Annotated in this window: 106 protein-coding genes, 2 tRNA genes and 1 pseudogene (1 of these 109 running past the window's edge); 65 read left to right on the top strand and 44 right to left on the bottom strand. The window is 64.4% G+C overall.

The features are described 5' to 3' along the window. The first annotated feature begins 24 nt into the window (after positions 1-24). The 7 genes from sufB to BM190_RS21320 all read left to right on the top strand — a co-directional run bounded on the left by sufB (position 25) and on the right by BM190_RS21320 (position 6,363). On the top strand, positions 25-1,521 hold the full coding sequence (gene sufB / locus BM190_RS21350) for a Fe-S cluster assembly protein SufB (protein ID WP_092258579.1): 1,497 nt from the start codon (positions 25-27) through the stop codon (positions 1,519-1,521). A gap of 61 nt (positions 1,522-1,582) precedes the next feature. Next, a complete protein-coding gene (gene sufC / locus BM190_RS21345; RefSeq protein WP_020508824.1) occupies positions 1,583-2,335 on the top strand; it encodes a Fe-S cluster assembly ATPase SufC in 753 nt (250 codons plus the stop codon). 11 nt (positions 2,336-2,346) lie between these two features. Beyond that, entirely contained in the window at positions 2,347-3,651 is a 1,305-nt protein-coding gene (sufD, locus tag BM190_RS21340) for a Fe-S cluster assembly protein SufD (protein ID WP_092258576.1), read from the top strand. Then, positions 3,648-4,895, top strand: coding sequence for a cysteine desulfurase (locus BM190_RS21335; protein ID WP_092258573.1), 1,248 nt, complete (start codon positions 3,648-3,650; stop codon positions 4,893-4,895). Before sufD ends, BM190_RS21335 begins: the two co-directional genes overlap by 4 nt. Beyond that, on the top strand, positions 4,892-5,263 hold the full coding sequence (locus BM190_RS21330; RefSeq protein WP_018323035.1) for an SUF system Fe-S cluster assembly protein: 372 nt from the start codon (positions 4,892-4,894) through the stop codon (positions 5,261-5,263). Before BM190_RS21335 ends, BM190_RS21330 begins: the two co-directional genes overlap by 4 nt. A 49-nt stretch (positions 5,264-5,312) precedes the next feature. Then, complete coding sequence (locus BM190_RS21325) at positions 5,313-5,711, top strand: HesB/IscA family protein (RefSeq protein ID WP_018323036.1); 399 nt, start codon at positions 5,313-5,315, stop codon at positions 5,709-5,711. Between the two features lie 211 nt (positions 5,712-5,922). Continuing rightward, positions 5,923-6,363 (top strand): TfoX/Sxy family protein, encoded by a 441-nt coding sequence (locus BM190_RS21320; RefSeq protein ID WP_092258570.1) that lies wholly within the window; start codon positions 5,923-5,925, stop codon positions 6,361-6,363. A 57-nt stretch (positions 6,364-6,420) separates the two neighbouring features. Here the strand turns inward: BM190_RS21320 and fabA are convergent, their stop codons facing one another. From fabA to BM190_RS21300, 4 genes are all read right to left on the bottom strand, one after another. Beyond that, complete coding sequence (gene fabA, locus BM190_RS21315; RefSeq protein WP_092258567.1) at positions 6,421-6,951, bottom strand: bifunctional 3-hydroxydecanoyl-ACP dehydratase/trans-2-decenoyl-ACP isomerase; 531 nt, start codon at positions 6,949-6,951, stop codon at positions 6,421-6,423. 198 nt (positions 6,952-7,149) lie between these two features. After that, on the bottom strand, positions 7,150-8,217 hold the full coding sequence (locus BM190_RS21310) for a GGDEF domain-containing protein (RefSeq protein ID WP_092258564.1): 1,068 nt from the start codon (positions 8,215-8,217) through the stop codon (positions 7,150-7,152). Between the two features lie 165 nt (positions 8,218-8,382). Further along, entirely contained in the window at positions 8,383-9,900 is a 1,518-nt protein-coding gene (locus BM190_RS21305) for a DEAD/DEAH box helicase (RefSeq protein WP_092258561.1), read from the bottom strand. Between the two features lie 299 nt (positions 9,901-10,199). Further along, entirely contained in the window at positions 10,200-11,162 is a 963-nt protein-coding gene (locus tag BM190_RS21300; RefSeq protein ID WP_092258558.1) for a helix-turn-helix domain-containing protein, read from the bottom strand. 207 nt (positions 11,163-11,369) lie between these two features. On the opposite strand from BM190_RS21300, the gene BM190_RS21295 reads away from it, so the two are divergent. The 5 genes from BM190_RS21295 (at position 11,370) to BM190_RS21280 (ending at position 16,514) form a co-directional block, all read left to right on the top strand. After that, positions 11,370-12,878, top strand: a complete 1,509-nt coding sequence (locus BM190_RS21295) for a caspase family protein (protein WP_092258555.1) — start codon at positions 11,370-11,372, stop codon at positions 12,876-12,878. A gap of 226 nt (positions 12,879-13,104) precedes the next feature. After that, the gene (locus tag BM190_RS21290) at positions 13,105-13,323 is read left to right on the top strand and encodes a hypothetical protein (protein WP_092258552.1); all 219 of its coding nucleotides are present in this window, start codon (positions 13,105-13,107) and stop codon (positions 13,321-13,323) included. A 142-nt stretch (positions 13,324-13,465) separates the two neighbouring features. Further along, complete coding sequence (locus BM190_RS40595) at positions 13,466-13,891, top strand: hypothetical protein (protein ID WP_177237197.1); 426 nt, start codon at positions 13,466-13,468, stop codon at positions 13,889-13,891. A gap of 430 nt (positions 13,892-14,321) precedes the next feature. Further along, positions 14,322-15,569 (top strand): FAD-dependent oxidoreductase, encoded by a 1,248-nt coding sequence (locus BM190_RS21285; protein WP_092258548.1) that lies wholly within the window; start codon positions 14,322-14,324, stop codon positions 15,567-15,569. 180 nt (positions 15,570-15,749) lie between these two features. After that, positions 15,750-16,514 (top strand): outer membrane protein, encoded by a 765-nt coding sequence (locus BM190_RS21280; RefSeq protein ID WP_018323046.1) that lies wholly within the window; start codon positions 15,750-15,752, stop codon positions 16,512-16,514. A 115-nt stretch (positions 16,515-16,629) separates the two neighbouring features. Here BM190_RS21280 and BM190_RS21275 read toward each other — a convergent pair whose 3' ends face one another. The 4 genes from BM190_RS21275 to parE form a co-directional block, all read right to left on the bottom strand. Beyond that, positions 16,630-17,400, bottom strand: coding sequence for an SDR family NAD(P)-dependent oxidoreductase (locus BM190_RS21275; RefSeq protein ID WP_018323047.1), 771 nt, complete (start codon positions 17,398-17,400; stop codon positions 16,630-16,632). Positions 17,401-17,421: 21 nt separating this feature from the next. Beyond that, positions 17,422-17,607 (bottom strand): hypothetical protein, encoded by a 186-nt coding sequence (locus BM190_RS21270; RefSeq protein WP_092258672.1) that lies wholly within the window; start codon positions 17,605-17,607, stop codon positions 17,422-17,424. 322 nt (positions 17,608-17,929) lie between these two features. Next, the gene (locus tag BM190_RS21265; protein ID WP_018323049.1) at positions 17,930-18,712 is read right to left on the bottom strand and encodes an outer membrane protein; all 783 of its coding nucleotides are present in this window, start codon (positions 18,710-18,712) and stop codon (positions 17,930-17,932) included. A 427-nt stretch (positions 18,713-19,139) separates the two neighbouring features. Next, a complete protein-coding gene (gene parE, locus BM190_RS21260; protein ID WP_018323050.1) occupies positions 19,140-21,185 on the bottom strand; it encodes a DNA topoisomerase IV subunit B in 2,046 nt (681 codons plus the stop codon). A 272-nt stretch (positions 21,186-21,457) separates the two neighbouring features. On the opposite strand from parE, the gene BM190_RS21255 reads away from it, so the two are divergent. The 3 genes from BM190_RS21255 to argC all read left to right on the top strand — a co-directional run bounded on the left by BM190_RS21255 (position 21,458) and on the right by argC (position 23,858). After that, complete coding sequence (locus tag BM190_RS21255; RefSeq protein WP_018323051.1) at positions 21,458-21,988, top strand: DedA family protein; 531 nt, start codon at positions 21,458-21,460, stop codon at positions 21,986-21,988. A gap of 224 nt (positions 21,989-22,212) precedes the next feature. Then, positions 22,213-22,878 (top strand): FMN-binding negative transcriptional regulator, encoded by a 666-nt coding sequence (locus BM190_RS21250; protein WP_092258545.1) that lies wholly within the window; start codon positions 22,213-22,215, stop codon positions 22,876-22,878. Next, complete coding sequence (gene argC, locus BM190_RS21245) at positions 22,875-23,858, top strand: N-acetyl-gamma-glutamyl-phosphate reductase (RefSeq protein ID WP_092258543.1); 984 nt, start codon at positions 22,875-22,877, stop codon at positions 23,856-23,858. Before BM190_RS21250 ends, argC begins: the two co-directional genes overlap by 4 nt. Before the next feature lie 73 nt (positions 23,859-23,931). Here the strand turns inward: argC and BM190_RS21240 are convergent, their stop codons facing one another. Together BM190_RS21240 and BM190_RS21235 are read right to left on the bottom strand one after the other, a co-directional pair. Continuing rightward, positions 23,932-24,330, bottom strand: coding sequence for an MAPEG family protein (locus tag BM190_RS21240; RefSeq protein WP_092258540.1), 399 nt, complete (start codon positions 24,328-24,330; stop codon positions 23,932-23,934). A gap of 67 nt (positions 24,331-24,397) precedes the next feature. Next, complete coding sequence (locus tag BM190_RS21235) at positions 24,398-26,206, bottom strand: PHA/PHB synthase family protein (RefSeq protein WP_177237196.1); 1,809 nt, start codon at positions 26,204-26,206, stop codon at positions 24,398-24,400. A gap of 253 nt (positions 26,207-26,459) precedes the next feature. On the opposite strand from BM190_RS21235, the gene BM190_RS21230 reads away from it, so the two are divergent. The 5 genes from BM190_RS21230 (at position 26,460) to BM190_RS21210 (ending at position 31,547) form a co-directional block, all read left to right on the top strand. Next, the gene (locus BM190_RS21230) at positions 26,460-26,735 is read left to right on the top strand and encodes a hypothetical protein (protein ID WP_049815128.1); all 276 of its coding nucleotides are present in this window, start codon (positions 26,460-26,462) and stop codon (positions 26,733-26,735) included. Between the two features lie 216 nt (positions 26,736-26,951). After that, positions 26,952-28,172: an LL-diaminopimelate aminotransferase gene (locus BM190_RS21225; protein ID WP_018323057.1), complete on the top strand. Its 1,221-nt coding sequence runs from the start codon at positions 26,952-26,954 to the stop codon at positions 28,170-28,172. 29 nt (positions 28,173-28,201) lie between these two features. Beyond that, the gene (locus tag BM190_RS21220; protein WP_092258534.1) at positions 28,202-29,518 is read left to right on the top strand and encodes a homoserine dehydrogenase; all 1,317 of its coding nucleotides are present in this window, start codon (positions 28,202-28,204) and stop codon (positions 29,516-29,518) included. Positions 29,519-29,683: 165 nt separating this feature from the next. Beyond that, positions 29,684-30,685, top strand: coding sequence for a class II fructose-bisphosphatase (gene glpX, locus BM190_RS21215; protein WP_018323059.1), 1,002 nt, complete (start codon positions 29,684-29,686; stop codon positions 30,683-30,685). A 142-nt stretch (positions 30,686-30,827) separates the two neighbouring features. Further along, the gene (locus BM190_RS21210) at positions 30,828-31,547 is read left to right on the top strand and encodes a haloacid dehalogenase type II (protein ID WP_092258530.1); all 720 of its coding nucleotides are present in this window, start codon (positions 30,828-30,830) and stop codon (positions 31,545-31,547) included. A 10-nt stretch (positions 31,548-31,557) separates the two neighbouring features. Here BM190_RS21210 and BM190_RS21205 read toward each other — a convergent pair whose 3' ends face one another. Continuing rightward, a complete protein-coding gene (locus BM190_RS21205; RefSeq protein WP_177237195.1) occupies positions 31,558-32,898 on the bottom strand; it encodes a TAXI family TRAP transporter solute-binding subunit in 1,341 nt (446 codons plus the stop codon). A gap of 132 nt (positions 32,899-33,030) precedes the next feature. Next, complete coding sequence (locus BM190_RS21200) at positions 33,031-33,609, bottom strand: TetR/AcrR family transcriptional regulator (protein ID WP_092258527.1); 579 nt, start codon at positions 33,607-33,609, stop codon at positions 33,031-33,033. 272 nt (positions 33,610-33,881) lie between these two features. Here BM190_RS21200 and BM190_RS21195 point away from each other — a divergent pair, with 272 nt between their 5' ends. Together BM190_RS21195 and BM190_RS21190 are read left to right on the top strand one after the other, a co-directional pair. Continuing rightward, positions 33,882-35,084, top strand: coding sequence for an efflux RND transporter periplasmic adaptor subunit (locus tag BM190_RS21195; protein WP_092258524.1), 1,203 nt, complete (start codon positions 33,882-33,884; stop codon positions 35,082-35,084). Positions 35,085-35,089: 5 nt separating this feature from the next. Beyond that, positions 35,090-38,236: an efflux RND transporter permease subunit gene (locus BM190_RS21190; RefSeq protein WP_092258521.1), complete on the top strand. Its 3,147-nt coding sequence runs from the start codon at positions 35,090-35,092 to the stop codon at positions 38,234-38,236. A 52-nt stretch (positions 38,237-38,288) separates the two neighbouring features. On the opposite strand, the gene BM190_RS21185 is transcribed toward BM190_RS21190, so the two are convergent. Together BM190_RS21185 and BM190_RS21180 are read right to left on the bottom strand one after the other, a co-directional pair. Beyond that, entirely contained in the window at positions 38,289-39,260 is a 972-nt protein-coding gene (locus BM190_RS21185; protein WP_092258518.1) for an MBL fold metallo-hydrolase, read from the bottom strand. Positions 39,261-39,484: 224 nt separating this feature from the next. Continuing rightward, positions 39,485-40,150, bottom strand: coding sequence for a GntR family transcriptional regulator (locus tag BM190_RS21180; protein WP_092258515.1), 666 nt, complete (start codon positions 40,148-40,150; stop codon positions 39,485-39,487). A gap of 119 nt (positions 40,151-40,269) precedes the next feature. On the opposite strand from BM190_RS21180, the gene BM190_RS21175 reads away from it, so the two are divergent. The 8 genes and pseudogenes from BM190_RS21175 (at position 40,270) to BM190_RS21140 (ending at position 48,188) form a co-directional block, all read left to right on the top strand. Continuing rightward, a complete protein-coding gene (locus tag BM190_RS21175; RefSeq protein ID WP_092258512.1) occupies positions 40,270-41,064 on the top strand; it encodes an enoyl-CoA hydratase/isomerase family protein in 795 nt (264 codons plus the stop codon). 10 nt (positions 41,065-41,074) lie between these two features. Next, positions 41,075-42,334 carry a CaiB/BaiF CoA transferase family protein gene (locus BM190_RS21170; protein ID WP_092258509.1) on the top strand — a complete coding sequence of 420 codons (1,260 nt, stop codon included), beginning with the start codon at positions 41,075-41,077 and terminating at the stop codon, positions 42,332-42,334. A gap of 55 nt (positions 42,335-42,389) precedes the next feature. Further along, a complete protein-coding gene (locus tag BM190_RS21165) occupies positions 42,390-43,382 on the top strand; it encodes a Bug family tripartite tricarboxylate transporter substrate binding protein (protein WP_092258506.1) in 993 nt (330 codons plus the stop codon). Between the two features lie 229 nt (positions 43,383-43,611). Continuing rightward, on the top strand, positions 43,612-44,094 hold the full coding sequence (locus BM190_RS21160; RefSeq protein ID WP_092258503.1) for a tripartite tricarboxylate transporter TctB family protein: 483 nt from the start codon (positions 43,612-43,614) through the stop codon (positions 44,092-44,094). A gap of 10 nt (positions 44,095-44,104) precedes the next feature. After that, on the top strand, positions 44,105-45,643 hold the full coding sequence (locus BM190_RS21155) for a tripartite tricarboxylate transporter permease (protein ID WP_092258500.1): 1,539 nt from the start codon (positions 44,105-44,107) through the stop codon (positions 45,641-45,643). Next, entirely contained in the window at positions 45,640-46,644 is a 1,005-nt protein-coding gene (locus BM190_RS21150; RefSeq protein WP_092258497.1) for a 4-hydroxythreonine-4-phosphate dehydrogenase PdxA, read from the top strand. The genes BM190_RS21155 and BM190_RS21150 overlap by 4 nt, the downstream gene beginning before the upstream one ends. 132 nt (positions 46,645-46,776) lie before the next feature. Further along, positions 46,777-46,992, top strand: coding sequence for a hypothetical protein (locus BM190_RS21145; RefSeq protein WP_092258494.1), 216 nt, complete (start codon positions 46,777-46,779; stop codon positions 46,990-46,992). A 134-nt stretch (positions 46,993-47,126) separates the two neighbouring features. Beyond that, positions 47,127-48,188, top strand: a pseudogene (locus tag BM190_RS21140) (glycosyltransferase family 4 protein). Positions 48,189-48,236: 48 nt separating this feature from the next. On the opposite strand, the gene BM190_RS21135 reads toward BM190_RS21140, so the two are convergent. The 3 genes from BM190_RS21135 to BM190_RS21125 form a co-directional block, all read right to left on the bottom strand. Beyond that, a complete protein-coding gene (locus BM190_RS21135) occupies positions 48,237-48,653 on the bottom strand; it encodes a cupin domain-containing protein (protein WP_092258491.1) in 417 nt (138 codons plus the stop codon). 50 nt (positions 48,654-48,703) lie between these two features. Beyond that, on the bottom strand, positions 48,704-49,447 hold the full coding sequence (locus tag BM190_RS21130) for an SDR family oxidoreductase (RefSeq protein WP_092258487.1): 744 nt from the start codon (positions 49,445-49,447) through the stop codon (positions 48,704-48,706). Between the two features lie 365 nt (positions 49,448-49,812). Next, the gene (locus BM190_RS21125; protein ID WP_092258484.1) at positions 49,813-50,889 is read right to left on the bottom strand and encodes a methyl-accepting chemotaxis protein; all 1,077 of its coding nucleotides are present in this window, start codon (positions 50,887-50,889) and stop codon (positions 49,813-49,815) included. 280 nt (positions 50,890-51,169) lie between these two features. On the opposite strand from BM190_RS21125, the gene recJ reads away from it, so the two are divergent. From recJ to BM190_RS21110, 3 genes are all read left to right on the top strand, one after another. Continuing rightward, positions 51,170-53,011: a single-stranded-DNA-specific exonuclease RecJ gene (recJ, locus tag BM190_RS21120; protein WP_092258480.1), complete on the top strand. Its 1,842-nt coding sequence runs from the start codon at positions 51,170-51,172 to the stop codon at positions 53,009-53,011. A 66-nt stretch (positions 53,012-53,077) separates the two neighbouring features. Beyond that, positions 53,078-53,887, top strand: coding sequence for an SDR family NAD(P)-dependent oxidoreductase (locus tag BM190_RS21115; protein ID WP_177237194.1), 810 nt, complete (start codon positions 53,078-53,080; stop codon positions 53,885-53,887). Positions 53,888-53,982: 95 nt separating this feature from the next. Beyond that, positions 53,983-54,780, top strand: a complete 798-nt coding sequence (locus BM190_RS21110) for an aldolase (RefSeq protein WP_092258474.1) — start codon at positions 53,983-53,985, stop codon at positions 54,778-54,780. Between the two features lie 110 nt (positions 54,781-54,890). Here BM190_RS21110 and BM190_RS21105 read toward each other — a convergent pair whose 3' ends face one another. After that, the gene (locus BM190_RS21105) at positions 54,891-56,120 is read right to left on the bottom strand and encodes a lytic murein transglycosylase (protein ID WP_092258666.1); all 1,230 of its coding nucleotides are present in this window, start codon (positions 56,118-56,120) and stop codon (positions 54,891-54,893) included. A 148-nt stretch (positions 56,121-56,268) separates the two neighbouring features. On the opposite strand from BM190_RS21105, the gene BM190_RS21100 reads away from it, so the two are divergent. From BM190_RS21100 to BM190_RS21090, 3 genes are all read left to right on the top strand, one after another. After that, positions 56,269-56,529 (top strand): hypothetical protein, encoded by a 261-nt coding sequence (locus BM190_RS21100; RefSeq protein ID WP_026202873.1) that lies wholly within the window; start codon positions 56,269-56,271, stop codon positions 56,527-56,529. 74 nt (positions 56,530-56,603) lie between these two features. Further along, positions 56,604-56,855, top strand: a complete 252-nt coding sequence (locus BM190_RS21095) for a hypothetical protein (RefSeq protein WP_092258471.1) — start codon at positions 56,604-56,606, stop codon at positions 56,853-56,855. A gap of 83 nt (positions 56,856-56,938) precedes the next feature. Then, complete coding sequence (locus tag BM190_RS21090) at positions 56,939-57,124, top strand: hypothetical protein (RefSeq protein WP_092258468.1); 186 nt, start codon at positions 56,939-56,941, stop codon at positions 57,122-57,124. 7 nt (positions 57,125-57,131) lie between these two features. Here BM190_RS21090 and BM190_RS21085 read toward each other — a convergent pair whose 3' ends face one another. Then, positions 57,132-57,659 carry a MarR family winged helix-turn-helix transcriptional regulator gene (locus tag BM190_RS21085; protein WP_092258465.1) on the bottom strand — a complete coding sequence of 176 codons (528 nt, stop codon included), beginning with the start codon at positions 57,657-57,659 and terminating at the stop codon, positions 57,132-57,134. Positions 57,660-57,713: 54 nt separating this feature from the next. On the opposite strand from BM190_RS21085, the gene BM190_RS21080 reads away from it, so the two are divergent. Both BM190_RS21080 and BM190_RS21075 read left to right on the top strand, forming a co-directional pair. Next, positions 57,714-58,193, top strand: coding sequence for a carboxymuconolactone decarboxylase family protein (locus BM190_RS21080; RefSeq protein ID WP_018323084.1), 480 nt, complete (start codon positions 57,714-57,716; stop codon positions 58,191-58,193). A gap of 20 nt (positions 58,194-58,213) precedes the next feature. Further along, a complete protein-coding gene (locus tag BM190_RS21075) occupies positions 58,214-58,717 on the top strand; it encodes a cupin domain-containing protein (RefSeq protein ID WP_092258663.1) in 504 nt (167 codons plus the stop codon). Between the two features lie 7 nt (positions 58,718-58,724). Here BM190_RS21075 and BM190_RS21070 read toward each other — a convergent pair whose 3' ends face one another. The 3 genes from BM190_RS21070 to efp form a co-directional block, all read right to left on the bottom strand. Further along, positions 58,725-59,717 carry a DUF808 domain-containing protein gene (locus BM190_RS21070; protein ID WP_092258462.1) on the bottom strand — a complete coding sequence of 331 codons (993 nt, stop codon included), beginning with the start codon at positions 59,715-59,717 and terminating at the stop codon, positions 58,725-58,727. An 84-nt stretch (positions 59,718-59,801) separates the two neighbouring features. Next, positions 59,802-61,424 (bottom strand): peptidoglycan DD-metalloendopeptidase family protein, encoded by a 1,623-nt coding sequence (locus tag BM190_RS21065; protein ID WP_092258459.1) that lies wholly within the window; start codon positions 61,422-61,424, stop codon positions 59,802-59,804. Positions 61,425-61,448: 24 nt separating this feature from the next. Beyond that, a complete protein-coding gene (gene efp, locus BM190_RS21060; RefSeq protein ID WP_018323088.1) occupies positions 61,449-62,015 on the bottom strand; it encodes an elongation factor P in 567 nt (188 codons plus the stop codon). Positions 62,016-62,177: 162 nt separating this feature from the next. On the opposite strand from efp, the gene epmA reads away from it, so the two are divergent. The 3 genes from epmA to BM190_RS21045 are packed head-to-tail and all read left to right on the top strand — an operon-like array spanning position 62,178 to position 64,634. Further along, positions 62,178-63,242 carry an EF-P lysine aminoacylase EpmA gene (gene epmA, locus BM190_RS21055; RefSeq protein ID WP_092258456.1) on the top strand — a complete coding sequence of 355 codons (1,065 nt, stop codon included), beginning with the start codon at positions 62,178-62,180 and terminating at the stop codon, positions 63,240-63,242. After that, positions 63,239-64,333 carry a lysine-2,3-aminomutase-like protein gene (locus BM190_RS21050; protein WP_092258453.1) on the top strand — a complete coding sequence of 365 codons (1,095 nt, stop codon included), beginning with the start codon at positions 63,239-63,241 and terminating at the stop codon, positions 64,331-64,333. The genes epmA and BM190_RS21050 overlap by 4 nt, the downstream gene beginning before the upstream one ends. A 43-nt stretch (positions 64,334-64,376) precedes the next feature. After that, complete coding sequence (locus tag BM190_RS21045; RefSeq protein ID WP_092258450.1) at positions 64,377-64,634, top strand: hypothetical protein; 258 nt, start codon at positions 64,377-64,379, stop codon at positions 64,632-64,634. A gap of 60 nt (positions 64,635-64,694) precedes the next feature. Here BM190_RS21045 and BM190_RS21040 read toward each other — a convergent pair whose 3' ends face one another. The 8 genes from BM190_RS21040 to BM190_RS21005 form a co-directional block, all read right to left on the bottom strand. Next, positions 64,695-65,780, bottom strand: a complete 1,086-nt coding sequence (locus tag BM190_RS21040; RefSeq protein ID WP_092258447.1) for a 3-deoxy-7-phosphoheptulonate synthase — start codon at positions 65,778-65,780, stop codon at positions 64,695-64,697. A gap of 233 nt (positions 65,781-66,013) precedes the next feature. Then, positions 66,014-66,592, bottom strand: a complete 579-nt coding sequence (locus tag BM190_RS21035) for an HdeD family acid-resistance protein (protein ID WP_092258444.1) — start codon at positions 66,590-66,592, stop codon at positions 66,014-66,016. Between the two features lie 69 nt (positions 66,593-66,661). After that, entirely contained in the window at positions 66,662-67,702 is a 1,041-nt protein-coding gene (locus BM190_RS21030) for a PrsW family glutamic-type intramembrane protease (protein WP_092258441.1), read from the bottom strand. A gap of 497 nt (positions 67,703-68,199) precedes the next feature. Then, positions 68,200-68,457, bottom strand: coding sequence for a hypothetical protein (locus BM190_RS40590; protein ID WP_018323096.1), 258 nt, complete (start codon positions 68,455-68,457; stop codon positions 68,200-68,202). A 137-nt stretch (positions 68,458-68,594) separates the two neighbouring features. Continuing rightward, positions 68,595-69,584 carry an acyl-CoA desaturase gene (locus BM190_RS21020; RefSeq protein ID WP_092258438.1) on the bottom strand — a complete coding sequence of 330 codons (990 nt, stop codon included), beginning with the start codon at positions 69,582-69,584 and terminating at the stop codon, positions 68,595-68,597. A 122-nt stretch (positions 69,585-69,706) separates the two neighbouring features. Then, on the bottom strand, positions 69,707-70,333 hold the full coding sequence (locus tag BM190_RS21015; RefSeq protein ID WP_092258435.1) for a pilus assembly protein PilZ: 627 nt from the start codon (positions 70,331-70,333) through the stop codon (positions 69,707-69,709). A 215-nt stretch (positions 70,334-70,548) separates the two neighbouring features. Beyond that, positions 70,549-71,325: a hypothetical protein gene (locus tag BM190_RS21010; RefSeq protein ID WP_349516736.1), complete on the bottom strand. Its 777-nt coding sequence runs from the start codon at positions 71,323-71,325 to the stop codon at positions 70,549-70,551. A 41-nt stretch (positions 71,326-71,366) separates the two neighbouring features. Then, positions 71,367-71,441: transfer RNA gene (locus tag BM190_RS21005), tRNA-Glu, on the bottom strand. 227 nt (positions 71,442-71,668) lie between these two features. On the opposite strand from BM190_RS21005, the gene BM190_RS21000 reads away from it, so the two are divergent. Genes BM190_RS21000 through BM190_RS20990 form a run of 3 tightly spaced genes read left to right on the top strand, consistent with a single transcriptional unit; the run spans position 71,669 to position 72,399 of the window. Further along, complete coding sequence (locus BM190_RS21000; protein WP_018323099.1) at positions 71,669-71,923, top strand: PilZ domain-containing protein; 255 nt, start codon at positions 71,669-71,671, stop codon at positions 71,921-71,923. Positions 71,924-71,979: 56 nt separating this feature from the next. Continuing rightward, positions 71,980-72,225 (top strand): hypothetical protein, encoded by a 246-nt coding sequence (locus BM190_RS20995; protein WP_092258429.1) that lies wholly within the window; start codon positions 71,980-71,982, stop codon positions 72,223-72,225. 6 nt (positions 72,226-72,231) lie between these two features. Then, positions 72,232-72,399 carry a hypothetical protein gene (locus tag BM190_RS20990; RefSeq protein ID WP_092258426.1) on the top strand — a complete coding sequence of 56 codons (168 nt, stop codon included), beginning with the start codon at positions 72,232-72,234 and terminating at the stop codon, positions 72,397-72,399. 127 nt (positions 72,400-72,526) lie between these two features. Here BM190_RS20990 and BM190_RS20985 read toward each other — a convergent pair whose 3' ends face one another. Both BM190_RS20985 and BM190_RS20980 read right to left on the bottom strand, forming a co-directional pair. Then, a complete protein-coding gene (locus BM190_RS20985) occupies positions 72,527-73,165 on the bottom strand; it encodes a glutathione S-transferase family protein (protein WP_092258423.1) in 639 nt (212 codons plus the stop codon). Positions 73,166-73,466: 301 nt separating this feature from the next. Continuing rightward, the gene (locus BM190_RS20980; protein WP_092258420.1) at positions 73,467-73,919 is read right to left on the bottom strand and encodes a VOC family protein; all 453 of its coding nucleotides are present in this window, start codon (positions 73,917-73,919) and stop codon (positions 73,467-73,469) included. A 276-nt stretch (positions 73,920-74,195) separates the two neighbouring features. Here BM190_RS20980 and BM190_RS40585 point away from each other — a divergent pair, with 276 nt between their 5' ends. Beyond that, the gene (locus BM190_RS40585) at positions 74,196-74,360 is read left to right on the top strand and encodes a hypothetical protein (RefSeq protein ID WP_177237193.1); all 165 of its coding nucleotides are present in this window, start codon (positions 74,196-74,198) and stop codon (positions 74,358-74,360) included. Between the two features lie 165 nt (positions 74,361-74,525). Here BM190_RS40585 and BM190_RS20975 read toward each other — a convergent pair whose 3' ends face one another. The 3 genes from BM190_RS20975 to BM190_RS20965 all read right to left on the bottom strand — a co-directional run bounded on the left by BM190_RS20975 (position 74,526) and on the right by BM190_RS20965 (position 75,880). Further along, positions 74,526-74,792: a hypothetical protein gene (locus tag BM190_RS20975; RefSeq protein ID WP_092258660.1), complete on the bottom strand. Its 267-nt coding sequence runs from the start codon at positions 74,790-74,792 to the stop codon at positions 74,526-74,528. Positions 74,793-74,972: 180 nt separating this feature from the next. After that, positions 74,973-75,275, bottom strand: coding sequence for a hypothetical protein (locus BM190_RS20970; protein WP_018323106.1), 303 nt, complete (start codon positions 75,273-75,275; stop codon positions 74,973-74,975). A gap of 113 nt (positions 75,276-75,388) precedes the next feature. Further along, a complete protein-coding gene (locus BM190_RS20965) occupies positions 75,389-75,880 on the bottom strand; it encodes a hypothetical protein (protein WP_092258417.1) in 492 nt (163 codons plus the stop codon). 347 nt (positions 75,881-76,227) lie between these two features. On the opposite strand from BM190_RS20965, the gene BM190_RS20960 reads away from it, so the two are divergent. The 6 genes from BM190_RS20960 to BM190_RS20945 all read left to right on the top strand — a co-directional run bounded on the left by BM190_RS20960 (position 76,228) and on the right by BM190_RS20945 (position 78,566). Further along, positions 76,228-76,524 carry an HU family DNA-binding protein gene (locus tag BM190_RS20960; protein WP_018323108.1) on the top strand — a complete coding sequence of 99 codons (297 nt, stop codon included), beginning with the start codon at positions 76,228-76,230 and terminating at the stop codon, positions 76,522-76,524. Between the two features lie 44 nt (positions 76,525-76,568). Further along, on the top strand, positions 76,569-76,931 hold the full coding sequence (locus tag BM190_RS20955) for a hypothetical protein (protein WP_092258414.1): 363 nt from the start codon (positions 76,569-76,571) through the stop codon (positions 76,929-76,931). 268 nt (positions 76,932-77,199) lie between these two features. Beyond that, positions 77,200-77,337 (top strand): hypothetical protein, encoded by a 138-nt coding sequence (locus BM190_RS40580; RefSeq protein WP_177237192.1) that lies wholly within the window; start codon positions 77,200-77,202, stop codon positions 77,335-77,337. Positions 77,338-77,561: 224 nt separating this feature from the next. Further along, complete coding sequence (locus BM190_RS40575; RefSeq protein ID WP_177237191.1) at positions 77,562-77,711, top strand: hypothetical protein; 150 nt, start codon at positions 77,562-77,564, stop codon at positions 77,709-77,711. A 183-nt stretch (positions 77,712-77,894) separates the two neighbouring features. Continuing rightward, positions 77,895-78,041 carry a hypothetical protein gene (locus BM190_RS40570; RefSeq protein ID WP_177237190.1) on the top strand — a complete coding sequence of 49 codons (147 nt, stop codon included), beginning with the start codon at positions 77,895-77,897 and terminating at the stop codon, positions 78,039-78,041. 327 nt (positions 78,042-78,368) lie between these two features. After that, a complete protein-coding gene (locus BM190_RS20945; protein WP_092258408.1) occupies positions 78,369-78,566 on the top strand; it encodes a hypothetical protein in 198 nt (65 codons plus the stop codon). An 8-nt stretch (positions 78,567-78,574) separates the two neighbouring features. On the opposite strand, the gene BM190_RS41615 is transcribed toward BM190_RS20945, so the two are convergent. Both BM190_RS41615 and BM190_RS20940 read right to left on the bottom strand, forming a co-directional pair. Then, positions 78,575-78,700: a hypothetical protein gene (locus tag BM190_RS41615; protein WP_104461433.1), complete on the bottom strand. Its 126-nt coding sequence runs from the start codon at positions 78,698-78,700 to the stop codon at positions 78,575-78,577. An 86-nt stretch (positions 78,701-78,786) separates the two neighbouring features. Then, a complete protein-coding gene (locus BM190_RS20940) occupies positions 78,787-79,017 on the bottom strand; it encodes a hypothetical protein (protein ID WP_092258405.1) in 231 nt (76 codons plus the stop codon). A gap of 281 nt (positions 79,018-79,298) precedes the next feature. On the opposite strand from BM190_RS20940, the gene BM190_RS20935 reads away from it, so the two are divergent. Continuing rightward, positions 79,299-79,589 (top strand): hypothetical protein, encoded by a 291-nt coding sequence (locus tag BM190_RS20935; protein WP_091956770.1) that lies wholly within the window; start codon positions 79,299-79,301, stop codon positions 79,587-79,589. A 68-nt stretch (positions 79,590-79,657) separates the two neighbouring features. On the opposite strand, the gene BM190_RS40565 is transcribed toward BM190_RS20935, so the two are convergent. Further along, positions 79,658-79,828, bottom strand: a complete 171-nt coding sequence (locus tag BM190_RS40565; RefSeq protein ID WP_018323116.1) for a hypothetical protein — start codon at positions 79,826-79,828, stop codon at positions 79,658-79,660. 231 nt (positions 79,829-80,059) lie between these two features. Here BM190_RS40565 and BM190_RS20930 point away from each other — a divergent pair, with 231 nt between their 5' ends. From BM190_RS20930 to BM190_RS20910, 5 genes are all read left to right on the top strand, one after another. After that, complete coding sequence (locus BM190_RS20930) at positions 80,060-80,821, top strand: SIR2 family NAD-dependent protein deacylase (RefSeq protein WP_177237189.1); 762 nt, start codon at positions 80,060-80,062, stop codon at positions 80,819-80,821. A 197-nt stretch (positions 80,822-81,018) separates the two neighbouring features. Continuing rightward, complete coding sequence (locus BM190_RS20925) at positions 81,019-81,681, top strand: cold-shock protein (RefSeq protein ID WP_026202878.1); 663 nt, start codon at positions 81,019-81,021, stop codon at positions 81,679-81,681. A gap of 169 nt (positions 81,682-81,850) precedes the next feature. Then, the gene (locus tag BM190_RS20920) at positions 81,851-82,336 is read left to right on the top strand and encodes a DUF192 domain-containing protein (protein ID WP_018323119.1); all 486 of its coding nucleotides are present in this window, start codon (positions 81,851-81,853) and stop codon (positions 82,334-82,336) included. A 91-nt stretch (positions 82,337-82,427) separates the two neighbouring features. Continuing rightward, a tRNA-Pro gene (locus BM190_RS20915) sits at positions 82,428-82,504 on the top strand. Between the two features lie 760 nt (positions 82,505-83,264). After that, a complete protein-coding gene (locus BM190_RS20910) occupies positions 83,265-83,459 on the top strand; it encodes a hypothetical protein (protein WP_092258402.1) in 195 nt (64 codons plus the stop codon). A 110-nt stretch (positions 83,460-83,569) separates the two neighbouring features. On the opposite strand, the gene BM190_RS20905 is transcribed toward BM190_RS20910, so the two are convergent. Next, complete coding sequence (locus BM190_RS20905) at positions 83,570-84,745, bottom strand: OpgC domain-containing protein (RefSeq protein ID WP_092258399.1); 1,176 nt, start codon at positions 84,743-84,745, stop codon at positions 83,570-83,572. Between the two features lie 253 nt (positions 84,746-84,998). Here BM190_RS20905 and BM190_RS20900 point away from each other — a divergent pair, with 253 nt between their 5' ends. The 3 genes from BM190_RS20900 (at position 84,999) to BM190_RS20890 (ending at position 86,610) form a co-directional block, all read left to right on the top strand. Then, on the top strand, positions 84,999-85,304 hold the full coding sequence (locus BM190_RS20900; RefSeq protein ID WP_092258396.1) for an ETC complex I subunit: 306 nt from the start codon (positions 84,999-85,001) through the stop codon (positions 85,302-85,304). A gap of 277 nt (positions 85,305-85,581) precedes the next feature. Beyond that, complete coding sequence (locus tag BM190_RS20895; RefSeq protein WP_018323124.1) at positions 85,582-86,073, top strand: Lrp/AsnC family transcriptional regulator; 492 nt, start codon at positions 85,582-85,584, stop codon at positions 86,071-86,073. Positions 86,074-86,316: 243 nt separating this feature from the next. Beyond that, complete coding sequence (locus tag BM190_RS20890; RefSeq protein ID WP_092258394.1) at positions 86,317-86,610, top strand: DUF3551 domain-containing protein; 294 nt, start codon at positions 86,317-86,319, stop codon at positions 86,608-86,610. A gap of 89 nt (positions 86,611-86,699) precedes the next feature. Here the strand turns inward: BM190_RS20890 and BM190_RS20885 are convergent, their stop codons facing one another. Next, complete coding sequence (locus BM190_RS20885; protein WP_092258391.1) at positions 86,700-87,728, bottom strand: AraC family transcriptional regulator; 1,029 nt, start codon at positions 87,726-87,728, stop codon at positions 86,700-86,702. Between the two features lie 168 nt (positions 87,729-87,896). Here BM190_RS20885 and BM190_RS20880 point away from each other — a divergent pair, with 168 nt between their 5' ends. The 4 genes from BM190_RS20880 to BM190_RS20865 are packed head-to-tail and all read left to right on the top strand — an operon-like array spanning position 87,897 to position 93,574. Beyond that, the gene (locus tag BM190_RS20880) at positions 87,897-89,024 is read left to right on the top strand and encodes an isovaleryl-CoA dehydrogenase (protein ID WP_085964294.1); all 1,128 of its coding nucleotides are present in this window, start codon (positions 87,897-87,899) and stop codon (positions 89,022-89,024) included. Positions 89,025-89,048: 24 nt separating this feature from the next. Beyond that, positions 89,049-90,653 (top strand): carboxyl transferase domain-containing protein, encoded by a 1,605-nt coding sequence (locus BM190_RS20875; protein ID WP_018323127.1) that lies wholly within the window; start codon positions 89,049-89,051, stop codon positions 90,651-90,653. Positions 90,654-90,657: 4 nt separating this feature from the next. Continuing rightward, positions 90,658-92,661: an acetyl/propionyl/methylcrotonyl-CoA carboxylase subunit alpha gene (locus BM190_RS20870; RefSeq protein ID WP_177237188.1), complete on the top strand. Its 2,004-nt coding sequence runs from the start codon at positions 90,658-90,660 to the stop codon at positions 92,659-92,661. Between the two features lies 1 nt (position 92,662). Beyond that, positions 92,663-93,574, top strand: a complete 912-nt coding sequence (locus BM190_RS20865) for a hydroxymethylglutaryl-CoA lyase (protein ID WP_092258385.1) — start codon at positions 92,663-92,665, stop codon at positions 93,572-93,574. A gap of 168 nt (positions 93,575-93,742) precedes the next feature. Here the strand turns inward: BM190_RS20865 and BM190_RS20860 are convergent, their stop codons facing one another. From BM190_RS20860 to BM190_RS20845, 4 genes are all read right to left on the bottom strand, one after another. Beyond that, complete coding sequence (locus tag BM190_RS20860) at positions 93,743-94,669, bottom strand: dihydrodipicolinate synthase family protein (protein WP_028144741.1); 927 nt, start codon at positions 94,667-94,669, stop codon at positions 93,743-93,745. A 74-nt stretch (positions 94,670-94,743) separates the two neighbouring features. After that, positions 94,744-95,727 (bottom strand): TRAP transporter substrate-binding protein, encoded by a 984-nt coding sequence (locus tag BM190_RS20855; RefSeq protein ID WP_092258382.1) that lies wholly within the window; start codon positions 95,725-95,727, stop codon positions 94,744-94,746. A gap of 24 nt (positions 95,728-95,751) precedes the next feature. After that, the gene (locus BM190_RS20850; protein ID WP_028144739.1) at positions 95,752-97,017 is read right to left on the bottom strand and encodes a TRAP transporter large permease; all 1,266 of its coding nucleotides are present in this window, start codon (positions 97,015-97,017) and stop codon (positions 95,752-95,754) included. Next, entirely contained in the window at positions 97,017-97,640 is a 624-nt protein-coding gene (locus BM190_RS20845; RefSeq protein WP_177237187.1) for a TRAP transporter small permease, read from the bottom strand. Before BM190_RS20845 ends, BM190_RS20850 begins: the two co-directional genes overlap by 1 nt. Before the next feature lie 216 nt (positions 97,641-97,856). Here BM190_RS20845 and BM190_RS20840 point away from each other — a divergent pair, with 216 nt between their 5' ends. After that, positions 97,857-98,458: the 5' portion of a GntR family transcriptional regulator gene (locus BM190_RS20840; RefSeq protein WP_092258379.1), read on the top strand. Its footprint extends 91 nt past the window's final position; 602 of the gene's 693 nt are visible here — the first part of the coding sequence; its start codon is at positions 97,857-97,859; the stop codon falls past the right edge of the window.

Raw genomic sequence — 98,458 nt, 5'->3', positions numbered from 1 at the left:
GTCGTTGTGCCACTGGAGCGGGCAATGGTAGCCGTGCAAGAGACGGTCGAGCGCGTGAAGCGCATCGACGTCGACCAGTATCGTTATGGGTTTGAGACCCTGATCGACTCCGAGAAGGCCCCCAAGGGGCTTTCGGAAGAGATCGTAAAATTCATCTCGCAGAAGAAGGACGAACCCGACTGGATGCTCCAGTGGCGGCTCGAGGCCTATCGGCGCTGGCTGACCATGACCGAGCCGACCTGGGCGCGCGTCGATTATCCCAAGATCGACTTCCAGGACCTCTATTACTACGCGGCGCCGAAGCCGAAGAAGACGGTCACCTCGCTGGACGAGATCGATCCGGAGATCCTGAAGACCTACGAGAAGCTCGGCATTCCCTTGCGGGAAGTTGCCATGCTCGAAGGTGTCGAGCCGAAGGTCGGTGAGGAAGATCCGGCGCGCCGCAAGATCGCGGTCGATGCTGTCTTCGATTCGGTTTCGGTTGCGACCACGTTCAAGGCGGAGCTGAAGAAGGCCGGCGTGATCTTTATGCCGATCTCGGAAGCGATCCGCGAGCATCCTGAATTGGTGCAGAAATATCTGGGATCGGTAGTTCCGACCTCGGACAATTTCTACGCGACACTGAACTCGGCGGTGTTCTCCGACGGCTCGTTCGTCTACGTGCCGCCGGGCGTGCGCTGCCCGATGGAGCTGTCGACCTATTTCCGCATCAACGAGCGCAATACCGGCCAGTTCGAGCGCACGCTGATCATCGCCGACAAGGGCGCCTACGTCTCCTATCTCGAGGGCTGCACCGCGCCGCAGCGCGACGAGAACCAGCTGCACGCCGCCGTGGTCGAGCTCGTCGCGCATGACGATGCCGAGATCAAATATTCGACGGTGCAGAACTGGTACCCCGGCAATTCGGAAGGCAAGGGCGGCATCTACAATTTCGTCACCAAGCGTGGCGACTGCCGCGGCAACCGTTCGAAGATCTCCTGGACCCAGGTAGAAACGGGTTCGGCGATCACCTGGAAGTATCCGAGCTGCATTCTCCGCGGTGACAATTCGAGCGGTGAGTTCTACTCGATCGCGATCTCGAACGGCTTCCAGCAGGTCGATTCGGGAACCAAGATGATTCATCTCGGCAAGAACACGTCGAGCCGCATCATCTCCAAGGGCATCGCGGCCGGCAAGTCGCAGAACACCTATCGCGGCCTCGTCACCGCGCACCGGAAAGCGACCGGCGCGCGCAACTTCACCGCCTGCGACTCGCTGCTGATCGGCGATAAATGCGGCGCGCACACCGTGCCGTACATCGAGGCCAAGAACTCCTCGGCGACGTTCGAGCACGAAGCGACGACCTCGAAGATCTCCGAGGACGTGCTGTTCTACTGCATCCAGCGCGGTCTCTCGCAGGAGGAGGCGGTCGGCCTCGTCGTCAACGGCTTCGTCAAGGACGTGCTGCAGCAACTGCCGATGGAATTCGCGGTGGAAGCGCAGAAGCTGATCTCGATCTCGCTTGAAGGGTCGGTCGGTTAATACCGACCCTCGCGGTGCGCTTAGGCGCTCCATGCATCATTTGAATAGACTGGACACCAAAATGGCTTTGCTTGAAGTGAAAGACCTCAAGGTTCGTGTCGAGGAGCGTGAGATCCTCCACGGGCTGACGCTGACCGTGAACGAAGGCGAGGTCCATGCGATCATGGGGCCCAACGGCTCCGGCAAATCGACGCTCTCCCACGTCATCGCCGGCAAGCCCGGCTACGAGGTCACCGACGGCCAGATCCTGTTCAAGGGTGAGGATCTGCTCGAGATGTCGCCGGACGAGCGCGCCGCCAAGGGCGTGTTCCTGGCGTTCCAGTATCCGGTCGAGATTCCCGGCGTCGCCACCATGAACTTCCTGCGCACCGCGCTGAATGCGCAGCGCAAGGCGCGCGGCGAGGATGAATATTCGACGCCGGACTTCCTGAAGAAGGTCCGCGAGGTCTCGAAGTCGTTGAACATCCCGCAGGACATGCTCAAGCGCGGCGTCAATGTCGGCTTCTCCGGCGGTGAGAAGAAGCGCAACGAGGTGCTGCAGATGGCGCTGTTCGAGCCGAGCCTGTGCATCCTCGACGAGATGGATTCCGGCCTCGACATCGATGCGCTGCGCATCGCGGCCGACGGCGTCAACGCGCTGCGTTCGCCGGGGCGTGCGATGGTCGTCATCACCCACTATCAGCGGCTGCTGAACTACATCGTGCCCGACGTCGTGCACGTGATGTCGAAGGGCCGTGTCGTGAAGAGCGGCGGTAAGGAATTGGCGCTGGAGCTGGAAGCATCCGGCTACGCCCAGTTCGAGGATGCCGCGTAAGGAATTTTGCGATGAACGTTGCTGTGGCAAAGACCGGAAAGGGCCGCGCGGTGAGCGATCTCTTCACCAGCGCCGAGGGCCGGCTGCCGGGTTCGTCCGCGGTCACCGCTGTGCGCCGCGAGGCGTTCGAGACCTATGAGCGTCTCGCCCTTCCGCACCGCCGGATCGAGGAATGGAAATACACCGACCTGCGCGCGCTGGTCGGCGAGGTGCTGCCGCTGGCAGCCGCGCCCGATGCGGCCGCGCTGAAGCTCGCCGCGGACACGGTGAAGACGCATGCGATCGCAGGCGCACGCAAGCTGGTGCTGGTCGACGGCGTGTTCGCAGCCGATCTTTCCGACGTGAAGGCATTTGTCGCCGAGGTCGGCTTCAAGACGCTACGGGAGACGTTGGAGAAGGATGCCGGTCTGTTGAAGACCGCGTCCACCGATGCCGTGATCTCGCTCAACGCGGCGATGGCGACCGACGGCGTCGTGCTCGATATCGCCGATGGCGCACAGCTGTCCGCACCGATCCAGATCATCCACATCGCCACCGCCACATCGGCGTCGGCCTTCACCCGCTCGCAGGTCACGATCGGCAAGGGCGCGCGCGCCACCATCGTCGAGAGCTTCGTTGCGGCAGGCGCTGCGGCCTACCAGGTCAATGACGCCGTGATCGTTTCTGTCGGCGATGACGCCGACGTTGCACACATTCGCCTGATGGACGATGCACCCGACGCCTTGAACGTCTCGTCGCACTTCGTCACCGTCGGCGCCAATGTGAAGTTCAATTTCTTCAACATGACGACCGGGGCTGCTGTCAGCCGCCTCCAGGGCTTCATCACGCTGGCGGGCGAGGGCAGCGAGCTCTCCGCCAACGGCGTCAACCTGTTGCAGAAGACCGAGCATGGCGACACCACGCTGGTGGTCGACCATGCCGTGCCGAACTGCGTCAGCCGCGAAGTTTTCCGTGCGGTGATCGACGATCGCGCCCATTCGGTGTTCCAGGGCCGCATCATCGTCCGTCCCGATGCGCAGAAGACCGACGGCAAGATGATGACCCGCGCGTTGCTGCTTTCGGATGAAGCCGAGGCCGACAACAAGCCCGAGCTCGAGATCTTCGCCGACGACGTCTCCTGCGGCCACGGCGCGACCGCCGGTGCGCTCGACGACAGCCTGTTGTTCTACCTGAAGGCGCGCGGCCTGCCGGAGAAGCAGGCCCAGGCGCTGCTGATCCAGGCTTTCGTCGGCGAGGCGATCGAGCAGATCGCCGATGACGGTTTGCGCGAGCACGTGATCGGCATTGCCGAGCGCTGGCTGGAGCGGCGGTCATGAGCACGCATCCGGCAGTCAAGAACGGTGCCTACGACGTCGCGCGCGTGCGCCAGGATTTTCCGGCGCTCGCGATGCAGGTCTACGGCAAGAAGCTGGTCTATCTCGACAACGCCGCTTCGGCGCAGAAGCCGAGCGCCGTGCTCGACCGCATGACGCAGGCCTATACGAGCGAATACGCCAACGTGCATCGCGGCCTGCATTACCTCGCCAATGCCGCGACCGAAGCCTATGAGGGCGGCCGCACCAAGGTGGCGCAGTTCATCAACGCGCCCCGTACGGAAGAAGTGATCTTCACCCGCAACGCGACCGAGGCGATCAATCTGGTTGCCTCGTCCTGGGGCGGGCCGAACATCAAAGAGGGCGACGAGATCGTCCTCTCGATCATGGAGCACCATTCCAACATCGTGCCGTGGCACTTCCTGAGGGAACGCCAGGGCGCTGTGATCAAGTGGGCGCCGGTCGACGACGAGGGCAATTTCCTCATCGACGAGTTCGAGAAGCTGCTGACGGCCAGGACCAAGCTGGTCGCGATCACGCAGATGTCGAACGCGCTCGGCACCATCGTGCCCGTCAAGGAAGTCGTGAAGATCGCCCACGCGCGCGGCATTCCAGTGCTGGTCGACGGCAGCCAGGGCGCGGTGCATCTGCCCGTCGACGTCCAGGACATCGGCTGCGATTTCTACGTCTTCACCGGTCACAAGGTGTATGGGCCGACCGGAATCGGTATCCTCTGGGCCAAGTACGATCACCTCGTCGCGATGCGTCCCTTCAACGGCGGCGGCGAGATGATCCGCGAGGTCTCGCGCGATGTCGTCACCTATGGCGATCCTCCGCACAAATTCGAGGCGGGCACGCCGGCGATTGTCGAGGCCGTCGGCCTTGGCGCGGCCATCGACTACGTCAATTCGATCGGCAAGGAGCGCATCGCTGCGCACGAGCACGATCTCACCACCTATGCCCAGGATCGGCTCCGCGAGATCAATTCGCTGCGGCTGATCGGCACGGCACGGGGCAAGGGCCCGGTGATCTCGTTCGAGCTGAAGGGCGCGCACGCCCACGACGTCGCCACCGTGATCGACCGCCAGGGCATCGCGGTGCGCGCCGGCACCCATTGCGTGATGCCGCTTTTAGAGCGGTTCAACGTAACGGCCACCTGCCGGGCCTCGTTCGGCATGTATAATACGCGGGAAGAAGTCGATCATCTGGCACAGGCGCTTTTGAAGGCGCGGGATTTGTTCGCATGAGTGACACGGCCGAAATCAAAGCTAGTCCGATGGAGACCCATTCGGCGCTGCCGCCGGAGGAAACCGAGCGGCTGACCACGGAGATCATCGCCGGGCTGAAGACCGTGTTCGACCCGGAAATCCCGGCCGACATCTACGAGCTCGGCCTGATCTACAAGGTCGAGATCAAGGACGACCGCTCCGTCGACGTCCAGATGACGCTGACGACGCCGAACTGCCCGGCCGCCGGCGAGCTGCCGACCATGGTCGAGAACGCGGTTGCCAGCGTCCCCGGCGTCGGCGTGGTCGACGTCAAGGTCGTCTGGGAGCCGCCGTGGTCGCCGGAACGCATGAGCGACGAGGCGCGCCTCGTGCTCAACATGTGGTGACGCGTAACCTCAGCATTGAATTTGCTCCGCAACGGACCAGATAGATAAGATGACCCAGGCGACACCAGCATCCACTCCGAAGCCGCGGCGGCCGCGCCCGCAGGTGATGCGGCTGACGGACGCTGCTGCCCAGCGCATCACCGAGCTGACCCAGCGCGCCGATTCCGAGATCGTCGGCTTGCGCGTCGGCGTGAAGAACGGCGGCTGCGCCGGCCAGTCATACACGGTCGAATACGCCCACGACGTCCGCCCGACCGACGAGGTCGTCGAGGACAAGGGCGTCAAGATCCTGGTCGATCCCAAGGCCGTGCTGTTCCTGCTCGGCACCGAGATGGACTACAAGGCCGACAAGATGCAGGCCCAGTTCGTCTTCAACAATCCGAACCAGATCTCCGCCTGCGGCTGCGGCGAGTCGGTCGAGCTGCGGCCGGCCAAGATCGACGGGTAGGCCCGGCTGACGCTAAGCACTCCGCTGTCGTCCCCGCGGACGCGGGGACCCATACCGCGTGGATCTATCTTGAGCGGAAGGTGCCAGTACCGGAGCTGGCACGACTAACAGTCTTCGCTAAACTCCTCCCTGTGGTTATCGCGACGAGCGCGAAGCGCTCGCGCTGGGGTCCCTGCGTTCGCAGGGACGACACTAGGGAGTTAGTTGGGCCATGGACCGCGAATTCCTGATCGACCTGTTCGCCGATTTCGGCCCCGTCACCATCCGAAAAATGTTCTCCGGCTACGGCATCTCCGCCGACGGCATCAACTTCGCGCTGTCACTGCGTGCCGGCCTGTTCTTGCGCGCAGACGAGGTGACGATCCCGGACTTTGAAGCCGAAGGCTCAAAACCATTTCAATATTCGACCCGCGCCAAGACCGTGGTGGTCAACTCCTATTGGGAGCTGCCGGCGCGCCTGTTCGACGATTCCGCCGAGCTCGCGCAATGGGCGAGGGCGGCACTCGCCGCCGCCCAGCGCGCCAAGGTGAAGACGCGGCCGAAGAAGGTTGCGTCGAAGAAGTCCGTTGCCAAGAAGCGGTTGGCGAAGAAGCCAGTCAAGAAGACGGTCCGTAGGGTGGGCAAAGCGAAGCGTGCCCACCGTTCGAAATAATCATGCGCAGATCGTGGGCGCGGCGCTGTGCGCGCCTTTGCCCACCCCTACGAGAGCTCAGTCTGCGGCCTTGGTCAGGCCGACCCTCATGTCCTTCGCCGTAAACATGCAGATGCCGTCGGCGAGCACGCGGCCGTCGGCTATCCCGAGCACCAGCTTGCCGCGCCTGACCATCCTCATGGCGACCTCGTAACGCACGCATCGCGTCTCCGGCGTGACGGCGCCCGTGCACTCGACTTCGCCGACGCCGATGGCGCGGCCCTTGCCCGGTGAGCCTGACCAGCCGAGCCAATAGCCTACCATCTGCCACATGGCGTCCAGTGCGAGCGTCGGTGGCATCATCGCGTCACCGCAATAATGGGCATCGAAGAACCAGTGGTCCGGCACGATATCCAGCTCGCCGACGATATGGCCCTTGCCGAATTCGCCGCCGTCCAGGCTGATTTCCGTGATGCGGTCCATCATCAGCATCGGCGGCGCGGGCAATTGCGCATTGCCGGGCCCGAAATAGCCGCCGTCGCTCGATCTCAGCAGCTCATCCCTGGTGTAGGACGATTGCGGCGTGTGAAAATCATGGGGATTGGGCACGACGACAAGTCCTTTGCGGGCTCGGGTGCAGACGGCCAATGTTGTCGTGTCAGATTTTGTTCGCCACGGAATAATGTCAAGCGGCGATGCTGTAGGGTGGGCAAAGCGAAGCGTGCCCACGGTTCGAAATAATCATGCCGAGATCGTGGGGACGGCGCTCAGGGGCCTTTGCCCACCCTACGGCAGCTCTTTGAAAATTTACGCCACCCGGCTGTGGGTTTCGACCGCGTATTCCGGATCGGCTTCACAGATCACGCGGTTGCGGCCGTTGCGCTTGGCGGCGTAGAGGCAGGCATCCGCACGCTCGATCAGCGCGTCGGTGTCGTCGCCCGGCTTGAGCATGGAGACGCCGACGGAGATGGTGACGCGGCCGAGGATCTCGCCGGTGGACTTCTTCTTCAATTCCTTCGCCATCACAGCGCGGCGGATATGGTCGGCCACCGTGAGGGCCTGACGCAGAGCGGTGTTGGGCAGCACGACCGCGAATTCCTCGCCGCCATAGCGCGCGGTGATGTCCTGGCCCTTGATGGTCTGCTTCAGCGACAGGCCGACGAGCCGCAGCACCTGGTCGCCGGTGAGATGGCCGTAGGAATCGTTGAACGACTTGAAATGATCGATGTCGAACAGCAGCAGTGACAGCGGCTCGCCCGAGGCGAGGGCGCTCTGCACCGCCATGTCGATCATGCGGTCGAAATATTTGCGGTTGCCAAGGCCCGTGAGCGGATCGGTCAGGCTCTCGGCGCGGATCGCCTCCAGGCTCTGCTGGAGATTGCTGATCTCGTTCTTCGACAGCGTCAGCCGGTCTTCCAGCGTCTTGTTGGTCTCGCGCATCTCGCTGGTCGAACGCAGCAGCGTCTCGACGATCGCCTTGATCTGCTCGCGGTTCTTGGCCGACGCCAGTTTCTCGGTGGCTCCCGACAGGCTGGCATCGTAGGAGCCGGTCATGCCGAGTGCATCGCTCAAGACCTTCATCACGTCGTCGATCTCGCCGATGACGCGCGCGCCGACCTTGTCGATGCGGTCGGTGGTCTTGATGTGGGAGAGATAGGTCTCGTAGATCTGCTCGAGATCGGCTTCAGTCAGCTTGCCGCTGCGCGCCAGCGTCTCGTTGACGATCTTGTTGAGAGGCGCGTTGTAGCCGGTGGCGTAGACGTACCAAATCTCATAGTTGCGGGGAATTGCCGTCTGCCGCAGCGATCGGATCTGCCCGAGCGCTACCTCGGCGAACGCCATTGTGCGTTCGTGTTCGTCGAGAACCTTGACCACGGAACATACCCCACAGCGGTCGGTGCGCCGTCGACCGCAGCAATGCTTAAATTATGTTCGTAGGCTAACGGACGATCGTGAACACCCCGTAAATATACGTTCACGAATGCATCTAAAAAATTGTGGGGCGGCTTTGCTCAACCGAAACCTGGGGCGCCTCGCGCCTCAGGCCCCGGCGGGGGAGGAGCGAACCGGCCGCAGCAGAAACGCGGGCAGATGCGAGTGATCGCCCGGCTCGCTGTCGGCCTCGCGCTGGCGGCGGGGCTCGGGACGGCCGATCGACGGCACATGCGAATTATTGGACTGCTGTCGCGCGTCGTGACGCGGCTCGGCCCTGCGCTTGTCGTCGGAACGATGCCTTGCTTCAGCGGGCTGTCTTGCCTCCGAAGAACTCTTTGCTTCGGAAGCATGTCGCGTTTCGCCACGGGCCTCGCGCGGCTCGTGGCTGCGCTCCCGATCACGGCCGCGCTGCGGCTTGCCGCGTCCGCCACGTGAACGTTCGCGGCCACGCGACTCGCGCGGACGCTCGGCCCCATCGGAGGCTTCGGCGTGGATTTCAAAGTCGCCTTCGGCGCGCGGAATGCTCTGGCCGATCAGCTTCTCGATGGCCACCATCGACTTCTGGTCGAGCGGCGTCACGATCGAGATCGCGGTGCCGGTGCGACCAGCGCGGCCGGTGCGGCCGACGCGATGGACGTAGTCATCGGGATGGTGGGGGACGTCGAAATTGAAGACGTGGCTGACCTCGGGAATGTCGAGGCCGCGAGCGGCGACGTCCGAGGCGACGAGGAGGGGGAGCTCACCTTTGCGGAACTGTTCGAGCGCCGCCATGCGGGCCGGCTGGTCCATGTCGCCGTGCAGTGCGCCGACGCTGAAACCATGCTTCTGGAGCGATTTGTGAACGATGGCGACTTCGCGCTTGCGATTGCAGAAGATGATCGCGTTCTTGAGGTCCTTGGCCTCGCGCAGCAGGCGGCGAAGCAGCTCGCGCTTCTCATGCGCTTCGCGCCCCGCGGGCACCTGCGACTGCGTGACGGTCACAGCAGTGGTGGCAGGCTTGGACACTTCGACCTTCTGCGGATTGTGCAGGAAGGCTTCGGTGATGCGCCGGATTTCCGGCGGCATGGTCGCGGTGAAGAACAGGGTCTGTCGCGTGAACGGGACGAGCTTGCAGACGCGTTCGATGTCGGGGATGAAGCCCATGTCCAGCATGCGATCGGCTTCGTCGATGACGAGCAGCTCGACCCCGGTGAGGAGCAAGCCGCCGCGCTCGGTATGGTCGAGCAGGCGGCCGGGGGTGGCGATCAGCACGTCGACGCCGCGCGTCAGCTTGGCATCCTGGTCACCGAAGGAAACGCCGCCGATCAGTAGCGCGACGTTGAGTTTCTGGCCGGCGCCGTAGCGGTCGAAGTTTTCCTTGACCTGGGCCGCGAGCTCGCGGGTCGGCTCGAGGATCAGCGTGCGCGGCATCCGCGCCCGGGCCCGGCCCTTTTCGAGGATGGTGAGCATCGGCAGCACGAAGGCCGCGGTCTTGCCAGTGCCGGTCTGGGCGATGCCGAGCACGTCCTTGCGTGCGAGGACGTGGGGGATCGCCTGTTCCTGAATGGGGGTGGGGGTGGTGTAACCGGTGGCCGCCACTGCGGCGAGGACTTTTTCGGACAGTCCGAGATCTGAAAAGGACATTGAGCCTCTGGTCGAAACCGCCGTTCGGAATCGAGGGTAATAAGGCTGTCGCGTTCCACCCCGAAACGGCGCGCTCTCAAAGAAGCTGGGGGTGCTGACTCACGCGAACAAAGCGCCAGGCTCAGGAATCGGTCTTCGATCTGAGCCGCGTCGCCCCGGAACATAGGCGGGAATCGGCCAAAGTCAATGGAGCGGGCGCGGGAAGGTCCTAAAAAACCTGAGGTTTTTACCAAATAGCGGGTGCAACTGGGGTTTTTCCGCCCAGCCCCGCGCTCCGGCCGGAGCCGCCAAAACGACGGCTAACCCCTATCCGAGCCCTGCGCCCGGAAGTCACCCGGGGCCATGCCATAGGCGGCATTGAAGACCCGGTAGTAGGTCGCCAGGCTCTCGAAGCCGCAAGAGGTCGCGATGTCGGCGATCAGCCGCTCCGGTGCCTCGCGCATCAGGCGGCGGCTCTGTTTCAGGCGTTCGTCCGTCACGGTCTGCGAGAAGCTCTTCGCCGCGGTCTCGAACAGGATGTGCAGGTGGCGCACCGACACGCCGAGCTCGTCGGCCACCATCGTCGGCGCCAGATCCGGGTTTTGCAGTTGGCCCGCGATCAGGCGTCGGGCCCGCGAGAGGCGGGCGGTTCGCAGCGCGGCCTGTCCGCGCCGGCTGCCGGGCCTGACGATGCCGCGCTCGATCAGCGCCAGATGGGCCAGAGCCTGGACGAGGGAGGTCGCATCGCTGGCGCCCTGATCCGTAGAGGCGTCGCCGAGCTCGGCAAAGCAGGCCCCGAGCAGGGGCGCCAGGGTGGGATCGCTGAACGTCCGGGGCGCAAGCTCGCGCATGCGTTTGTCCTGCGCCGGGATGCCGCTGACCGGAATCTTCAGGATCCGCAAATGGAAGCCCCCGGCGCCCAGCGGCGCCGTGCGGTAGGGCAGGTCGGTATGGCTGGTGGCGAAACTGCCCGGGGCGATCGCGAAGTCGTTTCCGCGCATGCCGCCGAACCAGCCGCCGCTGCCGAGCTGCTGGTAGACGCAGATGCTGTCGCCGGGTGCGTAGGCGATGTCGGAGCTGCTGCGCTCGACCGTATATTGCGAGGCCTTCAGCTCGACGAGGCCGGCGCCGCCAAGCTGGCGCAGCGAGAATTCGCCGAAAAAGTCCGCGCGCCGTTCGCGCTCGAGTTCGGCGGTGACGCCGAACAATCCCTTGGAGCGCACCTCGCGCCAATAATCGAAGCGATCCTGCGGCTCGACTTCGTCGGTACACCAGCGATACACGGCAGCCCCCTCGCTTCGAGTGCGTTTGCCTGATGCCAAAGAAAAAGCAGATTCCAGCGCAATCTGCCATAGGCAGATCGTGGAACCGGGGCCCGGGCCCTTGAACCCTCGTTACGTCTGGGCCGACTATCACACAGCGGCAGGGGGTCCAATGAACTGCTGTTCGAGGGAAGCGGCGTGGCGCCGTTCTGCAACGGGAATTTTGCGATGACGCGTCGGCTTTTCAGAATTCTGGCGGCCCTTGGCCTGGCGGCGAGCCTGAGCGGCTTCGTAGCTCCCGCCTATGCCGAGAAGCGTGTCGCGCTCGTCATTGGTAATAACGACTACAGGAACGTGCCGAAGCTGCTCAAGGCGGTCAACGACGCCCGCACCATGGGCGATACGCTGAAGCAGCTCGGCTTCTCGGTGATGGTCGCAGAGAACCAGAGCCGGCAGCAATTCTCCGAGACCCTGCTCGCCTTCGACAAGGCGATCGAGCCGGGTGATACCGCGTTCTTCTTCTACGCCGGCCACGGCTTCGAGATCGCGGGCCAGAACTACCTGCTGCCGACGGACGTGCCGGCAGCGACCGAAGGGCAGGAAGAGCTGGTGCGTGACGCCTCGATCCTGGCCGACCGAATCGTCGAGCGCCTCCAGAACAAGAAGGCGCGGACCTCGATCCTGGTGTTCGATGCCTGCCGCAACAACCCGTTCGAGCGCAAGGGTACCCGCGCGGTGGCCGGTGGCGGCGGGCTTGCTCCGATGGTGCAGCTGCCTGAAGGCGTATTCTCGGTGTTTTCGGCCGGTCCCCGCCAGACCGCGCTCGACCGCCTCTCCAACGACGACGCCAATCCCAATTCGGTGTTCACGCGCACCTTCGCCAAGGAGCTGCTGCAGCCCGGCGAGAACCTCGTGCAGGTGGCGCAGCGCACCCGCCGTGCCGTCAGCGAGATGGCCGATACCGTCAAGCACAGGCAGGTGCCGGTCTATTTCGACCAGATGGTCGACGACGTCTTCCTCAGCGGCATGGCGAAGGACGCCGTCGCGCGGCCAGCTGATCCGCCGCCGCAGAAGCTCGCGGCGCTGCCGCCGGTGTCAGTGCCGCAACTGCCGAAGGAGGAGACCCTCAACGCGCCGATCGCGAGCTTCTCGCGGCACAATGGCGGCTGGAGCGTGGTGTTCTCGTTCGCCGACCCGACGCTCGGCATTTCCTGGCGCATGGCCGGCAAGGGCGATTTCCGCGAGACCGGCTTCATCGACACGCTTGATCCGCGCACGCGCAAGCGGATGCCTAACCCGTCGATCGAATTGCCGCCGGACGCTGCGGCCGGCACCATCGAGGTCCGCTATGTCGATCAATCCGGCGACATGCAGGGGCCGTTCCCGATCCGGTTCGATCCCGAGGCCGCGCTGATCCGCGACCAGCGCAAGATCCTCGACATGACGTCGACGAGCTGGCTGTCGTTCCGCGAGTTCAACGGGCTGCTGGTCTACTACACGCACCTGGTGTCCTATCGCTGCGCCATCCGCGAGGTGCGCATCGGCATCGACACTGCCGTGCCCAACCAGGTGCTGAAGATGCCTGCTTGCGACATGCGCGACCCCAATGCGATCACCGCCGGCATGCCGCTCTACATGAAGCTTGCCCCCGCCACGCAGTCCGTCTCGGTGGAGCTGACCTATCGCGACGGCAGCGTCTCGGAGATCAAGAGCTTTCGGAGCGCGAACCGGCAGTAGTGATTGACGGCGTTCGCTGGCCAGAGCGCAGCCGTCAAAGCAGGGTGGTGACCCGAGGGAGCGGATTTCTCGCAGCGAGGCTCGGATCCGGCAACAATACAGAAAATCTTACGCAATAGCCTTTATCAATGCGTGAGCTCACCGAACCGAGCAAACCTCTGTTGCTAACCCCGTAATTTGAGCCGAAGACTGGATCAGGCTGGAGGCTAGGCCGGGGGAACGGCTGATGCCAAAAACGATCCAGGAACAACTGGAAGAGGTGGAGCGTGATATCAAGCTTTATAAGGAATTCGATGAGGCCGAGATAGCTCGCTTCGAACGCGAGTCCTTCCTTTGGACCGCCGAAGATCGCATCGAGTGGCAGGAGACGCAGCGTTCGAATAAGCAATATCTCCGCGAACTTCACGACAAACGCCGTGCCTTGCTCAAGGAGATTGGGCGGTGACTTGGTACGTCTAGGCCCCCAAAGGGGACCAATACACGGCGGGATTGTGGGCGTTCCCCAAGGACGGCGGACCCGTGTTCACCCAGGCGACGGAACAACTCCTTGGTCACATGGATTGTCCACCAAACCAGGGAGACGATTCATGATCCGCAAGTCCATCCTCGTAGCTTTCGCATGCGCTGCGCTTTCGACGACCGCTTTTGCTCAGGGTGGCGGCGGTGCTGGCGGAGGCGGCGGTGGTGCTGCTGGCGGTGGCAGTGCCGCGGCCGGTACAGGGACCGGCGGCGCGGGATCTGCAGCCAGCTCAGGTGCCGGAATGGGCACCTCATCCAGCAGCGCCAATTCGGGGCCGTCGGCTCCTTCGGGAATGGGGGTTCATGGCACCACCACCGGGGCCAACGTCAACACCAACACCGGCCTGAACAATCCGAACGTTCAGTCCCCGACTGCAAACGGCACATCGCCAGCGGCCGCGCAAGCTGGACGGAACGCAGGTGTCGGTCATGCACCGAACGGGTTGCCGATCGGCAGTCCCGGCACCGGGACCAGCAATGAGGATCAGAAATAGTTTGGCTTCCGTCCATGAAAGGGCCCGCACAGTGCGGGCCTTTGTAGTTGGCCCGGGGCGCCCGGCAGACCCGACGCGAACGGCCGACGCAGGCGGTTTTCGCCGCAGGCAACGCTATGCTCGCGGCTCGCTCTCTTCCGCATCGCGGCTTCGGCGCGTGCGCAGGTAGACGAGCGCGATGTTGATGGCCAGCCAGGCTGCCAACCTGTAAGCAACCATGCCACGTTGAACGTTCCCTCTGATGCCCTTTAGGGTCTTATCTGCTGATAACAGCAGGGGGTGCCGCTTATTCCCGGATCGCAAGGATTGGTGCGATCTGAGCGGCCGGCGTTGGAGATCGCACAGCCAAATTCAAGCGCATTCGACCGGAATCGGCGTTACATTGCCCGCCATATCTTGATCGAGACTCGCATCGCGGATCGTGGCTGCAATGACATCCGACCAACAACCGAACCGGACGAAAAAAGTCCGTTGCTGCATCGTCGGCGGCGGGCCGGCTGGCATGATGCTCGGCTATCTCCTGGGGCGGGCCGGCATCGAGGTCGCGGTGCTGGAGAAGCATGCGGATTTCTTCCGCGATTTCCGCGGCGACACCGTGCATCCCTCGACGCTTCAAGTGATGGACGAGCTCGGTCTGATCGACGGCTTCCTGAAGCTGCCGCACCAGCGCCTGCAGAAGATGGACGGCCTGTTTGGCGGCACACCGGTGCGCATCGCCGATCTCAGCCGGCTCCACACCAAATACCCCTTTATCGCCTTCATGCCGCAATGGGATTTTTTGAATTTCCTGCGCGAGGCCGGCCGGCGCTTTGCCTCGCTCGAGGTGATGATGAGCACGGAGGCGGTCGATCTGATCCGCCGCGGCGAGACGATCGCCGGCGTGCGGGCGAAAACGCCCGACGGCATCATCGACATCGAAGCCGATCTCACCATCGCCTGCGACGGCCGGCATTCGACGGTGCGCGAGCGCGCCGGCCTCGTCGTCGAGGAAATCGGCGCGCCGATGGACGTGCTGTGGTTCCGCGCCGGCCGCAAGGCCGACGAGACGGAAAGCGTGTTCGCGCGCGTCGAGCCCGGCAAGATGATGATCACCTTCGACCGCGGCGACTATTGGCAATGCGCCTATGTCATCGCCAAGGGACAGCACGAGGCGGTGAAGGCGAGGGGACTGCAGGCGCTGCTCGACGACGTCGTGCGCATGGCGCCGATCCTTCGCTCCGGCATCGCCGACGTGAAGAGCTTTGACGACGTCAAGCTGCTGACCGTCGCGATCAACCGCATGGCGCGCTGGACGCGGCCGGGCCTGCTTTGCATCGGCGATGCCGCGCATGCGATGTCTCCGGTCGGCGGAGTCGGTGTCAATCTCGCCGTGCAGGATGCAGTCGCGACCGCCAATCTGCTGGCAGACAAGATGCAGCACGGCTGCCCGTCCGAGAGCGATCTCGATGCCGTGCGCCGTCGCCGCGAGTTCCCGGTGAAGATGACGCAGCGCATGCAGGTGATCGTGCAGAACAAGATCATCAGCGGCGCCTTGCAGGGGAGCGATCGGCCGCTCAAAGTGCCGCTGATCGTGCGCCTCATCACCGCGCTGCCATGGCTGCAGGGCATTCCCGCGCGTCTGCTCGCGCTCGGCGTGCGGCCCGAGCACGTGCATTCGAAAGCCGCGCCGGCATCGTAGCGCAGGAGTTCGGCAGGGATAATTTCGCGTTAAATCGCGCATGTGGCGTTGCTGGCGTGCAACAGCGCCAACGGATTCACGGACCTGCGCGTGCCCATCCGACACGTTAACTCTGTTGATTCGAATTTTAGTAACACCCGTCTGTGACCGTGCGTCCATCAAAGGACACGGGGTTGTACCATGCGTAACAAATTGATTGCCGCCTTCGCCTGCACGACCGCTCTGGTTTCGACGGGCGTGGCCTCTGCCGCCGATCTCGGCGCGCGCTACGCGAAGGCGCCCGCTTATGTCGAGCCGCTGTTCAACTGGACCGGCTTCTATGTCGGCGGCCACATCGGCGGCGCATGGACCAACCAGCAGTTCATCAACAACGGGATCGGTGCGCCGTTCGGCGATCTCGTCCCGGGCGAGGGCTATCGTCAGCGCAGCGCGGGCATCATGGGCGGCGCCCAGATCGGCTACAACTGGCAGGCCAACAACTACGTGTTCGGCATGGAAGGCACGATCTCCGGCCTCGACAACAAGGGCTCGTTCACGAACACCGCGTTCGGTGCGGGCGACGACGTGTTCTCCTGGCGCACCAACGTGCTCGCGACCGTGGTCGGCCGCGCCGGCTTCGCCGTGCAGAACAACCTCTTCTACGTCAAGGGCGGCTATGCCGGCGCGAACAACCGTCTGTCGGTCAGCGACACCGTCGGCGTGTCGGGCTCGGGCGGACAGACCCACTGGGCCAACGGCTGGACCGTCGGCGCCGGCTGGGAATACGGCGTCACCCGCAACTGGATCGTCGGCCTCGAATACAATTACGCGGCCTTCGGCAGCCAGACCTATCAGCTCGGCGGCACCTCGGGGAATTACACCTTCGACGCCAAGCCGCGCGACATCCAATGGGCCGTCGTGCGCGCGAGCTACAAGTTCGACGCACCTGTCATTGCCCGTTACTGAGCACGTCGACGACGCAACGCGACCAACGATCAAAAAAAGCACTGCCTCAATTCAAAAGCCCCGGATTTGTCCGGGGCTTCTTTTTTGCCTTGTTGGATGGCCGAAAGGTTCGGCCTCAGGCCATCACCGAGAAGCCGCCATCGACGGGGATCGCGGTGCCCGTGACGAAGTTCGATGCGGGCGAGGCCAGGAACACGGCGATGCCGGCGAAATCGTCGATGTCGCCCCAGCGCCCCGCTGGCGTGCGCGCCAGCACCCGCTCGTGCAATCCCGACACCTGTTGCCGCGCGCCGCGGGTGAGGTCGGTATCGATCCAGCCCGGCAGGATCGCATTGACCTGGATGTTGTCGGGCGCCCAGGCATTGGCGCAGGCACGCGTGTACTGCACGATGCCGCCCTTGCTTGCCGCGTAGGCGGTGGCGAAGCTCGCACCGAAGATCGACATCATCGAGCCGATGTTGATCACCTTGCCGTTGCCTGATGCTTTCAAAGCCGGATAAGCGAGCTTCGAGCACAGGAAGGCGCTGGTGAGGTTGGTGTCGATCACCTTGTTCCACTCGTCGAGCTCGAGCTCGTGCGGCGGCTTGCGGATGCTCATGCCGGCATTGTTGACGAGGATGTCGATGCGCCCGAGATCCTTCACCACGCGCGCGATCATGGCTTCGATCGCGGCCCTGTCGGTGACATCGGTCGCAACCGCGATCGCCTTGACGCCGCGCTGCCTGAGATCTTCGACCGCTGCTTTGGACTTGGCTTCGTTGCGGCCGACCACGGCGATGTCGGCGCCGGCATCGGCAAGGCCGCGCGCCATGCCGAGCCCGATGCCGCCATTGCCTCCTGTTACGACCGCGACCTTACCGCGGAGCTCGAACCGGCTGGATGTCATGCTTGTATTCCCTGGTTTCTTTTATTGATTGCTCTGCCAGATCAGCACCAGCCCGAAGCCGGCCATGGCGACGCCATAGCCGGCCCAATGCAGCTGGTTGACCATGAAGCTCGATCGCGGCCACGGAACCGTACCCGTGCCCTGTCCAATCCAGAGCAGCCCGACGGCGAGGGCAAACAGGCCTGCTACAAGCAGAAATCTGCGCATGCATTCCTCCCCGTCGGTCCGCTTCCGTCGCGTTGCGACGATGAAGAGATCACCGCTGCCGCGAAAGCTTGGGCCCACACTAGCCGTAGCTTCGGTCCGGATACAATGGCGGCGCCAGCCACAAGCCGTCGCGCGGGGAGAAGTCCTGGTCTCGAGCGGACGGCGCGAAGCAGGAGCGATCGGAGATGCTGGGTGGGGGCGGCGGGAAGCGCGGACACGTCGAAGCATGCACCGCGTGAGGATTAGCGCTTGCCGTTGACGGGTCCATAACGAAAAAAGCCCCGGCGATGCCGGGGCTTTGACGTCTGAACTTGCGTTCGGATCAGTACTTCGCGACGACCGGACCGGTCCAGTTGAAGCGGTAGACCAGCGAGGTCGAGATCGTCTGGTTCCAGCTGTTGGCGCGGATGTCGCGGCCGACCAGCGCGTTGGTACCGTCGAAGAGCTCGTTCGAGGTCTTGGCGTTGTAGAAGGCCGAACGATACTCGGTCTTCATGAACCAGCCGGGCGAAGAGACGCCGAAGATGTTCAGGCTGTTCTCGACACCGCCGCCGACGAACCAGCCGTTGCGGTTGTAGCTGTTGAGGTGGATGCCGGCCGGGGTGCCGCCCAGCGTGGTGAAGTTGGTCTGGCCGAAGTGGGCGCCCGAGTAACCGCCGTTGACGTAGGAGAGAACGTTCGGGGCGACCAGCCAGCCGAGGCGCACGCCCGCGGCCCAGGAGGTTTCCAGCTTCTGGTTGCCGGTGATGCCGACGATCGGATCCTGGATGGTGGCGCGGATGCTGCCGAACTGGCCGTCAGCGAACACACCGGCGACCCAGGTGCCGCTGAACTGCCAGTCGTAACCGGCGCCGACGGTGCCGAACCAACCGGAGCCGCCCTGACGCTGATCGATCGTCAGCGGAACCGCACCAACGGTGGTCTGGACGTGCTGGTCGGCATTGGAGAGGCCGCCGCCGCCGCCGCCGAAGACGTAGAAACCGGTCCAGTTGGCGACGGGCGCCGGCATCGGGGCCTTCACGTAGGGACGGGCACCGAGATCGGCCGCCGAGGCCGAACCGGTCATCGCGGCAACCGCGGTCAGAGCGAGCAAAACCTTCTTCATGATAAAAATCCCCAACCTTGGTCTGTGTAGCAGCGCGAGCGCACTGAAGTTCGTGTCATCTGATGTCCGGACTATAGACGTTTCCCGCCGGAATGCTGTTGCCGGGCAGGCACAGTCGCCGGAAAACGCCGATACGCGGGCATTTCGGTCGCGGTTGTCGAGATCTGGAATAACCACATAAATTCAAAGCGTTATTGAGATTTTTGGAATTCAACCTCGGGTAAGGTTTCGTTAGCAAATCCCGCCTTGTCCGAAATGGAGGCAGTCGTGCCTCCGCCTGAGCGCCGTGAGTCGTTGGCCGAGTCGCAACGACGATGCCGGGAATCGCTCAAAGCCGTAGGGACCGCAGCGACGTCATCGCCCCGCAAAGCAAAAGAGCCCCGGCTTGTCGCCGGGGCTCTCGATGAAGCGCCACAGCGCCGAGGACTCAAACGTCCAGCAGCTCTTCGCTGGCAAATTCCGCCTTGTCCGAGATGAACGCGAAGCGCGCCTCGGCCTTGGTGCCCATCAGTCGTTCCACCGAATCCGCCGTGGTGTCGCGATCGTCGGCGAGCAGCACCACCTTGAGCAGCGTGCGCTTGCTCGGATCCATGGTGGTCTCCTTGAGCTGCGCCGGCATCATCTCGCCGAGGCCTTTGAACCGGTTCACCTCGACCTTGGCGTTGGCGTTGAACGCGCTCTTGATCAGCTCTTCCTTGTGCTTGTCGTCACGCGCGTAGACTGACTTGGTGCCGTGCGTGAGCTTGTAGAGCGGCGGCACCGCGAGGAAGAGGTGCCCTTCGTCGATCAGCCGCGGCATCTGCCGATAGAAAAAGGTGATCAGCAGCGAGGCGATGTGCGCGCCGTCGACGTCGGCGTCGGTCATGATGATGATGCGCTGATAGCGCAGATCCTCTTCGCGGTATTGCAGGAGCTGGCCGCAACCGATCGCCTGCACGAGGTCGGAGAGCTGGGCGTTGGCCGTCAGCTTGTCCTTGCCGGCGGAGGCGACGTTGAGGATCTTGCCGCGCAGCGGCAGCACGGCCTGGGTCTTGCGGTCGCGCGCCTGCTTGGCGCTGCCGCCGGCCGAGTCGCCTTCGACGATGAAGAGTTCGGAGCCTTCGGTGCCGGCGTCGGTGCAGTCGGCGAGCTTGCCGGGCAGGCGCAGCTTCTTGCCGGCGGTTTTCCGCGCGGTCTCTTTCTCCTGCCGCCGCCGCAGCCGCTCTTCGGCGCGGTCGATCACGAAATCGAGCAGCCTGTTGGCCATGTTCGGATTGCCCGAGAGCCAGTGATCGAACGGATCCTTCATCGCCTGCTCGACGATGCGCTGCGCTTCCGCGGTGGCGAGACGATCCTTGGTCTGGCCCTGGAATTCAGGCTCGCGCACGAACACCGAGAGCATCACGGCGGCACCGACCATCACGTCTTCCGACGTTATTGACGAGGCGCGCTTGCCCTGGCCGACGCGCTCGGCGTGATCCTTCAGGCCGCGCAGCAGCGCGCTGCGCAGGCCGGATTCGTGCGTGCCGCCATCGGGTGTCGGGACGGTGTTGGTATAGGAAGAGAGGAAGCCGTCGGCATCTGCGGTCCAGGCCACCGCCCATTCGCAGGCGCCATGCGCGCCATTGCGGCCGGATTTGCCGGAGAAGATATCCGGGTGGACCAGCGTGTCGGCGTGAATTGCTGCCGCCAGATAATCCTTGAGGCCGCCGGGGAAGTGGAACGTCGCCTCCGCCGGGACGTCCTCGACGCCCTTGAGTAGCTCGGGCGCGCAATTCCAGCGGATCTCGACGCCGCCGAACAGATACGCCTTCGAGCGCGTCATCTTGAACAGGCGCTGCGGCTTGAACGCAGCCTTGGCGCCGAAGATGTCGGTATCGGGCTTGAAGCGGACGCGCGTGCCGCGGCGGTTGTTGATCTTGCCGAGATCCTCGAGCTTGCCCTTGGGGTGTCCGCGCTCGAACGTCATGCGGTAGAGTTTCTGGCTGCGCGCGACCTCGACCTCGAGCAGCGAGGAGAGGGCGTTCACCACGGAAATGCCGACGCCGTGCAAGCCGCCGGAGGTCTCGTAGACCTTGGAGTCGAATTTGCCGCCCGAATGCAGCGTGCACATGATGACTTCGAGCGCCGACTTTTTCGGGAATTTTGGATGCGGATCGATCGGGATGCCGCGGCCGTTGTCGGTGACGGTGAGGAAACCATCCGCGGAGAGCTCGACGCCGATGAAGGTCGCATGTCCCGCCAGCGCCTCGTCCATCGAGTTGTCGATGACCTCGGCGAACAGATGATGCAGCGCCTTCTCGTCGGTGCCGCCGATATACATGCCGGGCCGGCGCCGCACCGGTTCCAGGCCTTCGAGCACCTCGATGTCGGCTGCGGTGTAGTCGGCTTCCCCGCCGGTTCCGCGCGAAGCCGCCTTGGCAGGCGCCCGGGGTTTCGGCTCGTCGCCGCCGAAAAAATCGTCTTTTGCTTTGGGTTTCAACTGCTTGGACATATATCTTGATACGCTTTGAGGGCCGCATAAGCGGCGAATCGGTTAGGCCGACTATGCCACTTCTGACTTGGAAAGGTTACCGCGGGGCGGGCCCGGCGGTGTCGTTGGGAGCCAATCCCGGCGATTTTACGCCGCAGCCCCTGCAATTCCCGGCAATTTGACCGGCCGGTCCGCGGTGAGGCGAGTTTTGTGACTTGATGTCACACAAGCCCTTGGCTTACCAGTCTTTTTCATCGAGCAGCACCTTGAGACGGGGCGGAAGGCTATTTTTGATGGAGCAGTATGCGCACGCCCTGGCCGAATTCGTGCGCGCTCATCAGGCCTGGGCGGCCCCGATCGTGTTCGTGCTCGCCTTCGGAGAGTCGCTCGCTTTCATTTCGCTCTTGGTCCCGGCCTGGGGCGCGCTGGTCGCGATCGGTGCGCTGATCGGGGCGAGCGGGATCAGCTTCTATCCGGTCTGGATCGCCGGCGGTCTCGGCGCCGCGCTCGGCGACTGGGTTTCGTACTGGTTCGGCTACCGCTACAAGGAGAAGGTCGCCCAGATGTGGCCGCTCTCTCGCTATCCGGAACTCCTGCCCAGGGGCGAGGCTTTCGTGCGCAGCTGGGGCATCCCCAGCATCTTCATCGGCCGCTTCTTCGGACCCTTGCGCGCCTCGGTGCCGCTCGCGGCCGGCATCTTCGAGATGCCCTATTGGAGCTTCCAGGCCGCCAATTTCGTCTCGGCCCTGATCTGGTCGGCCGTGCTCCTGATGTTCGGCGACGTGCTCGCCAAGATCATGGAATGGATCTGGCGGGTGATCTGACGCCGAAACCTTGACGGAAACCCGATCTGGCCTTATAGCCGCGCGCCATGATCAACGCTGCGACCATCCTGTTCGCCCGTCGCCGCCGCCGCTCTTTAGCGGTTTGGGCGGTCGATCGCGTTTGAGATCATCGTCTTTGCCGCTGGATCCGATCCGCGGCACTCTCTCTCCTGTCAGCGCGATCTGATCCGGCGGCCCCCAAGGAGGCCCAGCAGGAGACCACGATGTACACGCCACCCTTTTTCAAGCAGGACCGCGCCGCAAGCCTGAAGTTCGCCGATAAGCGCGGCTTCGGCACCATGTGCGCCTTTGACGGCAAGAAACCGGTCGCTTCCCCGCTGCCGTTCTATTTGACCTATGCCGCCGACGGCACGCCGCAGGCCGCCTTTCATGTCGCCCGTCACAATCCGCTGCTAAAGCTTGCGGACGGCGCAGCGTCCTGGCTGCTCGCGGTCAATGGCCCCGATGCCTATGTATCGCCGGACTGGTACGTCTCGCCGGACCAGGTGCCGACCTGGCTCTACCAGTCGGTGCATCTGAGCGGGCCGGTGCGGATGTTGTCTGACGACGAGCTGGCGGTGCAGATCGCCACGCTCAGCGACAAGTTCGAGAACTGGCTGCTGCCGAAGAAGCCGTGGACATCGGACAAGATGACGGCCGGACGGCTCGAGACGATGAAGAAGGCGATCGTGGGTCTGGTGATGACGGTTGAGGAGGTCGAAGGCAGCTTCAAGCTCAACCAGCACAAATCGGACGCCGACTATGCGGCGATCGCCAATGCGCTCAGCGCCGGCGATGCCGACGCCAAGCAGATCTCAGATTTGATGCGGCAGGCAAGGCCGCAGGTTTTTGCAGACGACACGAACATGCTCGAAGGGAGCGCATCATGAGCCTCGCTGACACCACCAAAGCTCCGACCACCAGCGCGGCGAAGAAGCCCGCGACCGTCTTCGTCGACGGCGGCTCCGGCACCACCGGGCTCGGCATCAACGAGCGGCTGAAGCTCCAGAACGACGTCGTCGTGAAGACGATCGCCGACGACAAGCGCAAGGACCCCGCGGCCAAGAAGGCGCTGATGGAGGAGGTGGATCTCGTCATCCTCTGCCTGCCCGACGATGCCGCCAAGGAGACGGTGGCGCTGGTCGACAGCATGGGCGCTGCGGGCCCGAAGGTCCTGGACGCCTCGACCGCGTACCGGGTCGCGCCCGACTGGGCTTACGGTTTTCCCGAGCTGACGGCGGATCAGGCCGGCAAGATCAAGGCCGCTAAGAAGGTCTCCAATCCCGGATGCTATCCGACTGGCGCGATCGCGCTGCTGCGGCCGATCGTCGATGCCGGCCTGTTGCCTAAGGATTACCCCGTCGCGGTCAACGCGGTGAGCGGCTATTCCGGCGGCGGCAAGTCGATGATCGCGAGCTTCGAGGACGGCAGCGCACCGTCCTTCGAGCTCTACGGCCTCGGCTTCGAGCACAAGCATCTGCCGGAGATGCAGCTCTATTCGAACCTGACGCGGCGGCCGATCTTCATTCCCTCGGTCGGCAACTATCGGCAGGGCATGCTGGTCTCGGTGCCGCTGCAACTCGACACGCTGCCCGGCAAGCCGGATGGTGCGGCGGTCCAGGCCGCGCTCGCCAAGCGCTACGCCGGCTCGAAATACGTTTCGGTGATGCCGCTGCAGAACGAGGCGTCAAAGGGCGGCCGGATCGAGCCGGAGGCGCTCAACGAGACCAACATGCTCGAGCTCTATGTCTTCGCCAGCGACAAATATCACCAGGCGGTGCTGGTCGCCCGGCTCGACAATCTCGGCAAGGGCGCCTCGGGCGCAGCCGTGCAGAACATGCGGCTGATGCTGGGATTGCCGGAGGAGTAAGAAAGCTTGCTCAGTCATTCCGGGTTCGGTGCTACGCACCGCCCCGGAATGACGTTACCAAGGTAGCGTTCGCTCAAACCACCTTGAAGATCGCCAGCGCCAGCACGGCCTGGGCGAGGAAGCCGACGGTGAAGGCCAGCGTGCGGAACACCGGGATGCCGATCGCGTAGACGATGAGATGCGCGACGCGGGACCAGAAATAGACGGCGCAGGCGAGCACGGTCCATTTTGTCGAATAGTCGATCGCGTTGAGGATCAGCACCAGCGGCGCAAAGAGCACGAGGTTCTCGACCGCATTGTCGTGCGCGAACATCAGGCGGTTCGCCCATTCCGCCTGCGGCTTGTCGCCGCGCGAGGGATTGGCCAGCGCGCCACTGAGACCGCGGACCTGGCACCGGTTGATGGTGTAGGGAATCCAGAGGATGCCGGTCAGGATCACCGTCAGTGTCAGCCAGAACAATTCGCGCGTCATAGTCCGGTCCCCTCTGTCGTCGCTGCTGCCTTGAGAGCGAGTCTATACAAGAGCGCGGCAGAGTCCGCTATGCGCGAACCCTGACATAGCTGCCGGGCGCGTCCTCGATTGGGGGCAGGGCGTCGCTGCCGACGCTGCGCGCCGGGACCTGCTCCGGATCGAGCTCGCCCAGCCATTGGCGCCAGTCCGGCCACCACGAGCCCTTGTGCTCCACGGCGTCCTTCATCCATTGCGCGACGTTGACGTCCTTGATGTTGTCGTTGGTCCAGTACTGGTACTTGTTCGAGGCGGGCGGATTGACGACGCCGGCGATGTGACCCGAGCCGGACAGCACGTATTTCACCGGACCGCCGAAGAATTGCGAGCCGTACAGCACCGATTCAGCGGGCGCGATGTGGTCCTCGCGGGTAGCGAGGTTGTAGACGGGAACCTTGACCTTGGAGAGATCGAGCAGCGTGTTGTCGAGCACCAACGTGCCGGTGGAGAGCCGGTTCTCCAGATAGCAATTGCGCAGGTAATAGGAATGGTTCGACGCGGTCATGCGCGTCGCGTCCGAATTCCAGTGCAAGAGGTCGAACGCGCTCGGCTGCTGCCCCTTCAGATAGTTGCTGACGACGTAGGACCAGATCAAATCGTTGGAGCGCAGCATGTTGAAGGCCATCGCCATCTTCGAGCCTTCGAGCACGCCGGCCGCCTTCATGTCCTGCTCGAGCGCCGTGATCTGCTCCTCGTCGACGAACACCAGGAGATCGCCGGCATGGGTGAAGTCGACCTGGGCCGCGAAGAACGTCGCCGAGCTCACGCGCTGGCGGCGCTTTTCGGCGAGCCAGGCCAGCGTGGTCGCGAGCATGGTGCCGCCAACGCAATAGCCGGCGGTGTGCACCTTCATCTCGCCCGTGACCCTCTCGATCACGTCCATCGCCGTGAGCGGACCTTCCTTCATGTAGTCTTCCCAGCTCTTGTTGCCGAGCCGCTTGTCGGGATTGACCCATGAGATCACGAACACGGTGATGCCCTGGTCGACGCACCACTTGATGTAGGATTTCTCCGGCTTGAGATCGAGGATGTAGAACTTGTTGATCCAGGGCGGCACGATCAGGAGCGGGGTGCGCAGCACCGTCTCCGTGGTCGGCGAATACTGGATCAGCTGCATCATCTCGTTCTGGTAGATCACCTTGCCCGGCGTCGTCGCCATGTTGACGCCGACGACGAGGTTGTCCGGATTGGACTGGCGGATCTTCAGCATGCCCTTGCCGGCCGCGATGTCCTCGGCCAGCATCTTCAGGCCGCGGGCGAGGTTCTCGCCGCTGCTGGTCACGGTCTCGCGCAGCACCTCGGGGTTGGTCAGCACGAAGTTGGACGGCGAGAGCGCGTTGGTGACCTGCTGGACGTAGAACTCCGCCTTGCGGCGGGTCTGGGGATCGAGCCCCTCGGCATCACGCACCAGCTCTTGAGCCCATTTGGTCGTGAGCAGATAGAGCTGCATCACGAAATCGAAGAACTGGTTCGACTTCCATTCAGGGTCGGCAAAACGCTTGTCGCGCGGCGAGGGCGCGATCGCGGGCGGCGCGTCCTGGCCGGCCATGCGGCGCACCGCCGAGCCCCAGAGGTCGAGATAGTCCTTGGCGAGCTTGGTCTGCAGATCGGAAGAGCGGGACGTATCCGAGAGCCAGTATTCGGCAACCGAGGTGAAGGTCTTGACGACCTCGGTGAGCTCGGCCGGCGGGCGATCCTGCACCTCGCCGCTCTCGCGCGGCTTGAGGTAAGCGGCCAGCGCCTTGCCGCCGCTCTCCATCGCCCGCGCGACATTCATCGCGAAGGCTTCCGCATCGAACTTCGTCTCGGGTTTGGGCGTATCGGTCGTGGCCATACTCATGAGCAGAACAGTAACGATTCATTCCGTATTCGTCACCGCGAAGCTCGCATGTTTGACGTTAAACACTCTCGAAGATGTGTTGCACTGCGACAAATCTTCTTGGTTCCGTCACATTCGGGCCGCACCGCTCCGCTTGGTGGGCAATGGCTGTTTTCTGGCTCGCACCATTTGGGCAGCAATGGTTTGAGCTTGGGCGCGGTCTTGGGTAAGGTTGCCCGGGGCCGTGCTTTGGGACGAGTAGGGGATTTCCCAAGTGTTGGCGTTGTGGGACCTGCAAAAGACGCTGCCGATCCGCGGCGCGCTGCTGATCGCGGCGCTTGCCGTCGGCGGCTGCTCGAGCCAGCTCGCGGATATGACGCCCACGGACGCGCAGGCGCATCCCAGGGAGCCCGGCACCTATCTGCCGGTGCACGACCTGCCGCCGGATCGCGATCAAGCGGTCATCCCGCCGGAGCAACGTGCCAAGATCGAGGCTGAGCTCGCCGCCGCGCGCGATCGCCAGGCCGTCGCCGGCAAGGATGCGAAATGAGCCGCTCCAAGGTAATCGCTGGCGCCCCCGCCTTGCCGTGCTAAAAGACCACGGTTCAGCCGAGAGTCAGGGCGAACGACTTCAGTCTTCGTCGTCGATGATTGCTCTAAGCATTTGATTTTGAGTAATTTTCACGACGGAAATGGACGCGTTTCCGAAGCGCCGTCCTGGCCTGTCGATTCTGTCCTGACCGGTTGCCCCGGAGCCCAGAGAGCCATGGAAGAATTTTACCGCATCCGCCGCCTTCCGCCTTATGTGTTCGAGCAGGTCAATCGGGCCAAGGCGGCCGCGCGGAATGCCGGCGCCGATATCATCGACCTCGGCATGGGCAATCCGGATCTGCCGGCCCCCTCGCATGTGCTGGAAAAGCTGAAGGAGACGCTGGGCAAGCCGCGCACCGATCGCTACTCGGCGTCTCGCGGCATCCCCGGACTGCGCCGGGCCCAGGCCGGCTACTACGCCCGCCGCTTCGGCGTGAAGCTCAACCCCGACACCCAGATCGTCGCGACGCTCGGCTCGAAGGAAGGCTTTGCCAACGTGGCGCAGGCGATCACCGCGCCCGGCGACGTCATCCTCTGTCCGAACCCGAGCTACCCGATTCACGCCTTCGGCTTTTTGATGGCAGGCGGCGTAATCCGCTCGGTGCCGTCGGAGCCGACGCCGCAGTTCTTCGAGGCGGTGGAGCGGGCGATCGTGCATTCGATCCCCAAGCCGCTGGCGCTCGTCGTCTGCTATCCCTCGAACCCGACCGCCTATGTGGCGAGCCTCGACTTCTACAAGGACCTCGTCGCGTTCGCGAAGAAGCACGAGATCCTGATCCTGTCCGATCTCGCTTATGCCGAGGTCTATTTCGACGAAAACAATCCGCCGCCCTCGGTGCTCCAGGTGCCGGGCGCGATGGACGTCACGGTCGAGTTCACCTCGATGTCGAAGACCTATTCGATGGCCGGCTGGCGCATGGGCTTTGCGGTCGGCAATGAGCGCGTGATCGCAGCGCTCGCCCGCGTCAAATCCTACCTCGATTACGGCGCCTTCACGCCGGTGCAGGTCGCGGCGACTGCCGCACTCAACGGCCCGGACGATTGCATCAAGGAGATGCGCGACACCTACCGCAAGCGCCGCGATGCGCTGGTGGAATCGTTCGGCCGCGCCGGCTGGGAGATCCCGCCGCCGGAGGCCTCGATGTTCGCCTGGGTGCCGCTGCCGGAAGCCTTCCGCAGCGTCGGCAGCATGCAATTCGCGACCCTGATGGTAGAGAAATCCGGCGTTGCGGTCTCGCCCGGCGTCGGCTTCGGCGAGCATGGTGAAGGATATGTCCGCATCGCCATGGTGGAAAACGAGCAACGGATCAGGCAGGCCGCGCGCGGCGTGCGACGCTTCCTTGAAAGCGGCATCGAAACGTTGCACAACGTCGTTCCGCTCGCCAATCGGCGTTAAGTTCTCTTCGGCAGGTTTTCTAAGTCATCATGGTTGCACCCCTGAAAGTGGGCATAGCGGGGCTCGGCACCGTGGGCGCCGAAGTTGTCCGTCTGATTGAATCGCAGGCCCGCGTGCTTACAGGCCGCAGCGGCCGCGGAATCCGCGTCGTTGCCGTCACCGCGCGCTCCAAGGCGAAGAAGCGCGGCATCGACCTGCGCGGCGTTGAATGGGTCAAGGATCCCATGGCGCTCGCCACGCATCCCGGCATCGATTGCTTCGTCGAGCTGATGGGCGGCGCCGGCGATCCCGCGCTGTCGGCGGTCGAGGCCGCGCTCAGCGCCGGCAAGTCAGTGGTCACCGCCAACAAGGCGCTGCTCGCGAAGCACGGTTTGAAACTGGCGAAAGCCGCTGAAAAGCACGGCGGCGCGCTGAATTACGAGGCAGCCGTCGGCGCCGCGATCCCCGTCATCAAGACGTTGCGCGAGGGACTTGCCGGAACCGGCATCAACCGCGTCTACGGCATCCTCAACGGCACCTGCAACTACATCCTGACCCGGATGGAGCAGGAGGGCCTGTCCTTCGCCGAATGCCTCGCGGATGCGCAGCGGCTCGGCTATGCCGAGGCCAACCCGTCCTTCGACGTCGACGGCCACGACACCGCGCAAAAACTCGCCATTCTCGCCAGCCTCGCTTTCGGCACGAAAGTTGCTCAAAGCGCGGTGTATGTCGAAGGCATCTCCTCCATCGCGCCGGAAGATCTGCGCGCGGCCGCCGATCTCGGCTACCGCGTCAAGCTGCTCGGCGTTGCGGTGCGCACCGCCAAGGGCATCGAGCAGCGCGTGCATCCGACCATGGTTCCGAAATCCTCCTCGATCGCGCAGGTGATGGGCGTCACCAATGCGGTCACGATCGACGGTGAAGGCATTCCGCCGATCACGCTGGTCGGCCCCGGCGCCGGCGGTGCCGCGACGGCATCCGCCGTCGTCGCCGATATCGCCGATGCCGCGCGCGGCATCCGCGCCAATCCGTTCGGCCGGCCGATTTCTCATTTGCGCGACACCAAGAAGGCACCGATGGAGCGGCACGAGGGCGGCTATTACATCCGCCTTCTGGCGCGCGATTTCCCCGGCACCGCGGCTGCGATCGCGACCCGGCTGGCAGAGCAGAAGATTTCGATCGAGTCGATCGTGCAGCGTCATCCCAATGGCGGCGCTGCGCCAGCCGACGGCAAGGCGGTCCCCGTGCCCGTCATCCTGATCACCTATGCGACGCATGAGGATGCGGTGCGCCGCGCGCTCGCCGCCGTGCAGAAGGACAAGGTGATCAGCGGACGGCCGCAGGTGATCCGGATCGAGAAGAACTAGAGCGTGACCCCCGGCCCAGAGGGCCGCGCCAGCGCAAAGCGTTGAAGCGGTTTTCCGGAAAGGTCATGCTGAAACAATGAGGCGGTTTGAGCGAACGAACCGTGGGCGTTGAGAGTTGATGCGGGCAGAGACTTCTGTCCAAAACCGTTTCGAAGGAGTAAGCCGATGTCGACCCATATTTCAGTCCCCCCGCACGCATTGCTCGAGCGCATCCTCACGTTGGAGATCGTACGCGTGACCGAGCGGGCGGCGGTGTCGTCGGCGCGGCTGCGCGGGCACGGTAACGAGAAAGCGGCCGATCAGGCTGCGGTGGATGCGATGCGCCGCGAGCTCAACAAGCTCCCGATCGAGGGCACCATCGTGATCGGCGAGGGCGAGCGCGACGAGGCGCCGATGCTCTTCATCGGCGAGAAGGTCGGCCTGAACGCCGGCCCGCAGGTCGACATCGCGGTCGATCCGCTCGAAGGTACCACGCTGTGCGCCAAGAACATGCCGGGCTCGATCGCCACGATGGCGATGGCCGACGGCGGCACGCTGCTGCACGCGCCCGACGTCTACATGCAGAAGCTCGCGATCGGGCCGGGCTACAACAAGGGCGTCGTCGATCTCGATGCAACGCCGGCCGACAACGTCCGCCGTCTCGCCAAGGCCAAGGGTGTCCAGCCCGACGGCATCACGGTTCTCGTGCTCGATCGTCCGCGCCATGCCAGCATCATCGAGAGCGTACGCTCGACCGGCGCTGCCGTGCGCCTGATCACCGACGGCGACGTCGCCGGCGTGATCCATTGCGCCGACCCCGACAATACCGGCGTCGACATGTATCTCGGCACCGGCGGCGCGCCGGAAGGCGTGCTCGCGGCCGTGGCGCTGCGCTGCATCGGCGGCCAGATGCAGTGCCGTCTCATCCTCGATTCCGACGAGAAGCGCGAGCGCGCCGCCAAGATGGGCGTCAACGATCCCAAGATGATCTACGGCATCGAGGACATGGCGCGCGGCGACTGCCTGTTCGCCGCCACCGGCGTCACCACGGGTTCGCTGCTCTCGGGCGTCAAATTCCGCAAGGACGGCGTGATCGAGACCGAGACTGTGGTGATGCGCTCCGTCACCGGCACCGTGCGCTACATCAAGGCCGAGCATCGTGAGCTCGCGAAGTTCCATCTGGACTGAGTAGGGCATAACAACTGCCCGTCATTCCGGGGCGACGCAAAGCGTCGAGCCCGGAATCCATAACCACGATCGGGAGTATGGATTCCGGGCCTGCGCCTAACAGCGCATCCCGGAATGACAATAAGAATAATCGGGAAGCGCCATGTCCGAACTCTCCGCCGTCAAAGCCCTGGTGTTCGACGTGTTCGGCACCGTCGTGGATTGGCGCACCAGCCTGATCTCGGACTTCATGTGGTGGAGCAGGCAGCGCGGCATCAGCGCCGACTGGACCGCTCTGGTCGATGGCTGGCGCGGCATGTACATGGCCTCGATGGACGATGTGCGGCAACATCCCGAGCGCGGCTATGTCATGCTGGATGATCTGCACCGCCGCTCGCTGGAGAAGCTGGTCGCGCAGTTTTCGATCAAAGGCCTTACCGACGCCGATCTCGATTATCTCACCAAGGGCTGGCATCGCCTCAATCCCTGGCCGGACAGCGTCGCGGGCCTGACGCGGCTGAAGTCGAAATTCGTGATCTCGCCGCTGTCGAACGGCAATGTCGCATTGCTCACCAACATGGCGAAGTTCGCCGGACTGCCGTGGGACCTCATCATGTCGGCCGAGCTGTTCGAGCACTACAAGCCCGATCCCGAGACCTATCTCGGCGCAGCAAAGCTGCTTTGCCTCAAGCCGGAGGAGGTGATGATGGTCGCCGCCCACAACGGCGATCTCGCGGCCGCCCAGAACAACGGGCTGAAGACCGCGTTCGTCGCACGGCCGACGGAGTACGGTCCGCTCCAGAAGGTCGATTTCGAAGCCACCGGCAATTGGGACATCGTCGCCAAGGACTTTGGCGGGATCGCCGACAGGCTCGGCTGCTGACAGCGCGCTGCTACCGCGACTCGGCGGGCGCTGCAGTCAGCACGGCCCTGCGCTCGTGAATGAGGTTCTCGAGGCGGTGGGCCGCCACGTTGAGGGTGGCAGCATCCAGCGGGTTGTCGTCGCCGTCCAATCTCGCGCGCTGGCTACGAAGCACATTGTCGATCTGGTCTTCGATCGCCAGCAGGTCGGTTTCGTTTTTGGCCTCGCGGATCTGTCGGCCGAGCGTGTACAGCGCGTCGAGTGCCGGTTCGCGCGGCTGGTGTTCGCCCGACCTGAGAAACCGCCACAGCGCCGCCGCGATCGATGCAAGCGCGCCCAGCGCCATCGGCGCCAGAAAAATCACGTTGCTCCACTTGTCGAGGAAGCCTAGCTGGCTGCCATTGTAGAACTCGGCGGCGCCGGCATGGACCGGGAGATATGCGCCGGCATCGGTATCCGGCGCCTTGAACTGGGCGAGGACCGGCCATTCCGACAGGATGTCCCTGCGCGCGGCAGTGATGGCCTGCGTGAAGCTGGCGACGACGTCGTTGTCGAGGCTCTTCTTGGCGACCACATAGAAGGCGACGCGCAAGCTTGTGACGTCGTCCGCGGGAACTGGCGGGGACCCGCGCAGCGCTCCCTTGGGGATGTCGAAGCTCTCATAGGCGCGCTCCTTCTCCGCAATCGCGCCTGCATTTTCGATCGGGATCAGAATCGGCGCGGTCTTGGCAGTCTGTGAGAACAGGCGGCGTAGCAACGACAGATACCGCTCGCTGAGCGGCATGACGAAAAGCACCGTGCGCACCTCTTTCGCGTCCAGCGCGCGGCGAACGTCGTCCATCGCGATGTTCTTGAAGACGACATTGGCGCGGCCAAGGTCGTATGCGCTGGTGAGGACGCGGACCACCTTCTGGTTCGTGTCGCCGGCGACAACCCCTACCGTCGTGCGTTTCAGGCCGGCGATATCCGAGATCGCCGATCCCGGCGGAGCCACCAGCAGGGCGACGGCTTCGGTGAGCACGACGATCGCTTGCGCTTGAGAGAGATCGCCGACATCGCCGCGCACGACGGCGAGGTCGGTCTTGCCCGACGAGAACGCCGCGGCGGATTCGATGGGCCCGCCGGTCTCGACCAGCTTGAGGCGCACTGGCGCGTTGTTGACGGCAAGCCTGCTCGCGAGCGCCGAGACGATCCTGGGAGCGTCGCCATCCAGGGATCCGACTGCGATCGACAGTGTCACGGGCCGGGCGTACCAGCGATAGGCAGCGAGGCTCGCGCCGGCGGCAAGCGCTGCGATCACGATCACCACCACGAAGCGCAGCCAGCCCGGCAGCCTGGCGGCATCAATCCCCATTTTCGAGAGATCGTCCATGACGCGGCTCGCCCGAGTTTCCGTAGGCCAGCATTGTTGCCGCGAGCGGTCGGATGTTGATTTGCGTCAAGCAACGCCCGGGCTCCCTCGAACCTGTTTGGTCCGACTCCGGGGTTGCGGAGGGCCAGAATATTACGAGGCTTGCGCCTCTTCGGTTGCACAGAACGTCGCGATCGCAAGGTCGATCCGCCGGTCCAGCACGCGGCGATTGAGCTTGAATCCGGTGTCGGTCAGCAGCCTGAAATGATCGTGGCTGAACACCATGCCGAACAGCATTTCGGCGATGAGGCGGAGCGGCACAGCTGCGAAACGAGGCTCCAGGCGAACGGCCTTCAGTAGCTCGACGATATGCTCTGTGCCGCTCTCCATGATGACCTCGGCGAACATGCGCCCCAGCTCCGGCGAGGCCTGACGTTCACCTATGATCAGACGCTGCAGGGCGATCTCGCCAGGCGACAGCGCCACGTCGGCCGCCTCGCGCAGCATGTTTCGAAGTCGGATCACTGGTGATCCTTCCGAAGGGGCATCGGCGAAGTCTGCTTCCGGCAGGCTGCGCAGCAGCATGGCGCGAAACAGCTCGGTCTTGCTCTCGAACATTTTGTAGAGCGTCTTCTTCGACATTCCGGCGGCACCGGCGATGTCGTCCATCGTGGTCGCGGCAAATCCCTTGCTGGTGAAGGTGTCCTTCGCCGCCGCCAGCAGTTGCGTCATGCGAGCGTCGGGGGCGGGAAGGATGACGGCCGGCTTGGTCCGCTCCGACGGCGGAGCAATACGTCTCTGATTTCTGGATTCTCTCGCCATGGACACACCCGCCGTTGAATCTGAGCTGTTTCACGACTGCTTGAACGCCGCTGCGCAGGCAGCCTAGCACTTGACTTCGGGGAAGGAAACTATCAAGTTTCCAGATGGAAACTGAATAGTTTCCGAATGTTTCCGTGCGCGATCCTCCTCGAGGGGCCGCAACTCACCCATGGATCGTCATCATGCGCCCCCCGATCGTCCGCGCTGTTCCCTTGATTGCCCTGCTGCTTGCCGCTTGCGGGGAGCAGAACCCGCAAGCGGCATTGCCGCAGATGGTGCCGGAGGTCGGCATCATGACCCTGAAACCGCAGGAAGCGAAGATCTCGACGTTGCTGCCGGGCCGCGTCGTCGCCTATCAGGTTTCCGAGGTCCGTCCGCAGGTCACGGGCATTCTGCTCAAGCGCGACTTCGTGGAAGGCGCCGAGGTGAGGGAAGGCGACCTGCTCTATGAGATCGATCCGGTGCAGTACAAGGCGGGTCTGGCGAGCGCCGAGGCCGCGGTGCAGAGGTCGGAGGCAACGCTCGTCAGCGTCAAGCTGAAGGCTGCGCGCAAGACCCAGCTTCTGCAGACCAACGCGGCGAGCCAGCAGGACGTCGATGATGCCGTTGCCGCCTACAAGCAGGGCGAGGCCGACGTGAAGGCGGCGCAAGCCAACCGCGACACCGCCGCGATCTCGCTGGATCGCACCAAGGTCACCGCGTCGATCTCGGGCCGGATCGGCAAGTCGAGCATCACACCCGGCGCGCTGGTCACCGCGAGCCAGGCGACGGCGATGACGACGATCCAGCAGCTCGACCCTGTCTATGTCGACCTCGATCAGTCGACCTCGGAGATGGAGCGCCTGCGCAGCCAGATCGCGAGCGGAAAGCTCAAGCGTCCCGCCGAGGGCGTGCAGGTCGAGCTCCTGATGGAGAGCGGCAAGACCTACGGCCACAAGGGCAAGTACGGTTTCACCGATGCCAGCGTGAACGAGAGCACCGGCTCGGTTTCCTCGCGCGCAGTCTTCGCCAATCCCGAGCGGGCGCTGCTGCCGGGCATGTATGTGCGCGCCCGCGTCGTCGCCGGCGTCGATCCGGCTGCGATCCTCGTGCCGCAGCGCGCCGTCTCGCGCAATCCGCTGGGGCAGGCAGTGGCGATGTTCGTCGACAAGGACGGCAAGGTCGAGCAGCGGATGCTGGAGCTCGGCGAGGATGTCGGCAGCAACTGGCTGGTGCGCTCCGGCGCCAAGGCCGGCGATCGCCTGGTCGTCGAGGGCACGCAGAAGGCCCGCCCCGGGGCGCCCGTCAAGACCGTGGAGGTCGCGGTCGATCCCGCAACCGGCCTCACCGTGAATCCGACGCGGCAGGCCGATGCGCGGCCTGCAGCAGCCGCAGCCGAGCAGTAACCGTCATGTCCCATTTCTTCATCAAGCGGCCGATCTTCGCCTGGGTCATCGCCATCCTGATCATGCTGGGCGGCGTTCTCGCGATCATGCGCTTGCCGATCGCGCAATATCCGCAGATCGCGCCGACTGTGGTCACGATCACGGCGACCTATCCCGGCGCCAATGCCGAGACCGCGGAGAACTCGGTGACCAAGGTCATCGAGCAGAACATGACCGGCCTCGACTATCTGCAATACATGTCGTCGTCGAGCACCTCGACGGGCCAAGTGCAGATCTCGCTGACCTTCACCAACGAAGCCGATGCCGACATCGCCCAGGTGCAGGTGCAGAACAAGCTGCAGCTCGCGACGCCGCTGCTGCCGCAGGTGGTGCAGCAGCAGGGCATCAAGGTCGTGAAGTCCTCGGCAAGCTTCCTGATGGTGCTCGGCTTCGTCTCCGAGGACGGCCGGCTCGCCGCCAGCGACATCGCCGATTACGTGGCGTCCTCGGTCAACGATCCCATCAGCCGCGTCGCTGGCGTCGGCCAGGTGACGTTGTTTGGCGCCGAATACGCCATGCGAATCTGGCTCGATCCCGACAAGCTGGCGAAATACAACCTTATGCCTGGGGACGTGACTGCGGCGATCCAGACTCAGAACACCCAGGTGACCGCCGGCCAGCTCGGCGGCCTGCCGTCCGTCGGCGGCCAGCAGCTCAATGCCACCATCACCTCGCAGAGCCGCCTGCAGACGGTCGAGCAGTTCAAGGACATCATCCTGCGCACGGCCACGACCGGTCAGACGGTCCGCATCGGCGACGTCGCGCGGGTCGAGCTCGGCTCGAAGTCCTATGATTCCGCCGCGCGCTACAACGGCAAGCCCGCCGCGGGCATGGGCATCAGTCTTGCGACCGGCGCCAATGCGGTCGCGACCTCGGAGGCGGTGAAGGCACGTGTCGCCCAGCTCAGCGCCGCGATGCCGGAGGGGCTCCGCGTCGTCTACCCCTACGACACCACGCCCTTCGTCAAGCTGTCGATCGAAAAGGTGATTCACACGCTGTTCGAGGCGATCGCGCTGGTCTTCGTCGTGATGTTCGTGTTCCTGCAGAGCTGGCGGGCGACCATCATCCCGACCATTGCCGTGCCGGTGGTGCTGCTCGGGACCTTCGGCGTGCTCTCGCTTGCCGGCTATTCGATCAACACGCTGACGATGTTCGCGATGGTGCTGGCGATCGGCCTCCTGGTCGACGATGCCATCGTCGTGGTCGAGAACGTCGAGCGCGTGATGGCCGAGGAGAAGCTCGGCCCGCGCGAGGCGACCGAGAAATCCATGCGCGAGGTTACCGGGGCCCTGGTCGGGATCGGCGTCGTGCTCTCGGCCGTGTTCATTCCGATGGCGTTCTTCAACGGCTCGGTCGGAATCATCTACCGGCAGTTCGCGCTCACCATCGTCACGGCGATGCTGCTGTCGGTGCTCGTGGCGCTGGTGCTGACGCCGGCGCTGTGCGTCACGATCCTGAAGCCGCCGAAGCATCATGGCGCGCAGCGCGGCTTCTTCGGCCTGTTCAACCGCGGCTTCGACCGCATGGCGGACGGCTATCAGCGCACCGCGGGCGGTGCGATCAGGCGCATCGCGGGAGTGATGATCGCCTTCGCGGCGATCCTCGCCGCGATGGTCGTCCTGTTCCAGCGGCTGCCGAGCTCGTTCCTGCCCGAAGAGGACCAGGGCACGATCATGACGCTGATCCAGCTTCCGGTCGGCGCCACCTCCACGCGTACGCTCGATGTCATCAAGCAAGTCGAGCACCAATATCTCGACAACGAGAAGGACGCCGTGGACGGCGTGTTCGCAGTCAGTGGCTTCAGCTTCGCAGGGCAGGGACAGAACGTTGGCCTTGCCTTCGTCAGCCTGAAGCCGTTCGACGAGCGCAAGAGTCCTGCGGCCTCGGCGCAGGCCGTGGCCGGCCGTGCCATGGGGGCGTTCATGAAAATCCGCGACGCCATGGTGTTCGCGGTGCTGCCGCCGTCGATTCCCGGCTTCGGCAATGCCGGCGGCTTCGACCTCTATCTCCAGGACACCGGCGGCAACGGTCACGAGGCGCTGATCCAGGCGCGCAACCAGCTGCTCGGGCAGCTCGCGGCGGACAAGCGCGTGGCACAGGCCCGGCCGAACGGACAGGACGACACGCCGCAATTCAACCTCGACGTCGACCAGGCCAAGGCCACCGCCCTCGGCGTCAACCTCAGCGATCTCAACACCACGCTGTCGGCAGCGTGGGGCGGCGCCTATGTCAACGACTTCATCGACCGCGGCCGCGTCAAGCAGGTCTATGTGCAAAGCGATGCGCCGTTCCGCATGGATACCAGCGACATCGGCCGCTGGTATGTGCGCAACGCCTCGGGCTCGATGGTGCCGTTCTCGGCGGTCGCGACCGATCGCTGGAGTTTTTCTTCGCCGCGCCTCGAGCGCTACAACGGCGTCGCCGCCGTCGAGCTGCAGGGGCAGGCAGGGCAGGGCATCAGCTCGGGTGTCGCCATGCAGGCTGTGGAGGAGCAGATGGCCAAGCTGCCCAAGGGCTACGGCCATGAATGGACCGGATTGTCGTTCCAGGAACGGCTCACCGGCAGCCAGACGCTGTATCTGTATTCGATTTCGCTGCTGATCGTCTTCCTGAGCCTTGCCGCACTGTACGAGAGCTGGTCGGTCCCGTTCGCGGTGATGCTAACGGTGCCGATCGGCGTGCTCGGCGCGCTGCTCGCGGCCACGCTGTTCGATCAGGCCAACGACGTCTATTTCCAGGTCGGACTGCTCACGACGATCGGGCTGGCCTCGAAGAACGCGATCCTGATCGTCGAATTCGCGCTGGAGCAGATCGCTTCCGGCCGCAGCCTGGTCGATGCCACCCTGCACGCATCGCGCCAGCGCCTGCGCCCGATCCTGATGACGTCGCTCGCCTTCATCCTCGGCGTGCTGCCGCTGGCGGTGGCGACGGGCGCCGGCTCGGCCAGCCAGAACGCGGTCGGCATCGGCGTCGCCGGCGGCATGATCGCGGCAACCGTGCTCGGCATCTTCTTCGTGCCCGCGCTGTTCGTGCTGGTGAAGCGGATATTCCCCGGTGCCCGGGCGGACGCTGCGGCCTCAGGCGCCGGCGCGGTTGCCGAGCCCGCGGAATAGGGCGCATCAATGGTCCGGACGGCGCGCGCCGCCCGGACCTGATCGCGAGAACCTACAACGTCATCTGCATCGGCTGGGGATAATAGTGGAAGCCTTCACCGGCCTTGGCGACATGGCCGTAGCCCGGCCAGGCGAAGTGATACGACATCACCGGGACCTTGTTTGCCGCGAGCATCGTGAGCAACTTCACCCGCGATTCCGCCGCCTGCTTCGGGTCGGTGTCGTAGGAGAATTCCATGCGCGGCCGCTCGAGCAGCAGCACGGAATGGTGCGAGAGGTCGCCGAGGAAGGCAAAGGATTTGCCGGCCGACGACACCATGAAAATGGTGTGGCCGACGGTGTGACCGGGCGCGGCGATGGCCTGGACCCCCGGCAGGAATTCCTGGCCGTCCTTGAAGAATACGATCCGGTCACGGACCGGCAGCAGGTTCTTGCGGGCGTGGACGACGAAGTCCTTGGCCGGGCTGCCGAGCTTGCCTTCGTCGGTCCAGAAGTCGAAATCGGTCTGCGAGATGTAGATCTGCGCGTTCGGAAACAGCGGCTTGCCGCCTTCGTCGACGATGCCTCCGATATGGTCGATATGGGCATGCGAGCACACCACGGCATCGATGTCCCCCGGCTTGATGCCGGCCTCGGTCATGCTCTTCTGCTGCCGGCCGGTGCTGGCGCCGAACATCTTCGATGAGCCCATGCCGGTATCGAACAGGATGAGCTTGTCGCCGGTGTTCACGATCGGGGAGTTCTGTTCGAGCACGACGTTGTCCGGCGACAGGAAATTGTCCGCCAGCATCTTCTTCACCTCTTCCTTGGGAACGCCGGTGAAGGTTCCAGAGGGATCGCCGAGCGGCAGCGGCCCGTCGGACACGACGGTGACCTCGGCATCGCCGAGAACGAAGCGGTGCCAGTAGGGCGTCTGGGTGCCGAGCTTGGGTGCCCGCGCCATCGCGCTGGTGCCGAGCATGGCGCTGGCACCAAGGCCCGCTCCGAGCGTGAGAAGGGACCGACGTGAGACATCGATTGTCATGCGTTCCTCGCTTTTGTCTTTTACTTTGCACGATTGTTCGCGCGTTGGCACCGGCCTGATCGGCCGCGCGGCCGATGGTCGGCAGAGAAGTATGCTGCTCCGGCCGCGACAAGCTAGCAAGTGGAATTAGTGCGCAGGTTCACGCGGAGCGCGAACGAGTCGCGGCAGCGGGCCGGCCGCGTGTGGACGCGCGCTCCGCCGGCCAGGACAACGCGAATTGCGCCTTACGCAATTCTAAGCGTGAGATCGGTCCCTTCCGTCTCGGCAAAGCCCGCCTGCAACACCTCTTCGCGCTTGTGGCGGAGATGCGCGCGCAAAATGTGGGAGAGGCCGGCGCCGTCGCGGCGCTGGAGCGCGTTCAGGATGGCGTCGTGCTCCTTCACGGCGAGCGCCCAGCGCTGCGGCGTCATCGGCGTGACGTAGCGCGCGCGCCGGATGCGCGCCGTTACTGATGTGTAGAGTCCAGCGAGCACGGGATTTCCGGCTGCGGTGACGATGGCCTCGTGGATGGCGCGATTGCCGCGATAGTACTGGATCAGATCGCCATCGCGATAATGCAGCACCATGGCCGCATGCGCGGCGGCGATCTCGTCGATCTCGGCGTCCGTGATGCGTTCGCAGGCGAGCTCGCCGGCGAGGGCCTCCAGGCCCTGGCAGACCTCGAACAGGTCGCGCATGTCCTTGTCGGTCAGTTTTGCCGCGCGCGAGCCGCGATGCGGCAGCAGCTGCACGAGGCCCTCGGCGGCCAGCACCTTGAGCGCCTCGCGCAGCGGCGTGCGCGAGATCTCAAGCCGCTCACACAGCTCGCGCTCGGGAATCCGAGCACCCGGCGGGATTTCGCCGTCGAGCAGAATGGCCCGGATACGGCCGACGACTTCCTCGTGAAGCATGGGGACCAGCGCTCCAATTTGAATGCAAAACTTGGATATCCGATCGAAACGTCGAAGTTCCAGCTTGCTAATCCCAGATTTTGCATTCAAAAATGTAAAAAACAAGAGGATATGAGGAAATGGACCTGGCGGTAGAGGCAGACGACCTCGTTTTTGAATGCAAAGACGGCATCGGGCGGATCACCTTCAACCGCCCGCAGGCCCGCAACGCCTTCACCTTCGCCATGTACGAGCGGCTCGCCGCGATCTGCGAGCAGGCCAATAGCGATCATGCGATCAAGGTGCTGGTGCTGCGCGGAGCCGGCGACAAGGCCTTTGCGTCCGGCACCGACATCAATCAGTTCCGCGAGTTCAAGACGCCGCAGGATGCGATCGACTACGAGAACCGGATTGATCGCGTGCTGACCACGCTCGAGCAGTGCCGGGTACCGACCATCGCGGCGATCAACGGCTTTTGCACCGGGGGCGGCGCCGGCATCGCCGCGGCCTGCGACCTCCGCATCGGCACGGCAAGCGCGAAGATCGGATTCCCCATTGCCCGGACGCTCGGCAATTGCCTGTCGATGTCCAATGTCAGCCGTCTTACCGCGCTGATTGGCGCTGCACGCGTCAAGGACCTGATCTTCACCGCACGCCTCGTCGACGCCACGGAGGCTGCGAGCGTCGGGCTGCTCGGCGAGGTGGTCGAGGACATTGCCGCGCTCGACAGGCGCGCCGATGAGGTGGCCCGGCTCGTCGCCAGCCATGCGCCGCTGACGCTGAATGCGACCAAGCAGGCGGTGGCACGCCTGCAACGGCGGCTGACCCGGGACGAAGGCGAGGACCTCATCCTGATGTGCTACACGAGCCAGGATTTTCGCGAAGGGCTCGATGCTTTCCTCAACAAGCGCGCCCCGCAATGGCGCGGCCAATAGGACAGGCCCGATGCAAAGCGATCGATCGCAATCCAACTCTCGCCGTTCGGGACCGCTGGCCGGCCTTAGGGTCGTCGACCTCACCCATGTCATGGCCGGGCCGACCTGCACCCTGATGCTTGCCGACATGGGCGCCGACGTCATCAAGATCGAGAAATCGCCGAACGGCGACGATACCCGCCATTCGGTGCCGCCGAAGATCGGCGAGGAGGCGGCCTCCTTCCTGATGATGAACCGCAACAAGCGCGGCATCGTGCTGGATCTGAAGACCGAGGGCGGCAAGCAGGTGCTGCGGCGGCTGATCGCTGACGCCGACGTGCTGGTCGAGAACTTTGCGCCGGGCGCGATGGAGCGCCTCGGCTTCGGCTACGAGGCGCTGCACGCGCAATTCCCGGCGCTGATTTACTGCTCGCTGTCGGGCTTCGGCCGCACCGGTCCCTACAAGCACCGCAGGGGATTCGATCTCGTCGCCCAGGCCATGAGCGGCATCATGAGCTTCACTGGCGAACGCCCGGATGGGCCGCCCGTCAAATGTGGCCCGCCGCTGTCCGACATCACCGCCGGCCTGCTCGCCAGCATGGGCATCCTCGCGGCCTATACGCACCGCCTCAAGACCGGCGAGGGGCAGTGGGTCGAGACCTCGCTCTACGAAGCGGCCCTGGTGCAGACCTATTGGCAATCGACCATCGCGCTCGCGGCAGGCACGGCACCGCGCGCGATGGGCTCGGCCCATCCGCTTAATGCTCCGTATCAAGCATTTGAAGCTTCCGACGGTTGGCTCGTGGTCGGCGGCGCCAACAAGAAGCACTGGCTCTTGATGCTGGAAGCCCTTGGCGCCAGCGAACTCGCCGCCGATCCGCGCTTCGTCACCGGCGCCGACCGCATGGCCAATCTGAAAGTGCTCGAAGCGGTGCTGAGCGAACGCTTCCGCACGAAGTCGCGGGCGCATTGGCTCGCGGCGTTGGACGAGAAGGGCGTGCCGTGCGGACCCGTGCACGACATGCTGGAGGCGCTCAGCGATCCCCAGACTCTGGCGCGCGAGATGGTCGTCGAGGTCGAGCATTCCACGCTCGGCCCGGTCAAGACGATCGGTCTTCCGGTCAAGTTTTCGGAGACCCCAGGCAAAGTGCTATCGGGCGCGCCGGTCTATGGTGAGCACACAAGCGAGGTGCTGGCCGAGTACGGGTTCGACCAGAAGCAGATCGAAGCGCTCGAAAAAGAAGGCGCAATCGTCCTGGCATCGGGAAGGCGCGAGGAACGCGTCGCCTGATCGGACGTCGATAGGACAGACAACAATAAGAGACAAAAATCAGCTGGAGGAAATCATGGGTCGGACGTCGATATTTATGCTCTCCGCAGCCGCGATGATGCTTGCCGGCACGATGCCGGCGCTCAGTGCCTGGCAACCGCAAAAGCCGATCGAGTTCATCGCCACCGCCGGGCCCGGCGGCGGGACCGACAACCTGGCGCGCGCGGTGCAGAACATCATCACCAAGCACAAGCTGACGGAGCAGCCGATCGTCGTCGTCAACAAGGGCGGCGGCAGCGGCGCCGAAGGCTATGTCTATGGCAAGGCCTCCGCTGGCGATCCCTACAAGGTGATCTTCGGTACCTCGAACGCCTGGCAGCAACCGCTCGTCTCCAAAGTCGCCTTCAACTACACCGATCTCACGCCGGTAGCGGCGATGGCGCAGGACGAGTTTTTGCTCTGGGTCAAGCAAGACGCACCCTACAAGACGGCGGGCGACTATCTGAAGGCGGCCGCATCGGGCGAGTTCAAGATGGGCGGCGCCCAGTCGAAGGACACCGACGAGGTGCTGACGCGCATGATCGAGAAGGCCGGCAAGGTCAAGCTGACCTACATTCCCTTCAAGAGCGGCGCGGAGACCGCCGTGCAGCTCGCCGGCGGTCATCTCGATTCCCACGTCAACAATCCCAGCGAAAGCCTCGGGCAATGGCGCGGCGGCACGCAGCGGCCGCTCTGCGTTTTCAGCCCGAAGCGGCTGCCGCAGGGCGCCAAGGTCACCGCGACCGAAGGCTGGGGCGACGTTCCGACCTGCGTCGAGCAGGGGCTCGACATCAAGCAATATGAGCAGCCGCGCACGGTGTGGTTGCCCGGCAAGGTCACGCCGGACCAGGCCGCGTTCTATGTCGACCTCATGAAGAAGGTGCAGGCCACACCCGAGTGGAAGGACTACATCGAGAAGACGTCTCAGGTCGACACCTTCCTGACGGGCGCCGAGTTCGACAAGTTCATCAAGCAGGATCTCGAACACGTCAAACAGGTCGCGGGCGAGCAGGGCTGGCTCGTCAAGTGAGGTGGGGCGCGCCACCAACTCCGCTGTCGTCCCTGCGAACGCAGGGACCCATACCGCGTGATCTCTCTAGGAGTGCTGGTGGTGGTACCGGCGTGGATGTGACGTCAAGTCTTCGTCAAACGTCTCCCTGGGGTTATGGATCCCTGCGTTCGCAGGGACGACAGCGAGGGCTGGGCAAAGACGCATGCGCCACTACCGACCCTTGTCCGACGCCAGAGCGGAGCCCCCCATGATCTCACGCCGCGCTCTTGAACTTGCGACTGCCGTGCTCACCGGCGGCTTCGGGGTGTCCGTCGTCATCTCCAGCCTCGACAACGGCATTGGCTGGTCGAGCGCGGGCGTGGACGCCGGCACGTTTCCGTTCCTGACCGGCATCATCATCGTGCTCGGAAGCCTCTACAACCTGGTGCGGGGCGTGTTGCCGGTTGCGTCCCTGGCAAACGTTCCCATCGCGATCACGCCTTTCGAGCTGCGCCGGCTCGCCGGCCTGTTCGTGCCGGCCGCGATCTTCGTGGCCGCGATCCCGCTCGCCGGGATGTACGTCGCCTCGTCGCTTTATGTCTTTGCGGTGCTGGCGATCCCAAAACATCAATCCGTGCCGCGCGCGCTGGGGATGGCGGCTGCGACAGCACTCGCGCTCTACGTCGTGTTCGAGCGCATGTTCCAGGTGAGCTTGCCGCACGGCGCGCTCGCAGCCGCCCTCGGGTTCTGACGGAGGGCCGATGGACAATCTTGGCGAACTCCTCCACGGCTTCACCATCGCGGTCACCGTGCCGCACCTGGTGCTGATGGTCGTCGGCGTGCTGCTCGGCATTCTCGTCGGCGTGCTGCCGGGGCTGGGTGCGCCAAATGGCGTGTCGCTGCTCCTGCCGCTGACCTTCGGCATGCAGCCGGTGTCGGCGATCATCCTGCTCTCCAGCATGTATTGGGGTGCGTTGTTCGGCGGCTCGGTCACCTCGATTCTGTTCAACATCCCCGGCGAGCCGTCGTCGGTCGCGACCACCTTCGACGGCTATCCGATGGCGCGTGACGGAAGGCCGACCGCGGCGCTCGCCACCGCCTTCGGCTCGGCCGCCTTCGGCGCGCTAATCGGCGTTATCCTGATTACCTTCCTCGCGTCCTGGGTGGCGCAGGTCGCGCTCGCCTTCGGGCCCGCGGAATATTTTGCCGTCTATTTCCTGGCCTTTGCCAGCTTCGTCGGCATGGGCGGCGCCGCGCCGATCAAGACCGTCGTGGCGCTCGCGATCGGCTTTGCGATCGCCGCGATCGGCATCGACACGGTGTCCGGCAGCGTCCGCCTCACCATGGGCGTTGACGAGCTGGTCAAGGGCGTGAGCTTCGTCGTGGCCGTGATGGGCCTGTTCGGCATCGGCGAGCTCCTGGTCGCGGTCGAGGAGGAGTTCCACGCCCGCGCGGTGTCCTCGAAGATCGACTGGCGCGAGGTGTTCCGCGCCGTCGGACGCCTGCCGCGGCATGGCATTGCGTTGCTGCGCAGCGCCGCAATCGGCTGCTGGATGGGCATCACCCCGGGCGGGCCGACCGCGGCATCCTTCATGAGCTATGGCATTGCCCGCCGCTTCTCGCGCCGGGGCCGCTATTTCGGCACCGGTGAGGTCGAAGGCATCATCTCGCCGGAGACGGCTGACCATGCCGCCGGCACCAGCGCGCTGCTGCCGATGCTCTCGCTCGGCATTCCCGGCTCTGCGACCGCGGCCGTCATGATGGGTGGGCTGATGATCTGGGGCCTCAATCCCGGGCCGATGCTGTTCGTCGACCAGAAGGACTTCGTCTGGGGCCTGATCGCCTCGATGTATGTCGGCAACATCGTCGCCGTCGCCTTGGTGCTGCTGACTGTTCCGGTGTTTGCCGCCTTGATGCGGATCCCCTTCGTCGTCATCGCCCCGCTGATCGTGATCATCTGCGTCGTCGGCGCCTATTCGGTGTCGAACTCCTATCTCGACGTCGTCATGATGCTCGGCTTTGGCATCGTCGGCTATCTCTTCAAGAAGCTGTTCTATCCCTTGGCGCCGCTCGTTCTCGCAATCGTCATCGGCGACAAGGCCGAGGATGCGTTCCGGCAGTCGATGCTAATGTCGAAGGGATCGCTCGGGATATTCTTCGCGAACAAGCTGGTGACATGCCTGATCATGGCCGGCATCGCGCTGTTGCTGCTTCCGCTCGTGCTGCAGCTCGCGCGCCTCTGGCGCAAACCCGCATCCCCCGCGACCGAACCGACGGCCCAGGAGAAGGTGATCATATGACCGCAAAGCCGCTGATTGCATTGGCCATGGGAGACCCCGCCGGCATCAGCCCGGAGCTGACGGCCAAGCTGTTGGCGCAGGACGACATCCGCGCGAGCTGCCGGCTCGTCGTGATCGGCGACCGCCGCATCTTCGAGGAGGGCGCGCGCATTGCCGGCGTCAAGCCGGCGCTGAAGATGGTGGAGCAGGGGGCCGATCTTCGCGCGGCGGACGGCGAGGCGCTGTTTCTCGATCTTCGTCACCTTGATCCCAAAGAGGTCGAGCCGAAGACCGCGAGCCTTGCCGGCGGCAGGTTCGCGCTTGCCAACTACAAACACGCGCTCGAGCTCGGCCGCGACGGCCATGTTGACGCGGTCTGCTTCACTCCCTTCAACAAGCAGGCGATGCGGCTCGCCCGCGCCGAGTACGACGACGAGATCGCATTCTCTGCGGAGGTGGTCGGACTCAAGTCGGCGGCGAGCGAGTTCAACGTGCTGGACCGGCTCTGGAACGCGCGGGTGACCTCGCACATCCCGCTGAGGGACGTTGCCGCAAACCTGTCCAGCGAACGCATCCATCGTGCGCTCCAGCTGACCGATGCCTGCATGCGCAACGCTGGCTTCGCGCGGCCGCGCATCGCGGTCGCCGGTCTCAATCCACATGCTGGCGATGGCGGCAATTTCGGTCGCGAGGAGATCGATATCATCGCGCCCGTGGTCGCGGCCGGCCAGCGCGAGGGCATCGCCGCAGAGGGGCCGTTCCCGGCCGACACCGTCTTCCTGCGCGCCAAGGCCGGCGCCTTCGATGCGGTGCTGACGATGTATCACGACCAGGGCCAGATCGCGATGAAGCTGATGGGCTTCGATCGCGGCGTGACCATGCTCGGCGGCTTCCCTTTCCCGATCTGCACGCCCGCGCACGGCACCGCCTACGACATTGCCGGGCAGGGAATCGCATCGATCGGCGCCAGTCGCGCCGCGTTGCTCCTCGCCGCGGAGATGGCCGCCCGCCGCGCCGCCTGATTTGCACGCACTGGCAGTGAGCGCTTGCTGCGCTCGCCTTGCGGGCAGGATTAGACTTTCGGGAAAAACTGGAAACTTCCGCCGTCGCGACGAGTTGGCGTCCCATGGATATCTCCAGTGGGAGCTGGGAAGATGGTCGACGACGACCCGTTACGAACGGCGGTCGATACCGCTTGGCGCGTGTATCGCGCCCGCCATCGCGGTGTCGATGCTGCAGACGGCCGTCGCTGCCTGCTCGAGCGTCATTTGCGAGGGAGACGGGAAGCGCGCCAGAGTAATGGCGATGCCCAGGAGCTCACGGGTTTCGGGCTTGCCTATCTCGAGCGGCTTTCGGACGACTCATGCTGAGCCTGATTGAGAGCCTAGTGTGCCGCCTGGCGAGCGCAAGCGCGAGGCCGCAGTGGACGCTGCTCGCGATCTCGAACCTTCTGTCCGCGGCCATCGTGCTGATCGTCCGGTCAGCGGTATAGCGGCGGGCTGTCATGCGCATCGCTCAGCTTGCTCCCCTGGCCGAAAGCGTCCCTCCAAAGCTCTACGGCGGCACCGAGCGGGTGGTGGCCTAGCTGGTCGATGAGCTCGTCAAGCTTGGACACGACGTCACGCTGTTTGCGAGTGGCGACTCCCGCACGACCGGCAAGCTTCACCCGGTATGGCCACGCGCGCTGCGACTCGGCCGAAAGGGCGCGGATCCGGGTGCGGCCAACGCAATGCTGCTGGAAGCGATCGCGAAGCGGGCGAGGGATTTCGATGTGATCCACGCGCATATCGACTGGCTGCAACTCCCGTTGCTCAGTCGGCTTGGCGTGCCGTTCATGACGACCATGCACGGTCGCCTCGACTTGCCTGGGTTGCCCGAATTGGTTCGGCAATTCCCCGAGGCTGGTTTCGTGTCGATCTCCGATCATCAGCGCCTGCCGCTTCTGGATGCGAAGTGGATGGGAACCATCCAGCACGGATTGCCGTCGGAGCTGTTGCGCCCCTCCTATGAGAAGGGGGACTATCTGGCGTTTCTCGGCCGCCTGACGGCCGAGAAGGGGCCGGAGGACGCAATCCGTATCGCGCACGCGGCCCGGATGCCTCTGCGCATCGCTGCGAAGATTCCGCGCGCCGAGACTGCCTACTTCAGGAAGCACCTCGAGCCTCAAATCGATGGCGAGAAGATCCAGCTTGTCGGCGAAGTCGATGACGTGAAAAAGCAGGCCTTCCTCGACAGGGCCGCCGCGCTGCTATTTCCGATCGATTGGCCGGAGCCTTTCGGGCTGGTCATGATCGAGGCGATGGCCTGCGGAACGCCTGTGATCGCTTACCGCTCCGGCTCCGTCCCTGAGGTGATCGAGCACGGTGTGACCGGCTTCATCGTCGAGAACGAGGATCAGGCGGTCAAGGCGGTCGGCGAATTGAGCAAGCTGGATCGAAAGAGGGTGCGCGCCCGCTTCGAGGAACGCTTCACCGCATGCCGAATGGCGCGACAGTACGAAGATCGGTATCGCGCGCTGATTGCCGCCACAGATCGAGACTTCAACACGCAGCGGACGGAAACATGAAGACCCTCTCGAATAAGAAGCCGACCCTGGCGGGAGTGCGTCTGCAGGCTATTTCGGCATAGGCATTGTCAGCTCCTTGTCGGCCGTATCCACCACGAACACGGCAAGCAGCTTGGCAGGCTCGGTATCGCTGGCGTTCGCGCTGATGCCGTGGCGGTCGCCGGGTCTTTCGGAAAAGTTCTCCCCTTTGCGAAAGACCTTGGCCGGGCCGTCATTGACCTGACTGCGGATCGCGCCTTCCAGGACGGTGGCATAGATGAAGGCGGAGGGCGCGTGGATGTGGGGCGGCGACGAGCCTCCGGGACCATACTCGACCAGCACGCCCTTCATGCTCTTGCCGGGGACATTGGGCAGCGCCTGGTCGAACACGACAGTGACCTTGGCCGATGGTGCTGCCGTCTCGGCCGCATGGACCGTCAGGACAGACGCGGCGTAAACCGCCGTTGCGATCAGCAATCTGCGCATGGGATTTCCTTCATTGCCGTTTCTGTGTTGATTGCGGGGCTGGCGGGCCCTCAGAGGCGCGCGAGCCATGTTGCGAGCGGCGTCTTCCCGAGCCGAGCCTCGCCGAGCGGGTTCAGCGATGTGTCCTGAATGGAAGCGCCGTAATATTGCGCTTTTGGGTCGCCGACCACCGTACGGCTGTCGCCGGAGGCTTTCTGGCGGCGCGCGACGAACTCATTGAAGGGAGCCTTCTCGGGGCCTGCGATGTCGATGGTGCCATTCAGCGGCCGCCCCGTCGCGATCTCTGCGAGGCAATCGACCACGTCGTCGGCGGCGATCGGCTGAAACAGCGCCGACGGAACGACGATCTTGTCGCCGGCCGCTCCGGCCTCGCCAATGGCGCCGAGGAATTCGAAGAACTGCGTGGCGCGGACGATGGAGTAGGGGACCGCGGAGGCCTTTATGATGGTCTCCTGGGCGAGCTTGGCACGGAAATACGCGATGTCGGGCGAACGATCGGTCCCCACGATCGAGAGCGCGACGTGATGCTTGACGGCTGCGGCGGCCTCGGTCGCGGCGAGATTTCGGCTCGAGCGCTCGAAGAATTCGAGCACGGCGGCGGGCTCCCAGGATGGCGCATTGGCCACGTCGACCACGACATCCGCGCCGGCCAGCGCCGCTGCGAGGCCTTCCCCGGTCACGGCGTTCACACCTGATTTCGGCGAGGCCGCTACCGCGTCGTGGCCCTGCTGTTTGAGCTTCGCCACGAGCTTGGATCCGATCAATCCGGTTCCGCCGATCACGACGATCTTCATGGCATGTCTCCTTGGCATGTGACGAGCGCGAGATGATTAGCCAGGGCGGACTCGCGCGCTCACGTCGATCAACGTGATGCGAAGCGACTCTATTCGATCAAGGGCGCGAGGCTCTTGCCTGTTACGGGCGCGGCTTGCCGGAAAATGCTTCAGAAAGCCGGGGTGCGATTTCACAAAACCGCTAGGGCCATTCCCTCGTGCCGCAAACACACTCTGCGATGATCGCAGAGTGCCAGTGTTTTGCCCGACTTGTCAAAATGTTTGAGAGAACAATAAAGGCAAGCCCAACTGAAAACACCAATGAGAGCAGCCCTTTGGCTACTGTGCATGGGGTTGTTTTCGGGTTTTTGAATCGGCCGCCTGTCTCACGCCCCGCAGACGATCACGCCGTACCAGCCGAGCCCGCGATAGGTCTCATAGCCCGGCGTCGCATGGAACGCGACCAGGGCACCCGAGCGGTCATGGTAGAATCCGGAGCGCTGGCCGTTCAGCGAGATCGAGATGCGCTCGCTGAGAATGCCCTGGCCGTCGGACGCCGCGATGATGCGAAAATTCGAATCGACCAGCAGCACGCGAGCCTTGTCGCTGTCGCCGACGCGCACGCCCTGCACGATGGCGCGGGCCTGCGCCTCCCAGTCGAAGTGGATGGCGAGCACGCCGATCGGGGCGCCGTGGGCCTGGCCGCCGGCGCGGACGCTGGCGCAATAGGTCGCCACCTGCGCGTTGCCGAGCAGCGGCTGGTTCTCGACGTCGCCGGCGACGTAGTCGTCACCGGAGCGCAAGGTTCGCGCCTCGCGAAACCATTTGGTGTGGGCGACGTTCTGGCCGACGACGCGGAAGCGGTCGGCGCGGCCGTTGGCGATGACGTTGCCGTCGAGGTCGCAGAGCCAGAGATCGAGATAGACGGTGTAGGCGCCGAGGATCACGCCCAGGCGCTGCGAGGCGTGCGACACCGCTGCGGCGGTCGGCGAGGCCGCGCAATCGACCACGGCGGAATCGGTCGCCCACCAGCGCACGTCGCAGGTGCGCTCATAGAGGTTGCGGTCGATCAGCTCGATAGCGTTGAGAGACAGGTCGACCATCCGCTCGCCGCGCGAGCGCTGGCTCATGCGGTCGATCGAGGCGACGAGATCGCCGGTGCGTTTGGTCAATTGGCTTTCGAGCTCGCGCGCGATGGTCTCGACCTGCTGGCCGACGCCGCGTACCTCCTGTGCCACCACCGCGAAGCCCGCGCCTTGCGCGCCGGCGCGCGAGCTCTCGATCAGCGCGTTCAGCGCCAGCATCTTCATCTGGTTGGTGATCTGCTGGATCGACTTGGTCTTGTCGACCGCGATCTGGTTGACCTCCGCGGTGAGGCGGTTGATCAGCGCGGAGATGTCGGAATCGTCGTCAGCGGGTTCGGTGGCGATCGGCTTGGCCTTCAGACCCAGCGCAGCAGACATCGGGGATTTCCCTTGGCAATGAGGTCTGATCTGCAATGAACCCGGAACAATCGCTTACAGATCGAATACGATTCTTTTTCGAGGATTCCGCCTAACGCCTGCTTAATTTGCTGTTCCGCCGAATGCCCAAATGATAGTCAGTCGGCGCAGCAAATCGGCAATCCACCGCTTTGTGCGACGCGGAGATTGCAAATCCCAGGCGATTCCGGGTCAATCGTCGTCGCCAGCCGAACCGATGCGACAGCTCCGACTTCCGGGTCCCTCTAGCCAGCCCCTCATCATGACGCCTCCCGCAACTGCCTTGCCTGTCGAAGCGCCCCAGGCCTTTCTCGGCGTCGCCCGCTCGCTGACCGACAAGCTCTGGCGCGACCGGCTGGATCCCCGCGGGGCGGCCCAGGCGCTCGCCATGGTGCAGCGGCACCAGCTTCCCGAATTGCTGGCGCGGGTGCTGGCCGGCCGCGGCGTCGATATCGACGCGGTGCCCGACTTTCTCGATCCGACCATCCGCAAGCTCATGCCGGACCCGTTCACGGTGACGGAGATGGAGGCGGCGGCGAAGCGGATCGCGGATGCGGCGGCGAAGGGCGAGAAGGTCGCGATTTTCGGCGATTACGACGTCGACGGCGCGACCTCGGCGGCACTGCTGGCCTGGCACCTGCGCCATTGCGGACTCGATCCGCTGATCCACATTCCCGACCGCATTTTCGAAGGCTATGGGCCCAATGTCGAAGCGGTTCGTGGGCTGGCGGCCAAGGGCGCCACGCTGCTCGTCACCGTCGATTGCGGCACCACCAGCATCGAGCCGCTCGCCGAAGCCAGGCGGCTCGGCATGTCCGTGGTCGTGATCGACCATCACCAGGCCGGCACCGAGCTGCCGGAGGTTGACGCGCTGGTCAATCCGAACCGGCTCGACGATCTCTCCGGCCTCGGCCATCTCGCCGCTGTAGGTCTCGTGCTGGTGACGCTCGTTGCGGTCAACCGCGAGCTGCGTCAGCGCGGCTTCTGGAGTGCGGAGATGCCGGAGCCCGATCTGCTCGGCATGCTGCATCACGTCGCGCTCGGGACCGTTGCCGACGTCGCGCCCCTGATCGGCCTCAACCGCGCTTTCGTCGCCAAGGGGCTGATCGCGATGCGGCGGCGCGACCATGTCGGTCATACCGCGCTGATGGACGTGGCGCGGCTCAACGGGCCGCCGGAGGCCTGGCATCTCGGCTTCATGCTGGGGCCTCGCATCAATGCCGGCGGCCGCATCGGCCGCGCCGATCTCGGCGTGCGGCTATTGCTGGAAGGCGACGGCGTCGAGGCCGCGCGGATCGCCGCCGAGCTCGACCGCCTCAACGGCGAGCGCCGCGTCATCGAGCAGGCGGCCGAAGCGCAAGCCGAAGCCGAGGCGCTGGCCTCGATCGGGCTCGAGGACAAGCTCGGCGTCATCGTCACGGCGTCCGAAGGCTGGCATCCCGGCGTGGTCGGCCTCGTTGCCTCCCGGCTGAAGGAAAAGTTTTCGCGGCCCGCTTTCGCCATAGCGCTCGAGCCCGGCGGCATCGGTACCGGATCGGGCCGCTCGATCGCGGGCGTCGATATCGGCAAGGCGGTGCGGCAGGCGGTCACTGACGGCATTCTACTCAAGGGCGGCGGCCACGCGATGGCCGCCGGCGTGACGCTCCGGAAAGAGAAGCTCGCCGAGTTTCGCGCCTATCTCGAGAACGCGCTGGCGCAGGACGTCGCCGAGGCGCGCCACGTCAACGAGCTCTATATCGACGGCGCGGTCTCCGCGCGCGCCGTGACGACGGAGCTCGCGGCGACGCTGAACCGTGCCGGTCCGTTCGGAAGCGGCAATCCGGAAGCCGTGCTGGCGCTGCCGGCGCACCAGCTGGTCTTTGCCGACGAGGTCGGGCAGGCGCATCTGCGTCTGCGCTTCAAGTCGGGCGATGGCGCCATCGTCAACGGCATCGCGTTCCGCTCGGTCGGCCAGAAGCTCGGCAACGCGCTGCTGGCCAACCGCGGCCAGCAGCTGCATGTTGCCGGCTCGCTCTCGGTCGACCGCTACCAGGGTGTCGAGCGGGTGCAATTCCGCGTCATCGACGTCGCGCTACCGGACCAGGGGCCATCCGTGATTAGATAACGCAAGATCTGACCAGCTCAGACGACACAAAATACGTCGCTCAAACAAACAAAAAAGGGAGTGAACATGGCAGGGCAGGTTGAGGGCAAGGTCGCGCTGGTGACCGGCGGCGCCTCCGGTATCGGCGAGGCCATCGTCGAGCTGTTCGCGCGTGAGGGCGCGACTGTTGTCATCACCGACATCGACGAGCTGCGCGGGCCCGAGCTCGCCAAGCGCGTGACGAAAGCCGGCGGCAAGGCGATGTTCCTGGAGCAGGACGTCACCAGCGAGGAGCGCTGGATCGATATCGTCGCCGAAATCGCCAAGCGTCATGGTCGGCTCGATATTCTCGTCTCCAATGCAGGCATCGGCATCTCCGTGCCATCGATCGTCGACATGACCCTCGCCGACTGGCGCAAGCAGAATGCGATCAACCTCGACGGCGTGTTTCTCTCGGTCAAGCATTGCCTGCCGCTGATGCGAAAGCATGGCGGCGGTTCGATCGTCATGATGTCCTCGCTCGCGGGCCTGCGCGGCGCGCCGGGCCTGTCGGCCTATTCGGCGACCAAGGGCGGCGTGCGGCTATTCGCCAAATCGATTGCAATGGAATGCGCGGCGGCCGGCGACGGCATCCGGGTCAATTCCGTGCATCCCGGCATCATCGATACCCCGATCTGGGGCAAGATCCCGACGGGGGCGACCGGCGCCGGCCAGAACGCGCCGATCGATCCCGAGGAGCGTGCCAAGGTCGTCACGCCGCTCGCCCGCGCGGGGCAGGCGGCGGAGATCGCCTCAGGCGTGCTGTATCTGGCCTCCGATGCCTCGCGCTACGTCACCGGCAGCGAGCTCGTCATCGACGGCGGCATGAATGCCGGCGGCGTGCCGCGGCGGGCCTGAGCCGCGCAGGGCAGGGTGGCGGTCGCAGGGGCTGACGCGCAGGCGGCGCCCCTGTACAAGACGGCAGCTTTCGACCGACAGAGGTGTCCTTCGCCATGGCGCACAGCCTTCACGCTTCCTCACCCGCGTCAGCGCCATTCCGCTCGAACCGGCCGGACCTCGCCACCGATGCAATCCGCACCGCGCGCGAGGACCTCGCCGCCTGCTTCCGCATGGCCGCGCGCAACGGTTTTGAGGAAGGCATCTGCAACCACTTCTCGGCCGTGGTACCCGGCCATGACGATCTGTTTCTCGTCAATCCCTATGGCTATGCCTTTCGCGAGATCACTGCCTCAAAGCTGCTGATCTGCGATTTCCACGGCAATGTGCTCGACGGCGAGGGCGTGCCGGAGGCGACCGCGTTCTACATCCATGCCGAGATGCACAAGCGCCTGCCGCGCGCCAAGGTCGCGTTCCACACCCACATGCCCTATGCGACGGCGCTGTCGATGACCGAAGGCGATCCCTTGATCTGGGCCGGCCAGACCGCGCTGAAATTCTACGGCCGCACCGCGGTCGACCGCGACTACAACGGCCTTGCGCTCGACAACCAGGAAGGTGCGCGCATCGCATCCGCCGTCGGCGATGCCGACATCGTCTTCATGAAGCATCACGGCGTGATGGTGCTGGCGCCCACCATCGCGGAAGCCTGGGACGATCTCTATTACCTCGAGCGCGCCGCCGAGGTGCAGGTGCTGGCGATGTCGACGGGACGGAAGGTGCTGCCCGTCGATCCCGCGATCGCGGCCGAGACCTACAGGCAGATGCGCGAAGGCGATTCCGAATCCGCCCGGCTCCATCTCGCCGCGATCCGCAGGCAGCTCGACGCGGAGGAGCCGCAGTACCGGCATTAGCGATGAGTGCGTAGCCCGGATGGAGCGCAGCGAAATCCGGGGACTTCAACAGCGGAGGTATTGTCCCGGATTACGCTGCGCTCCATCCGGGCTACGGGCCAACGCGAGGCCTACGACCCCTGCCGCAGCTTCGCCAGCACCTTCAACCCGCCGTAGCCATCCGCCGGCGTGATCCCCGCGCGCTGCTGGAAATCCTTGATTGCCTTCATGGTGTCGTTGCCGACGCGGCCGTCGGTGCCGCCGGTGTCGAAACCGGCTTTCGTCAATCGCGTCTGCATCTCCTGCACCTCGGCAAGCGTCAGCGCGCGCTCGGAGCCGGGGAAGGGCTGGATGAAGGGCGGTGCCCCCAGGCAGCGGTCGCCTAGATGGCAGATCGCAAGCGCATAGTTCATGGAAGGGTTGTAGCTCTTCACCGAGTAGAAATTCGGTCCGAGCAGGAAGGTCGGTCCGCCCGCAACCGGCGTCCACATTTGTGCGGATGCGTTCGGCTGCGGGAACGGCTGGCCGTCGGCGCGGGTGACGCCGGCTGACGCCCAGGCCGCATAGGTGCGGCTGCCGCTCATATTGCCGGCGGCGCGCACCTCATAGCCCCAATGCTCGCCGCGATGCCACTTGCCGCGGTTGACCAGATATTTGGCGGTCGAACCCAGCGCGTCGTCGGGCTTGCCGAAGGGTGAGACCTTGCCGTCGCCGTCATAATCGATGCCGACATTGAGCCAGACTTCCGGCATCCATTGCGAATGGCCCATCGCGCCGGCCCAGGATCCCTGCATCTGCTCGGGCGTGCTCCAGCCCTTGTCGACGATGCGCAGCGCATTGATCAGCTCGGTCTCCCAATAGGCCTTGCGGCGCGGCTCGTTCCAGGCGAGCGCGGCGAGCGAGGGAAACACCGGCGTCATGTGGTTCTGCTGCACCAGGGGATCGCCATAGGCGGACTCGACGCCCCACAGCGCCAGCAGCGTGCCCCGCTCGACACCGAAATCCCGCTCAATGCGCGCCAGCAGCGCCTCGTTGTTCTTCAGCGCGATCTTGCCGTTGATGATGCGCCAGTCGGAGACGCGGCGGTTGATATATTGCCAGACCTGCTCGTGGAATTCGGGCTGGCTGCGCATCTGCTTGAACACGCTCATGTCGGGCTCGACCCGTCCCATCGCGCGTTGCCAGGTCGGGGCCGAAATGCCCTTGGCCATCGCGCGTGCGCGAAAGCTCTCGCGCCATTCGTCGAAGCCTGGAGGCGCGGCGAGCACGTGTGTCGGGAATGCGAGCAAAGCGGCTGCACCGAACGTCGATTGCAGCAGGCTGCGGCGAGTCGGATGGAGGGAGGAATCAGCGTGCGTCATGGGCACATTGTAGCCCGAAACATGGCCGGTGTGCGTCGGTTCCTGGAACAGCCGCGCGGCTGATTCTGCGCGGCCCGGGATCATGCTTCTGTCGGAACAAACTGTCGCAGTCCTGCATTCCCTCCGTATCCGGAAGGAGGAAGAGATGATGAGGACATATCTGTTTGCCGCCGCCATGATCACCGCCGTTGCGACGCCTGCGTTCGCTGATGAAGTCGGCGTTCACGTCGGCCCGGTCGGCGCCGGCGTGACGGTCGGTCAGTCCCACGAGTATCGTGAGCGGGATCGCGATCGCGACCGCACCACCGTCATCAGGGAGCGCGAGCCCTCTGATCGCACCACGGTGATCAAGAAGCAGGATGAATTCGGCAATCGCAGCAAGACCGTGATTCATCACGACAACGACTGACGGAGCAGGGCCCCGGCGGAGCGTCGGGGCCCGCCTTTCGCATGCAATCCGTTCATCGAACATTCGGGGTGGGAATGAAGATACACACGCATGCGGAAAGCCATGTCGTCGAACTCGACGACGGATCGCAATGGCAGATCTTTCCCGGCGATCTCGCAACCACGTTGAGTTGGAAGCCCGAGACCGATTTGCACCTCGAGCAAAGCGCCGACCGGGTGAGCTCGCATGTGCTGGTGAATGCTGCCGACAACAGCCGCGTACGGGTGATCGCGGCGGACGAGACCTGGGTCGACGGTGAGGTTAAGAAACTGTTGAAAGACGGGTAGTCGGCTCCCGCGCTTCCCGATATCCCTGACTTTTAGGCCTGTCGTTTTACGGTCGGTTCGCTTCCGTCTGCGTAAGATGCGGCATGCGGGAGCTGTTCGACATCATCCGTGCCAATCCCTGGCCCTTCGGTGCCGGGCTCTTCGTCGTCGTTCTGATGATCATCGCCGAGAACTTTGGCCGCGGTATTCAGGGCGGCGACGGCGGTGCGGGTGGCGATTTCTGGGATGCCGCCGGCTGTGACGGCGGCGAGGGGGGAGGCGGCGACTAGGCCTCGCCTAGTCCCCCTGCAGCTCGGTCGCGACGTTGGCGAGCCATCGCCGAATGCTCGCTTCGGCCTTGGCATCGAGGCCGCCAGCCAGACGCTTCTCCAGCGCCATCACCCGTTCCCGGCACGCCTTCAACAACGTCGTTCCGCGCTTGGTCAGTGTCCATTGCTTGATGCGGCCATGGACGGGATGAGGCGTCATCAGAATCGCGCCGTCGCGTTCGAGATTGCGGATGATGACCCCGACCGTTTGCGGCGTGAGGAAGGTGAGGCGGGCGACATCGGCGCCTGATAGTCCCGGATAGGCATTCAGCATCGTCAGCACCGCGAATTGCGGCGAGGTTACACCGAGATCGGCGAGCGTCCGCTCGGTCGTCAGACGGACTGCGGCGTGAGCCTGGCGCAGCAGATAACCGAGATAGCCCTGCTCGCCACGCTTGCCCTCGCCGGGAGCGGGAATACGCACCGCTGCGTCGCCGGCAGGTTCGGGCACCGGGCGGGTTTTCGATCTGGTGACGGCATCGGTCTTGCGTGACATGTCAGAGCTCTTATAAGATGTAAGCACACTTATAATAAGACGAGGTGAACCGCAATGTCACATGCCCGTAGCGAATACGAGGATTTCAAGAAGATCGCGCCCGACGCTTATGATCTGGTGCTGGCGCTGGGTCAGCTTGCGGCCAAGGCCGGCCTCGACAAGCAGCTTCTCGAGCTCGTCAAGTTGCGCGCCTCGCAGATCAACGGCTGCGCCTTCTGCGTGCAGCATCATGTCCTGCTGTCGGAGCGGATCGGCGTTCCCGTCGACAAGCTCCATTTGGTCGCGGTCTGGCGCGAGGCGCCGATCTTTTCGCCGCGTGAGCGTGCCGCGCTGGCCTGGGCTGAGGCTCTGACCGTCCTGCCCGACGGCGTCAGCGAGGACGTCTATGCCGAAGCGGCCCGGGAGTTCTCCGAGACCGAACTGATGTACCTGACCTCGGCGGTCGCCTCGATCAATGTCTGGAATCGCTTTGGGGCTGCGTTTCGCTGGACGCCTGCGCCGCGGCCGGTGGCCGCGAATGCTGCGGCATCCTGATCGGCACGAGGGAGGTCATGATGACAGCAATGAGCTTATCTGCCGTACAGCGTCCGGCACCGTCACGTTCGACCGCGCTCGCCGTCGTCGCAGGGCTGGCCTGTGCGCTGGCGATCGGCAAGGCGCTGCCGGTGACGATGGATGCCGTCTCCGGCGCGCTGGCGCCGCTCTGCGCCAGCGCGGCGGAGAGCTCGCCGCTCGACGAGGTCGAACCGATCGGCTCCTACGCATTGCCGAACGTGCCGGGCAAGCGCGTCACCATCGTGCGCGTCACCTATGGTCCGGGCGGATTCTCGCGCCCGCATCGTCACGCAGGATCCGTGACCGCCTACATCACCAAGGGCGAGATCCGCTCCCAGCTTGGCGGCGGTCCTGTCGCGACGTTTGGCGTCGGCCAGTCCTTCTTCGAGCCGCCGGGCTCGACGCATCTGGTCTCGGCCAATGCCAGCCTGACGGAGCCTGCGGAATTGATCGCGGTGTTCGTGGCGGACGAGGGCGCGCAGCTCACAACGTTCTTGGAGTAGAGCACGGCTAGGAGGCGCGATCCCGCGATCGCCTTAGCCGTTTCCATGCCGGCGAGAGACCGTATTGGACTGCCGGAATCGCAACCGCGCCGACAAGCAGTCCAAGCACGCCTGAGATGGCTGCCTCGACCGACCATTCGATGATGCCGGCAATGGATGGAAGGGCGTGTGCGGCCGCCTCGGTTGCGGCATGGACCGTGCGGCCGACCACGGGCGGGCCGTATTTTTCGATGCCGTGCAGGATGATGCCGCCGCCAACCCAGATCATGGCGGCAGTGCCGATGGTGCTCAGCACCGTCAGGAACGTGGGCATACCGCGGACCAGCGCGCGTCCAAGCGAGCGGATCGCGGTGCCAATGACTGAGGCGCCGTCGTAGCCCGCAAGGGCCACGCCGGCATCGTCAGCCTTCACGATCAGGGCCACCACGCCGTAGACCCCGACCGTGATACCGAAGCCGACCAGCGCCAGCACCAATGCCTGCGTCCAGATGCTGCCTGCCGGAAGGGCCGCCAGCGTGATCGCCATGATCTCCGCCGACAGGATGAAATCCGTCTTGATGGCGCTCGCGACCTTCTCGTCCTCGACCGACCGGGCATTCAGCGCGATCGGCTCGAGCTGGGCTTCATGGTGGTGCGCATGATGCGGCATTACGGCTTCGAGCACCTTCTCGGTACCCTCGTAGCAGAGAAAGGCTCCGCCCAGCATGAGCAGCGGCGTCACCGCGGCGGGAAGGAAATAACCAAGCAGCAGGGCAGCGGGAAGCAAAATCAGCAATTTGTTGCGCAGCGATCCGACTGCAATCTTGCCGACGATCGGCAGTTCGCGCTTCGAGGCAAAACCGATGACGTAGTTCGGCGTGACGGCCGCGTCGTCGATGACCACGCCAGCCGCCTTTGCGCCTGCTTTGGCAGCCTGGCTCGCCACATCGTCGAGCGAGGCCGCTGCCACCTTTGCAATCGCCGCGATATCGTCGAGAAGACCGATCAGTCCGACACTCATCACCCCGATCCCTGTTTTTGTTTGAGCCGGCGGTGCGCGCGACAACAAGCTCTTGCACCGCCCTTCGTTGGAGCGAGCAAGCCGTCAATTCTCCTCGCCGCTCGATCCCTCGCGCAGATCCGGCTTGATGACGTCGTCCGGCAGTGCATGGGCGACCGGCTGCGACGTGACGGCGATCTCCGGGCCGACCTCGCGGCCGCGGGCGTGGATCAGGCGTTCGTAGGCGGAGACCAGGGTGACGTAGGGGCTGACCCAGATCCAGCCGTCGCGTGTGAACACCTGCACGTCGAAATGCAGATGCATCGAGGTACCGGCGGGATGGTCGAGATAATTCGAGATCACGCCGATCTTCTCGCCTTCGGTGACGATGCGGCCATTGAGCACGCCATCGGCGTTCATTGCGTGCGGATTCATGTGCATGTAGCGGAAGCGGATGTGCTCGGTGCGGCTGTTGACTTGAAGCGTCGCGGCCTGGTCCCTGGACGCGCGGATCACGATGGCATCGCGCACCGCGACGACACCGCGCTGCTTGGGATCGCAGGGCTCGCGGCCCTCGCCGGGCGGTGGGCAGTCGGCGGCGCGGATGTCCTCGCCCTGGTGGCCGTAACCGCCCGCGCATTGCCAAACCTCGAAACTGCGGGACTCGCAGAAATTGTCGCGCCAGGGATAGGCGGTCGTGCTCTCCGTCCTGTCCCGCTTGGCATAGGATTGCGAGCGGACGAAGGCGGGAGCCTTTTCGAGCGGAAAGCGGATCTGTGCATAGGCCATTGCGTCGGGATGGCCGCCCTGCTTGCGGTAGCCGGTGTTCGGGATGATATCGCCGCTCGGCCGGTAGCTGAAATCCGGTGAACGGCCCGTCGGGCGATCGAGGATGTTGGAGGCGATGTCCGTCAATGGTCGCAAGCGCTGGCCGCCGGCGACGCGCAGGGCCTTCAGGAAGCGCTCGGCGACCGGATAGGCTTCCTTGCAGGCCAGCCGCCGCGGCTTGGCGACGCTGTCGAGGCACTGGATCGACACCACATAGGCGACGCCGAAACGGGTAAAAGCGTAGCGTACATAGCCTTCCCGGATAAACCTGCGCAGGTCCGGATAGAGCGCTATGAGCGGTTTGATCTGCTCGCCCTTGCCGCCGGTGGGATCGGCGATGTCGTAGACCAGCGCCGATCCCGTGATCTGCACTTCGACCGGCCTTGTGAACACCCGGCCCGGCATGCCGTCGCCGGCGCCGGGCTCGAGCGAGAAGGTCGCGCTGTAACCGGCGGGGCCGGCATCGAACATGTCGACGGGATTGAAGTCCGCCTGATAGCGCGACAGCGCGAGCGTCGCCGTCGCGCCGCTGCGCTGCGCCTCGAGGTAAGCGGCGGCGTCGAACGGCAGCAGCACCGGCACGGGACTGCGGGTGATGCCGGTGAAGAATCGCGAGGATACCGCGTTGAGCTGCACCAATGCGGGCATCGCGCGGGGATCGTAGCGCGGCACCGAACGGCGAGGGGCGAAGATGAAATCGTCCGCGACCCGGGGGCGGCTGTTGATCTCGGTGCGGAGCTGGTCGAGCGCTGCGCGCCAGTCGACGCGCAGGGCCGTGAGCGAGGGGCTGCGGAATTCATCCGCAGCGAGCGGAGTGGCAATGAGGAGCGAAAGCGACGCCAAAAGAAGCGAGACGAAGCGGAAACCCTTCCCAACCACTGTCTCGCCCCCCGGCGGCACCTGCTGCGATTGCTCTGTTCCCCGTCAGTCCTTGGCGCGTTCTGAGTAGGAGCCGTCCTCCGTCATGACGACGATGCGGGTGCCGACTGCGATGTGCGGCGGCACGGTGGTGCGCACGCCGTTGGAAAGCACCGCCGGCTTGTAGGAGGACGAGGCCGTCTGGCCCTTGGTCACCGGCTCGGTCTCGACCACTTCCAGCGTCACGCGCTGGGGCAGCGCGAGCGAGACCACGTTGACGTCGTGGGTCGACAGCTTGACGGTCATGTCCGGTTGAAGATACGAGGCCGCGTCGCCGACGACGTCCTTGGAGACCTGGACCTGGTCGTAGGTCTCCGGGTTCATGAAGTGGAAGCCGTCGCCATCTTCATACAGGAAGGTGTAGTTGCGCTCCTCGATGGTGGCCTTTTCGACCTGGTCGGTGGTCTTGTAGCGCTCGGAGATCTTTACCCCGTCCGAGATTCGGCGCATCTCGATCTGGCTGACCGGGGTGCCCTTGCCGGGGTGGATGTTTTCGGCGCTGACGACGACATAGAGCTTGCCGTCTTGCTCGATCACGTTGCCTTTGCGAATAGAACTGGCGATGACTCTCAAAGCTGTATTTCCTGCTTGCTTGGCCCGGCACCGGCCAGGACGTGATCAATTCGATGGGGGACTTGGGGCCTCAAATCGGACCTCGGCGCCCGTTTCGGGCCGCAACATACTGATTTTGCCGTTAGATGCCAGCATTTTGCTCGGCTGTGGGGCGGTCAGGTAATGGCTGGGGACAAGCCCGTCTCACCGTTCTGGTCGCCCGGGCGGCATCTCGACCGTCGGCCATTCCTCCAGGCCAGGGGGGCCATTACCGGGTCTCTACGGGGCTTTTTCGCCGAGCAGGGGTTCGTGGAGGTCGAAACCTCCGTTCTCCAGGTCTCCCCGGGCAATGAGACCCATCTGCACGCCCCCCGGACCGAGATCGTGCGGCCGGACGGCAGCCGAGCCCTCCGGTATCTGCGGACTTCGCCCGAATTCGCCTGCAAGAAGCTGCTGGCGGCGGGCGAGACGCGGATTTTCGAGCTCGCCCGGGTGTTCCGGGACCGTGAGCGCGGCGACCTGCACCTGCCCGAATTCACCATGCTGGAATGGTATCGGGCAGGCGCCTCCTATGACGCCATCATGGCCGATTGCGTCGTCGTCATCGCCCGTGCGGCGCAGGCGACCGGCATCGGGACCTTCTCGTTCCGGGGGCGGACCGCCGATCCCTTCGCCGAGCCCGAGCTGCTGACCGTAGCGGGCGCCTTCGAACGGTTCGCCGGCATCGACCTGCTGTCGACAATCAGGGACGGCGAGGGTAACCGTGCCGCTCTGGCCGAGGCGGCGAGTAGCAAGGTCCGTGTGGCCGGGGACGACACCTGGTCCGACATCTTCAGCAAGGTGCTCGTCGAGCACATCGAGCCGCATCTGGGGCAGGGGCGTTTGACCATTTTGTTCGAATACCCATCTCCAGAGGCGGCGCTGGCACGGGTGAAGGCTGACGATCCCAGGGTTGCCGAGCGGTTCGAGGTCTACGCCTGCGGCGTCGAGCTCGCCAACGGCTTTGGGGAACTGACCGATGCCGAGGAGCAGCGAAAACGCTTCACGGAATCGATGACGGAGAAGCAGCGCCGCTACGGCGAGGCCTATCCGCTCGACGAGGACTTTCTGGCCGCAGTTGCGGCAATGCCGGAGGCCAGCGGCGTCGCCCTCGGCCTCGACCGGCTGGTGATGCTGGCAAGCGGCGCATCGCGGATCGATCAAGTAGTTTGGACGCCACCTGCAAATGAAGCGTCTAGTGAGACATGACGAAAACGAACCTTGCACGCACTTTGCGCGAGCCGGCTGAGCTCGTCGCCGAAGGTCTGGCGCCTGCAGCAGCGCTGCCGGCGCTCGAACGCGTTGCCGCACGCTATGCTGTGGCGATCACGCCGGCGCTGGTCGAACTGATCGATACATCCGACCCCGACGATCCCATCGCACGGCAATTCGTTCCGAGCGCCGCGGAGCTTGAGATGCAGCCGGGCGAGGACGCCGATCCGATCGGCGATCATCCGCACTCGCCGGTCGCAGGGATCGTGCATCGCTATCCCGATCGAGTGCTGTTCAAGCTCGTTCACGTCTGCGCGGTCTATTGCCGCTTCTGCTTCCGCCGCGAGATGGTGGGCCCCGGCAAGGACAGCGCGCTGTCGGACGGCGCCTATCGCGCGGCGATCGATTACATCCGTTCGCATCACGAGATCTGGGAAGTGATCCTGACCGGTGGCGATCCCCTGATGCTGTCGCCGCGCCGGATGGGCGAGATCATGGCCGAACTCGCGGCAATCGATCACGTCAAGATCATCCGCCTTCACACCCGCGTGCCCGTGGCCGATCCCGCGCGCATCAGCGACGAGTTGGTTGCGGCGCTCAAGGTCGAGGGCGCGGCCACCTGGGTGGCGCTGCATGCCAATCATGCGCGCGAACTGACGGGACCGGTGCGCGCCGCGTGCGCGCGGCTCGTCGATTCCGGAATTCCCCTGGTGAGCCAGTCCGTGCTGTTGCGCGGGGTCAATGACAACATTGCCGCTCTGTCGGATTTGATGCGAGCTTTCGTCGAATGCCGGATCAAGCCCTATTATCTGCATCACGGCGACCTCGCGCCGGGCACGGCGCATCTGCGCACGACGCTGGCGGAGGGGCAGGAGTTGATGCGGCAGTTGCGCGGGCGGGTGTCAGGGCTATGTCAGCCGGACTATGTCATCGACATTCCCGGGGGCGCCGGCAAATCCCCGGTGGGGCCGAGCTACGTCCTGGCGCCGCATAATACCGCACCCCATGCGGGTGATGCGGAAGCCGAAACGCGCTATCGTATCGTGGACTATTGCGGCGACGTTCATCTCTATCCGCCCGAGACGTGAGCGGTGTTGGAGAGCGCGCCGGTTCGAGAACGGAGAAGCAAGAATGAAGAAGATCATGGTGGCAGCATCGCTCGTGGTCTTGCTTGGCGGCACGGCGGCAGCACAGACCGGCGGTTCCAAGGGATCGACATCCGGCGGCAGCGGCGGAACCTCTGGGGTGTTGCCGGCACCGGTCGGTCACCGCCAGCCGCGCGCGGCTGACGTGCCGAGCGAGAAGAATTTGAGCAATCCGAACACCCCCGCGAACAAGGAAGATGCGGAGCTCGATCGGAAGATCAAGAGCATCTGCCGCGGCTGCTGATCCTTTCACCTCTCCCCGTTGGGGGAGAAGTGAGGAGAGCGAACGCGCGTGCGCTCTGAACTAGGCCGAGCGCTCCTGCAGTCCGGCGCGCCGGGCGTTGCGGCGGATTTCCACCGCGTCGGCGAGCTGCTCGAGCGCGGTCGCCGTAGTCGGCCAATCGATGCAGCCGTCGGTGATGCTCTGGCCGTAGGTGAGCGGCTTGCCCGGCACGACGTCCTGGCGGCCGGCAACGAGGTTGCTCTCGATCATCACGCCCATGATGCGGCCTTCGCCGCCTGAGATCTGGCCGGCGATGTCGGCCGCCACCAGCGGCTGGTTCTCGGGCTTCTTGCTCGAATTGGCGTGACTGGCATCCACCATCACCAGCGGCGCGACCCCGGATTTGGTCAGCTCGTTGCAGGCGGCCGCGACGCTTGCCGCGTCATAGTTCGGCTTGCTGCCGCCGCGCAGGATGATGTGGCAGTCCTCGTTGCCCGCGGTCGAGGCGATCGCCGAGCGGCCGAGCTTCGTCACCGCCATGAAGTGATGCGGATGCGAGGCCGACTTCACGGCGTCCGCCGCGATCCGCACATTGCCGTCGGTGCCGTTCTTGAAGCCGACCGGGCAGGACAGGCCCGAGGCCAGCTCGCGATGGATCTGGCTCTCGGTCGTGCGCGCGCCGATCGCGGCCCAGGACACGAGGTCGGCGATGTATTGCGGCGTCGTCATGTCGAGGAATTCCGTGCCGGCGGGCAGGCCGAGATTGTTCACCGCCGACAGCACGTTGCGCGCCAGCCGCAGGCCCTTGTTGATGTCGAAGCTGCCATCCAGATCGGGATCGTTGATCAGGCCCTTCCAGCCGACTGTGGTGCGCGGCTTCTCGAAATAGACCCGCATCACGATTTCGAGCTGGTCGGCGAGCTCTTCGCGCAAGCTCGCGAGGCGCTCGGCATATTCCAGCGCGGCCTTGGGGTCATGCACCGAGCAGGGGCCGACCACGACCAGCAGGCGGTCGTCCTGGCCATTGAGGATGGCGTGGATGGCGTTGCGCGCCGCCATCACGACGCGCGTCGCGGTGAGCGTGCGCGGGACTTCCCGCATCACCTCTTCCGGCGTGCTCAGCTCTTTCAATTCGCGGATACGAAGATCGTCGGTCGTGCTCAGCACGGCGGGCTCCTGTTTGTTTCGAACCTGCCGGCCAATAAAAAAGCCGCCAGGTCTGGCGGCTTGTTGGGACGTTTGCTTCAATATTCAGATTGAGCGCGATCCTCCTGCCGCCAGCGAGCTGTCGTAGCTAAAGTACCAAAAATAGCTGGTGGCGACGGTGATCATGGAAGGGCATATAGCGCGCCATCAGCGGATTGTCACCCCCCAATCGGCGCGGCAGGTGACGAGGCGGGTCAGGTGTTGCTGTTGCGTGCCGCCAGCGCCAGGCCGATCAGGCTGGCGCCGCCGAACAGGAGGTTGATACCGACGAGGACGCCGATGGCCCATTCCGCCGAGCTCGGCAGTCCCGTGATCACCATGAAGGAGATCGCGATGTCGACAAGGCCCGAGATCAGCAGCCACGACCAGCGGCCGCTGAGCTCGCGGCGGTGCTCCAGTGCGTACATGATGGTGGCGACGCCCTCGGCCAGGAAGTAGGCGCCGACCACGATGGTCAGCGTCAGCACGGCCTGCATCGGCCGGGCCAGCAGCAGCATGCCGGCGAGCACGGCGAGCGCAGCCGAGATCAGCGACCACCAGAAGCCCGGCGTGCTGCGCGCCCAATAGGTCACGATCAGCCCGCCAATGCCGCTGATCAAGAACATCCAGCCGAGGAAGATCGTGATCGCAAGACTTGCCAGCGGCGGCAGGATCAGCGCCGCGACGCCGAGAATTGCGAGCAGGATGCCCTCGAACAGGAAAGCCTTCCAGTGCGCCTTGACCGTCTGGCTCATGATGGATTGCAGCCGTGAAAAATCCTCGGGCGACGTCATCGGCAGGCTCCAGATCGAAAGGTCAGCGCTCAATCTAGTATGCACGCGGCGCGCTCGCCATCCCGCGGCTCACCCGCCGCCGGGCGCCGAGGAAAAACCTTCCGCGCTGGTGCGGATGCGGTTGCGGCCGAGAACATAGATCGCCGTTGTGACAATCAGAAGCGCCAGGCCGAGCAGGATCGAGACGAAGCCGATCGGGATCAGGGCCAGCGTCAGATTGCGCTCGGGGTTGATGAGCCAGTGATGGATCGAGGTCAGCACGAAGGCGAGCCCGAGAAAGCCGACGCCGCCGCCGGCGAGCAGCAGCGCCCACATCCGCCGAAGCTGGCTGAGCCGCTCCCGCGCGACGTCGGTCCGGGGTGCATGATGGCGGGCGACGCGCCGGACCAGGCGGATCGCGAAGGCGATCGAGCTGAAGCCGATCAAGAGGCTGGAGGCGCCCAGCCACATCCGCAGCGTCGGATTGAGGTCGGGCATTCGTTGCAGGGTCAGCAGCGGAAAGTCGAAGGCCGAATGCAGCGCGAGCGGGCCGGCCAGCATCAGGAGGCGGCTGGAGAGGCGGGCCCAGTCGCGATGGTGCCGGTTCGCGCCCAGCGCCGTGCCGGCGCGCGCGATCGTCAGGTAGGCGCCCGCGATGATGCCGAGCGCGCCGTGGAACGGCACGGTCAGCACGCTGCGCAAGGCGGCCAGCGAGCGCCACATCTCGGCGTGCTGGACCAGATAGGCTAGGTTCTCGTAAGCGGCGAAGCCGAGGCCGACCGCGGCGCCATAGACCACGGTGTCCATCGGATTGGCAAAGGTCCGCCGCTTGGTCGAGGAGATCGCCACGATGGCGATCACCTTGACGGCTTCCTCAGGCAGCGCGACGCCGAAGATCGAATGCATGGCCAGCGCCGCCCAGGGGTCGTCGGGCGCGGCGACCATCTTGGCGAAGGGGGCGCGGGCGAGGCCCAGCAGCGAGATGCTGGCCGCCCCTAACAGGAACGCGGTCCAGACCTGGGCCGGCGGTCCCGGACGTTCCTCGGCGGCGATGACAAGCCACAGCATCAGCAGCGCCGGGGCGATGGCGGCCGTTCCGATGACGGTGGGCAATGCTTCAATCAGGTACATCGGCGCCGAAAATAGGTTCCCTTGATCCGCTTATCTACATTCACCGATGCGACCATGTGTCATGCGCTTGCTGTCGGCTCGCTTAACGAGTGCGACAGCCTTCGTTCATCTGCCGTCGCCCGCCGCGCCGTAGAATGCAAGCGTAATCAATTGCATGACAGAACGTGCTCGTCATCCATGATAACGCCCGTGCCGCCGAGCTGAGGCGCGATTGGCAAGCCGTATCAAGGAAATGCGTGAGTTTCTTCGATTCACGGCGTAGCCGTGCGCCGGGGCAGGCCAGCTAGCTGCGCTTCGTTGGGCCCTCGCGGGGCGGCGAGGCGATCCGGCGCGCCCGCGACTGCTCGAGCTCCCAGAAGGCGCGGACGAGGCACGCGCCGAGACAGACGACGATGAGCAACAACAGGAAAGCCTGGTCGACCGCGGGGACATGTAGCATGGCGATGATAAAGCAACGCCCATGCCATGCGTTCCGCAACGGCCGGCGCTTTCCGCCCTCAGTGCGTGGTGAACGGCAGCGGCGCCCCGGGAGCCACGTCGAAGGCGCCGAGATGGAATTCCTCGCCGACGGATGTGTCAGCCTCGCCCGGTTGCGCCAGCAGCGTGAACGCGGCCTGCGGGTAGATCTTCCAGATCTCCAGATCGCCGGCGGTGATGGTGAGCCAGCCGAACGTGTACATGTAGCGTCCGGGCTCGGTGACCCGGCCGACCCTGTCCCAGGTGATCTTGTCCACCGTAACTTTGTCGACTGCCATTCGGTCCCCCGATCGCGAGTCTGCAAATGACGCCCGGCCTGGAGGCACGGACGTTCAAAAGCTGATCCCGCAATGGGGCCGCGATAGGGCGGCGATGCGGAGGCAAGACGGCCTGTCGGAGGCCGCTGCCTGCCGATTCAGCGCGCCGTCGAGGCCGCCTCTGCTTCGGCCGCCCGCTCCAATTGACGGTGCGAGGCGTGGAAGACGTCGTGGACGAGGCCGATCTTTTCCAGGCCCAGGATGATCAGGCCGTTGAGATCGATCTCCCACCAGGCGTGCGAGATGTAGGCGTCCCGCGGGAAGCGGTGATGGTTGTTGTGCAGACCCTCGCCGAAGGTGAGGATCGTGGTCACGAACTCGTTGGTCGAGGCGTCTTCGACGTCGAAGCGGCGATAGCCGTAGGCGTGGCAGACCGACCCGGTGAGCTGGCTGGTGAGGATCAGCAGATAGGCGCGGAGCAGGCCGGAGAACAGCACGCAGCCGATCATGGCGTGCACGCCGCCGAATGTGTAGCCGATCACGCCGGGGATGAAGACTGCCGACATCCCGTACCAGACCCAGCGCGTGCGCACGAAGAACATCGCGATCGGATCGGCGAGGATGTCCTTGGCATAGTATTCGTTGTCGGTGGTCGCCTGGTCGAACACCCAGCTGCCCTGGGCGTGCAGGAAGCCCTTGAACGCGCTGACATAGCGATTGCCGAAGCCGTCGAATTGCGGGCTGTGAGGGTCGCCGACGTCATCGGCGTAGAGATGGTGGCGGCGGTGGTTGGCGACCCACTTGGCGATCGAGCCCTGCACAGCCATCTGGGCGATGGCGCAGAAGAAGACACGCATGATCGGGCCGGTACGGAAGCTGCGATGGACGAACAGGCGGTGCATGCCGGCACCGATGCCGAACGTCGTCAGCGCGAACATCCAAGCGAACGTGAACAGCTCGACCTTGCCGACGCCTTGCGTCACGGCCCAGATGATGCCGGCGACCGCGCCGACATAGAGGATGCCGAGCAGGAGATAACTCTCGCGCAGCTTGGCCTGGACCAGCGGCCCTTCGGTGACGACGCCGGGTGGAAGCTGCGGCTTCAGCGCGATCTCTGCCGGGGCGAACTCGGCGTCGGCGATGGACATTCCGGGGCTTCCAATACTCAAGGCCCGCAGTGATTGCGGACGTACCGGGTCACACCCTACCGCGCAGGGGTCGCCATCTCCAGTATTTAGTTAAAAAAGAGTTAAGATTGATCGGGCCGGCTTCAGGCCGACTGCAGCAAGGGCGTGCGGACGATCAGGCGGACGAGATCATCGCGTGCCTGTTTTTCGGCGAATTTGACCGCAAAACCGTGCTCGAACTTGCGGATCACGCGCCCGACGCAGGCGCCGACCGCTAGCGGGGTTCCGACCGGCGGATCGTATTCGCAGGAGATCGCGACGCCAGCCGTGGAGACGTCGATGATGAAGCACGGATGGCTGCTGCCGTTGGCGAGCGTCAGGAACGTGTGCGAGACCTGCGGTACGAAACGCGCGTCGTTCCGCAGCTCCTGGACGCTGGCATCCTTCTGCTTCTTCTCGAGCCAGGTCAGCTTTTCCGACATCCAGGCGCGCCGCGCCCGCGTCATGTCGAGCTCCATCAGGAAGCCCGATTTAAGCGTCGCGCTGATCGTGCACTGGAATTCGCCGAAATCCTGGAAGTAGGAGGTGAGGCGCTCGCCGACCTTGCCGACGACGGGCACGTCCACGATCATGCGGAAGGGCGAGACGCGCTTGGTGCGGCAGGCGAAGCTGCGCAGCTTGCCCTCGCAATCATACCAGCGGGGCAGCGAGTAGCTGCCGCTGACCGTGACGTCCACTGCACGCTGCCTGAGGAACTCTGCGACGGACATGAGGTGCCAATGATGTTCGGGATTGCTTCCGTAATTCCACGGTAGCGGTCAAATTCTAAGCAAATGATACTGGCGCGCAGGAGCAGGGGTAAATTTCCGGTAAATGCGCGCCTCGCTCGCCCGGCTGAAAGCGCGGCATAAGGACCCGTTATGCTGCAGGCCGTCTCACAACAACGTCATTGATGGCACAGTGAAGCAACGACGCGCCGCGGCGCCTAGATTGATCCGAACAGCACCAGCAAAGCCAGCGAGCCCATGGCCATGGCGAACTGGATCGTCGTCCAGACCAGTCCGTTCGGGCTGATCTCCAATCCCAACGGCGGCAACGCGCGCCGCATCGCCAGCGCCGTGAAGGCTTCGACAATGGCGAGCAGGAGGGCGATGCCGGCGATGAAAGACCAAGACTCGGCCGGCGGCATCCATGGCGCGAGCCAGGCGGGGACGGAGCCTTTCAAGGCGGCGAGCAACGCGAACCAGCCGAACCAGAATGCCGAGCGCTTGACGATGTCGGGGCCGATCGTTTCGGGTTCGAGGCGAATACCGATTGTTGCCAGCGCGCTTTCGATGCGCTCGCCGTCGGTCAGGACGACGAACGCGCCGAGATAGAGCGGAATGCGCGACTGGAAGAGCAGGGCGAGGATACCGAACAGGATTACGTGGCCGATGACGTCGCCGAGAATATCGCTGATTGCGTTCTTGGCGCTGCTGCTTGATGGCACGAGCGCCGCCGGCGCAGAATCTGCGTGACGCTGCGGCAGCGATCTGTCGCGCGCCATGTGCTCCAGCATTTTGGCGCGCCGGTCCGATGGATGCTGGCGAGGATGGCTTAGCCACGGCGGAAGGCGCGGCGTCATTGCGGACGCGGCGGACGAACGTTCTATCTCGGGGTTACACTGCGCCATGGGCCTGGACCGGTTCCAACTGACGTTGGTCGGTGGCGAGCAGCGGGGAGGTTCATGCGGGAGCGGGGGAAATTGCAGCCGGGCTGTCATTGGCGGCCCATTGCGGCGCCATCTATCGCCGTCGCGTGCACTGGCGCTCCCTAGCGGAATCGAACCGCTCTCTCCACCGTGAAAGGGTGGCGTCCTAACCGATAGACGAAGGGAGCAAACGCAGGGCCCTGCCGTTGTTCCCGGCACGGCCGCTGGCCGGCCGAGTCGGGCCCGGCGGCTTGCAGCGGGCGAACGTATAGTGGCCTTTCCGGCTCCCGGCAAGCCGTCCGGGGCCGGTCTTTTGGCCCCGGTGGACAGCGCCGGCCCCCGGGGTGATCCGGAGGCGATTTCAACGGTTTCTTAGGGTTCCCTGAGTAGCGCTGGAATAGGAGATCTTTCGCCAATGCCACCGCCGAAAAAGCGCGCAGCCCGCAAGCTGCTGTCGCAGCATGCCTGGATCACGCTCGACGGTGGCTTCGCCGCACGGCATTGCCTGGTCCAGGACATCTCGGATTCGGGCGCCAAGATCACGCTGGACGAGGATGCGAGTCAGCTCCCGGGCGTGATCCGGCTCGCCTTCGCACGCGACGCGCGCACCGGGCGGAGCTGCCAGGTGGTCTGGCGCCGCGGCAAATCAGCCGGCATCAAGTTCATCTGATCGCGGCCGCGGCCGCCCCGATGGCGCCCGGCACCGCTCCGGGCTAGAACGCCGCCATGCGCACGCCGCTCCTCATCCTGATCTCCTTGCTCGCCACATCCGCCGCCGCGGCAGAGGCCTTGCGTCTGCCGCCAGCGGAGCGGCCGCAGGCCGGCAAGGCCCTGTCGCTGAAAGGCGCGGCCGGGAAGGCACGGGCGGGCTCCTGCGCCACTTTCGGCCCGCGCTTCGTCATGGTCGAGGGCACCGGGACCTGCGTGAAGATCGGTGGCTCGATCAGCATCGACACCACCGTGAGGCGCTAGAGGCCCATGCCGGTGGACCTGCTGCGCCTCGACCTCATCGTTCCCCTGCTGATGTACTGCGCGCTGCTCTGGTGGGTCGGCCGCGGCTTGAGCTGGACGGCGCGGCTGGCGACCGCGGCGGTGACCCTGGTGCTGATCGTTTGCGTGCTGATGGTTGAGCGCGGCTGGCGGTAAAGCCAAAACTAAAAAACGCGAAAACAACCCCATGCACAGTAGCGTCAAGTGCTGAGCTGACGCCGCAGAATTGCGCCAAAACGCGGATTCATCGCGCTCTCGCCGCAGCTTGCGCAGCGCTGCCGGTTCACGACATCGGTGGTGCGACATGCTGTGCAAAACCGGGCCGTTTGCCGAGCTCGGCGAGCCAGCGCGTCAGATGCGGCTGCGCCGGCCGGGTGATGCCCTCGACGCCGAGCCAGCGCCGTGCATAGGAGCCGAGCGCGATGTCCGCGAGCGTGAACGCATCGCCCTCGATGAAGCGGCGCGAGGAGAGCAGGCGGTCGGCGATCGCCCAGACCTCGGCGGCGGCATCGGCATCGCGCTGCACCTGGATCATGTCGCGCTCGGCGGGGGCCGTGCGCACGATGCCCCAGAACACCGGGCGGTCGACCGGCTGCAACGTCGACAATGTCCAGTCGAGCCAGCGATCGACCGATGCGCGGCTCTTCGGCGCCTCCGGATAGATCGGCGTGCCGCTTCCATGCGCGAGGCAGAGATAGCGCATGATCGAGTTGGACTCCCACAGCACGAAGTCGCCCTCGACCAGCGTCGGGATCCGTGCATTGGGGTTCATCGCGAGATAATCGGCCTCGCGGGTCCGGCCGTAACTCATGCCGGCGTCGATACGCTCATAGGGTAAAGCGAGCTCGGTGAGGCACCACAGCACCTTCTGCACGTTGACCGAATTGGCACGGCCCCAGATCGTCAGCTTGGTGTCAGGCATGAGGCGTCTCCCGCGGCGTTGTCGCTTGCCGCGGGTGATAGCGGAATTCGCCGTTCGGAGCGATGCGCGATTGCGGCGCGCCTCTCATGCAAAAAGCTCCGCCCGAGGCGAAGCTTTCGTTGCAAAACAACTCGCAAACTTGAACCCGTCGTCAGCGGCCGAAGAACAGCCACAACAGAATGATCACCGGGATCGGCACGCCAAGCATCCACAGCAACAGCCCTCTCGCCATCACATCCTCCTCCAATCGGCTTCGTTGAAGAGAGAACGTCGGGCGCGAAAGCTTGTTCCTGCCGGGGCCTTACCAATGGCCGGTATTGGGCATCGATGCCCAGGGCTCCTGCGGCGGCTTCGGCTCGCCCTTCTGCAGCAGCTCGATCGAGTGCAGGTCCGGCGAGCGGACGAAGGCCATGTTGCCGTCGCGCGGCGGACGGTTGATGGTGACGCCGGCCTTCATCAACTGCGCGCAGGTGGCGTAGATGTCGTCGACCTCATAGGCGAGATGGCCGAAGAAGCGATCCTCGCCGTACTTCTCCTCGTCCCAATTCCAGGTGAGCTCGACCAGCGGCGCACCGCGCGTCTGCGGCTGCGTCTTCAGCGCCTCGAGATCGTCCGCCGAGCACAGGAACACCAGCGTGAACCGCCCCTTGTCGTTCTCGATCCGCCGCACCTCCTTCAACCCGAAAGCATCAACATAGAATTTCAGCGCGACATCGAGATTGCGCACGCGCAGCATGGTGTGGAGGTATCGCATGGTTGTTGCTCCCTAACGTTCGGAGGGTTTTGCTTTGGGCCGGGGCGGCGGGAGTAGGAGATAGCAGGAAAGTGGGAGGAGGGGCAGGGGGCGGGGCAAATGTGTGCGAAGGGGAAAGGTTGGTGAACCGAGCCAGCCGAGCATGGACTGGAGCCGCGGAGTAGGCGGGCTAGCGATGGCAAATGACCTGAGCAGCCCTATCGCGGCCAAGGTCCCTCTGGACTGCTCTGCGACGGTTGCGGTTGAACCCCAACTCCGCCGGCGCGACCCATCCATATGCTCCAAGCCGTGCTCAGCGCGATCGTGGATATCCTCCTGTCTGCCGCATGGAGCGCCGTCGTCAGATTCTTCGGTCTGGAAAACGTCGTCGAGATCGTGACGGCGATCTTCGGCTTTGGCTGTATTGTGATCGGCACTGCGGTCTTGTTGCTCGGGCACTGACGAGGGCAATCGTGAGAGATCACCGCAGGCGAGCTTCTCGCCACGTTGATCTTCGGATGCGATTGCCCTGCCTCGACAGGACTCGACCGCAACGGCCGCTGAAGCAATCGGTACGAGCGCGCCGTTCCGTGGGGAGCGACGCAGTCAGCCGTGCCGAACGCCGGCTTACTTCACGTTGCTGCGGGTCTTCGTGCCGCCCTGGTCGCTACCCGGGCCGGAGCCGCCCTGGCCGGAGGCGTCGGGCTTCACCATTCCGCCCTTGCTCATGCCGTCCTTGCTCATCCCGGTCGTGCCCTTGGTCATCGAGCCCTTGTTCGGGTTTTTCATGCCGGGCTTCTGCATGTTGTCGGACTGCGGGGCGGGGCCGGTCTGGGCAAAGGCGGAGCCGCACATGAGACCGAGTGCGGCGGTCGCGATCATGAACTTCTTCATCGCAAGCTCCTCGTTGGTTGCATGGGCCAACGGGAACGCGGAAGCCATGTTCCTCGGTTTGACGTTCAGGAGGAAAGAATTCTCCGACGCCGGAAGTCGCCGCCCGCGATATGTCGGCGGGCGTGCGTTCTTGCGCTGGGGCGAGCTGCCTGGGGCCGCCGACGTCGTCGCCGCCTGCAACTAGGCCGCAATCCGTTGTTCGACCGGGGCCGTCAGCAGCTTGAGCGCTTGTGCGTGTTGCAGGTCGGGGACCGCGATCGCCGTGTGGCTGTAGATCGCATGGCTGCGCGATTTTGCAATCTTGTCCAGGATCTGGCTGCCCTTGATAACGTGAAGGCCCATGCCCTCGTCAGTGGGGAAGATCGCCAGCACCACGTCATAGGCCGCGATGACGGCCCTGAGTGCTTCGGCCTTGTCCTCGGCGACGTCGACGAAAACACGAACATCAGCCGCGAGTTCACGCAGCTCGTCAAAATCCAGCACTGTGGGGATACTCCAAACGCAACGAGACTGAATGGAGCTTGGCGGCGTTGGGTTACTGAAGTGTCAACAAGGCGTGCCGAGCCACAAGTTTCACGACGAGGTGACTTCACGCTCTAGCGCTTTGCTTCCTCCTTGCGAAGCCGGGCCTCCGCGGCCTCGTCCACGAGGTCTAGGGCGAGGCCGTCATAACTCAGCTTGAGCCCGCGGCCGACGATCCATGTCCATCCCTCTCGCTCCTTGATGGGTTGCGCGTTGAACTGATCGGAGATCGATTTGACGGCAGCGTCCTGCGCCCCCGGATTGTTCAACTCCGCCTTGACGCGCCAGATCGGGTGCCTGGCGTCGACCTCCTCGCTGTCGACCGTGACCTTGGCGCCGTTGATGTCGCATTCGAAGGTGTAGGAGTCGCGGCTCCGGCGGCAGAGATAGCGGCGTTGACTGACGAGCTTGCTGGTCTCGTCGAATGTCATCCCGGGCGAGAAGCCGAAGATGTCGGACTTCTTCACGAGGGCGAGGGACGCAGGCTTCAGGAAGCTCGGCTGGATCGCGACGAGGGCAGCGACGGCGACAACGATCAAACCTGCGATGACGATAGCGACCTTCATGAGCACCCCACGAGCAACCTTCAGACCATTATAGGCAGCCGGGCCGTTCTACCATGCCCCCAAAAGCGAAAACCCCGCCTGGGGGAAGCGGGGCTCTCTGTGGGGTGAAGCTTAGGGACTTCAATGATATGACGCGCCAGCCGTAAAAATGGTTCAAACGGAAATCGGAAGGTCCTGCGGCATCTTCACAGGAAGTAGGGAACCCCGCAGAAGCCCTGCTTGCGTTTTCGGCCTCGATGGGTTCTAAGCCCCGTCACTTCATGACCTCTGGCATGAAATCAGCGCGCCCCCGCGCTTCAGGCCGCGTCCCCAGCAGAGTTGCTCGCGCGCACAAAAGGAATTCAGACATGGCGAAGATGACGAAGACTCAATTGATTGATGCAATTGCCGAGGGCACGCAGCTTTCGAAGAACGACGTGAAGTCGGTGATCGAGTACATGGCGACGGTCGGTTACAAGGAGCTCAACGAGTCCGGTGAGTTCGTCATTCCCGGTTTCGTGAAGATGTCGGTCGTGAACAAGCCGGCGACCGAAGCCCGCATGGGCGTCAATCCCTTCACCAAGGAGCCGATGCAGTTCGCGGCCAAGCCGGCGAGCAAGTCGGTCAAGGCCTCGCCGCTGAAGGTTGCCAAGGACGCCGTCTAAGGTGCCGGCGATGTCGTTGCGGCGGAGCGATGCCGCAACGATCAATGGCTGAAGACAAGGTGATGCTCGGCGACGGCGATGCCGAACATCACCACGACGATCAGGACGAACCACAAAGCGCGCCGGTCGGTTTGTCCCGGCGCGCTCTGCGGTTTCCCGCAAGCCGGGCAGACCGCGAAAGGCCGATCGGGATCTCGGTCTCACAGAACTCGCAGATCATCGGCGCCTCGATGATGAAGAGCACCGGCTCCGGAGTCGGACGTGGTAACGCGGGACACCGCCTCATTCGGCCGGTCAATGCGAAGGTTGGAAGATTCGTTCCCGTGGCTACGACCCGCTGCACCTGGCAGGCAGCCGTTGCCTTCAAAGAAAAACCCCGCGCTTTCGCACGGGGCTCTTCTGGCTGACGGCGTTGGGATTTCAGCGCCTGGCCGCCAGCCGTATTTCTAACTTAAAGTTGAAAGTCCAAAAAGCAACAGCGCCGCGATGACGGAATATGTTCGTTCACCGCAGCGCTGCCATATGACTGGGCGCTGAAATCCCCAGCTTCAATGGGTCCAGGCGGCGTTGAAAAGGTTCAACGCGATAGGGCGGGAAATCGCACGCGACGGGCTGGACTTTTTGTTCTCATTTTGTTCTAGTGAGCCGCCTTAAGGTCCGCTTGGGAGGTGACTCATGACCGTCGAAAAACAGCGCGAAGTGATCAGGCTCTGGAACGAGCTCAGGAAGCTCGAGGGCCCGGCCGCGGAAGAGCTCCGGATCCAGATCCTGGAATGCTTCTCGGAAAAGGAAAAAGTGAAGCGGCCGGCTTGATCTGCTCCGGCGGACGCCGACAACGCCAGGGATACGGCAGGCGCCGTCTGGTCTGACGGCTCGCGCTTGGTCGGGCGGCTTCGTAGGGGCGACGAGGCGACCAACTTGAAGTCCGTCTTGGCGGGGTGTGGTCGCTGCTGCGAGCATTCGCCGCTGATGATTCAGGAACGAACATGTGCCGTCAGCGTTCGGCCTGCATGACTTGCCCGCGATGCGCCAAGCCGATGATGGCGACTTCCGCCAACAGCTTTCGATGCGAACCTTGCCGCGAGATCGTCATCGTGTTTGCGGTCGTGTCGAAATTCCTGCCGCCGAAGATTGTGCCGAGCTACATCGCTGAAGAGGTTGCGTCGCGCGCTTTCATCGATCGTTAGGAATCGCTTCGCACTGATTTTTCCGACTCCGATTCGTTCTTTGAGAACGAAATGGAGTCGGATGCAGAACATGTCGCGCCTGACGCACGCGATGCGGCCACACGCATCAAAACGAGACAGCGTGATGCTTCGCACAGTCGCGTCCGCGCCTTCTCCGTAAGGAGTGAGGCGAGGGAGAGCGAGATGAATGCGTGCTGGTTTCTCGCCGAGATCGCGAAAGTGTTCTGGTACGATCGGCACCCGCGCTTGCGCAAAGGCAAACCGTCAGTGCCGCAAGTGCCGCCGCCGGGATCGAAATCTCCCGAGGCCTCGTCTCCTGATGCGCCGTGAGCCGATCATCGTGCCTGCGCGCACGTTTTGTTAAGAGTTGCTCCGCGCCGATTTCTTCGATTCCGATTCGTTCTTCGAGAACGAAATGGTGTCGAAGCTGGAACAAAGCCGGTCGCCAGGCTGCGGTCGCTTCGGCTTCCTGCGATATGGCAAGCGGCTCGCTGGAAATCCCAGGCACTCCGCAAACTCCTAACGATCATTTGCGCGGAAGCCGATAACCCTATTCGGTTAGGTTAAAAGCCTAATCGCGTTGCGATTGGCGCTCGTTGCGGTAGGTGTCTGGCAAGGACAAGCAAGAAACGACCTTTGCCAAGAAGCATTTTTATCATGACACCTTTTTCAGAGCCGTCCTTTTACCAAGGCGACCGACAGACCTACCGGCGCGTCGCCATCGTCGGCGCGCTGTTCTGTCTCGCTTTCGTGGTGATCAGCTTCTCGCTGCGGCCGCAGCTCGAGGACGCGCGCGTCGCGGTCAAGGCCGACCGGCTGGTGCGCACGGCGGGTCAGGCGGCGCACGCCAATTAAAGGCGGCGCTAGCGATCGTCGCTGTAGACGCGATCGTCGGCCGGCACCTGCGGGCCCGCGGTGCCGCGCGAGGCGAGCGCCACGAAACCGGCATAGCCTGACAGATTGAGCAAAACTTCGAGCCACGCGGGCATGTCGGGCCTCTTCCGCTCTCCGAAGAGGGATTCAACGTCCGCGCGCATTCCTGGTTCCCTGCTCCCGTGAAGGAACTCGAAGGAACTCAGAGCGGAGAAGAGGGGTCGAGCCGGCGGCCGAGGGTCGCGACGGATTCGCTCGACGGCTGCTCTTTCAGGAACTCGGCGATCGCCCGCGCCAGCTCGCCGTCGCTCATCGGCGTCGGCGGCGGGTGCAGCGCGCCAACACCGAAGCTGCGAACGATCTCGTCGTAGTGCTGATCTTCGGATCGGGGAACCAGCCTGCGGATACGGGCCAGCAAAGCAGATAACGGCAAACTCTCCTCCTCGATCGTTCGCCCCGCTGGCAGCAATCCTCGTCTGCTGCCATCTGCTCCCGTGAAACTGAAAACCCCGCCAGCATCGCGGAGATGCTGACGGGGCTTCGTGCTGTTGCCTCAACCCGGATGGCGGAGGCTCCCGCACTTGAGGAGGCAATCGCTGGCCGGCGATTTCGTTCCGCCCGCATCGGCTTTTTTTGCCCCGCCCGGTTCCGCGCCCTGCGCGCAACCATCGCTGGCGCTCGTGGTTATCTCGGCGAGACGCGAAGGAGGAGAGCATGAAGAAAACACTGGCAGTTCTGGCCACCGTCGCAGCCGTTGGCGTGACCGCGGTTGCGGCCCCTGCGCCTGCCGAGGCGCGCGGGCGCGGCATCGGCCCGGGCCTCGCATTCGGCCTCGCCGCCGGCGCGATCACCGCGGGTGCGGTCGCAGCGTCCCATCCCTACGGCTATTACGGCCCGCGCTACGGCTATTATGACGGCCCCGACTATTATTACGGGCCGGGCTCCTACGCCTATTACGGCGGCGGACCGTACTACCGGCGCCATCACCACTGGCGCCATTGGTAGCCACTCTCAAGCGAAAAGCCCGGAGCGATGCTCCGGGCTTTTTTCACGTGCATTGATCGGGACGTGAACTACGGCCAAAGCGAGGGCCGTTCGACCTTGCGGGCGTTCTCCAGGGTCGACACGAAATATTCTTCGCGCTCGCGCTTGAATTTTTCCTGCGTGGCACGGAAGGCGGCGACACGGGCTGCGATTTCATCGCGCTCACGAGCTTTGCGTTCTTCGTCTTCGGTCATGACCATCCCCTCGGGTTTACTTAACTCAAGCACTGCCGCCGCATCATCTTGAGTCGCATTGACACATCCATTGGGGCTCCTGAATGGGGCGTCAATGGGGAGGAGGCATTGCAGGATTGTGATATGCGAAGGTCGGAAAAAATTGCCGAGCGCTTCGCGTTGGCACTTGATAAGAGCGTCAACAGTCTTGCCGCTTGCGCATGATGCTGTCAGGCAGGACGAATCGGGAGGCCGCGATTGATTGCATCGGATCTTCAAAGCGGCGTTGAACGGCTCGGCGACATGATTGCCGAGGCGAGGGTCATCGTGCCGTTCACCGGCGCCGGCATCTCGACCGAATGCGGCATTCCCGACTTCCGCTCGCCGGGCGGAATTTGGACACGCAACCGTCCGATCCCGTTCGACGAATTCGTCGCGAGCCAGTCAGCGCGGGACGAATCCTGGCGCCGCCGTTTTGCGATGGAGGAGGTCTTCGCGGCGGCGAAACCCGGCCGCGGCCATCGGGCGCTGGCCTCGCTCTACCGTGCCGGCAAGGTTCCCGCCGTCATCACCCAGAACATCGACAATCTGCACCAGGCCTCCGGCTTCGCCGGGGAGGACGTAGTTGAACTTCACGGCAATACCACTTATGCGCGCTGCATTGGATGCGGGCAGGCCTATCCGCTCGATTGGGTGAGGCGTCGCTTCGACGACGACGGCCTCGCGCCTAATTGCACCGCGTGCGACGAGCCGGTGAAAACCGCCACGATCTCCTTCGGCCAGATGATGCCCGATGATGAAATGCAGCGCGCCACCGCGCTCTCGCGAGCCTGCGACCTCTTCATTGCGATCGGTTCCTCGCTCGTGGTCTGGCCCGCGGCGGGCTTTCCGATGATGGCAAAGAACGCCGGTGCACGCCTGGTGATCATCAATCGCGAGGCGACCGAACAGGACGACATTGCCGATCTCGTCATCCATCACGACATCGGCGAAGCGCTCGGGCCCTTTGTCGCCAATTGAGGCATCAATTTGATTCGCGGCTGTGCAAGCTGTTCATAGGTTCCGGCGAATCTCTTTTTTGTCTATGCCTCGCAACCGGGAGTGTTATCTTTTGAGTCGAAAGATTCGCGTCGCGTCCAGTTGAGAAGGTTCTCGAAAGACGCGTGATTCGATGCCGCTGCTGAGGCGGGTCGCATGACAGTGTGGGGTCCGGGGTTATGGGGTCGTCGGACGGATTTGAGTCCAAGAAGCTCGGGGTTCCCGGGCAGGGGGCATCGCCCGGGCGGATCACGCCGGGCGAGCACGGCAGCGCCGGTCGCGAGAGCGGGCTCAGTCCGTTCAGCGGGCTCGGCGAGACCAGCGCCAATCTCGTCGAAGTCCACGGCGTCATCAAATGGTTCGACGCCTCCAAGGGCTATGGCTTCATCGTTCCCGACAACGGTTGGCCGGACGTGCTGCTGCACGTCACCGTGCTTAGGCGCGACGGCTTCCAGACCGCCTATGAGGGCGCCCGCATCGTCGTCGAGTGCATCCAGCGCGCCAAGGGTTACCAGGCGTTCCGCGTGGTCTCGATGGACGAGTCGACCGCGATCCATCCGGCGCAGATGCTGCCGCCGCGTACCCATGTCACCGTCACCGCGACCAGCGGGCTGGAACGGGCCCAGGTCAAATGGTTCAATCGGCTGCGCGGCTTCGGCTTCCTGACCTGCGGCGAGGGCACACCCGACATCTTCGTGCACATGGAGACCTTGCGACGCTTCGGCATGACCGAGCTCAGGCCCGGCCAGTATGTCCTGGTCCGCTTCGGGCCCGGCTCGAAGGGCATGATGGCGGCCGAGATCCATCCCGAGACCGGATCGCCGGGATTGCAGTCGCACTAAGCGCGGGGAGACTCGCGCTCTAGCCTCCAAGTCCCCGCAGTCTTTCAAATCCCCCAAGCTTCATTTCCCGCAATCGTGAGCAGGGCCGCGTCGGCAGACCGGTGCGCCTCTGGCTTTTCCGGCGACCGCCGCGTAAGGACTGGTCCAGTCCCACGCCTCGAGTGCCCCCATGAATCCTGATCGTAAGGCTGTCTGGTCCGCTCTGAAGGGCTGGCTTGCCGCCGTCCTCGTTATCGCCGGCTGTGTCGTTGCCGGCGCGCCGGCCGGCGCCGCCAGCTTCCAGCCGCTCGAGATCGTCACCAAGAACGGCGTGCAGGTGTTCTCGGTGGAAGTAGCCACGACCGAGGAGGAGAAGCAGACCGGCCTGATGTACCGCAAGGAGCTGGCGGACGGCAAAGGCATGCTGTTCGACTTCAATCCCGAGCAGGAGGTGTCGATGTGGATGAAGAACACCTATGTCTCGCTCGACATGATCTTCATCCGCGCCGACGGCCGCATCCTGCGCATCGCCGAGAATACCGAACCGATGTCGACCAAGATCATCTCGTCCCGGGGGCCCGCCAGGGCCGTGCTGGAGGTGGTGGCGGGAACGGCGCAGAAATACGGCATCCGCCCCGGCGACCGCGTCGGCCATCCGCTGTTCGGCAGCAAATAGGCGGGCAGGCGGGCGCCTCGGGGCTTGACGGCGCCTTGGAAGCCTTGCTGGCGCCTTGGGAAGCGTGTATCGACGGGGCTCGCCGGACATTCGGGGTATAGCGCAGCCTGGTAGCGCGGCAGTTTTGGGTACTGCAGGTCGTTGGTTCGAATCCAGCTGCCCCGACCAGTTCTGGGGGTGAATCTCCTAGGCTTTTCCCTGCGACCTCCGACGTGATCTGACAGGCAGGGCTTACGGCGTCCCCGCGATTTCTTCGCGATGTTTCAGGCCACTGCGCCCTCGCGGACCGGGACAGAATTGCCGACGCCGGATCGAACCTTTGGCTGTCGCCATAGACATAAGTGTGTTGGGGATTTCAGCGCCCAATGTCTAAACGGACGCCGCCAAGCGATGATATTCCGCTTGCGCGGCGTTGCGCTTTTCAGGTGTCGCCTTTCGGATCCGCCCCCTCAGCTCGAGGCGTACCAGCCGAGCGGAAACGGCAGCAGGGGCCAAATCCCGTGGTTGTCGTTGGCGGCTTTCGGCAGCTCATGCGCCGGCATCCTTGCGATTGGCGCAGGAGGCGTCGATCGCAGCGCCAGGCGCAGACGTTCACACTGCAAATTCATTGTGGTCGCCCTGACGAGATTCTCGAAATTTCAATTCACAAAATTGGACGTCAGCTCAATCAAATCGCCACGCGCCCAAGATGGCGCGGTCATTCTCAAATCGCGCGCGTATTGTAGATAAATCGGCGCCGGCTTTCAACCGATCTCGGCCCCAGGCCGCGCGAAGTAAGGTTGACTGGTTAGGTTAAGGATGAGCGGTTGTTGCGGCCGCTTCGGCGATCGTTATCAGATCGATTCCGGCTCGCGACGGGCTGCCTGCAAGTCGTGCTCACACAAGGTCACGGTTCGTCGCAGCGCGCATATCCTGTGAGTTCTGCGTCATGTCTTTCGATCGCAACTTCAAAACCGCCGGTCCGCAATCGAGCTGGAGCGAGATCTGGCACCTCTGGACCGTGTTCGTGCCCCGTCGCTCGATCAACGGGCAGCTCGTGGTCGGCAAGGTCTGGCGCCGCCATGACGGCCGCGACTGGATCTACAAGAAATTCACCGAGTTCGACGGCGAAGAAGCCGCGTGAAGCGCGACGAGCTCGGAATGAACCATCATCGCGCCTTGGGCTTTTGCTGAGGCCGTCGATCTCGGCCATGGCGGTTGAAGGTCGCGCTTCAACCGCCAGGCGTTCCCGGATCAGGCCGCTTGCGCCGGGGCTGTCGCCGGCTTGGGCGGCGGTGGCTTCAGCGGCTTGTCCTGCTTCTTCGACCACGAGATGTAATAGGCCACCGTCGTCATGATCGCGATGCCGGCAACGCTGACGAAGATCTGTGCGAGCAGCGAGCCCGAGCTCATCGACAGCTCGAAATGGCCGACGAAGGACAGGAACACGCCGACGCAGAACACGGCGAGCGACTGCTGGCCGCAGACGATCAGGGGATCGAACACCTTCCATTCCAGCCCCGGCCATTCCTTTGGCACGAAGCGGATCACCAGGATCACGATCACGACGAAGTGGATGAAGCGGTAGGGCGCAAGGTTGGTCTTGTCGTTCGGGTTGAAGGCCGAGAACAGCCACTCCGGGAACATGCCGCCGAATGTGGGGAAGCGGCCGGCCATGGTCATGACCAGCGCGAACAAGAGATAGCCGAGACAGAGATAGAGCGTGATCGGCGCGTTGATCAGCGTCATCGAGCGCCGCGCGCCGCCCATCGCGCACCAGGCGCCGAACACGAACAGCACCTGCCAGCAATACGGGTTGAAGTACCACTGGCCTGCCGGATAGGCGTTCAGATTCCAGCCGAAGTGACGCGCCGCCAGCCACAGCACGATCGCCAGCACCATCGTCAAATCGGGCTTGCGCAGCATGAACCACAGCACCGGCGGGAACAGGCCCATCAGCACGATGTAGAGCGGCAGCACGTCGAGATTGAGCGGCTTGAAGCGCAGGAACAGGCCCTGGCGTAGCGTCTCGGTGGCGTTGTCGACCAAGCCGGCGACGTTGAACTCGTTGATCATCTCGCTATCGCCGAAGCGCAGCGCCAGATAGCTGATCGAGGCGATATAGATCACGAACAGGATGATGTGGGCGACGTAGAGCTGCCAGACCCGCTTGGTCAGCCGGGTGGCGCCGACCAGGAAGCCGCGCTCAAGCATCATCCGCGCATAGACGAACGAGGCGGTATAGCCGGAGATGAACACGAACAAGTCGGCGGCGTCGGAAAAGCCGTAATTGCGCGTCGTGACCCAGTTCACGACATTGTCGGGGATGTGGTCGAGGAAGATCGCCCAGTTCGCGACCCCGCGAAACAGGTCGAGCCTGAGGTCACGGCCTTTTTCAGGGAGCGTGGCGTTGATGTTCAGGAAGGCCATGCGACGGGAGCTTTCGGGAGGGGCGGTTACGCTGATGTCGTCGAAGCAGTGCCGCCGGGCGGGCCCCAGCGCGAAAGGTGGGTACGCAATTGTCACGGTGCAGCATAATGACTATACCGGTGGTGAGGGGTGCCCGGGGCCGGAATCACCGATCAGTTCCCAGTCGGTGTCTGTATACTATCCCTGAGGTTTCCACCAACTGCTACCGTGACGCATCGAAATCGAACGAAAAGACGAAGAGGCCGGACCGCCAATGACCGCACGCATTTTCAAACCCGCCAAGAACGCGATGCAATCCGGCCGGTCCAAGGCGAAGGAATGGCAGCTCGACTACGAGCCGGAGCAGCCCCGCGCGGTCGAGCCGCTGATGGGCTGGACCTCGTCGGGCGACATGAAGCAGCAGATCACGCTGCGCTTCCACAGCAAGGAAGAGGCGGTCGCCTATTGCGAGCGCAAGGGCATCGCCTACCAGGTGATCGAACCGCAGGATTCAATCCGCCGCCCAGTCGCCTATGCCGACAACTTCTCGTTCCGTCGCGGCGAGCCCTGGACGCATTGAGAAGGCGGCTGCTTCGACTTCAAACGACGTGATGTTCTCGTCATGCCCGGGCTCGTCCCGCCTGCGCGGCCGAAGTCGCTTCGGCGAGGCAGAGGCCCGGGCATCCACGTTTTGGGTGGGCGTGAACGAACGTGGATCGCCGGGTCAACCCGGCCATGACGGTCGTGGAGGCATTCCTCCCGAACGCCATAGCGCCGCGCCCCGGGTTCGGACCCTTGGCACCAATTCCGCCACGTGCTTCGCTGGTCCTGACATCGGGACCACGACGGGGTGGGGTATGGCGGGGCGTGACCAGCTCGACGGCGTCGATCTGAAGATATTATCCGAGCTGCAGCAGGACGGGCGTATCCGCAACAACGAGCTGGCGCTGCGCGTCGGCGTGTCCGCGCCCAACTGCCTGCGACGGCTGAAATCGCTGTTCAGCCGCGGCGTGATCCGGGCGGTGCGGGCCGTCATCGACGAGCGGCGGCTCGGCTATGAGGTGGTCTCGTTCGTCTCGATCCAGCTCGGCAGCCAGGCCCAGCCGGTGCTGGAGGCGTTCGAGAGCTCGATCGCTGCGATCCCGCGCATCCAGCAATGCTGGCGGATTTCGGGCGACACCGACTATCTCCTGAGATGCGTGGCGCCGAGCGTCGAGAGCATGCGCCAGCAGCTGCTGCATTTCGCGGCAATGCCTGACGTGAAGAACGTCCGCAGCTTTCCGGTGTTGGGCGTCGCGAAGGATGTGCCGCTGCCTCTGCAGGACGTCGCGGCGGTATCGGCGGGATAGGGGAACGCTCCAGGCGCCGTTACTCCACGATCGCGAAAAATCGGACCGCGCTACGTGTCTTCGACGTCAGCACTATAATGCTGATTAACTCACATAACTGTGACATGTGATTTTGGAAGTCCTGCGATGCGCTGAGACGTGATTGCCGGTCTCGGTGCGCCGCCTAGATGCAAGGGGTGAACCTCAGCCTGCGTCGCATCCTGAGGACTCTTTTGTGGGACCCCTGAAGCTGGACAAGACACCATGACCTCGACCTCGAAGACGATTGTCGCATCCGCTGCGACGCTGTTTGCATCGGCGTTTCTCATGATGACCGCACCCGCCGCGCAGGCGGAAGAGTACTGCATCACCAACGGCGCCCAGGCCGCTCATGGCTGCGGCTATCCGACGATGGAAGCCTGCCGGGCTGCGGCGGGCGGGATCGGGGGCACCTGCTCGCAGAGCGGCGGCGCGAAGACCTCGAACGACGCGCTGGCCTATCAGCCGAAGCAGTCGCGCACCAAGCTTCGCCCGGGCGCGCAGACCAACTCGAATTAACGCCTGAAGACGGGTTTCGAAACTGCGGCCTCCGAGAGTTCATCTTGGAGGCCGCAAATTCATGACAGTGATGCGACAGCGGGCGTGTCTCAGCGATACCGGCCGCGAAACTCGCGCGGCGAGGCACCGGTCCAGGTGCGGAAGGCGCGGGAAAAGCTCTTCTCGTTGCGGAAGCCCGCGATCTCGGCGATGCGTTTGATCGGCGTGCGGCCTCGCATCAGCTCCTGTTTTGCCAGTTCGAATTTTGCCTCTTCCTTGAGATCGCGCAACGAGGTGGCCTCCTCGCGCAGGCGCCGGTGCATGGTGCGGGTGGAGAGCGCAAGCTCGCTCGCGACGTCCTCGGCACCAAGACTGCGTCCGCGCGCATTGCGGAGCACGCGGCGGACACGCTCGACCAGCAGCCGGTCGCGCCGATAAGGCAGCACGGTCAGCCTGAGCGCGCCCTTGAGCATGTTGTCGAGATCGGCGGCGCTGCGCGTCAGCGGCAGCGAGAGATAATGCTTGTCGAAGATGATAGCGGCGCGGTCCGCATCGAAGCGGACGGTCCGGCAAAAGATGGTCGGATAGACCGAGACATGGCCGGGCTCCGCGTACGGGAACTCCGCCGCGCGGAGCGCGATCTGGGAATCGACGGCCCAGCAGGAGAAGCCGAGCACGTAGCGGAGCAGGGTGACCAGGCAGAATTCGCGTAAGGGCCCGAGATCGCGCAGCTCCCGGATGGAGACCACGGCGGTCTCCTCACTGAGCTCGAGATCGAGCAGCACGTCCTCGGTGAGCAGGCGGTGATGCCGGCACCAGCGCTTGAGCGCCACCTCCAGCGTAGGCGCTGTGATCGAGGCGCGGCACAGCATGCCGTAGGTGCCGAAGGGCAGGCGGCGCGAGAACCAGCCGAGCGCCTCGTCGTCGAGCTCGCGCATGGCATGGCCCGCCAGGGCCTCGAACTGGGCGGCCGTGACCCGCCCGTCCGGAGAATTGACAAGGTCTGGCGCTACCTGACCCCGCTGCAACGCCTCGGCCGGATCCCGTCCGTATCGCGCATAGGCGGCAACCACGCCCCGCACGAAGGCGGCGGGGGTGACGGCGCGGCGCGGGATCGCGGTTGCGGCTTGAAAGGGCATTGCGAACCTTTGGAAATTCTCTCGGGAAAATCCTCGCCAAGTTTGGCGGAAAATGCAACCTTTTCGACCGCAAGAGGGCCCTGACCCCGCTAGGTTCGGTCCCCAAAATACGGAGGAATCGCCTTGAACATCCCGAGCATCGACTTCGATCTGGGCGAAGACGTCGGCATGTTGCGCGACACGCTTCGCGCCTTCGTGGAGGCCGAGATCACCCCGCGCGCGGCCGACATCGAGAAGGCCAATCTGTTCCCCGCAGACCTCTGGAAGCGCTTCGGCGACCTTGGCCTGCTCGGCATGACCGCGCCGGAGCAATATGGCGGCTCGAACATGGGCTATCTCGCCCACATCGTCGCCATGGAGGAGATTTCGCGCGGCTCCGCTGCCGTGGGGCTGTCCTACGGCGCCCATTCCAACCTCTGCGTCAACCAGATCCGCCGCAACGGCAATGACGCGCAGCGCCAGCGCTATTTGCCGAAGCTGATCTCCGGCGACTATGTCGGCGCGCTCGCGATGTCCGAGCCGGGCGCCGGCTCCGACGTGGTCTCGATGAAGCTGCGCGCCGACAAGCGCGGCGACCGCTACGTCCTCAACGGCTCGAAGATGTGGATCACCAATGGCGGCGACGCCGACGTGCTGGTGGTCTACGCCAAGACCGATCCGGAGGCCGGCCCGCGCGGCATGACGGCTTTCCTCGTCGAGAAGGGCTTCAAGGGTTTCACCCACGGCCAGCATCTCGACAAGCTCGGCATGCGCGGCTCCAACACCTATCCCTTGTTCTTCGACGATTGCGAGGTGCCGGAGGAGAATGTGATGGGCAAGGTGGGTGAGGGCGTCAAGGTGCTGATGTCCGGCCTCGACTATGAGCGCGCGGTGCTGTCGGGCGGCCCGCTCGGGATCATGGCGGCGTGCATGGACGCGGTCGTGCCCTACATGCACGAGCGCAAGCAGTTCGGCCAGCCGATCGGCGATTTCCAGCTGATGCAGGGCAAGCTCGCCGACATGTACGCGACGTGGCAGGCCACGCGCGCCTATGTCTATGCGGTGGGACGCGCTTGCGACCGCGCCGACCACGCCCGCAGCTTGCGCAAGGATGCGGCCGCGGCGATCCTCTATTCCGCGGAGAAGGCAACGTGGATGGCCGGCGAGGCGATCCAGGCGCTCGGCGGCGTCGGCTATACCAGCGAATTCCCTGTGGGGCGTCTGTGGCGCGACGCCAAGCTGTACGAGATCGGCGCGGGGACGTCCGAAGTTCGCCGCATGCTGATCGGCCGCGAACTGATGTCCGAGACGGCTTAAAAACCTTCACTCATTGGAATCAACATGCCGCTCCATTCCAGCATCGATCCGTCTTCATCCGACTTTGCGCGCAATTCCGAGGCGATGCGCACCCTGGTCGCGGACTTGCGTGAAAAGCTCAGCCAGGTCGCCGGCGGTGGCGGCGAGGTCTCGCGCAACCGCCACACCTCGCGCGGCAAGATGCTGGCACGCGAGCGCGTCGACCTCCTGGTCGATCCCGGCACCTCGTTCCTGGAGCTGTCACCGCTCGCGGCCTACGGCCTCTATGGCGGCGATGTGCATTCGGCGAGCGTCGTGACGGGCGTGGGGCGCATTTCGGGGCGCGAATGCATGATCGTCGCCAACGACGCCACGATCAAGGGTGGCACCTATTACCCCATGACCGTGAAGAAGCATCTGCGTGCGCAGGACGTGGCGCGGCAGAACAATCTGCCCTGCGTCTACATGGTCGATTCCGGCGGCGCCTTCCTGCCGCTGCAGGATGAGATCTTCCCGGACGAGCGGCATTTCGGCCGCATCTTCTACAACCAGGCGCAGATGTCCTCCCAGGGCATTCCGCAGATCGCGATCGTGATGGGCTCCTGCACCGCCGGCGGCGCCTATGTCCCCGCGATGTCGGACGAGAGCATCATCGTGCGCAACCAAGGCACCATCTTCCTCGGCGGCCCGCCGCTGGTGAAGGCCGCGACCGGCGAGGTCGTCAGCGCCGAGGAGCTCGGCGGCGCCGACGTGCATTCGCGCCAGTCGGGCGTGACGGACCATTACGCACAGAACGATGCGCACGCGATCGGCATCGCCCGGCGCATCGTCGGCACGCTGAAGCCGTCGGTGCGGCCGAACCTCAATATGCATCCGGCGCGTGAGCCGCTGTTTGCTGCGGAGGAGATTTACGGCGTGGTGCCGGTCGACGGCAGAAAGCCGTTCGACGTGCGCGACATCATCGCGCGCGTCGTGGATGGCTCCGAGTTTGACGAATTCAAGAAGCTCTACGGCACGACGCTGGTCTGCGGCTTCGCCCATATCTGGGGCTATCCGGTCGGCATCATCGCCAACAACGGCATTCTCTTTAGTGAGAGTTCACTGAAAGGCGCTCATTTCATCGAGCTGTGCTGCCAACGCGGCATTCCCCTGGTGTTCCTGCAGAACATCACTGGCTTCATGGTCGGCAAGAAATACGAGGCCGGCGGCATCGCGCGCGACGGCGCCAAGCTGGTGACGGCGGTCGCGACCGCCTCGGTGCCGAAATTCACCGTGGTGATCGGCGGCTCCTACGGCGCCGGCAATTACGGCATGTGCGGCCGGGCGTACTCACCGCGCTTCCTCTGGATGTGGCCGAACGCGCGCATCTCGGTGATGGGCGGCGAGCAGGCCTCGATGGTGCTGAGCCAGGTCCGCCGCGACAATATCGAGGCCAAGGGCGATAGCTGGTCGAAGGAAGAGGAAGACAAATTCCGCGAGCCCATCCGCGCGCAATATGAGAGCCAGGGGCACCCATATTATGCCACGGCGCGGCTGTGGGACGACGGCGTCATCGACCCGGCCGATACTCGCCTCGTGCTCGGCCTTGGCCTCTCGGCGGCGTCGAATGCGCCGATCGAGCCGACAAAATTCGGCCTGTTCAGGATGTGATGCGATGGACCGCTCAAAGCTCTACCGCCGTTTTCGCACCCTCCTGATCGCCAACCGCGGCGAGATCGCCTGCCGCGTCATCCGCACCGCACGCGCCATGGGCCTGCGCACGGTCGCGGTCTATTCCGAGGCCGATCGCGATGCGATGCATGTCGCGCTCGCCGACGAGGCCGTGCTGCTCGGGCCGGCGCGGGCCCGCGACAGCTATCTCAATGTCGAGCGGCTGATCGAGGCCGCGCGCAAGACCGGCGCCGAGGCCGTGCATCCCGGCTACGGCTTCCTGTCGGAGAATGCCGAATTCGCACGGGCCTGCTTCGATGCAGGGCTGGTGTTCGTCGGCCCGACCGCCGGGATGATGACGGCGATGGGCTCGAAGTCCGGCTCGAAAGAGCTGATGGAGAAGGCCGGCGTGCCGCTGGTGCCGGGCTATCACGGCGAGGCCCAGGACGAGGCGACGCTTTCGAAGGCGGCCGACAAGATCGGCTTTCCCATCCTGGTGAAGGCCTCCGCCGGCGGCGGCGGCCGCGGCATGCGGATCGTGCGCTCGGCCGATGAGCTTGCGCCCGCGATCGTCAGCGCCAAGCGAGAGGCCAAGGCCGCGTTCGGCGACGACCGCATGCTGATCGAGAAATATGTCGACAATCCCCGGCATATCGAGGTGCAGATCATCGGCGACAGCCACGGCAATCTGCTCTCGCTGTTCGAGCGCGAATGCACGTTGCAGCGCCGGCACCAGAAGGTGATCGAGGAGGCGCCGTCGCCGACGCTCAATCCAGCGCAGCGCGAGGCGGTTTGTGCCGCCGCGCGAAAGGCCGCAGGCGCGGTGAACTATGTCGGTGCCGGCACCATCGAGTTCGTCTCCGACGGCAAGGACGTTTTCTTCATCGAGATGAACACGCGTCTGCAGGTCGAGCATCCCGTGACCGAGCTGATATCAGGCGTCGACCTCGTCGAATGGCAGCTGCGCGTCGCCTTCGGCGAGGCGCTGCCGTTGAAGCAGGACGAGATCAAGCTCAACGGCCACGCGGTCGAGGCGCGCGTCTACGCGGAGAATCCGACCAAGAACTTCATGCCGTCGGTCGGCAGGATCTCGACCTGGCGGCTGCCCGCCGAGACCGGTGGCCTGCGCATCGACGCCGGCTACCGCGAGGGCGATAGCGTCTCGCCGTATTACGACGCCATGCTCGCAAAGATGATCGCATGGGCGCCAACGCGGGACGTTGCGATCGAGCGCCTGAACCGCGGGCTGGAAGAGTCCGACGTCCGCGGCATCGTCACCAACATCCCGTTCCTGTCGGCGCTGATGACGCATCCGAAGGTACGGACGAATGCGATCGACACCGGCTTCATCGAGCGTGAGCTGGCGGTGCTGACACAGGCCGCGCCGGCGCCGGGTGAGCTCGAGCTGTGCGCCGCGGTGGCCGCTATTATCAGCGACGAACGACAGGCGGCGCAGGCGGAGGCGAATTCGCCCTGGCGGACCTTTGGCTGGCAGCCGGTCGGCCGCCGCCAGCGCAGCTTTGCCTTTCGTGTCGGGCACGGGCCCGAGCAGAAGATCGTGCTGAACTACGGCAGCGGTCCGTCGACGCTGATCATCGGCGAACGCGAATTGGCATTTGCGATCGCGCCGCGCGACGGCGGCTTCGACCTGACGCTTGACGGCGTCAAATCGTCGGTCGCCGCGGTCGTCGCCGGCCATGAGCTTTACCTGCGCACGCGCAACGGCCGCTTCGACCTGCATTGGGTCGATCCGTTCGGCGGCGAGAGCGAGGAGCATATCGGCGAGGACAAGATCGCGGCGCCGCTGCCGGGCACCGTCGTCGCCGTGCTGGCCGAGGAGGGGGCCAAGCTCGAGAAGGGCGCGCCGATCCTGACGCTGGAAGTGATGAAGATGGAGCAGACGCTGCGCGCGCCCTATGCCGGCGTCTTGAAGTCCATCAAGTGCAAGGTCGGCGACATCGTGCAGGAGGGCGTCGAGCTCGCGGTGGTCGAACCTGCGGGAGAGTGACATGAGCGACCCCGTCCGCATCATCGAAATGGGGCCGCGCGACGGCCTCCAGAACGAGAAGACGCCCGTCAGCGTCGAAGCCCGTATCGCCTTCGTCGAGGCGCTGGTCGCGGCCGGGCTCGATACGGTCGAGGTCGGGGCGTTCGTCTCGCCCAAGGCGATCCCGCAAATGGCGAGCTCGGATGCCGTGCTGCGCGGCGTGAACCACATCAAGGGCGCCGAATTCCACGTGCTGGTGCCCAACGAGAAGGGCTATGACGCAGCGCGCGCCGCGGGCGCGAGAGTGGTCTCGGTGTTCGCCGCGGCCTCCGAGGGATTTTCTCGCGCCAACATCAATTGCACCGTTGCGGAGTCCATCGATCGGTTCAAGCCGGTGCTGGCTCGTGCCAAGGCTGATGGCGTCAAGGTGCGCGGCTATATCTCCTGCGTGCTCGGCTGTCCGTTCGACGGTGAAATCAAACCGAAGGCCGTCGCGGATCTCGCCAAGACGCTGTGGGATCTCGGCTGCTACGAGGTCTCCCTCGGCGACACCATCGGCGTCGGCACGCCTGAAAAGGCCAAGGCGATGCTGCGCGCGGTTGCCGCCAACATTCCCGCCGCCAATCTCGCAATGCATTTCCACGACACCTACGGACAGGCGCTCGCCAATCTCTATGCCGGCCTGGAGGAGGGCGTCCGCGTCATCGACGCTGCCGCCGGCGGCCTCGGCGGCTGCCCCTACGCGCCGGGAGCGACCGGCAATGTCGCGACCGAGGACGTCGTCTACATGCTCGAGGGCATGGGCGTCAGGACCGGCATCGACATGGACAAGCTGCTGGCCGCGACGAACGAGATGAGCCGCGTGCTGGGCAAGCCGCCGGTGAGCCGGGTGGCGTCCGCGCTGAATGCGAAGAAGAAGCGGGCGGCTTCGTAGGTCTTCGCCATTGTAAGCGCAGGTGCCGTAGGGTGGGCAAAGGCGCCTAGCGCCGTGCCCACCATCTTTTTATGATCGAGACAGGTGGTGGGCACGCTTCCGCCTTCGCTCTTCGAGCTACGGCGGACAAGTCGCTTTGCCCACCCTACTAGACTACGGGACCTGCTTTCACGCAGCCTTCAGACCCACATCCGGCAGGCGCGGCCGGCTCTTCAGCGCCTTGGCCATCATGGCCTCGACCTCGGCCTTCTCCTGCGGCAGCAGCGCGAGGCGCGGCGGGCGGGTCAGCGCGGTGCCGCGGCCCATGATGTGCTCGCACAGCTTGATGCACTGGACGAGGTCGGGGCGCGCATCGAGATGCAGCAGCGGCATGAACCATTCGTAGATCGGCATAGCCTCAGCGAGGCGGCCGGCCTTGGCCAAACGGAACAGCGTCTCGCCTTCGCGCGGGAAGGCGTTCGACATGCCGGAGACCCAGCCCACGGCGCCCATGGCGATGCTCTCGACGATGACGTCGTCGAGGCCTGCGAACAGCACGAAGCGGTCACCCACCATGTTCCTGGTGTCGATGAAGCGCCGCGTGTCTCCGGACGAATCCTTGAAGCAGACCACGGTCTCGACGTCGGCGAGCGTGGCGAGAATGTCCGGGGTGACGTCGTTCTTGTAGATCGGCGGATTGTTGTAGAGCATCACGGGCAGGTCGGTCGCGGAGGCGACGGCGCGGAAATGCGCCGCGGTCTCGTGCGGCTTGGACGAATAGACCAGGGCCGGCATCACCATCACGCCGTCGATGCCGACGCGCGCGGCTTCCTTCGCCGTCTCGACCGCAAACGCCGTGGTAAATTCGGCGATGCCGCACAATACGGGCACGCGGCCGGCGGCGACCGACTTCGCCGTCTCCATGATCGCGACCTTCTCCTTGCGCTCCAGCGAGGTGTTCTCGCCGACCGAGCCGCAGACGATCAGGCCCGAGACGCCGTCGCGGATCAACCCATCCATCACTTTCGCGGTTGCATCGATGTCGAGCGAGAGATCGTCGTGGAATTGGGTGGTGACGGCCGGGAAGACGCCTTCCCAGGAAACGCGGCGGCTCATTGATTTGACTCCAGGTAAGATTGCCGGCGGGGGGCTGGATCCGCCGGGCGCGGTGAAGAGGATGGCGGGTGCGATCAGAGCGTCGCGCCGACCTTGCGCAGCTCGGCGAGAACCGGTGCCTTGGGCAGCCAGATCTTGTCGAATTCGGCGATGACGGCCTCGGTGTCGCCCGCCGGGACCTGGCGGATTGGGATCGGCGCGTTCTTGAAATTCTCGATCAGCGCGGGCTCGTTGCCGGCGAGTTCGTCGATCTGCGCATCCAGAGTCGCCTTGACAGTCTTGGCGATCAGCTCGCGGTCGGCAGCGGGGAGCGACTGCCAGACCCGGCCGGAAACGACGGCCGCCATCGGCATGAAGACGGCATTCATCTGCAGGATCACCTTGGAGACCTTGTCGAAGCGTTGGTTCCAGGAGAATTCGAGATCGGCCTCGAGGCCGTCGACCTGGCCGTTGGCCATCGCGTCGAACACCTGCGGCGTCGGGATCGGTGTCGGCGCTGCGCCGAGGGACGAATAGAAATCACGATAGACCGGCGTCGGGTTGATGCGCAGCTTCATGCCCTTGATGTCGGCGAGCGTCGTCAAATCCTTCGACGAGAACACCGCGCGCATGCCGGTGATGCCCCAGCCGAGGCCGATGGTGCCGGTCTCCTGCGGCAGCACCTCGAACAGCTTCACTGCCGCCGGATGCCGCACGAATTTCGCCACCGCCGGCGTCGAGCGCACGATGTAGGGCGCGTTGATCGCGGCGATGTGCGGCACGCGCGAGCCGAGCTCGGCGGCCTGGATGAAGCCCATGTCGAGCGCGCCGGATTGCAATTGCTGCATCATCGCGGGCTCGTTGCCGAGCTGGCCGGAGTGGAACACGGTCAGTGTCAGGCGGCCGTTGGTTGCGGCCTTGAGATCGTCACCGAATTTTAGCGCGGCCTTGTTCCAGGAATGGCCGTTCGGAGTGATCAGGCCGAGGCGGAATTCCTTGGCCTGGGCGAGCGCCAGCGACGGTGCGAACACCGATGCGGCGGCACTGGTGGCGAGAAAGCGGCGGCGTGTAAGCGGCATGGTCGGGCTTCCTTTTGAACGGGCCTATTTGATGAGGATCAGCGAGAGCGACGGATAGAGCGAGAGCAGCACCAGCAGGACGCAGGAGATGACGAAGAAGGGCAGCGTCACCATGAACATCTTGCCGGGCTTGGCGCCGGTGACGGCGGCCGCGACGAAAAAGCAGAGCCCGACCGGCGGCGACAGCAGGCCGAGCACGAGATTGATCACCACCACGACGCCGAAATGCCGGGGATCGATGTGATAGACCTCGGTCGCAACAGGCAGCAGGATTGGCACCGTCATGATCAGGCCGGGAATGCCGTCGATGACAGTGCCGATCACAAGCAGGATGACGTTGCAGATCAGCATGAAGCTGACCGGGTCTTTGGCGGCCGTCTGGATCCAGGCAGCCGTCTCCTGCGGCACCTTGCCGAAGATCAGGACCCAGGAGAACACCGCGGCGGCCGCGACCAGGAACAGCACGATCGCCGAATAGATCGCGCTGCGCAGCATCATCTGCGGCAGCTGCGAGAACTCGAACTCCCTGGTCCAGTATTTTCCGACGAGTGCGGCGGCCACAGCGCCGACCGCGGCGGATTCCGTCGCATTGGCGAGACCGCTCAGAATCGTGCCGACGATGACGACCGGGATCAGCAGCGTCGGCGACGTCCGCAGGATCGTCATGACGCGCTGGCGCGGCGTCTGATAATCCGCGCGCGGATAATTGTAGACATAGCCCATCAGGGCAATGACGAGGCAGAACATCACGGTGAGGATGACGCCCGGCACGATGCCTGCGATCAGCATGTCGCTGACCGAGACCTGCGCGAGCACGCTGTAGACCACGAACATCACCGAGGGCGGGATGATGGGGCCGAGCATGCCGCCATAAGCGGTCAGCCCCGCCGCAAACGTCTTGTCGTAACCCTTCTTCTCCATCTCCGGCACCATGATCTGGGCCATGATCGCGACCTGCGCGGTCGCCGATCCCAGGATCGAGGAGATGAACATATTGGCGAGGATGTTGACGTAGGCGAGCCCGCCTTTGAGCGAGCCGACGAAGGCCATCGCCATGTCGACGATGCGCCGTGTGATGCCGCCGCCATTCATGATCTCGCCGATCAGGATGAAGAGGGGAATCGCGATCAGGCCGTAGCTGTCGACGCCGCCGAACAGCTGCAGCGGATAGGACTGGAACAGCACGGGATTGCCGGATGCCGCAATGTAGACGAGGCCGGCGAGGCACAGGCAGAGGCCGATCGGCACGCCGACCAGCATGAAAACCATAAAGGCCGCCGACGTGATCATCAGTTGACCCCGTCGAGCTCGGAGAGCTGGAAGCCCTTTGGCGGCATGCGCGGCACCAGCCCGAGATCTTCCAGCAAATTGGCGAGGCCGTGAACGGTCATCGACACCGCGAAGATCGGCAGCGTCAGGTAGAGCACCCAGGTCGGCCAGTTCAGCGTCTGGGTGTGCTCGGTGTAGAGGAAGTTGAAGGTTTCGGCCGCGAGCTTGCGCCCGTCGAAGCCGGCGCGGGCAAGGCCGATCGGATCCATCCAGAGCACGCAGGTGACGATCAGGGCGGCGCCGAACACCACGACGAGGCCAGTCGAGATCACCTTTGCGATCTTCTGGTGTCGCGCCGAAAGACGCTCCGTCAGCATGGTGACCGCGAAGTCGAGCCGCAGCCGCGTCATCGCGGAGGCGCCGATGAAGGTCAGCCAGACCACGCAATAAACAGCGGATTCATCGATCCAGTAGATCGGAAAGCGCGCGTAGCGGGTGACGACGTTCACCAGGATCAGGCCGGTCAGCACGTACATCAGGCCCATCAGCGCCAGGCGCTCCACGGCGAGCAGGGCGCTGGAGGCGCGAATGACCATCCGTCGAACGCTGAACGCGCGGCTGGCCGGGATCGTCTGCTCGATCATGAAAGAGGCCCCACACCCCGAAAATTGTCGTGCTATCGACAAATGTATAATTTATACAATTTGGGTGTCAAACGGAGATTGCGGTCATTTCTGCGGCAGGCCGCGCTTTTGCTGGGCACGCTGCTTTGTGGGACGCCCGGCTTTTGCTGGAGCGCCCGACATGCAAGAGAGAGACCGCTTCGGCCGGACGAGTCGGGAAGGACAACAGAAGGTCAGATGAAACAGCCTCTGAAGCATCGCACCCTGTCGGCCGCGATCGTCGACCAGCTCAGGCAGGCGATCCTCGACGGTACTTATCGGGCCGGATCACAGTTGCGGCAGGATGCGCTTGGCGAGGCCTATGGCGTCAGCCGCATTCCTGTCCGCGAGGCGCTATTCCAGCTCGAGGCTGAAGGCCTGGTGCGGATCGTGCCGCAGAAGGGCGCCATCGTCTCGGAGCTGTCGCTGGACGAGATCAACGACGTGTTCGATCTGCGCTGCATCCTGGAGCCGCGGCTGCTGGCGCAGTCGGCGCCGCGTTTCAGCGCTGACGATTTCGACGGGCTCGACGACATCCACAAGCGCTTCGAGAAGGCGATCAAGGCGAAGAACGTCAGTGAATGGGGACAGCTCAACGCCGACTTCCACATGGCGCTTTACGTTCACGCTCCGCAGCCGCGCACGCGGGCGATCGTGCTGTCGCTGCTCCAGACCAGCGACCGCTACACTCGGCTGCAGCTCTCCAACACCAAAGCGATGGGGACGGCCGAAAAGGAGCACGCCCATATGATCGCGCTCTGCCGCGCACAGAAGGTCGAGGAAGCCTGCCGCTTCCTGGA

The organism is Bradyrhizobium sp. Rc3b (genome assembly GCF_900114915.1).
Lineage (GTDB): Bacteria > Pseudomonadota > Alphaproteobacteria > Rhizobiales > Xanthobacteraceae > Bradyrhizobium.
Note: the sequence above shows the minus strand (reverse complement) of the source record. Positions and strands in the feature narration are given on the sequence as shown.

What these genes read in the sequence shown, in the direction of transcription:
- BM190_RS21225 (WP_018323057.1), top strand. Translation starts at nt 26,952, where the DNA reads ATGGAAGAATTTTACCGCATCCGCCGCCTTCCGCCTTATGTGTTCGAG.
- BM190_RS21270 (WP_092258672.1), bottom strand. Translation starts at nt 17,607, where the DNA reads ATGCGCAGATTTCTGCTTGTAGCAGGCCTGTTTGCCCTCGCCGTCGGG.
- BM190_RS21130 (WP_092258487.1), bottom strand. Translation starts at nt 49,447, where the DNA reads ATGAAGATCGTCGTGATCGGCGGAACCGGATTGATCGGATCCAAGCTC.
- BM190_RS21155 (WP_092258500.1), top strand. Translation starts at nt 44,105, where the DNA reads ATGGACAATCTTGGCGAACTCCTCCACGGCTTCACCATCGCGGTCACC.
- BM190_RS21080 (WP_018323084.1), top strand. Translation starts at nt 57,714, where the DNA reads ATGTCACATGCCCGTAGCGAATACGAGGATTTCAAGAAGATCGCGCCC.
- argC (WP_092258543.1), top strand. Translation starts at nt 22,875, where the DNA reads ATGAGCCTCGCTGACACCACCAAAGCTCCGACCACCAGCGCGGCGAAG.
- epmA (WP_092258456.1), top strand. Translation starts at nt 62,178, where the DNA reads ATGGCTGGGGACAAGCCCGTCTCACCGTTCTGGTCGCCCGGGCGGCAT.
- BM190_RS20935 (WP_091956770.1), top strand. Translation starts at nt 79,299, where the DNA reads ATGAAGAAAACACTGGCAGTTCTGGCCACCGTCGCAGCCGTTGGCGTG.
- BM190_RS20995 (WP_092258429.1), top strand. Translation starts at nt 71,980, where the DNA reads ATGCGCACGCCGCTCCTCATCCTGATCTCCTTGCTCGCCACATCCGCC.
- BM190_RS21180 (WP_092258515.1), bottom strand. Translation starts at nt 40,150, where the DNA reads ATGCTTCACGAGGAAGTCGTCGGCCGTATCCGGGCCATTCTGCTCGAC.
- BM190_RS20880 (WP_085964294.1), top strand. Translation starts at nt 87,897, where the DNA reads ATGTTGCGCGACACGCTTCGCGCCTTCGTGGAGGCCGAGATCACCCCG.
- BM190_RS21110 (WP_092258474.1), top strand. Translation starts at nt 53,983, where the DNA reads ATGGCGCACAGCCTTCACGCTTCCTCACCCGCGTCAGCGCCATTCCGC.
- BM190_RS21085 (WP_092258465.1), bottom strand. Translation starts at nt 57,659, where the DNA reads ATGTCACGCAAGACCGATGCCGTCACCAGATCGAAAACCCGCCCGGTG.
- BM190_RS21255 (WP_018323051.1), top strand. Translation starts at nt 21,458, where the DNA reads ATGGAGCAGTATGCGCACGCCCTGGCCGAATTCGTGCGCGCTCATCAG.
- BM190_RS21220 (WP_092258534.1), top strand. Translation starts at nt 28,202, where the DNA reads ATGGTTGCACCCCTGAAAGTGGGCATAGCGGGGCTCGGCACCGTGGGC.
- BM190_RS20975 (WP_092258660.1), bottom strand. Translation starts at nt 74,792, where the DNA reads ATGAAGAAGTTCATGATCGCGACCGCCGCACTCGGTCTCATGTGCGGC.
- BM190_RS20855 (WP_092258382.1), bottom strand. Translation starts at nt 95,727, where the DNA reads ATGCCGCTTACACGCCGCCGCTTTCTCGCCACCAGTGCCGCCGCATCG.
- BM190_RS21030 (WP_092258441.1), bottom strand. Translation starts at nt 67,702, where the DNA reads ATGTACCTGATTGAAGCATTGCCCACCGTCATCGGAACGGCCGCCATC.
- BM190_RS21035 (WP_092258444.1), bottom strand. Translation starts at nt 66,592, where the DNA reads ATGACGTCGCCCGAGGATTTTTCACGGCTGCAATCCATCATGAGCCAG.
- BM190_RS21285 (WP_092258548.1), top strand. Translation starts at nt 14,322, where the DNA reads ATGACATCCGACCAACAACCGAACCGGACGAAAAAAGTCCGTTGCTGC.
- BM190_RS20980 (WP_092258420.1), bottom strand. Translation starts at nt 73,919, where the DNA reads ATGCGATACCTCCACACCATGCTGCGCGTGCGCAATCTCGATGTCGCG.
- BM190_RS20985 (WP_092258423.1), bottom strand. Translation starts at nt 73,165, where the DNA reads ATGCCTGACACCAAGCTGACGATCTGGGGCCGTGCCAATTCGGTCAAC.
- BM190_RS20885 (WP_092258391.1), bottom strand. Translation starts at nt 87,728, where the DNA reads ATGCCCTTTCAAGCCGCAACCGCGATCCCGCGCCGCGCCGTCACCCCC.
- BM190_RS21325 (WP_018323036.1), top strand. Translation starts at nt 5,313, where the DNA reads ATGACCCAGGCGACACCAGCATCCACTCCGAAGCCGCGGCGGCCGCGC.
- BM190_RS21050 (WP_092258453.1), top strand. Translation starts at nt 63,239, where the DNA reads ATGACGAAAACGAACCTTGCACGCACTTTGCGCGAGCCGGCTGAGCTC.
- BM190_RS21010 (WP_349516736.1), bottom strand. Translation starts at nt 71,325, where the DNA reads ATGACAGCCCGGCTGCAATTTCCCCCGCTCCCGCATGAACCTCCCCGC.
- BM190_RS21210 (WP_092258530.1), top strand. Translation starts at nt 30,828, where the DNA reads ATGTCCGAACTCTCCGCCGTCAAAGCCCTGGTGTTCGACGTGTTCGGC.
- BM190_RS20865 (WP_092258385.1), top strand. Translation starts at nt 92,663, where the DNA reads ATGAGCGACCCCGTCCGCATCATCGAAATGGGGCCGCGCGACGGCCTC.
- BM190_RS40590 (WP_018323096.1), bottom strand. Translation starts at nt 68,457, where the DNA reads ATGGCAGTCGACAAAGTTACGGTGGACAAGATCACCTGGGACAGGGTC.
- BM190_RS40575 (WP_177237191.1), top strand. Translation starts at nt 77,562, where the DNA reads ATGATGGCGACTTCCGCCAACAGCTTTCGATGCGAACCTTGCCGCGAG.
- BM190_RS21100 (WP_026202873.1), top strand. Translation starts at nt 56,269, where the DNA reads ATGAGGACATATCTGTTTGCCGCCGCCATGATCACCGCCGTTGCGACG.
- BM190_RS20955 (WP_092258414.1), top strand. Translation starts at nt 76,569, where the DNA reads ATGGCTGAAGACAAGGTGATGCTCGGCGACGGCGATGCCGAACATCAC.
- BM190_RS20895 (WP_018323124.1), top strand. Translation starts at nt 85,582, where the DNA reads ATGGCGGGGCGTGACCAGCTCGACGGCGTCGATCTGAAGATATTATCC.
- recJ (WP_092258480.1), top strand. Translation starts at nt 51,170, where the DNA reads ATGACGCCTCCCGCAACTGCCTTGCCTGTCGAAGCGCCCCAGGCCTTT.
- BM190_RS21020 (WP_092258438.1), bottom strand. Translation starts at nt 69,584, where the DNA reads ATGTCCATCGCCGACGCCGAGTTCGCCCCGGCAGAGATCGCGCTGAAG.
- BM190_RS21320 (WP_092258570.1), top strand. Translation starts at nt 5,923, where the DNA reads ATGGACCGCGAATTCCTGATCGACCTGTTCGCCGATTTCGGCCCCGTC.
- parE (WP_018323050.1), bottom strand. Translation starts at nt 21,185, where the DNA reads ATGTCCAAGCAGTTGAAACCCAAAGCAAAAGACGATTTTTTCGGCGGC.
- BM190_RS20860 (WP_028144741.1), bottom strand. Translation starts at nt 94,669, where the DNA reads ATGAGCCGCCGCGTTTCCTGGGAAGGCGTCTTCCCGGCCGTCACCACC.
- BM190_RS20965 (WP_092258417.1), bottom strand. Translation starts at nt 75,880, where the DNA reads ATGAAGGTCGCTATCGTCATCGCAGGTTTGATCGTTGTCGCCGTCGCT.
- BM190_RS20890 (WP_092258394.1), top strand. Translation starts at nt 86,317, where the DNA reads ATGACCTCGACCTCGAAGACGATTGTCGCATCCGCTGCGACGCTGTTT.
- BM190_RS21090 (WP_092258468.1), top strand. Translation starts at nt 56,939, where the DNA reads ATGCGGGAGCTGTTCGACATCATCCGTGCCAATCCCTGGCCCTTCGGT.
- BM190_RS21200 (WP_092258527.1), bottom strand. Translation starts at nt 33,609, where the DNA reads ATGACGCAACTGCTGGCGGCGGCGAAGGACACCTTCACCAGCAAGGGA.
- BM190_RS40580 (WP_177237192.1), top strand. Translation starts at nt 77,200, where the DNA reads ATGACCGTCGAAAAACAGCGCGAAGTGATCAGGCTCTGGAACGAGCTC.
- BM190_RS21305 (WP_092258561.1), bottom strand. Translation starts at nt 9,900, where the DNA reads ATGTCCTTTTCAGATCTCGGACTGTCCGAAAAAGTCCTCGCCGCAGTG.
- BM190_RS21165 (WP_092258506.1), top strand. Translation starts at nt 42,390, where the DNA reads ATGGGTCGGACGTCGATATTTATGCTCTCCGCAGCCGCGATGATGCTT.
- BM190_RS20870 (WP_177237188.1), top strand. Translation starts at nt 90,658, where the DNA reads ATGGACCGCTCAAAGCTCTACCGCCGTTTTCGCACCCTCCTGATCGCC.
- BM190_RS21150 (WP_092258497.1), top strand. Translation starts at nt 45,640, where the DNA reads ATGACCGCAAAGCCGCTGATTGCATTGGCCATGGGAGACCCCGCCGGC.
- BM190_RS21235 (WP_177237196.1), bottom strand. Translation starts at nt 26,206, where the DNA reads ATGAGTATGGCCACGACCGATACGCCCAAACCCGAGACGAAGTTCGAT.
- BM190_RS21095 (WP_092258471.1), top strand. Translation starts at nt 56,604, where the DNA reads ATGAAGATACACACGCATGCGGAAAGCCATGTCGTCGAACTCGACGAC.
- BM190_RS21175 (WP_092258512.1), top strand. Translation starts at nt 40,270, where the DNA reads ATGGACCTGGCGGTAGAGGCAGACGACCTCGTTTTTGAATGCAAAGAC.
- BM190_RS21075 (WP_092258663.1), top strand. Translation starts at nt 58,214, where the DNA reads ATGACAGCAATGAGCTTATCTGCCGTACAGCGTCCGGCACCGTCACGT.
- BM190_RS21250 (WP_092258545.1), top strand. Translation starts at nt 22,213, where the DNA reads ATGTACACGCCACCCTTTTTCAAGCAGGACCGCGCCGCAAGCCTGAAG.
- BM190_RS21185 (WP_092258518.1), bottom strand. Translation starts at nt 39,260, where the DNA reads ATGACAATCGATGTCTCACGTCGGTCCCTTCTCACGCTCGGAGCGGGC.
- BM190_RS21330 (WP_018323035.1), top strand. Translation starts at nt 4,892, where the DNA reads ATGAGTGACACGGCCGAAATCAAAGCTAGTCCGATGGAGACCCATTCG.
- BM190_RS21105 (WP_092258666.1), bottom strand. Translation starts at nt 56,120, where the DNA reads ATGACGCACGCTGATTCCTCCCTCCATCCGACTCGCCGCAGCCTGCTG.
- BM190_RS21160 (WP_092258503.1), top strand. Translation starts at nt 43,612, where the DNA reads ATGATCTCACGCCGCGCTCTTGAACTTGCGACTGCCGTGCTCACCGGC.
- BM190_RS20945 (WP_092258408.1), top strand. Translation starts at nt 78,369, where the DNA reads ATGACACCTTTTTCAGAGCCGTCCTTTTACCAAGGCGACCGACAGACC.
- sufC (WP_020508824.1), top strand. Translation starts at nt 1,583, where the DNA reads ATGGCTTTGCTTGAAGTGAAAGACCTCAAGGTTCGTGTCGAGGAGCGT.
- BM190_RS20960 (WP_018323108.1), top strand. Translation starts at nt 76,228, where the DNA reads ATGGCGAAGATGACGAAGACTCAATTGATTGATGCAATTGCCGAGGGC.
- BM190_RS40585 (WP_177237193.1), top strand. Translation starts at nt 74,196, where the DNA reads ATGCTCCAAGCCGTGCTCAGCGCGATCGTGGATATCCTCCTGTCTGCC.
- BM190_RS21070 (WP_092258462.1), bottom strand. Translation starts at nt 59,717, where the DNA reads ATGAGTGTCGGACTGATCGGTCTTCTCGACGATATCGCGGCGATTGCA.
- BM190_RS40570 (WP_177237190.1), top strand. Translation starts at nt 77,895, where the DNA reads ATGAATGCGTGCTGGTTTCTCGCCGAGATCGCGAAAGTGTTCTGGTAC.
- sufD (WP_092258576.1), top strand. Translation starts at nt 2,347, where the DNA reads ATGAACGTTGCTGTGGCAAAGACCGGAAAGGGCCGCGCGGTGAGCGAT.
- BM190_RS20875 (WP_018323127.1), top strand. Translation starts at nt 89,049, where the DNA reads ATGCCGCTCCATTCCAGCATCGATCCGTCTTCATCCGACTTTGCGCGC.
- BM190_RS21000 (WP_018323099.1), top strand. Translation starts at nt 71,669, where the DNA reads ATGCCACCGCCGAAAAAGCGCGCAGCCCGCAAGCTGCTGTCGCAGCAT.
- BM190_RS21335 (WP_092258573.1), top strand. Translation starts at nt 3,648, where the DNA reads ATGAGCACGCATCCGGCAGTCAAGAACGGTGCCTACGACGTCGCGCGC.
- BM190_RS21125 (WP_092258484.1), bottom strand. Translation starts at nt 50,889, where the DNA reads ATGTCTGCTGCGCTGGGTCTGAAGGCCAAGCCGATCGCCACCGAACCC.
- BM190_RS21280 (WP_018323046.1), top strand. Translation starts at nt 15,750, where the DNA reads ATGCGTAACAAATTGATTGCCGCCTTCGCCTGCACGACCGCTCTGGTT.
- BM190_RS21265 (WP_018323049.1), bottom strand. Translation starts at nt 18,712, where the DNA reads ATGAAGAAGGTTTTGCTCGCTCTGACCGCGGTTGCCGCGATGACCGGT.
- BM190_RS20925 (WP_026202878.1), top strand. Translation starts at nt 81,019, where the DNA reads ATGGGGTCGTCGGACGGATTTGAGTCCAAGAAGCTCGGGGTTCCCGGG.
- BM190_RS41615 (WP_104461433.1), bottom strand. Translation starts at nt 78,700, where the DNA reads ATGCCCGCGTGGCTCGAAGTTTTGCTCAATCTGTCAGGCTATGCCGGT.
- sufB (WP_092258579.1), top strand. Translation starts at nt 25, where the DNA reads ATGGTAGCCGTGCAAGAGACGGTCGAGCGCGTGAAGCGCATCGACGTC.
- BM190_RS21295 (WP_092258555.1), top strand. Translation starts at nt 11,370, where the DNA reads ATGACGCGTCGGCTTTTCAGAATTCTGGCGGCCCTTGGCCTGGCGGCG.
- BM190_RS20920 (WP_018323119.1), top strand. Translation starts at nt 81,851, where the DNA reads ATGAATCCTGATCGTAAGGCTGTCTGGTCCGCTCTGAAGGGCTGGCTT.
- glpX (WP_018323059.1), top strand. Translation starts at nt 29,684, where the DNA reads ATGTCGACCCATATTTCAGTCCCCCCGCACGCATTGCTCGAGCGCATC.
- BM190_RS20900 (WP_092258396.1), top strand. Translation starts at nt 84,999, where the DNA reads ATGACCGCACGCATTTTCAAACCCGCCAAGAACGCGATGCAATCCGGC.
- BM190_RS21195 (WP_092258524.1), top strand. Translation starts at nt 33,882, where the DNA reads ATGCGCCCCCCGATCGTCCGCGCTGTTCCCTTGATTGCCCTGCTGCTT.
- BM190_RS21135 (WP_092258491.1), bottom strand. Translation starts at nt 48,653, where the DNA reads ATGCGCAGATTGCTGATCGCAACGGCGGTTTACGCCGCGTCTGTCCTG.
- BM190_RS21290 (WP_092258552.1), top strand. Translation starts at nt 13,105, where the DNA reads ATGCCAAAAACGATCCAGGAACAACTGGAAGAGGTGGAGCGTGATATC.
- BM190_RS21145 (WP_092258494.1), top strand. Translation starts at nt 46,777, where the DNA reads ATGGTCGACGACGACCCGTTACGAACGGCGGTCGATACCGCTTGGCGC.
- BM190_RS20990 (WP_092258426.1), top strand. Translation starts at nt 72,232, where the DNA reads ATGCCGGTGGACCTGCTGCGCCTCGACCTCATCGTTCCCCTGCTGATG.
- BM190_RS21115 (WP_177237194.1), top strand. Translation starts at nt 53,078, where the DNA reads ATGGCAGGGCAGGTTGAGGGCAAGGTCGCGCTGGTGACCGGCGGCGCC.
- BM190_RS21015 (WP_092258435.1), bottom strand. Translation starts at nt 70,333, where the DNA reads ATGTCCGTCGCAGAGTTCCTCAGGCAGCGTGCAGTGGACGTCACGGTC.
- BM190_RS40565 (WP_018323116.1), bottom strand. Translation starts at nt 79,828, where the DNA reads ATGGTCATGACCGAAGACGAAGAACGCAAAGCTCGTGAGCGCGATGAA.
- BM190_RS20905 (WP_092258399.1), bottom strand. Translation starts at nt 84,745, where the DNA reads ATGGCCTTCCTGAACATCAACGCCACGCTCCCTGAAAAAGGCCGTGAC.
- BM190_RS20910 (WP_092258402.1), top strand. Translation starts at nt 83,265, where the DNA reads ATGTCTTTCGATCGCAACTTCAAAACCGCCGGTCCGCAATCGAGCTGG.
- BM190_RS40595 (WP_177237197.1), top strand. Translation starts at nt 13,466, where the DNA reads ATGATCCGCAAGTCCATCCTCGTAGCTTTCGCATGCGCTGCGCTTTCG.
- BM190_RS21190 (WP_092258521.1), top strand. Translation starts at nt 35,090, where the DNA reads ATGTCCCATTTCTTCATCAAGCGGCCGATCTTCGCCTGGGTCATCGCC.
- BM190_RS21240 (WP_092258540.1), bottom strand. Translation starts at nt 24,330, where the DNA reads ATGACGCGCGAATTGTTCTGGCTGACACTGACGGTGATCCTGACCGGC.
- BM190_RS21205 (WP_177237195.1), bottom strand. Translation starts at nt 32,898, where the DNA reads ATGGACGATCTCTCGAAAATGGGGATTGATGCCGCCAGGCTGCCGGGC.
- BM190_RS21275 (WP_018323047.1), bottom strand. Translation starts at nt 17,400, where the DNA reads ATGACATCCAGCCGGTTCGAGCTCCGCGGTAAGGTCGCGGTCGTAACA.
- BM190_RS20845 (WP_177237187.1), bottom strand. Translation starts at nt 97,640, where the DNA reads ATGATCGAGCAGACGATCCCGGCCAGCCGCGCGTTCAGCGTTCGACGG.
- BM190_RS20850 (WP_028144739.1), bottom strand. Translation starts at nt 97,017, where the DNA reads ATGATCACGTCGGCGGCCTTTATGGTTTTCATGCTGGTCGGCGTGCCG.
- BM190_RS21045 (WP_092258450.1), top strand. Translation starts at nt 64,377, where the DNA reads ATGAAGAAGATCATGGTGGCAGCATCGCTCGTGGTCTTGCTTGGCGGC.
- BM190_RS21170 (WP_092258509.1), top strand. Translation starts at nt 41,075, where the DNA reads ATGCAAAGCGATCGATCGCAATCCAACTCTCGCCGTTCGGGACCGCTG.